The organism is Lactiplantibacillus sp. 30.2.29 (assembly GCF_018991255.1).
Classification (GTDB): Bacteria; Bacillota; Bacilli; order Lactobacillales; family Lactobacillaceae; genus Lactiplantibacillus; species Lactiplantibacillus pentosus.
In genome coordinates this window covers 1-83,140 of the sequence record NZ_JAGYGU010000016.1, presented here as the reverse complement: position 1 = coordinate 83,140, position 83,140 = coordinate 1, and the positions used below count along the sequence as shown (strand labels likewise).

Annotated in this window: 79 protein-coding genes, 2 pseudogenes, 1 riboswitch and 1 other annotated feature; of the genes and pseudogenes, 25 read left to right on the top strand and 56 right to left on the bottom strand. The window is 46.9% G+C overall.

Features of this window, described 5'->3' with window-relative positions:
- Positions 1-187: 187 nt before the first annotated feature.
- The 5 genes from KGF65_RS10410 to KGF65_RS10390 all read right to left on the bottom strand — a co-directional run bounded on the left by KGF65_RS10410 (position 188) and on the right by KGF65_RS10390 (position 6,043).
- A complete protein-coding gene (locus KGF65_RS10410; RefSeq protein WP_088770855.1) occupies positions 188-703 on the bottom strand; it encodes an ECF transporter S component in 516 nt (171 codons plus the stop codon).
- A 138-nt stretch (positions 704-841) separates the two neighbouring features.
- Entirely contained in the window at positions 842-2,098 is a 1,257-nt protein-coding gene (gene tyrS / locus KGF65_RS10405; RefSeq protein WP_216748430.1) for a tyrosine--tRNA ligase, read from the bottom strand.
- A 58-nt stretch (positions 2,099-2,156) separates the two neighbouring features.
- Positions 2,157-2,351, bottom strand: a binding site (T-box leader).
- A gap of 351 nt (positions 2,352-2,702) precedes the next feature.
- On the bottom strand, positions 2,703-3,371 hold the full coding sequence (locus tag KGF65_RS10400) for a hypothetical protein (RefSeq protein ID WP_216748429.1): 669 nt from the start codon (positions 3,369-3,371) through the stop codon (positions 2,703-2,705).
- A 97-nt stretch (positions 3,372-3,468) separates the two neighbouring features.
- A complete protein-coding gene (locus KGF65_RS10395; RefSeq protein ID WP_213472684.1) occupies positions 3,469-4,734 on the bottom strand; it encodes a GH25 family lysozyme in 1,266 nt (421 codons plus the stop codon).
- Between the two features lie 535 nt (positions 4,735-5,269).
- The gene (locus KGF65_RS10390) at positions 5,270-6,043 is read right to left on the bottom strand and encodes a C39 family peptidase (RefSeq protein ID WP_050340336.1); all 774 of its coding nucleotides are present in this window, start codon (positions 6,041-6,043) and stop codon (positions 5,270-5,272) included.
- Positions 6,044-6,509: 466 nt separating this feature from the next.
- On the opposite strand from KGF65_RS10390, the pseudogene KGF65_RS17430 reads away from it, so the two are divergent.
- Positions 6,510-7,012: pseudogene (locus KGF65_RS17430) on the top strand (YueI family protein).
- 1,069 nt (positions 7,013-8,081) lie between these two features.
- On the opposite strand, the gene KGF65_RS10380 reads toward KGF65_RS17430, so the two are convergent.
- The 3 genes from KGF65_RS10380 to KGF65_RS10370 form a co-directional block, all read right to left on the bottom strand.
- Positions 8,082-8,762 carry a DUF554 domain-containing protein gene (locus KGF65_RS10380; protein WP_101873005.1) on the bottom strand — a complete coding sequence of 227 codons (681 nt, stop codon included), beginning with the start codon at positions 8,760-8,762 and terminating at the stop codon, positions 8,082-8,084.
- Between the two features lie 294 nt (positions 8,763-9,056).
- Positions 9,057-10,355: a cation:dicarboxylase symporter family transporter gene (locus tag KGF65_RS10375; RefSeq protein WP_050340341.1), complete on the bottom strand. Its 1,299-nt coding sequence runs from the start codon at positions 10,353-10,355 to the stop codon at positions 9,057-9,059.
- 573 nt (positions 10,356-10,928) lie between these two features.
- Positions 10,929-11,432, bottom strand: coding sequence for a DUF1440 domain-containing protein (locus KGF65_RS10370; protein WP_050340333.1), 504 nt, complete (start codon positions 11,430-11,432; stop codon positions 10,929-10,931).
- Positions 11,433-11,603: 171 nt separating this feature from the next.
- On the opposite strand from KGF65_RS10370, the gene KGF65_RS10365 reads away from it, so the two are divergent.
- Both KGF65_RS10365 and KGF65_RS10360 read left to right on the top strand, forming a co-directional pair.
- Positions 11,604-12,671, top strand: coding sequence for an ABC transporter permease (locus tag KGF65_RS10365; RefSeq protein ID WP_101873004.1), 1,068 nt, complete (start codon positions 11,604-11,606; stop codon positions 12,669-12,671).
- 15 nt (positions 12,672-12,686) lie between these two features.
- Positions 12,687-13,364, top strand: coding sequence for an ABC transporter ATP-binding protein (locus tag KGF65_RS10360; protein WP_088770850.1), 678 nt, complete (start codon positions 12,687-12,689; stop codon positions 13,362-13,364).
- 983 nt (positions 13,365-14,347) lie between these two features.
- Here the strand turns inward: KGF65_RS10360 and KGF65_RS10355 are convergent.
- On the bottom strand, positions 14,348-14,899 hold the full coding sequence (locus KGF65_RS10355) for an ECF transporter S component (RefSeq protein ID WP_101873003.1): 552 nt from the start codon (positions 14,897-14,899) through the stop codon (positions 14,348-14,350).
- Entirely contained in the window at positions 14,887-15,876 is a 990-nt protein-coding gene (locus tag KGF65_RS10350; RefSeq protein WP_101873002.1) for a nucleoside hydrolase, read from the bottom strand. Before KGF65_RS10350 ends, KGF65_RS10355 begins: the two co-directional genes overlap by 13 nt.
- Positions 15,877-15,896: 20 nt before the next feature.
- Positions 15,897-15,941: riboswitch (PreQ1 riboswitch) on the bottom strand.
- Between the two features lie 255 nt (positions 15,942-16,196).
- Here KGF65_RS10350 and KGF65_RS10345 point away from each other — a divergent pair.
- Positions 16,197-16,736 carry a dihydrofolate reductase family protein gene (locus tag KGF65_RS10345; protein WP_216748428.1) on the top strand — a complete coding sequence of 180 codons (540 nt, stop codon included), beginning with the start codon at positions 16,197-16,199 and terminating at the stop codon, positions 16,734-16,736.
- 99 nt (positions 16,737-16,835) lie between these two features.
- Here KGF65_RS10345 and KGF65_RS10340 read toward each other — a convergent pair whose 3' ends face one another.
- Positions 16,836-18,002 (bottom strand): cation:proton antiporter, encoded by a 1,167-nt coding sequence (locus tag KGF65_RS10340; RefSeq protein WP_088770848.1) that lies wholly within the window; start codon positions 18,000-18,002, stop codon positions 16,836-16,838.
- 201 nt (positions 18,003-18,203) lie between these two features.
- Between KGF65_RS10340 and KGF65_RS10335 the strand changes: the two genes are divergently transcribed.
- On the top strand, positions 18,204-18,905 hold the full coding sequence (locus tag KGF65_RS10335) for a YitT family protein (protein ID WP_216748427.1): 702 nt from the start codon (positions 18,204-18,206) through the stop codon (positions 18,903-18,905).
- A 68-nt stretch (positions 18,906-18,973) separates the two neighbouring features.
- Positions 18,974-19,900 (top strand): AEC family transporter, encoded by a 927-nt coding sequence (locus KGF65_RS10330; protein ID WP_050340326.1) that lies wholly within the window; start codon positions 18,974-18,976, stop codon positions 19,898-19,900.
- Between the two features lie 166 nt (positions 19,901-20,066).
- On the opposite strand, the gene KGF65_RS10325 is transcribed toward KGF65_RS10330, so the two are convergent.
- Both KGF65_RS10325 and KGF65_RS10320 read right to left on the bottom strand, forming a co-directional pair.
- A complete protein-coding gene (locus tag KGF65_RS10325) occupies positions 20,067-21,467 on the bottom strand; it encodes an aspartate ammonia-lyase (protein WP_216748426.1) in 1,401 nt (466 codons plus the stop codon).
- Positions 21,468-23,022: 1,555 nt separating this feature from the next.
- Positions 23,023-24,210 carry an MFS transporter gene (locus tag KGF65_RS10320; RefSeq protein ID WP_101873000.1) on the bottom strand — a complete coding sequence of 396 codons (1,188 nt, stop codon included), beginning with the start codon at positions 24,208-24,210 and terminating at the stop codon, positions 23,023-23,025.
- 283 nt (positions 24,211-24,493) lie between these two features.
- On the opposite strand from KGF65_RS10320, the gene KGF65_RS10315 reads away from it, so the two are divergent.
- Together KGF65_RS10315 and KGF65_RS10310 are read left to right on the top strand one after the other, a co-directional pair.
- Positions 24,494-25,978: an MDR family MFS transporter gene (locus KGF65_RS10315; RefSeq protein WP_105924414.1), complete on the top strand. Its 1,485-nt coding sequence runs from the start codon at positions 24,494-24,496 to the stop codon at positions 25,976-25,978.
- Positions 25,975-26,475 (top strand): DUF4811 domain-containing protein, encoded by a 501-nt coding sequence (locus tag KGF65_RS10310; protein WP_216748425.1) that lies wholly within the window; start codon positions 25,975-25,977, stop codon positions 26,473-26,475. Before KGF65_RS10315 ends, KGF65_RS10310 begins: the two co-directional genes overlap by 4 nt.
- 891 nt (positions 26,476-27,366) lie before the next feature.
- On the opposite strand, the gene KGF65_RS10305 is transcribed toward KGF65_RS10310, so the two are convergent.
- Positions 27,367-27,930, bottom strand: coding sequence for a GNAT family N-acetyltransferase (locus KGF65_RS10305; RefSeq protein ID WP_216748424.1), 564 nt, complete (start codon positions 27,928-27,930; stop codon positions 27,367-27,369).
- A gap of 81 nt (positions 27,931-28,011) precedes the next feature.
- Positions 28,012-29,022 carry a YeiH family protein gene (locus KGF65_RS10300; protein WP_101872997.1) on the bottom strand — a complete coding sequence of 337 codons (1,011 nt, stop codon included), beginning with the start codon at positions 29,020-29,022 and terminating at the stop codon, positions 28,012-28,014.
- A 116-nt stretch (positions 29,023-29,138) separates the two neighbouring features.
- Between KGF65_RS10300 and KGF65_RS10295 the strand changes: the two genes are divergently transcribed.
- Positions 29,139-29,969 carry a LysR family transcriptional regulator gene (locus tag KGF65_RS10295; RefSeq protein WP_050340319.1) on the top strand — a complete coding sequence of 277 codons (831 nt, stop codon included), beginning with the start codon at positions 29,139-29,141 and terminating at the stop codon, positions 29,967-29,969.
- Positions 29,970-30,119: 150 nt separating this feature from the next.
- Here the strand turns inward: KGF65_RS10295 and KGF65_RS10290 are convergent, their stop codons facing one another.
- The 3 genes from KGF65_RS10290 to KGF65_RS10280 all read right to left on the bottom strand — a co-directional run bounded on the left by KGF65_RS10290 (position 30,120) and on the right by KGF65_RS10280 (position 34,097).
- Positions 30,120-30,641, bottom strand: a complete 522-nt coding sequence (locus KGF65_RS10290) for a hypothetical protein (protein ID WP_101872996.1) — start codon at positions 30,639-30,641, stop codon at positions 30,120-30,122.
- Between the two features lie 406 nt (positions 30,642-31,047).
- On the bottom strand, positions 31,048-32,556 hold the full coding sequence (gene asp1 / locus KGF65_RS10285) for an accessory Sec system glycosyltransferase Asp1 (RefSeq protein ID WP_216748423.1): 1,509 nt from the start codon (positions 32,554-32,556) through the stop codon (positions 31,048-31,050).
- Positions 32,553-34,097: a glycosyltransferase gene (locus tag KGF65_RS10280; RefSeq protein WP_101872994.1), complete on the bottom strand. Its 1,545-nt coding sequence runs from the start codon at positions 34,095-34,097 to the stop codon at positions 32,553-32,555. Before KGF65_RS10280 ends, asp1 begins: the two co-directional genes overlap by 4 nt.
- A gap of 306 nt (positions 34,098-34,403) precedes the next feature.
- Between KGF65_RS10280 and KGF65_RS10275 the strand changes: the two genes are divergently transcribed.
- The 7 genes from KGF65_RS10275 (at position 34,404) to KGF65_RS10245 (ending at position 41,855) form a co-directional block, all read left to right on the top strand.
- A complete protein-coding gene (locus KGF65_RS10275; RefSeq protein WP_216748422.1) occupies positions 34,404-35,411 on the top strand; it encodes a LysM domain-containing protein in 1,008 nt (335 codons plus the stop codon).
- Between the two features lie 362 nt (positions 35,412-35,773).
- Positions 35,774-36,880: a LysM domain-containing protein gene (locus KGF65_RS10270; RefSeq protein ID WP_216748421.1), complete on the top strand. Its 1,107-nt coding sequence runs from the start codon at positions 35,774-35,776 to the stop codon at positions 36,878-36,880.
- 248 nt (positions 36,881-37,128) lie between these two features.
- Complete coding sequence (locus KGF65_RS10265) at positions 37,129-37,635, top strand: methylated-DNA--[protein]-cysteine S-methyltransferase (RefSeq protein ID WP_105924418.1); 507 nt, start codon at positions 37,129-37,131, stop codon at positions 37,633-37,635.
- Between the two features lie 48 nt (positions 37,636-37,683).
- Positions 37,684-38,583, top strand: a complete 900-nt coding sequence (locus KGF65_RS10260) for an ABC transporter ATP-binding protein (RefSeq protein WP_101872990.1) — start codon at positions 37,684-37,686, stop codon at positions 38,581-38,583.
- Positions 38,576-39,793: an ABC transporter permease gene (locus KGF65_RS10255; RefSeq protein WP_101872989.1), complete on the top strand. Its 1,218-nt coding sequence runs from the start codon at positions 38,576-38,578 to the stop codon at positions 39,791-39,793. Before KGF65_RS10260 ends, KGF65_RS10255 begins: the two co-directional genes overlap by 8 nt.
- Positions 39,794-40,675: 882 nt before the next feature.
- Positions 40,676-41,188, top strand: coding sequence for a hypothetical protein (locus tag KGF65_RS10250; RefSeq protein WP_101872988.1), 513 nt, complete (start codon positions 40,676-40,678; stop codon positions 41,186-41,188).
- Positions 41,189-41,342: 154 nt separating this feature from the next.
- The gene (locus KGF65_RS10245; RefSeq protein WP_101872987.1) at positions 41,343-41,855 is read left to right on the top strand and encodes a hypothetical protein; all 513 of its coding nucleotides are present in this window, start codon (positions 41,343-41,345) and stop codon (positions 41,853-41,855) included.
- Between the two features lie 169 nt (positions 41,856-42,024).
- Here KGF65_RS10245 and KGF65_RS10240 read toward each other — a convergent pair whose 3' ends face one another.
- The 3 genes from KGF65_RS10240 to KGF65_RS10230 form a co-directional block, all read right to left on the bottom strand.
- Positions 42,025-42,768 carry an SDR family oxidoreductase gene (locus tag KGF65_RS10240; protein WP_101872986.1) on the bottom strand — a complete coding sequence of 248 codons (744 nt, stop codon included), beginning with the start codon at positions 42,766-42,768 and terminating at the stop codon, positions 42,025-42,027.
- A gap of 12 nt (positions 42,769-42,780) precedes the next feature.
- Complete coding sequence (locus KGF65_RS10235) at positions 42,781-43,101, bottom strand: carboxymuconolactone decarboxylase family protein (RefSeq protein ID WP_003639547.1); 321 nt, start codon at positions 43,099-43,101, stop codon at positions 42,781-42,783.
- Positions 43,102-43,165: 64 nt separating this feature from the next.
- Positions 43,166-43,567: a cupin domain-containing protein gene (locus tag KGF65_RS10230; protein ID WP_003639548.1), complete on the bottom strand. Its 402-nt coding sequence runs from the start codon at positions 43,565-43,567 to the stop codon at positions 43,166-43,168.
- Between the two features lie 181 nt (positions 43,568-43,748).
- Between KGF65_RS10230 and KGF65_RS10225 the strand changes: the two genes are divergently transcribed.
- A complete protein-coding gene (locus tag KGF65_RS10225) occupies positions 43,749-44,183 on the top strand; it encodes a MerR family transcriptional regulator (protein WP_050340305.1) in 435 nt (144 codons plus the stop codon).
- Between the two features lie 224 nt (positions 44,184-44,407).
- On the opposite strand, the gene KGF65_RS10220 is transcribed toward KGF65_RS10225, so the two are convergent.
- The 4 genes from KGF65_RS10220 to KGF65_RS10205 form a co-directional block, all read right to left on the bottom strand.
- Positions 44,408-44,596 (bottom strand): hypothetical protein, encoded by a 189-nt coding sequence (locus tag KGF65_RS10220; protein WP_088770829.1) that lies wholly within the window; start codon positions 44,594-44,596, stop codon positions 44,408-44,410.
- 202 nt (positions 44,597-44,798) lie between these two features.
- On the bottom strand, positions 44,799-46,061 hold the full coding sequence (locus tag KGF65_RS10215) for an ArgE/DapE family deacylase (RefSeq protein ID WP_101872985.1): 1,263 nt from the start codon (positions 46,059-46,061) through the stop codon (positions 44,799-44,801).
- Between the two features lie 81 nt (positions 46,062-46,142).
- On the bottom strand, positions 46,143-48,719 hold the full coding sequence (locus KGF65_RS10210) for an ABC transporter permease (protein ID WP_101872984.1): 2,577 nt from the start codon (positions 48,717-48,719) through the stop codon (positions 46,143-46,145).
- A gap of 9 nt (positions 48,720-48,728) precedes the next feature.
- Complete coding sequence (locus KGF65_RS10205) at positions 48,729-49,430, bottom strand: ABC transporter ATP-binding protein (protein WP_216748420.1); 702 nt, start codon at positions 49,428-49,430, stop codon at positions 48,729-48,731.
- A 365-nt stretch (positions 49,431-49,795) separates the two neighbouring features.
- Between KGF65_RS10205 and KGF65_RS10200 the strand changes: the two genes are divergently transcribed.
- A complete protein-coding gene (locus tag KGF65_RS10200) occupies positions 49,796-49,936 on the top strand; it encodes a hypothetical protein (RefSeq protein WP_162937037.1) in 141 nt (46 codons plus the stop codon).
- A gap of 272 nt (positions 49,937-50,208) precedes the next feature.
- Here the strand turns inward: KGF65_RS10200 and nth are convergent, their stop codons facing one another.
- Positions 50,209-50,859: an endonuclease III gene (gene nth, locus KGF65_RS10195; protein WP_050340301.1), complete on the bottom strand. Its 651-nt coding sequence runs from the start codon at positions 50,857-50,859 to the stop codon at positions 50,209-50,211.
- Between the two features lie 316 nt (positions 50,860-51,175).
- Between nth and KGF65_RS10190 the strand changes: the two genes are divergently transcribed.
- On the top strand, positions 51,176-51,469 hold the full coding sequence (locus tag KGF65_RS10190) for a type II toxin-antitoxin system Phd/YefM family antitoxin (RefSeq protein ID WP_101872983.1): 294 nt from the start codon (positions 51,176-51,178) through the stop codon (positions 51,467-51,469).
- Between the two features lie 92 nt (positions 51,470-51,561).
- Here KGF65_RS10190 and KGF65_RS10185 read toward each other — a convergent pair whose 3' ends face one another.
- On the bottom strand, positions 51,562-52,185 hold the full coding sequence (locus KGF65_RS10185) for a sugar O-acetyltransferase (protein ID WP_216748419.1): 624 nt from the start codon (positions 52,183-52,185) through the stop codon (positions 51,562-51,564).
- A 199-nt stretch (positions 52,186-52,384) separates the two neighbouring features.
- Between KGF65_RS10185 and lepB (KGF65_RS10180) the strand changes: the two genes are divergently transcribed.
- Both lepB (KGF65_RS10180) and lepB (KGF65_RS10175) read left to right on the top strand, forming a co-directional pair.
- Positions 52,385-53,002, top strand: a complete 618-nt coding sequence (lepB, locus tag KGF65_RS10180; RefSeq protein WP_003639557.1) for a signal peptidase I — start codon at positions 52,385-52,387, stop codon at positions 53,000-53,002.
- An 84-nt stretch (positions 53,003-53,086) separates the two neighbouring features.
- Positions 53,087-53,710, top strand: coding sequence for a signal peptidase I (gene lepB, locus KGF65_RS10175; protein ID WP_101872980.1), 624 nt, complete (start codon positions 53,087-53,089; stop codon positions 53,708-53,710).
- A gap of 228 nt (positions 53,711-53,938) precedes the next feature.
- On the opposite strand, the gene KGF65_RS10170 is transcribed toward lepB (KGF65_RS10175), so the two are convergent.
- The 9 genes from KGF65_RS10170 to KGF65_RS10130 all read right to left on the bottom strand — a co-directional run bounded on the left by KGF65_RS10170 (position 53,939) and on the right by KGF65_RS10130 (position 60,375).
- A complete protein-coding gene (locus KGF65_RS10170) occupies positions 53,939-54,409 on the bottom strand; it encodes a hypothetical protein (RefSeq protein WP_056952932.1) in 471 nt (156 codons plus the stop codon).
- A complete protein-coding gene (locus KGF65_RS10165; RefSeq protein WP_101872979.1) occupies positions 54,393-54,878 on the bottom strand; it encodes a GNAT family N-acetyltransferase in 486 nt (161 codons plus the stop codon). Before KGF65_RS10165 ends, KGF65_RS10170 begins: the two co-directional genes overlap by 17 nt.
- Entirely contained in the window at positions 54,875-55,129 is a 255-nt protein-coding gene (locus KGF65_RS10160) for a hypothetical protein (RefSeq protein ID WP_105924422.1), read from the bottom strand. The genes KGF65_RS10165 and KGF65_RS10160 overlap by 4 nt, the downstream gene beginning before the upstream one ends.
- A gap of 22 nt (positions 55,130-55,151) precedes the next feature.
- On the bottom strand, positions 55,152-55,460 hold the full coding sequence (locus tag KGF65_RS10155; protein WP_021337502.1) for a hypothetical protein: 309 nt from the start codon (positions 55,458-55,460) through the stop codon (positions 55,152-55,154).
- 94 nt (positions 55,461-55,554) lie between these two features.
- The gene (locus tag KGF65_RS10150; RefSeq protein WP_101872976.1) at positions 55,555-56,193 is read right to left on the bottom strand and encodes a histidine phosphatase family protein; all 639 of its coding nucleotides are present in this window, start codon (positions 56,191-56,193) and stop codon (positions 55,555-55,557) included.
- A 437-nt stretch (positions 56,194-56,630) separates the two neighbouring features.
- Positions 56,631-57,482 carry an aldo/keto reductase gene (locus KGF65_RS10145; RefSeq protein ID WP_101872975.1) on the bottom strand — a complete coding sequence of 284 codons (852 nt, stop codon included), beginning with the start codon at positions 57,480-57,482 and terminating at the stop codon, positions 56,631-56,633.
- 118 nt (positions 57,483-57,600) lie between these two features.
- On the bottom strand, positions 57,601-58,386 hold the full coding sequence (locus KGF65_RS10140; RefSeq protein WP_101872974.1) for a glucose-1-dehydrogenase: 786 nt from the start codon (positions 58,384-58,386) through the stop codon (positions 57,601-57,603).
- A 209-nt stretch (positions 58,387-58,595) separates the two neighbouring features.
- Entirely contained in the window at positions 58,596-59,450 is an 855-nt protein-coding gene (locus tag KGF65_RS10135; RefSeq protein WP_213472694.1) for a GRP family sugar transporter, read from the bottom strand.
- A gap of 61 nt (positions 59,451-59,511) precedes the next feature.
- Positions 59,512-60,375 (bottom strand): aldo/keto reductase, encoded by an 864-nt coding sequence (locus tag KGF65_RS10130; RefSeq protein WP_213472717.1) that lies wholly within the window; start codon positions 60,373-60,375, stop codon positions 59,512-59,514.
- A gap of 120 nt (positions 60,376-60,495) precedes the next feature.
- On the opposite strand from KGF65_RS10130, the gene KGF65_RS10125 reads away from it, so the two are divergent.
- The gene (locus KGF65_RS10125; RefSeq protein WP_216748418.1) at positions 60,496-61,374 is read left to right on the top strand and encodes a LysR family transcriptional regulator; all 879 of its coding nucleotides are present in this window, start codon (positions 60,496-60,498) and stop codon (positions 61,372-61,374) included.
- Between the two features lie 120 nt (positions 61,375-61,494).
- On the opposite strand, the gene KGF65_RS10120 is transcribed toward KGF65_RS10125, so the two are convergent.
- The 9 genes and pseudogenes from KGF65_RS10120 to KGF65_RS10080 all read right to left on the bottom strand — a co-directional run bounded on the left by KGF65_RS10120 (position 61,495) and on the right by KGF65_RS10080 (position 68,261).
- Positions 61,495-61,686 (bottom strand): hypothetical protein, encoded by a 192-nt coding sequence (locus KGF65_RS10120; RefSeq protein ID WP_101874288.1) that lies wholly within the window; start codon positions 61,684-61,686, stop codon positions 61,495-61,497.
- 194 nt (positions 61,687-61,880) lie between these two features.
- Positions 61,881-62,495, bottom strand: coding sequence for a flavodoxin (locus tag KGF65_RS10115; protein ID WP_216788197.1), 615 nt, complete (start codon positions 62,493-62,495; stop codon positions 61,881-61,883).
- Between the two features lie 126 nt (positions 62,496-62,621).
- Entirely contained in the window at positions 62,622-63,473 is an 852-nt protein-coding gene (locus KGF65_RS10110) for an aldo/keto reductase (RefSeq protein WP_101872969.1), read from the bottom strand.
- Between the two features lie 17 nt (positions 63,474-63,490).
- The gene (locus KGF65_RS10105) at positions 63,491-64,348 is read right to left on the bottom strand and encodes an aldo/keto reductase (protein WP_101872968.1); all 858 of its coding nucleotides are present in this window, start codon (positions 64,346-64,348) and stop codon (positions 63,491-63,493) included.
- 110 nt (positions 64,349-64,458) lie between these two features.
- Entirely contained in the window at positions 64,459-65,793 is a 1,335-nt protein-coding gene (locus KGF65_RS10100) for an MFS transporter (RefSeq protein ID WP_101874287.1), read from the bottom strand.
- 80 nt (positions 65,794-65,873) lie between these two features.
- Positions 65,874-66,512: pseudogene (locus KGF65_RS10095) on the bottom strand (NAD(P)H-binding protein).
- Between the two features lie 344 nt (positions 66,513-66,856).
- Positions 66,857-67,042 carry an antitoxin MazE gene (locus KGF65_RS10090; protein WP_101872966.1) on the bottom strand — a complete coding sequence of 62 codons (186 nt, stop codon included), beginning with the start codon at positions 67,040-67,042 and terminating at the stop codon, positions 66,857-66,859.
- A 134-nt stretch (positions 67,043-67,176) separates the two neighbouring features.
- Positions 67,177-67,620, bottom strand: a complete 444-nt coding sequence (locus KGF65_RS10085; RefSeq protein ID WP_003639569.1) for a universal stress protein — start codon at positions 67,618-67,620, stop codon at positions 67,177-67,179.
- A gap of 71 nt (positions 67,621-67,691) precedes the next feature.
- Positions 67,692-68,261 carry a sugar O-acetyltransferase gene (locus KGF65_RS10080; protein WP_101872965.1) on the bottom strand — a complete coding sequence of 190 codons (570 nt, stop codon included), beginning with the start codon at positions 68,259-68,261 and terminating at the stop codon, positions 67,692-67,694.
- 96 nt (positions 68,262-68,357) lie between these two features.
- Between KGF65_RS10080 and KGF65_RS10075 the strand changes: the two genes are divergently transcribed.
- The gene (locus tag KGF65_RS10075; protein WP_216748416.1) at positions 68,358-69,041 is read left to right on the top strand and encodes a YjjG family noncanonical pyrimidine nucleotidase; all 684 of its coding nucleotides are present in this window, start codon (positions 68,358-68,360) and stop codon (positions 69,039-69,041) included.
- Between the two features lie 207 nt (positions 69,042-69,248).
- Here the strand turns inward: KGF65_RS10075 and KGF65_RS10070 are convergent, their stop codons facing one another.
- The 3 genes from KGF65_RS10070 to KGF65_RS10060 are packed head-to-tail and all read right to left on the bottom strand — an operon-like array spanning position 69,249 to position 71,078.
- Entirely contained in the window at positions 69,249-69,995 is a 747-nt protein-coding gene (locus KGF65_RS10070; protein ID WP_213472696.1) for a hypothetical protein, read from the bottom strand.
- On the bottom strand, positions 69,992-70,882 hold the full coding sequence (locus KGF65_RS10065) for an ABC transporter ATP-binding protein (protein ID WP_158296970.1): 891 nt from the start codon (positions 70,880-70,882) through the stop codon (positions 69,992-69,994). The genes KGF65_RS10070 and KGF65_RS10065 overlap by 4 nt, the downstream gene beginning before the upstream one ends.
- Positions 70,866-71,078, bottom strand: a complete 213-nt coding sequence (locus tag KGF65_RS10060; protein WP_050340287.1) for a hypothetical protein — start codon at positions 71,076-71,078, stop codon at positions 70,866-70,868. Before KGF65_RS10060 ends, KGF65_RS10065 begins: the two co-directional genes overlap by 17 nt.
- A 386-nt stretch (positions 71,079-71,464) precedes the next feature.
- Between KGF65_RS10060 and KGF65_RS10055 the strand changes: the two genes are divergently transcribed.
- Positions 71,465-72,304: a helix-turn-helix domain-containing protein gene (locus KGF65_RS10055; protein ID WP_065674855.1), complete on the top strand. Its 840-nt coding sequence runs from the start codon at positions 71,465-71,467 to the stop codon at positions 72,302-72,304.
- A 266-nt stretch (positions 72,305-72,570) separates the two neighbouring features.
- Here KGF65_RS10055 and KGF65_RS10050 read toward each other — a convergent pair whose 3' ends face one another.
- The 7 genes from KGF65_RS10050 to KGF65_RS10025 form a co-directional block, all read right to left on the bottom strand.
- Positions 72,571-73,164, bottom strand: a complete 594-nt coding sequence (locus tag KGF65_RS10050) for an NADPH-dependent F420 reductase (protein ID WP_050340285.1) — start codon at positions 73,162-73,164, stop codon at positions 72,571-72,573.
- 139 nt (positions 73,165-73,303) lie between these two features.
- Positions 73,304-74,476, bottom strand: a complete 1,173-nt coding sequence (locus KGF65_RS10045) for a MalY/PatB family protein (RefSeq protein WP_101872961.1) — start codon at positions 74,474-74,476, stop codon at positions 73,304-73,306.
- Positions 74,466-75,332, bottom strand: coding sequence for a DUF3737 family protein (locus tag KGF65_RS10040; RefSeq protein ID WP_088770812.1), 867 nt, complete (start codon positions 75,330-75,332; stop codon positions 74,466-74,468). The genes KGF65_RS10045 and KGF65_RS10040 overlap by 11 nt, the downstream gene beginning before the upstream one ends.
- Positions 75,333-75,607: 275 nt before the next feature.
- On the bottom strand, positions 75,608-76,636 hold the full coding sequence (locus tag KGF65_RS10035) for an aldo/keto reductase (RefSeq protein WP_105924429.1): 1,029 nt from the start codon (positions 76,634-76,636) through the stop codon (positions 75,608-75,610).
- A 371-nt stretch (positions 76,637-77,007) separates the two neighbouring features.
- Positions 77,008-77,136: a hypothetical protein gene (locus KGF65_RS17285; RefSeq protein WP_021337072.1), complete on the bottom strand. Its 129-nt coding sequence runs from the start codon at positions 77,134-77,136 to the stop codon at positions 77,008-77,010.
- Between the two features lie 41 nt (positions 77,137-77,177).
- Positions 77,178-78,965 carry an ABC transporter ATP-binding protein gene (locus tag KGF65_RS10030; protein ID WP_056952938.1) on the bottom strand — a complete coding sequence of 596 codons (1,788 nt, stop codon included), beginning with the start codon at positions 78,963-78,965 and terminating at the stop codon, positions 77,178-77,180.
- On the bottom strand, positions 78,965-80,716 hold the full coding sequence (locus tag KGF65_RS10025) for an ABC transporter transmembrane domain-containing protein (protein WP_216748415.1): 1,752 nt from the start codon (positions 80,714-80,716) through the stop codon (positions 78,965-78,967). Before KGF65_RS10025 ends, KGF65_RS10030 begins: the two co-directional genes overlap by 1 nt.
- A gap of 419 nt (positions 80,717-81,135) precedes the next feature.
- Between KGF65_RS10025 and KGF65_RS10020 the strand changes: the two genes are divergently transcribed.
- Complete coding sequence (locus tag KGF65_RS10020; protein ID WP_101872959.1) at positions 81,136-82,530, top strand: MFS transporter; 1,395 nt, start codon at positions 81,136-81,138, stop codon at positions 82,528-82,530.
- 111 nt (positions 82,531-82,641) lie between these two features.
- Here the strand turns inward: KGF65_RS10020 and KGF65_RS10015 are convergent, their stop codons facing one another.
- Positions 82,642-82,968: a bacteriocin immunity protein gene (locus tag KGF65_RS10015; RefSeq protein ID WP_133305798.1), complete on the bottom strand. Its 327-nt coding sequence runs from the start codon at positions 82,966-82,968 to the stop codon at positions 82,642-82,644.
- Positions 82,969-83,140: the final 172 nt, after the last annotated feature.

Below are 83,140 nucleotides of genomic sequence, written 5' to 3'. Positions count from 1 at the left end.
TTTACTAATATACCAACTGGCATTGAAACTGTCAACAATAAATCGAATCTTTTTTCAAAAAGTTGAAAGTATTGCCTGACAAATGGCCTTATTTTCAATAATAGACCGCATCAAAAAAGTGTCGTCACCACCGATATGATGGGAACGACACTTCACGATTGCTCATTCAGACGAGCTATCCTTAAATCTACATTTTTAACCGTGCTTTGACGAATGGACTGATTCCAGCAACGATTGGGAATGCTAAGACTGCACCAGCAGCCCCCTGAATCAAATTAGTTGGGACGCCGACTAGGCCAGTTGCTAACGTATATAGTAGTGAATCGGTAATAAAGTAACCGAGTACCATCACCACTGCCCCAGTTGCCAAAGCAGCAATCTGGCGACCACGTGATTTGCCTGCACCTAAGTAACCAGCTAACCAGCCTTCTAAGCCATGCGCAATCAATGAGAAAAACATATATTGCGGATAACCTAATAAGAGGTCCAGTAATAGCCCACTGGCGCCACCAACAATGACGCCGCCACGACGCCCAAAGATCAATGCTGCAATAAAGATGCCCGCATCGCACAAATTAATATAGCCGTGCGTCATCGGAATCGGAATATGAAAGAAAATTGAAATAACGACGTTGAGGGCGATCAACATTCCTAGTGTTGCGACCGTCCGCGTATTGAATTTAGTCTCTACCAAATGACTCATCCTCCCAAATTATTATGCCTATACTTCGACTCCCCGCCAATCACAGATTAGAATTATAATTAGTGTACACCAATTGCAACTTACGATAATAAGAAAAAGACCAGGCCCAACTAGGTCTGGTCAGTCAACTAACTTAAATTACTTAACACGCGCCAAGAAATAACGCTTTTTCCCGCGACGAACAATCACAAACTTACCATTAAAGGCAGCCGATGGATCGATTTCGGCATCCACATCCGTCACTTTTTCACCGTTAATCCGAATCGCGCCATTCTTAACGTCTTCACGAGCTTGCCGGCGTGATGGTTCGAACTTGGTTGCGTCCACTAACCACAAAATGATGTTTTGCTTTTCAGCTGTCACATCCGCAGAAGGCACACCTTTAAAACCTTGTTCGATTTCGTCAGCGGTCAAGTTCTGAACGTCACCCGTAAATAAAGCTTTGGTGATGTTTTCAGCTTCAACGACCGCTTCCTTGCCATGGACGAATTCCGTGACTTCTTCTGCTAAGCGACGTTGGGCTTCCCGCTTTTCAGGTGCAGTCTTAACGGTCTCAGCTAAACGGTCGATTTCTTCATGGCTCAAGAATGTGAAGTACTTAAGATACTTGACCACATCTCGGTCGTCCTGATTGATCCAGAATTGGTAGAACTCGTATGGAGAGGTCCGTTCAGGGTTCAACCAGACAGCACCACCCGCGGTTTTACCAAACTTGGTCCCGTCAGCCTTCAATAGTAACGGAATCGTCAGTCCATAAGCCTTCGCGTCGTTACCTTCCAAGCGATGAATCAAATCAGTTCCGGCAGTAATATTGCCCCACTGGTCAGCACCCCCAATTTGTAATTGGACGTGTTCTGCACGGTATAGGTGCAAGAAGTCGATTGATTGCAAGATTTGGTACGTAAATTCCGTGTATGAAATCCCGACTTCCAGCCGACTCGCCACGACTTCCTTGTTCAGCATGGTGTTCACACTGAACAACTTCCCGTAATCACGTAAAAAGTCTAATAATGAAATCTTCGATAACCAATCATAGTTATTGACGATCGAAAAGTTTTCATCGGAACCGAACAGCTTATGCATCTGTGCGTTCAAGCCATCCTGATTATGCTTAACTTGGTCCATCGTCTGTAATTTACGTTCCGAATTTTTACCTGATGGGTCCCCGATAGCACCAGTCCCACCACCAACGACGACGTATGGGTGATGTCCAGCTAACTGGAATCGTTTTAAAATCATGAATGGAATCAAGTGCCCGATGTGCATACTATCACCAGTCGGGTCGATCCCACAGTATAACGAAACGGATTGGTTCTCAGTGAGTCCCTTCAAACCAGCTTCATCAGTCTGTTGGTTAATGGCGCCGCGCCATTTTAAATCATCAATAATATTCATGCTGTTCCTCCTTAGTCGTTGTCCCGGATAAAAAGAAAAAAACTCGTCCCTGTCTAAAAACAGGGACGAGTTTTCCGCGTTACCACCCAAGTTATCACCAAATGTGATCGCTCATTGATTCGTAACGGAAATCATCCGGCCAATGGCAGTTCACGTTATGTAATTCATCCTCGACCACAGCTCGGTTCACACCAACCACCGAGTCGCTTAACTGTTGGGTCGACGACTACTAATTAACGATCACTACTTTTTAATTATTACCTGTCATCATAAGCCCTCACTTGCCAAATGTCAATCACGTTTTGTCAGGTCCGTTCATTCAAGGCTTAACTGAACAGCACGGCTGTAATTAGATGCCAAACTAACAAAACATCACCACAATCCAGCAAGTCACTAACAGCTATCATCAGCATCACCACAACGGCATCGTCACAACTCAATTTGAACAGACATTATTACGTATCTTAATCGCTCGGCATTACCTCACGTGCTCGTCGGTCCACAAAAAAATTCTGTTCAGTTGCATGCAGCTCATTTCAGGCCAACAAAAAACATCAGCTCGTCATCGTTCCCATCCCATGACTGACTGATGTCCATAATTGATTTAGTTGGTTTTAGCTTGTGCGGCAATCTTGATGACCGTATTGGCCTGTTGTCCTTGAACCTTGGAAACTTGGGCCCCATTTTGCCATTCCACGGAATTAGCTTGCCCATTTTGAGCAGTATTGTAAACCGTGACCGAACCACTGGTGACGTTTTTCGCCGTTAAGTCTTGCTTTTGCAATTGTGTATTGACTTGATTGGCAAACTTAGTCGGGTTCGTTGCAACGTCTTGGGTGTTCGCAATGGTTGTGACGGACCAACTACCCGTGTTCCAGTGAACATAGACCTTGCCCATGGTGCCTTGAACCGTGGCTGAGGTGCCTGAGCTTAGCTTGACACTATCACCCTGCGTATCAGCGACGGCACTGACTTGCTTGCTAGCATCGCTCGAATTGTTATAGTCAGTTTGACGATAAGTGGCCGTGGTCGAACTCGTGCCGGCCTTGGTGTACTTCACACTATAATTGCCTTTCGTCCCACTGGCAGCGGTCGCCTTCACCGTTTGATCGGTGCCTTTGACCGTCGTTGGTGCGGCAGTTTGGCTAACTGACGTGACTGTATCTGATGCCGCATGCAACACATTCGTAACTGAAGGGGCTGCGAACAAACCGACGACTAATATCCCAGTCGCGCTTGCAATGCCCAATTGAATCTTACGTTTAAAGTTCATACAAAAATACCCTCCTGATTTATCCAACAATTTAAATCTTGACTACTGTTACACCTAATCTCAGTTCCACGGCCCAGTCAGCTACTTGAAGCAGCATTCAACGACGAGTGTTCCGCATCGGTTTATGTACAGCATGGTTCTGCTTGACAACTCGCTGTTGACGATTGGTCCGAGCGCTACTTGACCGCTTGGCACGGCTAACTCGCTTCAAGCTTACAGTGTGCCGCCGATTTTTAGACTTCGACCTTGAGCGACTTAAACGGGGCGCCCGTTTCGGCTTAGCAACGCGGCGAACCCGTTTGGACTTAGTCACGGTTTTACGTTTAGCGACCGGCATCGTCTTATGACGGACCGGCGCCACCGATTTCACCACCGGCTTGGCAGTGGCGCTTTTTACCAGTGGCTTCACTGAATGCTGGCTAGTTCGTGACTTGGTCGACCGCTGTTTTGATAACGATTTCAGACTGGTTCGTTTGGTCTGATGCAACCGCTTGACTGCACGTGTCGCTCGTACCACTGGCTTGACCCGCGGCTTGGCTGGCGTTGATTTAGTTGGCGATGACTGACTGCGCGTCGACGTAACTGCCAACTTAATCACGGGATGGCTTGGCCTTGTCGCCGGCCGTGGTTGATACACCGCAACCGCGGGCGTGGTGGCTCGTTTACTGGAAACGTGGTGAACAACTGCTTTAGTGGTTCCCAGCCACCATGAAACGGGGTGAACGCCCGTCATCACGCGACTGTTATCGACTGGTGCAGCTAATCCGGCCAGATGGTAACGGTCAGTATACTGCCACAACGCTGCCGGAACAATCGGTGGATTCCGCGTGATTGCGCCAATCCACTGCGCATCGAAACGCTGCCGCGCTTGATTGGCATACGTTAATGCAAAGGACGCGTACGAGTAAAAAATCAGTTTTTTCTTCGTCAACGACCGCATCTCGTGATACCAAGCGGCAACCGCCGCATTGGTCGATCCCGAACGGACCGTGTCGACCTCAAAATCCAACGCATAAAAACGGGCGGCTTTATTCGAACGCGCATAGAAGGCCTGGGCCTCACGCCGCGCACTCGCTGCATCCGTGAATTGCGAGAAATCATACTCACCAAATGGAATACCATAACGCACATACAGCGCCGTATTATTGACGGCGTCCCGATCCACGTAACCAATCCCATATTGGCGACGATTGATGACAAACAACACTTGCCCCTTCATCGCCTGAACCTGACTGGGCGTCAAACGGCCCTGCCACTCTGAGATATCAACGACGGCTTGCCCCTGCGCTTTTGCAGTGAGTCCCCCACTGAGACTAGTTGCAACAGCAACAACAACGACCCAACCTAACTTGCTAATTTTCATGATGCGGCCCCTCTCCCCATGTCTGAATCCGCAATAAAACAATGAAAGTCGTCAACGGCCCACTTCCCCAAGTTCGGTCATTAACCTGCTAGCAACAGTTTATTATAATCAATATTAACATTCTTATCCTACCCAATCATAGGCCAATTTTAACGGAAAAGGACGTCAATTCGGTTTCATTTAAGTTACAGCTTGTTAACAACCGACCGCCCCTATATGGTTAATAATATGAACAAGTCTGGAAACCCGGAGATGCTTGTTACAATCAGGTTACAGCCGACTATTTCAGTCACACGTCATTGAGAATCAGCGCCGATTTTGCCTGATTTGCGGTTACGTTTACCCGCTAATTGATCGTCGCTTTTATCCGCTGAGCTGGTGTTGATTTTGGTCCTTAACTTACCGCTACGTTTGCACGGTGACTGACCATTCAATTCCGTCCCTCTCACCCCATGTTTTCTACGGTAGCCAAAAAGGCCGCCCCAAGAATTAACGCTTCATTTCTTGAGACGACCTTAACTGGTCAATGATTATTTTAATGTGGCAAGGTTAACACGATGGCTTGCTTACCCATTTGATTATACGCCGCTTCGAAATTCTTCCAACTGACCGCTTGTTGCTTGTGGCCGTATGGATTGTTGATATAAATCACTTTCTTAGCGCGATTGAACCCGACGATCACAACGCTGTGCATATCATATGTAACCTTCACGGACCCTTGTGGCGTTTGCCAAGTCTGCATCGTGCTGACGGGCGCAAATGACGCCGTTGTAATCGTCCAAACTGGGCGACCCAATTCTAATTGCTTCAGAACCGTGCTAAAGCTGGACCCCGTTAAGTCCTTAACGTGACTGGTCTCGGTCTTCGCCAATTGATAGATTGGTTTGTGATAAACACCCAAACCTGGCTGATTACCGGTGATATCACCAACAAAGCCATAATTCGGATTCCCATGTTCCCCATCTGAATAAGTGAGTGGTACACTCGTAATCTTCGCCGCTAACTGATTCTTAGTCACGTTGATATGCGCGTAATTCATCAACATCGTCAGTGATGTGACCTCACAACCATTATATAAACGTGGTGTTGTCATCTGATTGACCAACGGCACATTCAATTTAACTTGATTGACCGTTTTCGGTTCCGATTGTGAACTAGATTCGGCTGCTTGGTTCGCTTGCCGATTCGTGAATGATGCATCGATCCAGTCGGAAACCTGTGTACTAGTGAATCCAATGACCCCCAAAAGCACCATGGCAATTATGAGTAGCGTCCAATTACGGCGCCGCTTACGTAAATGTCTTGGCATCTGTTACCATCCGTTTCTCTAATTAATTTAATAAGCTCAGCTTACAAACAAGCTATGTAAGTATCATACCATGAAGTATTTCAGAAAACAGCTTTAATAACCGAAAGTTTTTCACGTGGCTATCTTGCCAACGACACTTGCTTAGTTAAGATAATATGGTCGTCAGTCATCGAAACCGCGTGGTGGTTCTTGTTAATTGCTGTCAACGCGACCCGATTACCTAGATTCCCGGAAAATTAGAAAAGAACGCAACTACTACTGAAAATTTACATAAACCCGTACTACTTCCAGCGGTTTCAACTGGACTGTCTCTAAATTTTAGCCCTGGCGCGTTTTAGTCATGGTTCATAACAATCGTTGTGAAATTTTAATCAAAGTTTCTATTGATTAAAGCGCTTTCTTCATTACAATAGTAGTAAAAGCTAATTAATCATTTTGTTAATGACTGCGAAAGGATTTGACCGAAATGACACGCACTGATGACCAAATCGACAAACATTTACAATCCGCTCTGTTTGGGACCCCTGTCTTGCATCCTGATGAACAACACCGCAACCTCGGCACGTTTCATGAACGCATCGACCTCGGCATCACGTTCACACAGGCGCTGATGCGGGACTATTCTGCCGAACTGCAAACTGAGATGACGCCCACCCCGACTACCAGTTGTTACTACACGGTCTCCTCGATGAGGACATATTGAATCGGTATATCAAACTCGCCAATCAACAACAAATCCGATTCGCGATTCGCAACGATTTAATGTACCAGCATACCCCGACTAGCCTTGCCGTGGCCCTGGTCGCCAATGACGCCATCAATCCGGCGACAATCGATATTGACGAGCGATTTCCGTTGCCACCCTTGAGCACGACCACCCCGCTGTCCCATGACCTATTGCTGGACCATATCCATCAACACCTTGAACGCAACCGGCAACTGTTTAACGGCCGGCACCATTTAATTTGAGCGCGGTTGAAAAGTTTCAAAACACCATCCCAACTAAATAACGCACCCCTTGAGCGGTTCAATCAACAACCGCTCAAGGGGTGCGTTGTGCGCTGGCGACAAGTCACGTTACCCATACGCCAAATCATGAAAATACGTATTGTGCTAGTTATTTGTCATGATTCATGATTAAATCATGCTATTTCTAAGTTCAAGAGCTGCCAGCTGAAACCCGCTGGAAACAGTGCGGGTTACCGTAAAATTGCTATTGTGGATGCGTCCTACCCCGGCCTCTAGGCATTCTGGGCAATGGCCGGAACGTGGTGGACGCAGATTTAAGCCGACAAAACACGTCTTAAATACTGGTCTTCCACTAACCAAGCAAAAGACGCTTGCTAAGTGGAATCTCACCACTGGGCCTTGCCCAGAATACCTTCCAGCCGGGATGGTATTCGAAAGGCAGATGTGTGCGTACTCAACTTTCTATTGAGTTAGTCGTTGGTTCCTTGGTACACGGTCATTTTGATATTGAACCGTTAGACTGTTTTCTAACAAATAATTAATTTCTTTACCCTCAAGGCTTCTGAGATAACAAGATCTTGAGTTCTAAGCGAAGGTGATTTTACTGACTAATTTCAAGACTAGTTCAGTTGAAGTTAGTGGCATTGAAATTAGTTAATAATATTCAGGTCATCTTTTCAGTACTCGAATGCCATAGGTCACCATCGATACTTATTAAAAAAGTTTACCTAAAGGACCAGTTACCGAATATTCAGTGGTCAATTGTACCCAGATAGGTGGTCGTTCATCCGCCATTCGATCGGCTTCCCGACTGGCGGGGCCGGCTGACAATGCTCAATAGCCAAATTATTCTTAGTCGGAAGTGGGGTGCTTTCGGCTTAGAATAAGACTCGTATTTGAAATTGCACAGTGGTTTTCTGTGTGAGTTCAAATCGACGTTGGCTATGTTCCAGCAATTGTCAGCCGGCCCCAGAAGTCGGATTAGGGCGCGCATCGGCTGACGAACAGAACGCCAACTTGGCACGTATTAACCATCCTTAAGGCTAAAGAGAAACTAGCGCAACATGTTTTAGAATATCAATTGCATTACACTAATCACAAGCGGTGGAATCAACAACGATGGCAACAAGTTGAGTGTACTGAACTGCTTGATTTTCAGCAGGCCAAGACCGGATGCTAAGATCAGAATCCCACCAACAATCGTGATTTCATTGAGCATTACCGTACTCAGTGCGCCTTTTAACAGCAACGCTAGCACATAAATGCTGCCTTGCCAGCAAAATAACACCCCAGCCGCCAGTGCGATGCCAAAGCCAAAGGTCGACGCTAAAACGATCGACGTGATCCCATCCAGCATCCCATTGGTGAACAAAAAGGTGTAGTCGTGCTTCAAAGCGGCTTCAATCGGTCCCAGAATCGACAATGAGCCAATGCAATACAACAAGATGGCCGTGGCCAGTCCTTCAGCTAAATTGCCACCAGCCAGCCTGCCCACCAACCGGTCAAAACGGCCCTGAATATCTAGTGCTTGCCCAATCAGTCCACCAACTGCCAGGCTGACGATGAATAGCACCGGATACTTGCTTTGCGGCATCCGCTGAACAACCGCATTGATTCCAATCACACAAGCCGCTAATCCCAGCCCCTGAATCAAAATATCGTGATAGGCTGGTTTGATCCCTTTTTTAAAGAAATAGCCAACGATACATCCGGCCAAAATCATGCCAGTATTGAAAAACGTCCCAATCATGTCCTCACTCCTCCGTATCTCAATTATTATCCTCATTTATTTTTATAACTGCTTAAATCACTCTGACAACAAGTAACACTCAATAATTGACCAATATGCGACCAATTAGACGGTCAAACTATTGGCTTGCATGGTGCCGTTGAGCTGATTAGGCTGCAGATCACAATAATCATCGCACTTAAGGTAACCACCGCGTTTATGGAAATCCAGATATTAAATGGCACGACAACGCCCAGTTCACCAGGCAATTGTCGTGCCATTTGAAATTACTGAATTAATCGGTCGCAATCGCCCTTATTTGGCCGTTGTCCGCGCCCGACCAGCTCGAATTTCTGCCAAATAGTGCTCACTTTGCGCACTGTCAAACTCGTTCTCGGACTTTCCGATGATGACCGCAGCCAATGAATTACCAACCACGTTCACAACCGTCCGCCCCATATCAACAAGCCGGTCGATTCCGGCGATGAAGGCCAGGCCCTGTACGGGAACGCCAATCGTTGAAATCGTCGCCAGCAAAACCACGAACGAAGCGCCGGGCACCCCGGCGATCCCTTTGGACGTAATCATCAAAACGACCAGTAACGTAATTTGTTGACTCAGTGACAGGTGAATACCGTACGCTTGTGCCAAGAAAAGCGCCGCCAATGATTGGTAAATCGCCGAACCATCCAAGTTGAAGGTATAACCCGTTGGAATCACGAACGAGACGATGCCTTCACTAACGCCGTACTTACCCATTTTATCAATAATCCGTGGTAAGGCTGCTTCAGAACTCGCCGTTGAGAAACCGAGTACCATTTCATCGCGAATCACGCGTAATAAATGCCAGATGTTTAACCCGAACAATTTACCGACGATACCCATCACGACCACAATAAAGAGCGCCATCGTGATATAGGCCAGAATGATGAAATAACCCAGTGGTGCCAAGGCTTTTAATCCCATCTCTGCCACTGTGACACCAATCAACGCACAGACCCCGATTGGCGCCGTGTGCATGACCCAATTAGTGACCTTGAACATCGCTTCTGCCACGGCATTCATGAAGTCCAAAATGATTTTGCCCTGTTCGCCGATCGCCGCGGTTCCTAAACCGAAGAAGACCGCAAAGAAAATGACCGGAATCATGTCACCAGCTGAAAGTGACTTGAACACGTTTGTCGGGATAATGCCCATCACCGTGGACCAGATGCCGTTGTGTGAGACGGTCTTGGCCGTCTGCACATACTGACTGATGCTCGAGGCGTGCAACTGGTGAATATCAATGTAATCGCCGGGATGGAAGACGTTACCCATCAATAACCCTAACGCGATTGCAATCGTGGTCATGACTTCAAAGTAAATAATCGTCTTTCCACCGATTCGACCAAGTTTCTTCAAATCGCCCATATTCGCGATCCCCGTTATCAGACAGGCCACCACGATTGGTAGCACGATCATCTGGATCAGACTGATAAACATGGTCCCAATATTCTGCATCGCGGTGATGGCCGTCTTATTGCCATAAAAAACGACGCCCAAAATAATACCTAATACGAGTCCAATCAATATTTGCCAGCCCAAACTTAATCGAAACTGACGGTACCGCTTCATCTTTCCCTGCTTAGCCAAGCTATTCCGCCCCATTCTCATTTAGTGGATATTTAATTAATCTTTGACACACAATATTAATATTTTAGCACATCTAATCATAATATGAGAATTAAATTAAAAAATCCCGAAATTTTGTCGTGGACGCCTGTCAGCTTGGCAGTTAGTATCCGCATGATGCCTCATAATTCACCGGTCTGGCGGCTAAAGTGTCATTGGGGTTGAGGCAAAAGCCGAACATTAGTGATTACTCGAAATCCGAATCCAGCACACTCCGGTAGTCTGTCGGTTTCAGAAGTTGTCACCCACCTGTCCCCAGCAGGCATTATCGGTCGCATACTCAGCCGCAGTGCCCCTGACCGACAAGTATAAGCAGTCCGCCTAATCGTTTTTTATGACAGCCGGCCACTCCCTCAGACCAATCTTTTTGGACAATCGACCTCCCACAAATCAAAAAAATTAGCTTGAATCATCACCATCATCAGTGCCAATTCAAGCTAAAGCTTTCGTATTTTAAGTTAACGTTCAGTCACCACGCACAAAACGTTCAAACTAGCCTACATTTTGACAACGTCACTATTTTGAGCGCGTCATCCGGTCGTAGACTGCTTCACTGACCCAGTCAGCTGTCCACATCCATAACACGTGGCCGATACCTTCAGAGACGTGTTCCGCCATCGGTTGATCCTTGGCAGCCGGGACCGTTCCCAATGCTGGCAATAGGATATGATGGAAGGCCGTCCAGACGCCTAAGCCATAGAGGGCACTACTGCCGCCCTTGGCTTGTGGATGTTTGCGAGCCCAGATACTGTAGGCGACCGCAAAAGTCGTTGAAAAACCAAAGTGCATCACATAGCTGACACCCGGCAATTGCTGTCCCGAATAGGTATACGTCGCATGCGTTAAACTGGCAGGGACGCCGATTTGTTGCAATAATTGTTGTGGGGGATTGGTTTGGTCCCGTTCAGGCGTGCGTGGCGGTAACACATTCTCCCACCCTAACTTAACTAGACCAGAGATAATGCCACCAGTAACCCCTGCAATCACGGCGGCCCGGTGGTTAAACTGCTTCTTGACCATTAATAATTACCTGCCTCTCTATTCAATAAGTTAATCATACCAGCCTTTGGAACCATTTCGAAATGATTTATCTTCTGTTTTGAATAAAAAGTTTGCTTTTTAGGGAATCAGCGTGCTAAGATAAAACCATTCATTTATCACTTGATAAACGAAATTAAGGGAGGAATCGCAATGTATTTAGGATTAAAAGAAATGGGGCATGAAAAGCTGCGCTACGGCTTACTCAGTGGCGTTTTGTTACTGATTGCCCTCGTCGTCTTCATGCTGGCGGGACTGGCAAATGGCCTTTCCAACGGTAACCGTCAAGCGGTCGACCAGTGGCATGCTCAGACCGTGTACTTGAATAAAGACGCGAACCAGACCCTCTCTGCGTCCCAGCTTAAGTTGGCGGATCAAAAGCACCTGACCGGCGATGATATCGCGCCACTAGCCAGTTTGTCCGGAACACTTCGGACCACCAACAACCGACTCAAGACAACTGCCAGTGCCTTTGGAACGACCCGCGACAGTTTCCTGATGCCTAAGGTCCTGACCGGCCATAAAATCAATGGTAAAAACCAACTACTGATTTCTGCCGCACTCAAGGATAAGGGCTACCACCTCGGGCAAAAAGTCCGCATTGGGACGACCGACCATTACGTCACAATCGTCGGAACCTTTAAAGCCAGCACTTACAGTATTGCACCAACCGTTTATACCGATGTTGCGACGCTAAACCGGCTCAAAGGCAATCCCGTGATGAGTGGTGACCAACAACCCGTCAATGCGTTCGTCACCAAGAAGAGTCACTTCAAGAACTCAAAACACGGCGACATGCAACGATTGAGCATCGCGACCTTCATTGAAAAACTGCCTGGCTACAGTGCGGAACAACTGACACTTAACACGATGATCTACTTCTTGTTCGTGATTGCTTTGGCCGTCATCGGGATTTTCATGTTCGTTTTGACCTTGCAAAAACAAGCCTTGTTCGGTGTCTTAAAGGTCCAAGGTATCGGAACCAAGCACATTTTAGCCGCCTTACTCACGCAAAGCGTTGCGATGGCCATCATTGGTATCGGGATTGGCTTATTGATAACGGTTGGTCTCGCCCAAATCATGCCGGCTGGTTTACCGTTCGCCATTGATTGGCCACAATTCGGTATCTACAGCATCGCGCTACTCTTAGCGGCCGTGGTCGGCGCCCTGCTTTCATGGCGGACCGTTGCTAAAATCGACCCAGTCGTCGCCATTGGATAAGGAGGAATCGTTAACATGACACAACCAGTCTTAGCTTTAAAAAATATCAATAAACAATTCGGTCACGGTCATACGGCAGTCAACGCCCTAACTGACGCCAACTTCGAAGTCAGTGCTGGACAATTTGTGGCCATCATCGGGCCATCCGGTTCCGGTAAGTCGACCTTCTTGACGATTGCGGCCGGCCTCCAAACGCCAACCAGCGGGCAAGTCGTTTTAAACGGCCAGCCACTGACCAATCAGACCGAGAAACAACGACTCGCCTACCGGTTTAACGAAATTGGCTTTATTCTGCAAAGCTCCAACCTGATTCCGTTTCTCACCGTCCGTGAGCAGTTCAAATTAGTCGACAAAATGGCAAAACGGAAGTTCAACCAATCAGGTACGGATGAATTACTAGCTGAATTAGCCTTAACTGAGGTCCGCAATGCTTACCCGAGTGACCTCTCCGGTGGTGAACGTCAACGGGTCGCCATCGCCCGCGCACTCTACAACGACCCCAGCGTTATCCTCGCCGACGAACCCACTGCCAGCTTGGATACCCCGCGTTCAATCGACGTGGTCAAACGCCTCGCCACTGAAGCCCACCAACACAACAAGGCGATCGTCATGGTGACCCATGACCAACGTCTCATTGACGACTGCGATGTGGTGTATCAGATTGAAGACGGTAAAATGAGCCGGCGCGATTAGTTGCCGTGCGCTCTTGAAAACCCGTTGTTCACTATGAACACCACATCCGATACTAAACGACGTCTCAATCTGAGGCGTCGTTTTTTGAATACAACGAATTTCATCTGCCTGTTTTTTACTGCCGTCGCTGTCCCAGTTCAATACCGTAAACTTCAATGGCAACTAGTCTTGAATTCAGTTGATAAAATTACCTAATACTTAGAAGAGATTGCCGAAAAAAACGCCAAATTCTCAACTCACCGTGGAGACATCGCCCAAAACCACAAAATCAGACCTCAAAGTGGAGATAAACACCCATTTTGAAGTCTGATTTCACTTTGGAGCGGTGAACGACAAATCAGTAATTTAATCTTTCAGCAGCCACGTTTAGAACTCAAGGTTTTGCTACGTCAAGCGACCAGAGAAAATTCTAACAACTTCAGTTAAGTCGCTCGTCTGATGGCACAAGCAAGAAAGCTTAGCTATCATTAGAAACTAGTCTTATAGTTGACTATCAAAATGACCGCGGCTAAGAATCAACGACTAATTCAATAAAAAGTCGAGTGCGCACACATCTGCCTTTCGAATACCATCCCGGCTGGAAGGTGTTTCTGACAATGCTCAGCGATGAAATTTCACTTAGCAAGCGTCTTTTGCTTGGTTAGTGAAAGACCAGTATTTAAGACGTGGGTTGTCGGCTTAAATCTGTGTCCATCGCGTTCCAGCGTTGTCAGAAATGCCTGGAAGCCGGTGTAGGACGAACAAAACGACAGCTTTACGCTAACTCGCTTTGTTTCCAGCGGTTCTTAGCTGGTAGCACTTGAGCTCCAAAAATAGCACAATTTAATCATATTTAATCCTAATTGATAACAGTCACGCTTTCAATGATGTCGGCACGGATTCTTCACTCGTAATATTGCCGTGCAAAAAAGCCAGCTCAAGTGAGGTCACCCGAACTGGCTGAAGATCATTTTTAGCGATTAATATTTTTATATCAAACGGCTCTAATTAGCTTGTGGTAATTTGTAGCGTAAGGCGCGATACACCAGCGCGACCACGTATACCGTAATAAAACGGTCGAGGTAATCAGTACCCACCTGAATCAAGAACACTGCCAGTGGTTTTGCCATTCCAGTCCCTAATAACAGTTGGACTAGCATGCTGGAACCTGACGACGTGATGCCTTGAAATAGGATCACGGTAATTGCCGTCGACAACAGTGTGCCGGGTAACGAGATGACCGCCGCTAACCACCAGTTAGACCACCATGTTCCCGGTTTGACCCGCCGGTAGAGCAGACCAGCGACTAGCCCCGTCACCAATTGAACTGGCATGAAAAATAGTGAGTATAAATCAGTCGTGGCACCGACGATCACACCCGTCGCACCACCAGCCAGCATCCCACCGAGTGGCCCAAAGACCGCCGCAGCGAGGACCGTGCCAATCGAATCAAGGTAAATCGGTAATTTTAGCATCAGTGCAATGTTACTCCCGACGAAGTTCAAAGCGATGCACAGCGCTAGTAAGGTAATCGTCCGCGTCTTTATTTTTCGCATGGCGTCACCAATTGGTTCAGGACTTGGGTCAAATCAGGCTCGGTCGCCCCGAATACAGTCGTCAGGAATAACCGCCAGAATGCTGGGACATCAACATCCGTCATAATTTCACTATTAGCCGGCGTGTGCCAGAAGTCATGGTCATCGACAATCGACTGACCGCGGGCAACCCCCGTCGTCGCCACCGTCGTATAACTTTCGAAGCCCGCTAAAATGGCCGGGTCAATCATCGCAGCCACGGCTAACGGATCATTGATGACGCAGCCAATCACCCGTTCGTACTGCCAGTGGAAATCAAAATAGAACTTGGTGATTTTTTCGACAAAGGATCCTAGCTCAGGATTGATGTCTTTAATATACGTCAACAAACTCGGCGTTAAGACGATTTTTCGCGTGACATCTAAGCCGACCATTTGAATCGGGACCGGCATTAAATCAAAGACGACTTTGGCCGCATCCGGATCACACCAGAAATTATATTCTGCCACTGGTGAACAATTGCCATGACTGCGATAACTGCCGCCCATCAAGGTAAACTGTTCGACTTGTTCAAATAGTTGCGGGTCACGCTGTAGTACCGTGGCAATATTGGTCAGTGGTCCCAATGCCAGAATTGACGTGGTCGGTGCTTCGGTCAGTGTATCCACAATAAAGGAAACGGCATCCTGAATCGGCCGAACCGCTGTGACTTCCGGAATCTGGCTATTCCCGAGGCCATCATCACCGTGCGTGTCTTGTGCACTGGTGTACGGCACTTCCAGTGGACGGTTGGCGCCTAAGTAGACCGGAATATCCAATCGGTCTGCCAAATCTAAAATTTTGAGGGCGTTTTCTGCCCCGATGTGGGTGGGCACGTTCCCACAAACGATCGTAATCCCAATCACATTAAGTGCCGGTGATTTTAATGCCAGTAATAAAGCTAAACTGTCATCGATTCCGGGATCGCAATCAATAATAACGTTACGAGTTGCATTCATTCTCCTACCTCCGATTACTGAAGTTCTTGGTTTTTTATTCTGGGCAGTTTACGAACCAGACCAGCAGATTGCAAACAATCATGCTGAATTGTATGAAATGCTAGTCCAATTATAGCGGAGACGACCGTAATTGGAAACCACCAAAACAGTACTGTTCACGACATTCAAGTGGTTAGAACGTTTCGCCGGTGCTTGTGCCATTTTCCGCGCCACCCACTCGTCCATTAATTATGCAACTGAACTTTTACCGGAGTTCAGTAAGTGTAGCGCTGGAAAACATGGTACAATGTGACTACTAAAGATAAAGTAGGTGTCGAATCATGCGTAAAGTTCAGTTTTATGGGGCCATTTCAATTGACGGTTACCTTGCGACTAAAGATAATCGTCTCGACTGGTTATTCCAGACGCCCGGCGCTAACGATGCCCCTACCGAAGCGTTCATGCAGCAAGTTGATACGGCCATTATGGGTCGCCATACTTACGAGTACACGATAGAACAAACGACCGATCAGCTCATCAATCCTTACAATCCAGCGACTCGCAACATTGTGATGACGAGCCAGCCGCAACCAGGTGACGAGCGCACGCAATTCACCAACAGCCCGGTTGCAGACATTGTTCAAGACCTCCGACTAGCGCCCGGTCGTAACATCTGGATCGTTGGTGGCGCCGGCGTCTTAATGCCACTACTCGCCGCGGACCTGATTGACGACCTCTACATTCAAATCGCACCGATCATCCTCGGCACTGGCATTCCACTGTTCACTGCCGTGGCGCATCAGCAACGTTTTGAACTGGTCGCGACCAACCACTATGACCAACTCGCTGAAGTCCATTTTCAACGACTGCCAACTGAATAGCATGCAAAAGACCGATTTGGCAATCATCGCCAAACCGGTCTTTTCTTCAAATCCATTTGTATCAATTAACGGCTAATCGGATAACGACTGACCACAGACTCAAGCAGCTGCCTGCCGTTTAACTGCCCCACGCAGGAGCAACGGGGCAATCAAGGTTGTCAGAATAATTGCCGTGATAACTGCCGAATACCGGTCAGCTGACAACAACTTTCCTTGATACCCAATCTGCGCAATAATCAGCGCCATTTCACCCCGCGAGACCATCCCGGCCCCGATTTCATACCCACTCAACCAGTTGAAGCCGGCTAAACGTGCACCAATTCCGGCCCCGAGTAATTTCGTGATGATTGCCGCAATCGTAATCACGACAATGAACCAGAAATCGCTCAAGAAGCCTTTAAATGACATGTTCAAGCCGATGCTGACGAAGAAGACGGGGATGAAGACCGCATTCCCAATCGGCTGGATATGGTCATCAATGACCTCGTGATAATCGGTCTGACCAACTGCAATACCAGCGAAAAATGCCCCAATCACGGCACTCAGGCCAATCATATCGGCTAAATAAGAGAGGCCAAAACAAATCACCAGCGACATCAGCGTAATCGACGTCGGCACTAATAGTGCATTCCCGACCGCCATCAAGTGTGGCACGACCCATTTGACCACGAAGAACAAGGCAATGAAGAACGCCAGCTGAATCGCTAACGACAACCCCAGATTCGTCGAGGCGTGACTCCCTCCACCGCTGACTTCACTACCGAATAGGCTAATCATCAGACTTAAAATCAGCACGGCCAGTACGTCATCCACGACGGCCGCACCCAAAATCGTGGTGCCTTCCTTACCATCGAGTGCGCCAAGTTCTTTCAACACGGCCACAGAAATGGAAACCGACGTCGCCGCAAAGGTCACGCCCAAAAACAAACTTTCAGTGGCATTCAAATGAAACATCTGACTGCACCAATCAATGACGCCGACGGGCAAAATCACCCCCAGCACGGCGACTAACAGGCTGGGACGCCAATATTTTTTTAATAACTGTAAATTACTTTCCAACCCGGCCATGAACATCAAAATGATAACGCCCAGTTCGGCGAAGTCCTTGATGAAACTCGTGGCTGAGACCCAGCCGAGCACAGCGGGACCCAAGACGATACCACTCAATAACTGACCAATCACGGCCGGTAAGCCCATGCGGACACTCAAATGGCCAGCGACCGCGGTCACGATTAAAATTAATGCTAAACTACCAACGTAATCCATAGAACCTCCTAATTCCCAAAAAAGACACGTCAAGAAGCGACTACCCAACCCAAAAGTAGTCCGCATTCTTGAAGTGTCCTTCAACCGTAAAAACTATTCGTGGAACTAGTATAGCATATTTTCATGAGTCTGGCCGTGACAACTGCTCGTGAAAGCGGTTATAATGAGTTTACATTCTGTTAATCGAAAGGTCGCTTCGTCGTGTTGAATATTCCAGATTTTCGTCAACGTTTTGGTTTCTTAATTTTTTCCATCTTACTTAATTCTGCCGCTAATGCTCTGACGATTTCAACTAGTCTCGGGAGTGCGGTCTGGACTGGCTCCAGCGTTAACCTCTCCGACTGGACGCATATCTCACTCGGAACGACACTCCTCTTATACGGCGTGGTCGTCACCATCCTCAATCAACTGTTATTGGGGCATTTTGACCGGCGCCGCTTTATTTCTAATCTCCTATACATCGTGCCGTTTAGCTACCTCGTGCAGTTTATCGGCTATTTCTGGGATTGGCTGAGAATTCCGGCACTCCCACTGATTCCGCGCCTGATTCTCAACGTCTTAGGCTTGTTAGGGGTGGCCGCGGCCGTGTCCATTTATCAACGGTGTAATTTAATTCAACATCCCAACGATGACTTATCGTACATTTTACGGTTCCGGTTCCTCCACGGCTCAGCCATCATCGCGCAATGGACCAGTTATCTGCCACCTCTCGCGATCATCGTCATCTCATTTTTCGCCACTGGACACCTGCGTGCGATCGGGTTCGGTACCGCCTTTGCCCTAATCGCCCAAGGTGCCATCATGGGCTGGTCGGATCACCACGTCTTTCCACACCTCAAGCACCACGTCTTTCCACACCTCAAGCACCACGTCGACGTTGCTCAGGCCCATCACTCCGCTTAAACGCGTATTGACAAACGCCCGTACCAACCCCAATAATGGGACTATTCTAATTTATTGGGGTCATGCACATGAATCTTACGCAACTTACGAGTCAAATTGTTTTGATGTTCATTCTGATGTTGGTCGGACTACTGGTGAATAAGCTCGGCTTTATGCATGCCCAGACTTCGACTGACTTAACGAACATTCTATTGTACATCGTTTCACCCTGCCTGATTATTCAGGCGTTTGAGCAATCGTTCTCGGCGGACCGATTGCAGTTACTGGCACGCGTGATTGTCGGGATTATCATCATTTACATTATTATGATTATTGTGACTCAGCTATTATTCAAACCGGTGGCAGATCCAAATTTGCGGCGCATTATGCGCTACGGTTCCGTTTATTCGAACGCTGGCTTTATGGGCATTCCACTGACCAGCTCACTATTCGGCGCGACCGGTGTCTTCTTCGCGGTCGCATCGCTGGCAGCCTTTAACATTTTCAGTTGGACGCACGGCATTAGCCTGTTTACTGGCCGACAAGGGAACCGCCGTGAAAACTTCAAGCAAATCGTGTTGAATCCCAATATCATTGCCATCGTGGTCGGTTTAATTCTGTTCGTGACGTCATTTCGGTTACCGACCATCGCGAATAGTGCGATTAAATACGTCAGCTCAGTCAACACGCCGCTATCGATGATCGTCATCGGTAATAGCTTGGCGGATGTCAAACTAAATCGCGCCACACTTGATAAGCGCCTCTGGTGGGTGCTGTTGCTCCGTAATTTGCTGTTCCCCTACCTAGCGATCGTCGTCCTGCAGCTGATGGGAATCACTGGTGTGCCGCTGTATACGACCGTGTTGATGGCTGCCTGCCCAGTCGCCGGTATCGTCGTTTTATTTTCGCTGAAAGTCCATGGCAACCCCGGCCCGGCGGTCGCACTCATGAGTATTTCAACGATTTTAAGCGTCGTCACAATTCCAATCGTCTTTGCGCTTGTGAACTTACATTAGTGCTTGCAACAAGCTGGACCTAGCGGGTGCACTGGCATTCAAACCAGCGCCACTACCCAAATCAATCTAAAATAGACGTATCAGAATTATTGAAAATCCTGACACGTCTATTTTTTTACAATCGATTGCCTTGCGTTAATTCATGTCACCTGGTTAATCTTGAACGTTACTTTGCGGCCACGTTCAACGGTGGTGTCTGGGCCATCCGGGGCTGCATTAGTCCGGTTGGTGAGAATAATTGTTCAATGAGGGCTTCTGGTAATAATTCGCGCTGGCGTAGTAATACCGGGATGGCTTGATGGGCAGCCAATGCTTCCTTGATCAGGATCGTCGTCATTTCATAACCTAGATACGGTGCTAGGACCGTTGCGGTGATTGCGGAGTGTGCGACTTGGTCTGCGCACCGTTCCCGGTTGACCGTCAATTGCCGAACACAGTGATCGACCAGCGTTTCAATAGCGTGCTGTAAATGGGCTTCACTGGCCAACAAGGCGCGTAACATGATCGGTTCAAAAGCATTGAGCTCCAGTTGACCAGCCTCCGCCGCCATAGTGACCGTTGTATCGTTGCCCATCACTTCAAACGCGACTTGGTTGACCACTTCTGGAATAACTGGGTTGATTTTTCCAGGCATGATTGAGGAGCCAGCTTGTTGAGCAGGTAAATTCAGCTCACCAAATCCGGCTTGGGGACCACTCGCCAACAATCGTAAGTCGTTGCTGAATTTCGATAGGTCGACAGCTAGAGTCTTCATCGCGGCCGAAAAGGCGACAAACAAATCACAATTTTGCGTCGCGTCGATCAAATCATCCGCAGCGACCAAAGTTAACCCCGTATTCCGTTGTAGCTGTTGCAGAATCTGCTGCTGATAGGTCGCAGTGGCGTTGATGCCAGTCCCAATTGCCGTCCCACCTAAATTGACCAACTGTAACTGTTCCCCCGCCTGCCGAATCCGGCTCAAATCGCGTTTGAACAACTGGTAATAGGCATGAAAGGTCCGTCCATAGGTGGTAGGAACCGCATCTTCAAGCTGGGTTCGCCCAACTTTGATGGCGTCCTGATAACGTTGAGACTTGACTAACAGCGTCTGGACTAGTCGACTGAGGGCCGTCAATAAACCTGGCAGTTGGATCTGCAGTGCCATTTTACCAGCCGTTGGAAACGTGTCATTGGTCGATTGTGATTGGTTGACGTCATCGTTGGGATGCACGGTCACCGCTGGCACTAATTGGTGCGCCAGATTAGCAACGACTTCATTGACGTTCATGTTCGCCGAAGTGCCGGCACCACCTTGAATCGCTGGGACAATGAAGTTATCCGCGTAACGTCCGAGCAGCAACTGATTGCATGCCGCAATAATGGCTTGCGCCTTAGCACTCGTTAAGGTTCCAGCAGCCGCATTGACACTAGCAGCGGCCTTCTTGATTTGAACGAGGCTTTGAATAATCAGCGGATGCATCAATTCCGTAGAAATCGGAAAATTGTGAACCGCACGCAAGGTATGAATCCCATATAAGGCATCGTCTGGAACCGCTAACTCACCAATACAATCTGCTTCAATTCGCATAGCAAAACCCTCTTATTTAGATTTCATGTAACATCTTCTAACATGAATAACTAGAGTTTAGACCATTTTTATTGAAATACAATCCTTTTAATCGAGTTGTGTGTAAACTAAAGTTCAACCTCGATTCAGATTAAGATACATCGGATTCATCATCGTCAGACTTCACATTGATTAGTCGTCATCCGCAAGCAACGCCTATACCAATTATTAAGTTATTACACAAACGTTAATAATCTGCGAGTAATCTGTAACCGTTCGTTTATAAATACTTGTCCTCTAATGCGTTGTGCTAGTTATGATTTAGCTTTAAAAATGGTTAAATCATGACAATTTCTAAGTTCAAGTGCTGCCAGCTGAGACCCGCTGGAAACAAAGCGAGTTAGCGTAAAGCTGTCGTGTTGTTCGTCCTACACCGGCTTCCAGGTATTTCTGACAACGCTGGAACGCGATGGACACAGATTTAAGCCGACAACCCACGTCTTAAATACTGGTCTTTCACTAACCAAGCAAAAGACGCTTGCTAAGTGAAATTTCATCGCTGAGCATTGTCAGAAACACCTTCCAGCCTGGATGGTATTCGAAAGGCAGACGTGTGCGAACTCAACTTTTTCTTAGATTAGTCGTTGATTCATAGTCCAAAGTCATTTTGACATTCAACTGTCAGACTGGTTCTAATGATAGCTAAGCTTCCTAACCCATGTTTTAACTTTTCGAATCGCGGTTTCACTGAATTTGTCAGAACTTTCTCTAGTCGTTGGAGATAGCAAAGTCTCGAATTCCAAACGACGGCAATTTAATCAACTCATTTCAAGGCCACTGTCCGTTGAATCTTGCGAATAAAATTCAACTGATTTTTTCAGTGATTAAGTGTGATAAAGCATTATTGACTCCGATTAAAAGTTTGCTTGAAGGACCAGTCACTTAATATTCAGTGGTCAGTTGTACCCAGATAGGTGGTCGTTCATCCGCCATTCGAGCGGGTTCCCGACTGGAGGGGCTGGCTGCCAATGCTCAAGGGCGAAATTCTTCTTGTCCGGGTGAATTTCCCGGGCTAGAAGAAGACTCGTATTTGAAATTACGCAGTGTTTTTCTGCGTGAGTTCAAATCGATGTCCGCCCTGTTCCAGCGTTGTCAGCCAGCTCCGGAGGTCGGCCTAAGACGCGCATCGGCTGACGAACAGGACGCCAACTTGTCATGATTTAGCCATGAATCATGACAAATTAACTAGCACAATGCGTGTCCTCTAGTAATTTTTTAAGCCGAATATAGGTCAATCCAAAAGAAGCTGCTTCCACCAAATAAGAAGACTAATCTGACTCAAATCGAAGACGTCTGAAAATAGTCCACTATGCCGCCACAAACGCCACGCCACACACAATCTTTCATTGATTCCTTTAATGCCAGTTGAATCTTTAATTTCGTTCAATTGCTTTAGATAAATCTGATACCAAGTTTTTGAAACCTTTCGTGCGACTTGCACGTTTAGTCAATCAATCCTGACAACATTCACAACAATCATTGCGACTTATCTCTATGTCTAGTTCTCGTCGTGGCACTAATTCTGAGCCTGACGTGCCACCACGCGTGGATAATGGATGAAGTGCGCGTAAAAGCCCATCACCAGTACCACGACGGCTAATCCACAAACGCCGTTCCAACCAGCTAGGTTCCACAAGACGTTACCGCAAAACGAACCGAGCGCCCCGCCCATGAAGTAACCGAACATGAAGACGGAATTGAACCGGCTGCTAGCATGGACATCGATGCTCTGGATGCGCGCCTGATTGGCGACCTGTCCGAATTGGGTCCCCAAATCAAGAATCACGATGCCAACAATTAGTCCAGCGATGTGGGTTCCACTTAACCAGAAGACGACGTAGGCCAGTGTAGACAACACCAACCCCAGTCCAATAATCGTTCGTGGATGAAAACGGTCCGCCAGCCGACCAATCAATGGGGCTGCAAGAACCCCCGTTACACCTAATAAGGCCAGCAAACCGGCTTCACGACTGCCCCAGCCATATTGATGTTGCAAATAGAAGACCAAGGTCGCCCAGAAGATATTGGAAACACCAAACAGCACAAACCCGTTGACCGCAGACGCACGCAAAACTGGATAGCGACGCAACAACTTCGGGACCGTTTTAATCATTTCCCGATAAGTGGTGGCATGTGCAGTGACTGGATCATGGGGCAATTTTTGCCATAAAATCACCCACAGGCCCGCAATCAAAATGGCAGCAATCAGATAAACCATCTGCCATGGCAGGTAGCTGGCCAACACACCGCTCACCGTCCGTGACAGCAAGACCCCGACTAACAGTCCGCTCAAAACATTCCCCAATACTTGACCACGTTGCTGCCGAGGGGCTAAGAAGCCCGCGTATGGAATAATCACTTGTGGTGCGACTGAGGTGACCCCAATCAACACACTGGCGATGGCGTACACCCAGATATTGGGCGCAACAAATGCCAGCAATGCTGAAACAATGGCGAGTACGAGTAACCGCATAATGAGTGTGCGCCGATTCATGATATCACCCATCGGTACGATCAATAGCAGACCAAATGCATAGCCTAATTGCGTCAGCATCGCCACCGCTCCGACGACGGCATTAGCAAGGTTGAACTGCTGAGCAATGTCCGCTTCGATTGGTTGAATGTAATTGATGTTGGCGACCACGATTGCCGCGGAAATCGCCATTAATAAGACGGTACTTTTGTTTAAAGATTTTGAATTCACGTTAATTTCCTTCCTAATTTACAAGATTGACTGTATCTTCAAATTAGAAGGCTTGTTCGACCCGTATAATCAACCAGTGTTTTAATTGCCGGTCGACGGGCCGTTCCATTGAATTATTCATCGTTCATCATAAACTCCTTTATTGCAATAATCCTTATTTTACCACGCAAATCCGCCCTTTCGCACGTCTGCTTGGGACCAATCAATAGGCTTGACCCGCGCATCGCGCTATACTTATTGATTGTGCATTATTACAGAATCTATAAAAAGAAAGGACGGTACTATGCCAACTCAGAATTCAACGTTACCGCTCGATGCAAACGGCAAACCTTACCACCGGACTTGGTTAGTGTTGGCTTTGCTCGTCGGAACGTTTACGACTTTTATCACTCAAACGTTGTTGACCACGGCTTTTCCAACGTTAATGACTGATTTTCACATTTCCGCAACCGCTGTTCAGTGGTTGACCACCGGCTTCATGCTGATTATGGGTATTATGATTCCGGTCAGTGCTTGGTTACTCACCCGAATCAATTCCAAATATTTATACCTAACTGCCATGGTCATCTTTGGCCTGGGAACGACGCTGGCGTACTTCGCCGTTAACTTTCAGATGTTACTGATTGCCCGAATGATTCAGGCGATGGGGGTCGGAATTTCCGCACCCGTCTTTCAGACCATCATGTCATCGGTCTACCCGCCAGAAAAACGGGGCTCAGCGATGGGAACGGCCGGAATCGTTATTGGTCTAGCACCAGCCATCGGTCCGACCCTCTCCGGATGGATCATTGATAACTATTCTTGGCGGGCGCTCTTCCTATTCATCTTGCCAATCAATATTCTCGTGATTATCGTGTCACTATTCACCTTACGAAAGGTATTACCGACATCCAAACAACCGATTGATTGGTGGTCGGTATTAATCTCCACGATTGGTTTTGGTAGCATGCTGTACGGTTTCTCATCCGTCGGCAATTCCGGCTGGGGCGACCCAATCGTACTCACAACCTTAGTCATCGGCCTAATTTTCATCGGTCTCTTCGTCTGGCGGCAGCTTCATATGGATCAGCCATTATTGGAATTACGCGTCTTTAAGATTCCAGCGTTTACCTTATCCGCCATTTTGACCGCCCTCGCCTACATGGCCATGATGGGTGTCGAAATGATTTTACCGATGTACATTCAAACGGTACTGGGCCGTTCAGCCATGGACTCCGGACTGATTTTATTGCCTGGTGCCATTATGATGGGAATCATGAGCCCGATTACTGGTCGTATCTTCGACCATATCGGCGCTCGTCGACTTGCGATGACCGGGATGTTATTATTAACACTCGGAACCGCCTTCTTCCTGTCGATTAGCGCAACAACTCCTATCTTGTGGATCATTGTCGTTTACGCGATCCGGATGTTTGGCCTAACGATGGTAACAATGCCCGTTACGACCACTGGTATCAACGCATTACCATTCCGCTTGATTTCTCACGGGACTGCCGCTAACAATACGTTACGGCAAGTCGCTGCTTCAATGGGGACCGCCGTCCTCATCAGTGTCTACTCGAGTGTGGCCAAGTGGCAAATGCCAGCCCACCACCTCTTGACCCAAGCGCCGCTGAAATACAAGCAAGCTGGTATCACGGCAACTTTAACGGGTTATCACATGGCGTTCGTCGTTTCTCTGATTTTCTGTGCAATTGGCTTTGGTTTGACCTACTTCTTGAAGGCCAACCATTCGACCACACTCAGTCAGGAGGATGATGCCGCATGATTATCGTGTTATTGATTCTCGCCACTTTTGTCTTTGCCGGTGCGATGATTTTTGCCCGAGCGGGTCGCACGCGTGTCCTCACGACGCTCATTAGCGGTCTAATCATCGCTGGTGGACTCGGTGCCCTCATCCTGAACGATAATTATCACTGGGGCATGCATCAAGTGACACAGACGCAAATCCAAGATTTGGCTCCCTTGCAGTCGAAACGCACCGCATTACGCGTTCAACAACTAGGAACTGGTTCGGAGCGCGTCATCGCATACCGTGTCGCGAGTGCTACAAAAGCCAGCCGCACGGTCGCCGCAACCACGACCACAACTAAGCTCACGACTGGAGTGCCTGCTCAAGTTCAGATCAGAACGACCACTTGGCAGTTCAAAAGCCACTGGGCGCGCGTCCTCTTCAGCCTTGGCAATACCAAGACTAAGGTCGTCGCACGTCAGTATTTATTTACAATTCCCAAAACTTGGCAAGTGATTACGGTTAAAAGTTAATCATTAGGTTACTTAGCAAACAACTATTAGTTATAAAAAGGAACGCTCAACTGAAAAAATCAGTTGGGCGTTCCTTTTTTGAATGTGTTGTTAGAATGATGGATTCACTATCTGTGCGTCGTGCTAGTTGTTGTTAGCATTATAACTGATTGAACCTTGCTAATTGTTTAGCTTACTGTTCGTCTGCCGGTGATCTTCCTACTCCGACTTCCGGGCCCGGCTGACAATTGCTGGAACGTAAGCCGCTCGAATGGCGGATAAACGGCCACTTAATTTGGCGCAATTGGCTACTGAATGTTGGGAGACTGGCTCTTCAGGCAAACTTTTATGAATCGTTATCGATGGTGAGTTATAACATTTATATGTTAATGCGCTTGTCTAAGCATTATTTGCTAATTTCCAGTCGTTGAGCATTCAGAAATTTTTCAGCTCAGGCGACTAGAGTTTATGCGACCCATGTTCGGTAATGTTTCTGGCTTCTGAAAGCAAAACACGAGTACGCTAATTTAGCGATTATCAGAAACAAGTCTTACAGTTAAATATCAAAATAACTAGTTTCTAAGAATCAACGACCAATTCATCAAAAAGTTGAGTTTGCACATGTCTGCCTTTCGAATACTGTCCCGGCTGGAAGGTATTCTGGGCAAGGCCAAGTGATGAAATTTCACTTGGCAAGCGTCTTGTGCTTGGTTAGTGAAAGACCAGTATTTAAGACGTGGGTTGTCGGCTTAAATCTGTGTCCACCACGTTACGGCCATTGCCCAGAATGCCTGGAAGCCAGCCTAGGACGCAGCTATCAAATCAGGTTTACGCTAACTCGCCTTGTTTCCAGCGGGCCTCAGCTGGCTGCTTTTGAACTTAAGAATGGTAAGCCCCACTTTCAGTAACACCTTATTCCCGCAAGCCTTGATAATACATCGTTGCGCTTAATTCATACACGTTCTCGTCGTGGTCTCCATCTAATAAGTGTTGCCCGCGCGGTTCGGTTTTGAGAAATTTAAATCCTGACCGTCGTGCGACGGCATTGCTAGCTTGATTGTCGACGGCTGCACGAATTCGTAACCATTGGCGGTGATAGTGGTCAAAGCCCAAATGACAAATACCGCGGACTGCCGTTGCCATCACGCCTTGCCCCTGAAATTGCCGACCCAGCCAATAACCAACGTTGGCACTATCATCACTGTCTTCAAAATGGTCACAACTGATCATCCCGGCCACTTGTTGGTTAACGACAATGACTAGGTTGAGTGCCTGGCTCCGGGCCAATTGCGCTTCAGCCGTCATCAAAAACTGCTGCTCATCATCAAATGTCTGAAGCGTTGCGACCCACGGTAAATAATATTGATACTGGTCCCGATTGGCCTTTAATAATGCCAATAACATCGGTGCGTCCTGCTGTGGCAGTGGTGCCCGGAGTTCAATCGTTGGTGTGACGTGGTAACTTAACATCTGCATCCCTGCTTTCTCGACAAAAAAATCGCAATCATGATTAATTAAATTATTAACCATTATTGCGATTTAAGTGATAAAAATCAACTAATGTCGGAGCAAAGCCGTAATCAAAATCAACGCACTTACGACCTGCAGCGTCCCCACGCCCAGTCCGTATAACGCTAAGCGCTTCCCGGCTTTCAAGAAATTAACTAAGTTCAGCCGTAAGCCAATCGCTGCTAGTGCGATGATTTCAAACCAACTACTGATTGTATGCGCGGTCGTGCCAACGATTGCTGGCAATGAAACCAAGCTGTTCAGTGCACATAAAATCAGAAATCCTGCGACATACCATGGGAGCCAGTGACCATTCCCGTTGCCACTGACGACCGCATCTTCAGCCAATTCGTTTTCTAGTGTCCGTTGATGTAAGCGACCAAAAATCAGCACGACGACCACTAACATCATGATTCGCATAATTTTAAAAATCGTAGCAAATTGCACGGTCGTCTGATTTACCATGCTTGCTGCGGCTACCACTTGACCGACGGATTGCAAAGTCCCACCAATCAAAGCCCCTTTGAGGATCACACTGCCGCCAAATACGGCCATCCCCAGTACGGGCAGCGTTAGCATCAGCACGGTTCCCATCAAATTGACCAGCGTAATCACAGTCCCCTTGTCATCTTCATCGGCATCAATCACTGGTGCAATCGACGCAATCGCAGAAGAACCACAAACCGCGTTTCCACCAGCCATCAACATCCGCACCGATTGACTAAAGCCTAGTTTGTTGCCTAACCACAAGGCGCCAACGATTGTGATCGTCATCTGACACAGAATGAATACCACGCCTAGACCGCCGATTTTGCCAATCGTTTGGACCGTCATCGTCGCACCCAGTAGCATGACTGAATACTCCAACAATTTACTTTCCGCAAACTTCGTCCCCCGACCAAGTTGCGGTTGTTTCAAAACGGTGTTTCCACCCACAATTCCTAACAGAATTGCAATGGTTGCTGCCCCCAGCGCAGGGACTAACTGTGCCAGCCATTGACTAATAATGGCGATGGCAAGACTCGTCAGTAACCCTGGTAAAATCCCTTTGACCTTCATTCGCTTTCTCCCATCTCTATCCCGATGAGTTTAAGTATACGAAAGTTATTTACATTTGAGAAATAAATTATTATGATAGTTATTATTAAAAATCATAATAGTTTGGAGGGAGACGTATGTTCAAACAATTGGAGACCTTCTGTGCCGTTTATGAAACGCGAAATTTTTCCCACGCGGCCGAACAACTTTTCATTTCACAGCCCACCGTTTCAACTCAAATTAAACAATTAGAGGCGGATTTACAAACAACCCTGTTCACCCGTAATGGCCGTCAAGAAATCGTACCGACTGCTAGTGGCCAGCTACTTTATCAACAAGCGCAGAAGTTATTAACGACCTGGGCCGCGACTAAAACGGCTGTCCGTTCACCACGTCAACTGGTCAAGGTGCCTTGCCGCATTGGGGCGTCACATACGACTGGGAGTTTGATTTTGCCAGCACTCTTGGCCGAACTGAGCACTGCCAGTGACCGCTTCGATTTTCAAGTCACACTCGCTAATTCCGCGGAAATTCTGACTGCTATGTCGCAGCACAAACTCGACTTTGGTCTAGTGGAAAAGCCGCTGGTCACAGACCACTTGAACCGTTTGGCATTTGGTCATGACGAACTGGTCCACGCCGGCGATTTTAACAGTCCACTCTGGCTTTTGCGTGAACCGAATTCCGGCGTTCGCCACTATACCAACGCTTTTTTGAAAGCACGCAACATTCAGCCCGAGCAAGTCATGGTCATTCACAGTAATCAAATGATTGCCGATCTACTCGCCCGGGGCACGGGGCAAACGATTATTTCACGCCACGTACTCGCACCCACGATTCCAGTCGAAGCGCTCAGCAGTCACTACCAGCGCCAATTCTTCTTACTCACCAACCACCATCCAGCCGCCGCACTACGACCGGTACAAGCCACCATTACGCAGTATTTGACGACCTGGTCAAACGGGTGAGCTGCATTGGTGATTGCAAAAAATATATCGTTCACTCGCAAAAAGGCCGGCGTTCTAATACGCCGGCCTACTTTAATGGCTCATTGATTGATTGAATATGATCAAACCGAGATGAACAAGCCGCTCCAAATATACGACAAACTAAACATCTTAGAACTTTTTCAGAACGTATTTCAACGTCGTTTTGTGATGGGCGTGATGGAAGACTAATCCGATCGACCTGATGCCGCGTTGTTGCGGCACAAAGATTGACGACATTGGAGCGAGGTCAACCGTTCGATACTTGCCGTAGCCGCGATAATTAAATTGGACACGGCCAAGGTCGCGATGTGATGCAATCTCTTCCACCGGAATAGTGTACGCCTGTTCACTGCCCGTCAAGGCATTCCGGAGCACGGTACTTTTATGAGCACGAATCGTTACAAGCTGATTTTTTCCGCGCAAGTTCACGCCACCCACTGTGAAGCGGTTAAGGTTAAAAGTGACTGTCTTAGGAGAGCGGTTGTTGATTTTCACATCCGTTCCAATCAGATAATTCCAGTGCCGGTCTCGCCTGATATGGTTGTTATTCACTTGAAAGGTAAAATGAACCTGCCGTTGCACATTCTTGGATAAACGACTGAAATTACCATTATTTTGGGTTAACGACGTCGTTACTGGCCGATGGCGCACACTTCGATGACTCGCGCTTACCGAGAGTGGCCCCCCCGAGTGACAAACATAGGCTACTAGTTAATAAAAAGCCAACAATTTTCTCTTTTTTTCGCATCTGTGTCACTTTCCTTCCAATCACTAGGCTATGAAACTCGATACCCAGTCAAGTTTCATGCGTGAATAATAGCGCCTGTCCGCTCTGACCTCAAGTCCTATCTCAGATAAATTTTGAAGCTAGCTTCAATCATCCAACAATAGTTAAAGTCAGCACGTCACAAATACCACTGTAACAGCATTTAAGCCGTCTGCTATGCCTGTCGATCCATCTAAAATATCACCATTGTGAACTTACCAAACCATCGCCACGATGCCCATTTACCCACAAAAAAATAGCCTGACTAATGACAGCCAGACCATTTTAGTCTTACTGAACAACCGCCTGCCATTGTTGCCAGACTTGGTCGTCAGCATATTGTTCACCACTTTGATAGGCACCCTTGCTCAAACGTTGTTGCCGCTGTGGGCTTTCTAACGTCCGGGTCAGTGCTCGAACGAGTTGATTGATGGCGCCATCCTTGACCAGATAGCCGTTCTTACCATCTTTGAGAATATCCTTTGGCCCATAATTAATATCATAAGCAATGGCCGGTACCCCGTGACTCAGTGCTTCAATTAACGAGAGCGGCTGCGCATCACTTTCACCGGTATAAACGTAGGCGCCGGCTTGGTCGTATGCGCTGGTTAAGTCGGGTTGGTAGCCGGCAAAGGTAACCGCTGCACCTAAGTGAGCCTGTTCCACTTGCTGCTTTAACTGTTCCAGCATCCCCCCGTAGCCATAAATGACCAGGGTGGCATCCTTGATTTTCCGCTGAACCTGTTCAAAAGCGGTGATCAGTTGGTCGACACGCCGTTCAGCATCCAGCCGCCCCGTATAAATAATCTGATGCGCATGGCGGTCACTGACGGCGATTGGTGTGCGTTCATCTTGTTGTTTAGTCACTACCGCGGCCGAAATAGCCAAAATTGGCACACTCGGATGCCCACCAAGCCACTGGGTTAAGTCCTGCTTTTGTTGTTCAGTACTCGTGATCACGCCATCCCAGGCACTTAAGAACTCATGGAGCCCGTAAACGTAGGCGTTGTTCAGATTCGAATAGACCTGATCTCGTGGATCAACCGCGTGCGGCGTCGGCAGCCACAGATACTTTTTAGCCGCTGTTCGCATGTTGACGACTGGCCACTGGGCGGCTAACGGCCGGTCTGCAATAAAGACGTTATCTTCATCATACTGTTTGTTCAGTTCATCGAGGAAGAACCGGTACCATTCCTGTTCACCATTGAAATAGTAGTCGCGGCCCTGATAATCCATCAAATGACACAACGAGACGTAGTTGGCCCCATTACTATCATGGGCATAATATTGCTCAGCCATCCGCCGCCCATCCGGCCGATAAAAGATGTCCGTCACGGGTTCGCCCGCCGACGAGAAGAACTCATCACGTGCTTTGAAGCCCCGTTCATCATAATCAGTTCGCTGAACAAGATTGTCAAAACGGTCAAAGATTTCGATGAAGTAGACGTGACCCACGGTACTTGGCACAAAGTGGACCTTGGCAATCAAACGGTCCCCAGCGCGGACTTCACTCACGTTTGGGTCGGGTTTGATATCATACGCTGCCGGCCAGTTCAAATCAGTCATCTTAACGACTTGACTCGGATAACTGGTCGTTTCACGGAAGAAATCAAACATATTGGCCATTTGATCGTCACCAATATTGAAGCGGCGCATGTTCTGATGCAATAAACCATCAAATTGGCGAGTCACCAGTTTAGCCGGCGCCTGATGCGCTTGAAATAGCTGAAGCCGTTTGAATTCAGCGTGCTCGACGCCCGAGTTGAGTGCCATTAAATACTGATTGACAAAAAAATTCATCGCTGCGTTGCCCCCTCACCTTGATAAAAAGCCGTTGCCGCTTGCATTAACGGCTGCCATTGTTGCCACACCGCAGCCGTACTGAAGCGCTGTGCATCTTGATAGGCTTGCTGGCTATAAGCGGCCAGTTGCTTCGGATGCGTCAACAAATCAATCATCGCCGCGGCTAGCGCATCCTCATCATTGACCGGTACCAAGCGGCCATCTTGCCCGTCGCGAATAATATCACGCGGACCATACTTCACGTCATAGGCAATTTGCGGGACGCCATGAGCTTGGCCTTCCAGCAGTGCGAGCGCAAAACCTTCCGCACGCGACGTCAACATCGCCAGCTGAGCGTCGTTATAGACCGCGGTCAAATCAGTCGTGTAATCATTAAAGGACACGGCTGACTGCAGACCCAACTTCTCGACTAACGCGCGCAACTTTTTACCCGTATCACCATTTGCATAGCCCCAAAAATCAAGGGTCGCATTTGGCACCTGTTGGCGGACTTGTTTGAACGCCCGAATCACTTGATCCTGCTGTTTCTCTTCGGCGAGGCGAGCAACAAAAATAATCTTACCAGCCGTGCGCGTCTCCCAGGCAGGTTTAGGTGCAGCTAACGTGGCATCATCGACGATGCCCACCGGAATGGTATATACGGCCGGTCGATTGCCAAACCGGTCCTGAAAGTCCGCGGTCTGTTGCGCCGTTGAAGCGATAACGCCATTCCATTGGTCGAGGTTGTTCAGTGCATAGGCATAGTTAAAATTCAGCCCAGCGGTCTTAGGATGCGCTGGATCATTGACGTGATTACTGTGTAAGTGCATGACCTTAAAGGCTTTCGTCCGCATATGAAGTGCGGCATACGCTAACTCATAGGTGCGATCGACAACAAAGACGGCATTCTTAGACGTCCGGTTCAACTCATCCAGAAAGAACGTCGTCATCGCCGTCTCACCAGTAAACGACCAGTCTTGACCACCATAATTGATAAACCGGTAAAGTGAATTTTGCACTTGATTTTGCCGGTCCGCCATATGAAAGGTTTGATAAACCACTTCACCAGCGGGATTAAAGACTTGTTCACTCGCGACTTGCCCATCAGCAGCATAAAACTGCTCAAGCCCCTTGAAACCGCGAGTATCGTACCAATCAGTCTTGACTAACTTACCATTTTGGTCGTAATACTGAACATTGTTCAGCTGCTTTTGCGTATTGGCAAACGTGTTGACCTTCATTAATAATTGATTATCTTGATAAACTTCGTAATTTCTCCCCACTGCTTCAACCCGTAAATCGGTAGCCAAATGCAAGTCATCAATGGTCATTGCAGTCGTGGGTTGCTGGCTACTGTGTTGAATAAAATCAAATAAGTTGATTTGATTTTCAGCCGCAATTCCCGCTGACTTCAAGGTTTGATGTAATGACAATGAAAAGAATCTGGTCACCATCTTAGCAGGAACGTGATGCTGGTTAAAAAGCGCCAGCCGTTTCATTTCAGCATGTTCGATGCCCGACTTTTTCGGGTTAATGCTGGTATTCACAAAATAATACATCCTTCTCGCTCCCTTACACGACGTTCTGCTTAACGGTTTCGATTATAACAAATTTCATGGTATTAATAAGAATTTCGCTCATCGCTTTAAGCCATTTTTTAAGTTACCTTCTGAATTTTACCGCGAGTATGACGATAATGTGGCGAAAAGATGATGAAAGTGTTAACTTGTTACACTGTGTTACTTTATTACAAAATTGGCGCAAACCGTAATCTGTTGTTTATTGCTTTGCAATCTGGAGACAGTATACTAATCACCATTCAATGAAACGTCAGACAGCAATTTTATAGGAGTGACTTTATTATCATGAAAATGAAAAATGCGCTATTAACTTCATTAGCAGCGACTGGCCTCTTAGCCCTCGGTACGACCGTCGCTAACGCTGATACAGTCGTCGTCAAAGCTGGCGATACCGTCAGTGCGTTGGCCTTGACGCATCATACGACCATCAAGGCGATTCAAAAAGCGAACCATTTAAAAGACGTCAACTTAATCTACATTGGCGACAAACTAGAAATCAACGGCAAACATCAGACCGCAACTGCCCAATTACCAAGCAGTGCTACTAGTTCGGCGGCAACCAGTACCACGAGTACCGCTTCGAGTGCTAGTTCTGCCGCCCAATCCAGCACCGCACAGTCTTCATCAAGTACCAGCAGTGCTGCGGTAAGTGCTTCGACGACGGCAACCAGCACCGCTAGCGCTGCATCAAGCTCAGCCGCAACCAGCAGTGCTTCCAGCTCGGCATCTAGCGCAGCGTCAAGCAGTACGACTGCTTCAAGTAGCCAAGCTTCCAGCGCCAGTTCAAGTGCTACTTCCAGTTCAGCGACATCGAGTGCAGCATCGTCGAGTTCAACGTCAAGTGCTGCTAGTGAATCTAGTTCCACAGCAACTTCCGCTTCAATGACGAAGTTGAGTAACACCACCGCAACTAGTTCGTCAGCAACGAGCACGGCCAGCGCCGCATCAAGTAGCGCGACTTCTTCAAGCACGGCGGCATCCAGCGCAGCCACGAGTAGCAGTACAACTGCGACCAGCAGTTCCTCGACGACAACCTCATCTTCTTCATCGTCGACGAGCACTTCAAGTAGTGCTGAAGCAGCCGCGAAAGCTTGGATCGCGAATAAAGAATCTGGCAGTTCATACACGGCCTCAAATGGGAATTACTATGGTAAGTATCAACTTTCCAAGTCCCTACTAAACGGTGATTATTCAGCATCCAACCAAGAAAAGGTCGCTGACGAATATGTCGCTTCCCGTTATGGTTCATGGGTTGCTGCCAAGGCTTTCTGGGAAGCCAACGGTTATTACTAAACAAAATCTTGCACAACTGAACATACAATCAGCGCGACACCTCTTTGGGGTGGCGCGTTTTTTGCATGTTCAGCTGTGCGTATTCAATTTGGACCGACACCGGGCTTAGTTTTTAAAAAATGATGAACCACACTTGAGTCCCTCGTTTCAACAATTCTAGCGCCCGACGATTGCAAATCAGCGGCAATGTAAGCGTTAATCTGTTACACTATATACTAATCACGTTTTCGGTTTACTTTGTCATGGGAATCGTTCAAGTCTGAAAATTAATTATTAAAGGGGTAAATCGCCCTTAACGAACCGCTTACATGATGGTACACTTTAAAAGAAGTCTATTCTAAGTTTGGGAGTGAACAAAGTCTATGAAAATCAAACACCTCTTATTATCCTCATTAGCAACAACTGGGGCGATCGCGCTAGGCGCCACTGCTGCCAAAGCGGATACGGTGACTGTCAAAGCCGGTGATACGGTCAGTGAGATTGCTGATACCCACAAAACCACGGTTGCAGCCGTCCAAAAGTTGAACCACTTGAAGAACGTCAACTTAATTTACGTTGGCGACAAACTCAAAGTGAACAAGCACCAATCCGTCAAAGTCGTTCGTCCAACGACCACGACTGCGACTGCGACTGCGACTCAGGCAACCACAACGAACACCACCAGTAACGCAACTTCTGCCTCTGCCGCAAGCTCGACGACCACTGCCAGTCAAGCTAGTGTCAGTTCAGTAAGCAATGCAGCCAGCCAAAGCAGTACCAGCCAAGTTAGCGCTAGTTCGGTTACCAGTGCAACTAGCCAAAGCAGTACCAGCCAAGCTAGTGCTAGTTCTGTTACCAGTGCAACTAGTCAAAGCAGTGCCAGCCAATCTAGTGCTAGTTCCGTAAGCAGTGCAGCTAGCCAAAGCAGTACCAGTCAAGCCAGTGCTAGTTCGGTTACCAGCGCAACTAGCCAAAGCAGTACCAGTCAAGCTAGTGCTAGTTCTGTAAGCAATGCAACTAGCCAAAGCAGTACCAGCCAAGCTAGCGCTAGTTCCGTAAGCAATGCAACTAGCCAAAGTTCAACGACGACGACGCATGCCGTTGCAACCAGTGCGGCTACTAGCCAATCAGCTACGTCTAGTGCAGCCAGTTCAAGCACAGCTAGTTCTAGTGCGGCTAGTTCCAGCAGCAGTGCCGCAACGACGGCCAGCTCAAGTAGTACCGCTACAACCAGCAGTACATCGACCAGTACTTCAACCAGTAGCACCGCGGAAGCCGCAGCGAAAGCTTGGATTGCTGCTCGCGAATCTGGCGGCTCATACACCGCAACGAACGGTATTTACTATGGTAAGTATCAATTAGGCAAATCAATGCTGAACGGTGATTACTCCGCTGCTAATCAGGAAGCCACTGCGGATGCTTACGTTGCCGCCCGTTATGGATCATGGGTCGCTGCCAAAGCGTTCTGGCAAGCTAACGGTTGGTACTAATCCTTATTTGAATTTGAATATTGCCATCATTAACGATGCGCCAACCGATTCTGAACCGCCACTATCGTCATTCATCTGAATGTCAGTAGTGGCGGTTTTGCTTAGTGAAGCTGGCTTGTTGATCATGTTTTAAACGTACTGGCAAACTTGCTCTATTATCCAGGATTCAGCTAAAATTCAATTGCCCTCACCCTTTACCAAATTCTGTTATACTAGCGCTATCAACTATGAAAACGAGGTTTATGCTCATGCAATTAATTCTGACAAACACCACTATTGACCAGCATACCTATTGGCTAGGTTCGACTGACCAGGGGCTCGCATTTGTCGGTAGTCGTGACGGTTCGCGTGACGAATGGCAGTCGTTTTTTCCAACCGCCGAAGCCGTCTATCGTCCTGATGCCAATCAGTCAGCTGCCCAGGAATTGGCCGCTTATCTCAGCGGTAACCGGCAACGATTTGATGTTCCGCTCGATCAAAGTACCGGAACAGCCCTGCAGCAAGCTGTCTGGCAAGCACTGACTACGATTCCATACGGTCAAACGACGACTTATACGCAGCTGGCTGGCATGATTGACCGCCCCACTGCCATCCGGGCCGTCGCATCGGCGGTGGGCCGCAACCCACTATTAATTGTCGTTCCTTGCCATCGCGTTTGTCGCAAGGATGGCCAGCTGGGCGGCTATCGTGGCGGCTTGCCAATGAAACGCGCGCTGCTGGAACTTGAGACACAGGTTAGTGCTTGCAACAACTAGTTAACTATGACATGATTGAATCAATCTAATGATTTAGGGGGGCAACACATGTTATCCATCACACATATCCATAAACGCTTTGGCGATGTTCAAGCGTTAAACGACGTGACGTTCGATGTCCATGACGGGGAAATCGTGGGTCTGATTGGTCAAAACGGGGCTGGAAAATCCACCACTTTTCATAGTATTTTGAATTTTCTATCTTTCGAGGGGCAGATCACTTGGAATGGTCAGCCACTGACGGCCGCCGATTATGATCAAATCGGGTACTTACCTGAGGAACGTAGCCTGATGTCCAAACTAACCATCACGCAACAAATCGTCTACCTGGCACGACTGAAAAATCAGCCCGCCAAGGTAATCAAGCCTAAGATTGCCTCATGGATGGCACGGTTTGCGGTCAAGGGCCAGCCAACGGATAAAATCGATAAGTTGTCAAAGGGAAACCAGCAGAAGGTCCAATTGATTTGTACCTTGATCCACGAGCCTAAGCTCATTATTTTGGATGAACCATTCAGTGGTCTGGACCCCGTAAACGCCGATTTACTCAAACAGGCGATTCTGGATGCGAAGCAACGGGGCGCGGCCATCATCTTTTCGAGCCATGACATGAGCAACGTGGAAGCGATTTGTGACTCCTTAGTCATGTTACGGAATGGGGAAACTGTGCTGAAAGGGACAATTGACGATGTCCGCGCACAATTCGGACGGACCCGCCTCTTCCTGACGACTGACTGGTCGACGGACCAACTGGCTGCTCTCCCAGGGGTCACCGGCGTTTCTAAACAAGGTGCACGGCGCTACCGACTCGAACTCGCATCCGCCGATGTTGGCCCGAGCCTCTTCGACCAAGTCACCGGTGGCCATTATATTGAGGAATTCAGTCAGCAACCACCGACACTAGATGAAATTTTCCGCACGGAAGCTGGAGGTGGCCAACATGAATAAGACGTGGATCGTCACCTTCGAAACCTACTTACGCCAAATCAAATCTTGGAGCTTTATTTCACTGGTCTTTATGCCATTTGTCTTCTTTGGCTTCGTCTTCGCCTTTTCTTATTTTGCAGCTCCAAGTGCCAGCAAAAGCGACATTGCCGTCATTAGCACCGATAAGACACTGCGCACAAGCTTCATCAAACAGAGCCAGATTGCGACGACTAAAAAATATCAGACGTTAGCGAGTGCTAAGGCGGCTACCAAGCGCAACGACATTGCCGGCTACCTCGTACTCTCAACGGATAAGCAGCAATTACGAGCCAAGTTTACTGGACCGAATGCAGTCAGCAGTGGCGATAAAGCCAAAATTCAGCAATTTTTAGCCACGATTCAGGGGCAGCGTAACCTGCAACAAGCCAAGCTGACGTCGAGCCAAGTCAAAGCGCTGGCGGTACAACCCAAGTTCACACAGAAATTGCAACGCCACGCCGCATCCGATAAAACAGCAAAAACGGTTTCCTTCTACATTGTGGTCTTCTTCGTCTACTTGATTTTGACCACCTACTCCGCCATTACGGCCCAAGAAATTGCCGCGGATAAGGGCACCAAAATTATGGAAGTCATCTTCTCAAGTACCACGCCACGTAAATACTTTAATGGTAAGATCTACGGTGTTTTGCTGGTGATCGTCACCCAGTTGCTCGTCTATCTAATTGGGGGCTTTGCCGTCATTCAGTTTGCCCAACGCAGCGCGCTGACCGCGGATTTCTGGGAACAGAATACCGACTTGATCAATCAGGTCATCCATAACCTGGTGTCAATCAACCTCCTATTTGCCTTACTGGCGGTCCTCTTATATACGATTGCTTCCGCCTTCTGTGGTGCCTTGGTGACGCGGGTCGCGGATGCCAGTAAAGCTGCACAGCCGGTTATCTATCTCAGTATGTTGGCCTTCTTCATGGCACTCGCTTTTCAGAATACGCCGGATAATCTCTTCGTTAAGATTTTCTCGTATATTCCGTTCTTCTCGTCATACTTCATGCCGTTGCGGCTAATCAATGGGATGGCAACCATGCCTGCCGCAGTGATTTCACTCTTGATTCTGATTGCCACGATTGTCGGTAGTATGCTGTATATCGGCCGGATTTATGGCGGCTTAATGCTACAGACCGACGAACTCGGCTTCTGGGGCAATTTAAAACGTGGATTGAGTTTGAAGTAGTTGTCAGTAGTCCTTCACTGATAACCCGGTAATTTTAATATGAACCTGTTAATACACGTTTCAGCATGGCAAATCGTCGAGCTGCAACGTGTTTTTTTGTAACCAGATTTGTCGACTGTCAAAGCTGTTATTATCCAATTTCCGCTACTCACACCGCGTTGCTTGTCTCCCATTGGTGCGAAGTAAGAAGCAAAGATTCGAATCAAGACACTGAGTAAGAAAAGTGTTGGGAATAAATAATTCATAGAAAAGACAAACAATCGTCAATTTTTGTTATGGGAATAAGTTCATAATGTATAGTTGCAGGTATGACTATTTTATATTGATGACTTCCAACTCACGCCAATTGCAGCTTATGACCTTGGCGTGTTTATCTGGGATACTGATAATTTTGCCAAAAATGGTTGTAGCCGCATTATCAGCTGGATTATGAGAGAAGGTTAATTGTGCTGATCAACGTTTCAGTTGAAACATTAAATCATACTGATTTCAACTACACTTTTTCTCATAATCATATGGGCAGGTTTTTTCGCACCATTAAATCGACATTTTATCCTAACACTATACTCATGCGCATTGGCTTCAGATTTGTACATTTTTCCAGGTATCGTGACACCTTATTATGAATATTTGTATTGGTCACAACCTGGAAAATTAGATTTTGAAGTATTGCCCCACAAGATTTTCAACAAACTACTGATTCTGAGGCTAATCCGCGCTGTTTGTCTAGTCCTACTTTCCTTGTTGCCAGCTGTATTTCATTTTGACTTTTTGATGATTTTACTTCACATTCTCAATACCATTGTGGGCTGAATACTTTTAGGTTATTTGTTTACACCAATTTCTGCCATGTTATTATTACTGCGAAAAGGAGGTTGAAACGTGTCCTCGCAAGTGATTTCCATCATAACTACTCTCGCCATCGTCACGGCTTTTTTCGATTTGGTCATCATGCTCGTTATTCTAATTTTACTGCAAAGCATTAAACCAACTTGTAGTATTTTTAATATCAAGCGCAAACTTATCACAATCATGAAGTATTTACGTGAGCCACTTAAGCATGACCATACCGCACGAAAACATTTCATATTAGGCTTAGTCACAAGTTATGCAACCATTGTCTGCATGTTCTTGCAGCTTTCTACCGTCGCTGACAATTACCCAGTTTCGCTCGCTGTATTAATATGTGTGTTCTGCCTTCTAACGTGGCGGTTCAGTCGAGCAATTGACCTCATTCGCAACTACTGGGAACAACCAGCGCATTCTCATCCAGAATTCGAATTAGCCTCAGAAAAGATTTTTTGGTTACGCGGACTCATCTTCAAAAGCGCGCTGGTTATTGGGATGATACTGAGTATTCTGATTGCGGTTGGAACCATTTATTTTGGCATTTAGCAACCTATGCTGCATCGTCAACCGCCCGTGAATCGTATCTTCAATTGTCGTGTTTACGCCAATGATTAGTCAATTATTACTAATGCTTTCTCGGCTTGCTAACTACTGTTGGCTTTTTCTGGCATAGATACTACTAACACAAGGAGCACATTAAATGCAGCAAAACACTACGAGTATCATCATTGCGATAATTTATTGGGGCGCACTAACTTATGTCGTTCTTTTTGCTTTAACTGGCCCCCTGGTTATGACTCGATTCCGAATGAAAAAACCTTTTTCATTCACGAAAAGGCGCCGCTTAATGAAGTTATACTCACGTGTGCCCCTACAAGGACATCCAAAACAACAACTAGAAAATAAGATACTCAAATTCACTGGTCTTCTAATGATTTTGATGATTAGAGGACAATTGATCATAGCGGCTTATGGTCATGTGTATTTGGGTACAGCAAGCATGTGTCTACTGTGTCTGATCAACTGGCGAATGCCCAAGCTGCGGCTGTTTAGGCGCAATTATTGGAAAAATAATCCCAGTTCTGAATTTGTGCTCGTTTCAGACAAGCGTTTTAAATTCGCTCAGTTTTGGATAAAAAGTTTCCTAGTCGTATTGATTGTCATGTCGATTAGCTACCTCATTTTTATAGTTAATTTGGGCACGAATTCTTAACTTTCCCCATATTGACATTTGACCTTATCCAGCCCAAAAACGACCCAGTGATCGCTACGCAAAATAACTTGTGTAGCGGTCACTTGATCGTTTTTTTGTCGGACTAAATGGTAGTTTATCCCCAACAATTCATAATGATAAAATTTTAATTATCAGCCAACGCTGCAAATTACGCCTGCTTGGTTGGGTAGATCGTAAACTCATTGACATTGACATTTTCTGGCTGATCAATGGCAAAGTTAACGACATTTGCGACTGCTTCCGGACTAATGCCAACTTGTTGATAGAAAGCGGTCATGTTCTGCTTAGCCGTCTTATCCGTAATCGTGTGCAAGAGTTCCGTATTGATTGCGGCTGGATACAAGCTGACCGTTCGAATATTAGTCCCTTCCTGGGCACTTTCCATCCGGATGACTTCCATCAAATTACGAACCGCAAACTTCGTGGCACCGTATACGCCGGCCCCCGTGAAGGATTTAATTCCGGCAACCGAAGACGTCGTAATGATTTGACCAGACTTCTGAGCGGTAAAAATCGGCATGACCGCTGCCACGCCATTCAAAACGCCTTTGATATTAATATCGATCATCTGGTCCCATTCATCCGTGTGTAGCGCGCTGATAGGCGACGTCGGCATGATACCGGCATTGTTGAAAATGACATCCAGGCCACCGAATTTGGTTTGGGCCAAGTCAACTAGTGCTTGGACTTCAGCGGCCTTCGTCACGTCGGTCACTTGGTAGGCCGCTTGACCCCCGGCAGCTTTGATTTCATCAACCAAGGCTGCCAACCGGTCTTCGCGCCGAGCCCCTAGCACGACTTTGGCACCATGACTGGCTAACTGTTTGGCAGTCGCCGCCCCAATTCCGGACGACGCTCCCGTAATAACGACAACTTTATCTTTAACTGTCATTCAATCTTACTCCTATTCACCATAAACTTCTTTAATCAGCGCCATTGCAGACCAGGCTTTAGGCCAGCCAGCATAGAAGGCCAAGTGAGTCACGATTTCAACGGCTTCGTCCTTTGAGATGCCGTGATCCTTGCCCATCTTGAAATGCGCCTTTAATTGTGGAAAATCACCACTGGTCATGAGGCACGCAATCGTAATCATGCTCCGATCATGTAAACTAAGGGCACTTTCCCGTGACCAGACTTCACCAAATAAGACATCATCATTTAATGCGGCAAATTGTGGGGCTAATTGACCCAAGTTATCGCGACCTGCAGTTTGTTTTTCTGCCATATTGACTTCCTCCTCGTTTTAACTATTGATTGATATAGCCGTTAACGTTGTCTCAAAGACACCGCTAGTCTGCTAGTTTGGCATATGCAGCATCATCGACGGGTTCGAGCCATTCACTCGTCCCTTTTGTAATCGCGATGTGTGCGAACCAACTATCCTTAGTGGCACCATGCCAATGTTTGACACCGGGATGGATCGTAACGACATCACCTGGGTGCAGCAATTGTGCCGGCTTGCCATCTTCTTGGTACCAGCCTTCGCCGCTCGTCACTAATAGAATTTGGTAACCATTGTGGTGGATATGCCAGTTATTACGGCATCCGGGTTCGAAAGTCACGTTTGAGACGTTGACGTCGACCTGGTCATCTCCTGCCAACGCATTGAGATAACTTTGCCCAATAAAATATTGTTGGTAGGCGACGTTCTTTTCGCCTAAACCGAATAAACCACTGTTGTTTGTTGTCATATTAGAACACTCCTTGTCTTAACTTGCTTAATACCTCATCGATGAACATAGCTTACAACTTAAAGTGCACTTTAAGTCAACCACAAAGTTTAAGCTTGCTAAAATAAGTTTTCGTGGTATGGTTAGTGCTAAAGTTACTTTAAATAATAACGATATCAAATCAATCAAAGGAGTCGATTCTATGGCCACCACTACCCCTGAACGCTATGCCATCGGTGATTTTGCCAAGGCAGTTGGACTCACCGCACCCACCTTACGCTATTACGAAAAAGCTGGGCTAATTGAACCTCATCGGCTGGAAAACGGCCGGCGCTATTACGAAGCTGCGGATATCAACTGGGTCAAATTCTTGTTACACCTGAAAGGCACCGGAATGAGCATTAGTGAATTGCAACAGTACGTTGCCTGGCGGGCGGCCGGTGACGAGACGATTCCACAACGTCTCGCGTTACTCAAACACGTTAAGGAAGATTTCTTAGTTCAGTTCAACGAAGTGCAGCACCATCTCCAAATTCTGAATGACAAAATCAATTGGTATGAGGAAAAAGAGGCCGGCATTACGCAGGATCATGAAGATTTCAGTAGTTACTTACAACGCTTTGGGCATCATGAATAACTGCTAGCCCAATGATCACTGAACGCAAATAGCCCCGCCGTCGTTATCGAAAATTCGAAACGATGGCGGGGCTATTTGTAATGTCTGATTTTCAATTAAATACAGTTGGGCTGGACCTGATCGTGATGCCAACACTCACCTGGCCAAGTCCACAAACACTCAGCAGTCCATCTATCACTACAAGTCGGATTGGTGAATACTGTGCCATTACTTTGATGAATGCCTTAGCGATGCCGGTCTTGCCGCAACAACCCCAGATACCACTTTGAAATCTTCGGTTGCAATAGCAGTCCAATCACGATGGCGAGGCCACATCCAACGTAGCCAGCAGTCGTCGTTCGGGTATATAGTAGGCCAATACCAATAATGATTAAAAACGTGGCCAGAAATTCTCGAAAACTTTTAACAAACATTGTCACCACACCTTTCTAAATCTGTGAGTCAGGCGCTAAATCAGTTGTATGACGTCCGGCTCTTGTTGATACATCCTGCGTCCGTAACGGTCACCCCCCAGCTATCTTAGCCCCCACTATCAATCGTATGTATAACGAAAGGGGCCACCAATTTGGCGCCCCCCTTCGTAATCATGTTGCATCGTTTACCGCCAACGAATACCTATGCGAGTAAACGGGTAATCATTTGTTGATAAATTTCAATAAACCGGCCGTACATATCCAAATCAACGTATTCGTCGACTTGGTGTGCGGTAATGTTACCTGGGCCAAAGACGATCACTTGCATATCCGGACTCTTAACAATGTACGATGATGCATCCGTCCCACCGGGTGCCCCAAAGTATGGAAGCCGTTGTTGCAAGACTTGTTCCCCGACCTGCTTGGCTAACTGAACGAGCTGGCTGTCTTCCGGCGTATGAACGGGATAAAAGGAACTGGCGATGTCCATCGTCAAGTTCGCACCAGCAGCGTTGCATTCCGCAATGATGGCTTCCAAATCCTTGATCAGCTTGTCGTTACGTAATTCTGGAATCGTCCGAATTTTGACCGACATTTCAGCGCTAGCGGGTACCGTGTTGACTTGTTCCCCACCACTGATCAACGTCACAACAGGAACTGTCGGACCCAAGACGGGATTGACCACATTCTTGAAGCTGTCAAAGTATGCTGTCTGTTTCTGATAATAAGTCATCAACATGTCGATTGCATTTTGACCAATCGTTGGCATTGAACTGTGCGCTGCGACCCCGTGTGCCTTGATGGTATAGGTCAATGATCCCTTGTGGGCAAGTTCAATAAAATGTTGTTCGGTCGTTGGATTAGCATCAGCCATCCGTTGCGCAGTCGTCCCGTCGACACCTAACATCGCTTGGATCGACTTGGTCAACAACAATTGTTTGTCAGCGCCACTCGGTTCTGCACAAATCAAGGTTTGTAAGTCATCGGCATAGCCCAGTTCAGTCAGTTGTTCAGCGCCTAAGTGGTCGACTTCTTCACCGACCGTGGCTAACAAGCGCACCGTCCCGTGAAGCGGTACTTGTTGGTCATGCAGGCTAATCATGGCAAAGACTTCTGCCATCAGACCGGCCTTCATGTCCGTCACCCCACGGCCATACAACCGGTTATCCTTAATGGTTGCGGCCAAGGGATCGGTATGCCACTTGTCAGCGTCACCTAACGCCACCGTATCTTCGTGGCCATCCAAACCAATCACTGGCCCGTTGCCATCCCCGATTTCGGCAACCAAGTTGACCCGTCCCGGTGCGTACGTGATGGTCTTGGCTTCGATGCCATGTTGCTTGAGTAACGCCACCAAATAATCGGCAACTAATTGCTCATGGTCATTCACCGTATTCATTTTAACAATATCGCTTAATGCCTTTACAGCCGCTTCTAACTGCGCTGTTTCCGCCATGCCGTTCATCCCCTAATCATAGATAAATTAAACTGTTCCAATCAATTTAATTATACCACTTCCATTCAGGACGACCGTCATCAGGAACACCTAATCAACCGATTTTAGCGCATCCAGCATATTGACCCGTTTGAGCTTCCAATGCATCATGGCCATGACGAGTAAACTGAAGGCCAGCGTCAACAGTGCCGAATAGATGTAGCTGAGCGGATGAATCGTCGGCGAGAACATCAGCGCGTTAGTTTCGGCCGTCTGCAGGATATAAGCATGTAACCAATTGCCCAAGAAGCAACCGACTAACATTCCCAGTACCGTTAGAATCAGGTTTTCGCGGAAAATATACATCGTGACTTCACCGTCATAGAATCCGAGCACTTTGATCGTCGACAATTCCCGAATACGTTCAGAAACGTTGATATTCGTCAAATTATACAAGACGACTAGCGCTAAGGCCCCAGCAGAAACGACGAAAATCAAGACGACTAAGTTCATGCTATCGAGCATCTTAAAGTTCGTGGCTTTCTCAGTGCTCATCAACGTCACATTTTGAATGCCCGTTTGCTTCAACAAGCGGTCAGCGTAGGCGTTCTGTTGCTTGGTCGACGCGTTCTTGAACTGCACGTAATTCGTGTTATACACTGGTGCCTGCTTGAAGACCTGCCGATAATACGTCGGACTCATGTAGATAAAATGATTGACATAATTTTCAGCGATTGCACTGACGCGAATCTTTTTCGCCGGTTGCCCCGCGACTTTGATCGTCAACTGGTCGCCAGCTTGAACGCCATACAACTTGGCCAGTTTTTCATCAATCACCGCACCGTGAGTCCCCAGCTGAATTGCTTGGTGACTCTGACGATGCCGTAAAACGACGAACTTGGACAAGTGCTGTTGCGCCGCTGGAATGCCGAGGGTCGCCGTCTGTTCGGCGACGCCCGCTTGTTTGACCGTCACCTGCTTGGCCTGCAACTTCATGCTGGCACGATACGTGGATCCTTTGCTAATGGCGCGTCGTTGCTGCGCGGTTTCTTGCCCACTGCGCGTCACGATCGCATCATAGTGCCACAACTGATTGAATTGCTTGACACTAATATCGCCAATCGAGTCTTTTAACCCAAACCCGGTAATCATCATCGCCATACAGCCGGCAATACCGAGAACGGTCATCAGTAGCCGCTGTTTGTAACGGAATAGGTTCCGAATCGTAATTTTATGGTTAAAACTCAGCCGGCGCCATAACCACCGCCAGCGTTCTAGTAGCAGCGTTTTACCCGCTTTGGGTGCTCGTGGTTGCAACAAGCTTGCCGGTAGTGCCCGCAAATCGACTCGCAAGACGACTAGGGCCGTTCCGAGCGTGCATAGCAACGCAATCAAGAGTGCAATCACAATATCCAGCCAGATATACTGAACGTGGATAGCTGGCAAGTTATACATACTGCCATACGCTTGGGCGATAAACCGTGGGAAGAAGTTGACCCCAAAGGCAACACCTAGCGCGGTCCCAATCAGTGCGGCTAAGCCCCCGTAGACCATGAACTCGCTCCCAACGGCAGTGTTTGAGTAACCGAGTGCCTTCAACGTTCCCATCTGCAAACGAAGTTCTTCGACCATCCGCGTCATCGTCGTCAAACAAATCAGCGCTGCGATGGCAATAAAGAAGAGTGGGAAAACGGTCGATAAGGCCACGACACGCTGCGTATTTTCATGATATTCCGTATAGCCGGGATTATCAGAGCGATCCGTGTACAGATAGGTCGGTGCTTTGATGGCCGCGACCTTGGCTTGCGCCTGCTTCAGCTGAGTCTGGAGCTTGACCAGTTGCGCGGTTCCAGCCGGCACCTGACTTTCTAACTGCTTCGTCGCTTGTTGTAACGGCTTAATTTTAGCAGTTGCTTGCGCTTGCAGTTGTTGTTGCCGCTTTTTGGCTTGCGGCTTGAGCCAGCGTTTAAGCGCCGCCGTATTCTTCCGATTCAAGCGCCGATATTTCGCCGTATACGGCGTCACACCGCGTAAGTTTTTAAACTGGACATCAATTCTCGTAATCACACTAGACTTCAATACTTGTGGCCGAACATAGACTAAGTAGTCCAACGTCCCCTTCCCCACATTTGTCACGCCCCGGTCGGTATTCTCGACATAGGTCGGTGAGTTCACAAAGCCGACCACCTTGAACGTCCGGCGGGTGAATTGTTGGTTCCGTTTCGTGGTCGAACTGATCCGATACGTCGACCCGATCTTCAACTTAGGCTGTAATCGTTTGGCCTGTGCGTCCAAGACGATTTCGTTGGCATGCCGCGGTAAACGGCCACTGACAACCCGCAACTGATTCAAACGTTGGGTCTTCGGTAACGCCATGACACGGATGACCTGACTGTTGGTCAACTGATTCACATCGACATATTTGGCCGCTTGATAAGTCAGCTGCGCGCGATGTTTGGCCAACACTTGCGTATCTGATTTCGTCAGCCCCAGCGTCGACTGCACACTATTCGTCGCGAGCTTTTGTTGCTTATAGTAGTCATTAGCGGCTTGCGACATATCGGGACCCGTCGCTCGAATCCCGGTATAAAAGGCCACTCCAAGGAAGATAATGAGTAGAATCGATGCAAACCGGGCCTTAGAGGACCAGATTTCACGCATGATCGTTTTAAAGTAAGCTGCTGTCATCACCCTCACCTACCATTCAATCTCGGCAAGCGGTGTCGGGTGCGCGTTATGCTCAATTGATTGGACGTGCGCATCATTAATTCGAATCACTTGGTCACCCATCTTAGCAATGGCGCTGTTATGCGTGACGATAATAACGGTCGTTTCCGTCTCCTTGGCCGCATTTTGGATGACTTGCAAGACTTGCTTCCCGGTCTTATAATCCAAGGCCCCCGTGGGTTCATCACAGAGTAGTAACTTTGGATTTTTTGCGACAGCCCGCGCAATCGCGACCCGCTGCTGTTCCCCACCTGATAATTGTGCGGGGAAGTTGTCCGCTCGCTTCATCAGGCCAACCAGTGCCAACGTTTCATCCACATCGCGCGCATTCTTCGTAATTTGTGACGCCAATTCCACATTTTCGCGAGCCGTCAGATTAGGCACCAAGTTGTAGAATTGAAAGACGAACCCAACTGACTGCCGGCGATAAGTCGTCAACTGACGAGCATTCATCTTTGCAATATCCACACCATCAATCAAGACCTCGCCTTCCGACGGACTATCCATCCCACCTAAAATATTCAGCAGGGTCGATTTACCAGCCCCACTTGGGCCCAGAATAACGACCACTGAACCCTGTTCCACTTTAAACGAAATGTCAGTATTCGCGTGGGTCACCTGTGTGCCGGTCAAAAACATCCGGCTCATCTGTCGTACATCAATATATGCCATTAAAATTCCTCCATCTATATGTAATTGCTTGCCACTGTCCTATTGGTTGACCCGCAGTGCTAGTTAGGTCAAGGTTATTTTACGTTGCTGGACGTACCGATTAGATTGCATTCGTTGCTAGCCTTCGCATTTTTCCTAGATTGGTCACGTGCTTCTGAGGACGCTTTCAATTCAGGTCTCGACTGCCGCCCGTTTTACTTAACCAAATCAACGTAACCTTTACGCTTTATGATACCGTACTTTTGCGATTTCCGCGCAAGTTTTCAACCGTAACTTGCATCACCCCGCGGTTACCCGTACAATAACAACAACGATTCCAATCACCGACACAAGCCCATACCGGGCCACGACAAAGGAGGCATTTCATGATTGCAGAAGCCGTTGCGACGGTCCTAATGTTGATCATCTTCATGGCAGGCTTTACCTATTTTCTCAATAGCCTATTTTTCCGGCGCATCGAAAAACATGATGCCGACCGCAAACGTGAACAGCGCAAACACCGTTGACTCAGCGTTTACTGGGATAGTGTTAAAGGCAGCAACCGCCAGAAACAAGACGAATTAGTGTCAGCCTGCAGTTGTAGGTCCGTTCTACACCGGCTCCCACTACCACGGACAACACCTGTCCCTCTCCCAAAACAGATATTGATCAAAAATAAGCCAACCAAGTCTGACAAGCAAGGGTTAATGCTCATCTGACTTGGTTGGCTTATGTCATTTTCACTAAACTGCCGCAACGCTTGCTATGCAGCTCAGCGAACTTGGCAGCTATCCGGTGATTAAACGATGGCCTCATTTTCCTCATTCAACTGGTCACAGTCGATAATCAACTGACAAACCTCTTTGTCCGGCGTCAACTTCATCGAATATTTACGGCCAAACTCAATCATGGTGTGGTGCGCTTGATGTAATTCTTCCGGTGCCATGACGCTGACGATTTTTTGCTCAACCTGCAATGGCGTGGCGGCTTGGTCCACAAAGTGTAGGCGCTTGGAGATTGCTGAAACGTGCGTGTCGACGGCAAAGGTTGGCTGTTCAAAGACGTCGCTCAGGACCACGTTGGCGGTTTTACGACCAGCCCCCGGGAGCGCCATGATCCCTTTCCGGTCAGTTGGCACGACGTCATTCAAGTCTTCATGCACGATCCGGGCCGTTTTAATAATATTGCGGGCCTTATTGTGGAACAACCCGACCGATTTAATGATGGCCTCAACATCAGCGAGGTCCGCCATCATCAAGTCTTTTGGCTCCGGATACTTCTCGAATAGCACCGGCGTCACCTTATTCACGGAAACATCGGTCGCCTGCGCGCTCAAAATCACTGAAATCAAATACTGAAATGGCGTCCTTGAATCCAGCGACCGGCCCACTGGTCCAATTTCGTCTTCCATCTGATGAATCGCCCACACAATTTGGTCATCTTTTAGCATTGGTCTTGCCGCCTCTTTCTGATTGATTGATTAAGTTATATTTTACGGCTGTTGCGGGGTTCTGTCTATTGGTTTAGCGGGAGTGAGGTAACCGGGTGTTATCATTTCAAACATTCGGACATTAGGGCTAGAATTCAACGTAACTACTAGAATTGGGGCCGAGACGCGCAACCAGTTTAGGTTCACCGGGACATAATTCAGATTAGCCAAATCTCGATGTCTACTCAAAGACATCAAACCAGCGACGTCGTACCGATTTACATTCAATATTCGACAACAGCGATACTAACCAATGATTAATAAGGAGGCGTGCACCATGCCAATTACCACGACACAAACTGACTTTCGCAGCCATTTGAAAGCCTATCTTGACCAAGTGACCGATAAAAATCACACTGTGTTAGTTACCCGCTCAAATCAGCGTACAGTGGCCGTTATCTCTCAGGAGCAACTCACCACGCTGCTCACCGCGGTCAGTGCTAATAAAGATTCACTGGCATATGCCGTTGCCCGTGATAAATTGATTGACATGCAGCTTTTAGCCAACGATCCGGTCATCGATGATCCACAAGCTTATTGGCAGCGTTTAACCCCCACCAATAAACAATAATGGTCATCATTTTTCGACCACTTCAAACATTAAAAACGGGCTAATCCAGTCGTCTTTCGACCTGAATTGGCCCGTTTAATTTTACCTATCGACTAGTTTTCATCGTCACGGTCCGCAAAGTAAGCCGCGCGCTGTTCGGCCCAATAGTTGTGGTCAACGGCGGTAATTTCGCGTAAAACGTGGCACGGATTGCCGACTGCCACCACGTTATCTGGAATATCATGCGTGACCACTGAACCGGAACCAATCACGACGTTACTTCCAATCGTGACGCCCGGATTGATGACCACGTTACCGCCAATCCAAACGTCATCACCGATTGTAATCGGCCAGCCGTATTCCAATTCTTCCGCACGAATCGCCGCATCGATTGGATGACCGGCCGTATACAGCCCAACGCGTGGCCCCATAAAGATGTTGTCCCCAATCGTGATGCGATTAACATCAACGAAAATCGCGTCATAATTGGCGTAAAAATGCTGACCAATCGTCGTATTCGTGCCGTAATCGGTATGAAATGGCGGTTCAATGTAGCCGCCAGCCCCGATTTTGTGGAACATGGCCGTCAATAATCGTTGCCGTTCTTCCGGCTGTTCTTCCGTGGTTTGGTTGAATTCCCTCACCAGTCGTTTGGCCCGATGATTCTCACGGCTCAATTCAGCATCGTTAGCAACATAGAGTTCGCCCGCCAACATCCGTTCTTTTTGTGATTTCACTTGTCCCGCTCCCTTATCGCTTCAGTATGATTATCCACAGCCTATCATAGCACGAGTCATCACCCCTGATTGGTCAATTTTGAAAGCAGCAACGCCCATTTTAAGCAGTTGAGATAACTTTTAAAGTTTTTTTATACTGCTAAATTTTCAATATCGTTTATAATAAGGGGTATACACACCATTAAGGGAGTTTTAATCATTGAAAACATTTAAAAATATCATGAGTTGGGTGGTGCCGATTGCCATCGGGCTGATCATCGCCCTACTGATTCGTCAGTTCTGGTTCACGATGGTCAAAGTCGATGGGACTTCGATGCAGCCTAACTTGCAAAATAACGAACGCGTTGTTGCCTTCAAGACGAGTAAGATTAAGGCTGGTTCCGTCGTGGTCTTTGATGCTTATGGACTCGACCCGAACCAGACTGATAAGAAAGCCGTCTACGTCAAGCGGGTGATTGGGATGCCCGGCGACACAGTGCGCTATACCAGTTCTGGTAAGTTATACGTCAACAACAAACTCGTTAAGCAGACCTATTTAAAGAACAATTATCAACAGACGACCGGTTCGTTCATGTCGAATAGTCACAGTCAATTCACTGGCTGGACGCTCAACAGTCTGAGCCATGACCAAGGGTGGGCTAAATCGATCACCAACAACAAAGTTCCCAAGGGTTACTACTTTGTCATGGGTGACCACCGCAGCGTCTCCAACGATAGCCGTTACTGGGGGCTCGTGCCTAAGAGCAAGATGATTGGGGTCGTCAAAGCCTGGCCTTGGCAAAACCGCAAGCAATACATCAATAATTATCAACCTTAGTTTTAAGGATATGACAAACAAGTCGCCAATTGCGGCTTGTTTTTTGTTATATTAGAAGTATCTTAGAATGTTAGGAAGTTATTTATGATAACCAAAGTAACCCGCTACTTAAGCTGGTTGATTCCAATCATCATCGGGCTGGTCATCGCATTACTGATTCGCCAATTCTGGTTCACAACGGTCAAGGTCGACGGCGATTCAATGCAGCCTAACCTGCAGAATAATGAACACGTGGTCGCTGTCAAGACGAGCAAGGTCAAGCGTGGCAGTGTCATCGTCTTTCATGCATACGGCGTTGACGCCACCGAAAAGGACCGGAATGCCGTGTATGTGAAACGAGTCGTCGCAGTTGGCGGTGACACCGTCCGTTATACACATGCTGGTAAGCTTTACGTGAATAACAAGCTGGTCAAACAATCCTATCAGCCGAGCCGGTATCAATTAACGACCGGCTCATACATGGCAAATTCTCACAGCCAATTCACCGGCTGGACATTAAACAGCCTGAGTCACGATCAACCCGCTTGGCAGGTTAAGGTCACTAATAATCGCGTGCCTAAGGGTTCTTATTTCGTGCTAGGTGATCATCGTAGCGTCTCTAATGACGGTCGTAGTTGGGGCTTCGTGCCGCAATCAAAAGTGATTGGGGTCGTCAAAGCCTGGCCTTGGCAAAACCGCAAGCAATACATCAATAATTATCAACCTTAGTTTCAAGGATATGACAAACAAGTCGCCAATTGCGGCTTGTTTTTTGTTCTCGATTATTTCCATACACACATCATTCATGTATCGCCACAAAATTATCATGGCACTAAAAAAGCCGTAAGCGTTATACACATACTTACGACCACCATTAGTTTTATTTTGTCCACAGGGGATAACTTCCGAATTGTTTTCCGACTTATCCCCCACTTGTTCATAACCGGAACAGTCTGCCTAAGATTGATTCTTAACACGCCGGTCGTGCAACCAAAAATACCCACAAATAAAAGGGCTCAATGGCACTAAAATCAGCGCCATCACGATATTTTTGAAGAAGTTGATGAATCCATCCATAAAGTCACTCTTCGCCTCAACTTGCGGCGTCAGTGCAGTCGGTACTGGTTTCGGCTTAGTGCGCTTGGCGGCAACTGACCATGGCCGGCCAGAATCTTGAATGATCTGGTCATCGTCCGGGCGCGTCGATTCAGGTTCCTTGGGCGTTTTGCGCCAGACTTGAAACACACGCGGCCAGCGATATTTCACGATTGGAAATAGGACCAACGCACAGATAATGCTATAAATCACCAACGGATTGAATTCCAACACGATGTGATTGACCTCTTGGCGCGCGGTGAAAAACATCAACATAAAGACGGCAATTGCACCGTAAAACCAACTAATTAACAAATTACTCGCTTTCCACATGGGTTGTCACCTCCTCAATCATTGATTGGCGCAAACGCACCATACTTTTGCACTGGATACCATTCTCATAGATTGGTGCTGGATAGTTATCCACAAAGTAGTCGACCCAAACATCGACTAGTTCAAAGCCGGCACGTTGATAAATCGCCAGCTGCCGTAATGACGAATTACCGGTGCCAATTTGTAACTCACGACAAGTCGGATCCTGTCGACAAACGGCAATCGCCGCGTTTAACAGCGCCTTGGCGATTCCTTGATGTTGATAAGTGGGCGCGACCGCTATCGATTTGATTTCACGAATTCCTGGCCGCTCGTCTGTTAACAGAATGACGCCAACAATCTGACCATCCTGTTGATAGCCATAACAAGTCGCTGTCGATAAGTACGTCCTAATCTGGTCCCACGACGGGTCCGCCGCCAATAATAACGCCCGTGGAACCTGCGAAGCAGCAATCGGCCGAATACTCATGAGCGGCGGCGTTGTTGATGCCGCTGATAGCCATTACCCCAGCAGACATACGGAATAATGACCGCAATGATTGCCAGTGCATACTCGCGCACCGTCAAGTTCATCGCGTTGACCAGCACCAAATAAGCCAGCAAAATAGTCCACAAAACTGGCGCAATCCCGCCGACCCAGAAATGGCGACTGGCTGTAAAGACATATTCTTCTAAGATAAATACGACAATCGCCACGACCCCTAAAATCAATAGTTGCATCGTGCCACTTCCTCACTTGTGATTAAGCTTGTTTGTTAAGTTGCTGCAACATATCCACAAAACGTCCCGTGTTTAAGTTATCCACATCCTCATCAGAATAGAAGATGATCATTTGTGAACGTTGTTCTGGGGATAAGTTGGCTTGCGACCCAAAATAGACTAGGTAGACGTCCGCACGATGGTCCGTCAAGCTCTGACCATAATCCGTGTCGAGCGTTACCGTGAAGTCCTTCCCTAATTGTTCTGACAATGCATCCATGAACGCCTGAACGTTCGCCGCTTTGGCTGTTTCCTGTCCTGCAACCACACTTGTAATAATATTAACTTGCATCCGAAAAACTCCTAGTTAATTATTTAAAACTCAATTTTCACCCTAGCGCATTTTCCCGTAAATCGCAAGTCACGCGTTATCCACAGTGGACAACTTAGTGGCTGGCTTGCAATGTAAACTTATCCCCTGTATAAGTCACCACGGCAACTGCACTCGGGGCAATTTCTTCACGGGTCGCCATACTGCCCGTTGCGAGGTAGCGAATCATCCGCATCGTTGCGGGATCCACGACCAGTAGCGCTGTTCCCTGGTCACGCGTCGCTGCCACGACTTCTTGTAAGCCCCCTTGGTAGCGGGTCCAAAATTCAGTCCCGCTTTCTGCCAACCCATCTGCATCATGATCGTGCAGCAGTGTCTGCAATTCACTCGGCGTTTGGTCGGCCGCAAAGTCTGGCACACTCGGATAGCCCAGTTTGGTCGCAAAACCAGACCACACGGCTGCCCGTTCTGTGCCTTCAAATCCACCATAAAATGGCGCACGTAATGTAGACAATGTCTGTAACTTAACCGCTTGCGGCTGCGCATTTAAAATCAGTTGCGCCGTTTGAACAGCCCGACTGGTATCACTCGCAAAGGCCGCCTCAAATGGTGTATCGGCGAGCTGCTGTCCAACGGCCGCACTCGCCTGGACGCCAGCGACAGTTAGCGGTGTGCCACTCCAACCCTGGAACCGGTCAAGTTGATTAAAGTACGTTGCCCCCGCAACGACTAAGTATAAGGTGATAGATTTCATGGTGAATTCTCCGTTAGTTTTTTAGATTATTCAACTATTTTAGCATAAAAGCGGGGGCGGACAAACGGGTCTTTGTGACTAGTTTGGTGTGAATTTGAGTAGAAAGTCGTGCTGGCTGGCGCATAGCTGCTATACACAACACATAAAGGACACGACGGAGGTGGTCGTGTCCTCATGTGCAGCTATTAAAACTGGTATTCACTAGTCCGGTTGGTCTTCTTATCATCCACTAACAAATCTCGCTAGTATCAGCGTGTTAAAAAAACGAGTTATTCAGCATTTCTCCTGAATAACTCGTTTTTTATAAGGCTATTTTAGTTACACCGCGACATTGCTGTGCACTTAACACACGCAAGTCAACTCACCAATCAGCGCCTCCGTTACTGGCTTGGTATGTTGTATCGATTTGTTTTAACTCTCAATCCGTTGATTAAGCCCTATACTTCCAAACGGCGGCCAGCCATCCATTTAATCATTTTAGGGTCCGCATGTGAGAAGAATTGGCTCTCACCGTCATTCAGGGTCGCAATCTGCGCTTTGTCGTCGTCTGACAATTCAAAATCAAAGATGTCTAAATTTTGACGCATTCGTTCCGGCTTGACTGACTTAGCTAAGACAACAATATCTTGTTCAACCAGCCACCGTAAAATAACCTGTGCGACGGATTTGCCGTACTTATCCCCAATCTTGGTTAATACTGGATTACTGAAAATATCATTCTTACCTTCTGCGAATGGGGCCCAAGCTTCTAAGGAAATACCTTCATCCCGTAAAGCCTGGATGTTTTCAGTTTGTTGTTGGAATGGATTGATTTCGATTTGATTAACTTGTGGTGTGACATCATTAAATTCAGCTAGGTTCACCGCCTGTTCAACACTAAAGTTGGACACGCCAATCGCACGAACTTTACCTTGCTTTTGCAATTCTTCTAATGCACGCCAAGCCCCAAAAGTGTCATTATATGGTTGATGCAACAACAATAGATCCACGTAGTCTAACCCTAACCGATCAAGTGAACGTTGAAACGAGCTCATGACACCTTTATAACTCGTGTTTTCAACCCAAATCTTAGTCGTCACAAATAGTTCCTTGCGGTCGACACCTGAAGTGGCAATACCACGACCCACGGCTCCTTCATTTTCATAACTTTGTGCCGTATCAATATGCCGATAACCAGCTTGAATCGCATTGCGCACTGCATCTTCAGCTTCTTCAGGATCAGTAATTTGGAATGTTCCAAATCCTAGTACCGGCACTTCAACAGCATTGTTTAGTTTAATTGTTTTCATTGATAAATTCTCCTTAAGTTAAGATAACTTAGTAACTAGTCCCGTTGTCTAAATACGATTAGTAAACTGTGTTTCAATTGAATAGTTCAAGATTATTGGCGATTGGACCCACTATTGATTACCCTTGACCATCCTTAAATGCAGGATAAAGTGTCATACCACCATCAATAAATAAAGTAATCCCCGTAACGTAGCTTGATTCATTGGAAGCCAACCAAGCGGCACCGGCCGCAACCTCTTCTGGCGTCCCAATTCGGTTCATCGGTACCATATTAACGGTCTGGTCATACTGCTCTGGATCGGCGAACTTTTCGGCATTAATTGGTGTATTGATTGCACCTGGGCCGATGGCATTTACTCGAATATTGTCCTGTGCATATTCCATTGCAATGGTTTGCGTAAAGAGCTTAACACTCCCTTTAGCTGCTGCATAACTGGCGAAAGTTGGCCAAGGAATCCGTTCGTGCACAGATGACATATTGATAATATTGCCTGGTTTATGATGCGCTTTAAAGTACGCAAGCGCCGTTCGTGAACCGAGGAACACACCCGTTTGATCAATGGCCGTAACCTTGTTCCAATCATCCAATGAGACTTCATGAGTTGGTGACTTAATCTCCATACCAGCATTGTTGACCCAAACATCCAAGTCACCAAAATTATCAATAGCCGCGGCCAGTAATGCATCCACACCAGCTTCACTCGCAATATTAGCTTGGACGATTACAGCTTCTCCACCGGCTGTTTTCACAGCATCAGCTGCTTTTTGTGCACCGGCTGGGTCACTGTTATAATTGATGACTACTTTCATTTTTTCTTCACCAAATCTTTTAGCGATAGCCGAACCAATCCCTTTAGAACCACCCGTAATAACTGCCACTTTACCGTTTAAATCTTCATACATATTTACTTCACTCCTTAACAATCACTGCTTGTTTTCGAAGCACTACTGAGGAGCGCTCCCGATTGAATGTCTATATACTAATGCCAAAAAGTCACTTTGAAAATTACTTGATAAACATGCTAGCATTCGTTTAACGTATAGCACGCGATATCCACCTTCTGCCTGGTTCATCCCACGCTCACCTGAGCCTGTTATATTGCAGCAAGTATTTAAATTAAAGTCGTAACCACCGCACCAATCACAATCAAGACTAATCCACTCAAAGTTAATGCGAGCTCACGTCTGGATTTACGTTCGTGTAAAAACGCCATACCACCTAATGTTGACAACACGACGGACAACTGCGAAACAACAAAGGCCGTATTGACCCCATTCTGGCTAACTGAAACAATGTACGTCAGTGAAGCTACTGAGAAAACTAGTCCACCAATAATGTTCAACCAACTGGCCCGTTCTGCCACAATTCGACCTTGACTACTTACTAACATATAAACGACAACAGCCACAATCATTCCCACTGATTCTGGTAAAAAGATTGCAATGCCAGATGCAGATAACGCCTTCGGAATCGCATTAAAAACAATAAATCCGATGGTCGTCACAATCAGCATCACAATTGTCCGGCGCTGATTACCGCCAGCCGCTTCTTGGCGATCTTGAATTGAAGTCATGATGACCCCAACTACCAGTAATAAAACGCCTAAGCCACCAACAAGCTTGGCAAATGTTGTTCCCCATTCACCAAATAAGAAGACCCCGACTAGCGATGTCCCAACTAACTGCAACCCAGTCGAGATTGGCATCGTCTTAGAAACTCCCACATTGGCGTAACCCGTATATTGTCCCAACTGACCAATAATCCAAAAGGCACCTGCAATCATTGCCATAATAATTGAGGTCACGTTGATGGCTGGGTGAACGATTAATTGTACGACGATACTAGCAATTAATGTCCCAACGGCCGTACCAAAAATTTGATTAATCGGTCGCCCGCCTAATTGACTCACAATGAGCGGTAACACCCCCCACGCAATCGCGGGCAATAACATCCAAACAATATTCATTAGCAATTCCTCCATTAATTTCACTTTATCAATTTATTTTGTTAACTATTCGTCCTTAACCTTACGAGCGACTTTTCTGAATACTAGTCCCAAAAATTTGGTCAATTGTTAGCGGATCACGATGATCAAAGAATTGGCTTCGATGCTGATCAAGACTGGCAATTCGCTGCATATCCGTATCAGTTAGTTTAAAATCACAAACATTTAAATTCTCAATCATCCGCTCTTCATGAATTGTCTTCGGAATCACCACAATGTCACGTTGTAAGAGCCAACGTAAAATAACTTGGCTAGCGGTCTTCCCGTATTGCTGACCGATGGCAACTAGTACCGGATTGTCAAAAATATCGTGCTTGCCTTCCGCAAAGGGTGCCCACGCTTCAACTTGGATTCCTTCAGCACGTGCAAAGTCAACTGCTGCTTGTTGTTGATACCAGGGATTGACCTCAATCTGATTGATTGCTGGCTTGATTGTCGTCGTCAATTCTAGATTTTTAAGTTGGTCCGCATGAAAGTTCGATACACCAATCGCCCGAATCGTTCCGGCTTGATAAGCTTCCTCTAACGCTCGCCAAGCACCGACAACGTCACCATAAGGTTGGTGTAATAAATACAAGTCCAAATAATCTAGTCCCAAACGCTGAAGTGAATTTTGGATTCCAGCTTTAGCACGTTCGTATGATGCATCCGCCACCCACAATTTAGAAGTAACAAAGATTTTTTCACGTTGAATTCCACTATTTTTAATTGCACGTCCTACTGCACTTTCATTCTGATAAGCGGTTGCAGTATCAATCGAAAGATAACCTGCATGCAACGCCTGTGTCACTACTTGCTCACATTGTTGTGCATCCACAATTTGAAAAACCCCGAAACCAACTTTTGGCATTTCAATACCATTATTGAGTTGGACTGTTTCTGTCATGCCCATCTTATTTCACACCTCTTTGATTGAATACAACAATCATAAGGCGAGATTGAATGTTTGAAAATTACCAGATAAACATGCTACTATACGAATAACGTATGCTTGGGAGTGATTCATATGATCGAAACTTATTTGTTAGCCGAACTGAGTGTCTTCGCACAAACTGGGACGCTAACCAAAACCGCCACACAGTTACATGTGACCCAGCCTTCCGTCACTCGTGGAATGCAAAAGCTGGAAGATGAGTTTGGCGTTCAGTTATTTGATCGTCAGTCTAATAGTATTCAACTTACGCCAACAGGTGTTCTTGCAGCGAAAGAAGCAGCCAAACTATTGAAATTGAATGCGGCGATGATTAAAAAGGTGCAGAACTATGATCAAAGTCAGCACATAACTGCCATCGCAGCAACTGTTCCCGGGCCATTGATCCTGCTTAACCAACTACAGGCTCAGCTTAATAGTCGCATCCAAATTGAGTCGGATATCATCTCAAATCAGCAAATTACTGATGCACTCGATAATAACCGCTACGCTGTAATTTTTTCTGATCAGGAGATTTTCACGGATGAGGTTGAATCTCAATACATTGGTGAAGAACAGCTGCAAGTCAACTTGGATCAATTTGCTTACTTAGCAAATCAACCAACCATCACTTTTGATGAACTAAAAGGCATGAGCTTCATTGTGATGCGAGCCATTGGCCCATGGAGTACCATTATTCAAGACAAGGTCTCAGACGCAAAGTTCATGTATCAAGATGATCGTGATGCCTTTGCTGAAATCACTAAATACTCACGTTTTCCATTCTTCACGACTAACCTATCGCAAAGTGACCCATTCTTTAATGACCAGGTTCAAAAGGATAAGGATCGTGTCTCCGTACCAATCAGTGACGAAAGCGCGCGCATGGTCGTATACGCCAACTATTTAATTTTGCGAAAAAAACAGATGGCCCCCTTGCTTAGCGAAATACAACAGCATTGGCCCTCTAACTGAAATGAATAACAACCACAAAAGCCTAGCATGTCGCCATGCTAGGCTTTAAATCGATTATTTAACTGACTTACTGACTGCCTGATAGGTTGGTTATGCCAGGGACACCCGATACGATACCCATTAGTTAGAATCAGCACATTCTGCAACTTCATTTTCACTATTCTGGATACGATCACGACTGACCGCAACGACTGTTTGATGATTGGTCCATGAGGCAGTCGTGGGCTCTGTCTTAAGCACTAACCAGATACCAATTAGTATTAAGACGCCAATGCTAATTAATCCTAACCCTACTTTTTTTATTTTAGTCATCCCCTTAGACTGCCAAAATCCATTCAATATCCGCTCCCAGTCTCACTGATGTTCAATGACCGAGGACGCATCTAACATTGCAGATTTACGCCAACTCGCATGATTTCCAGTAGTCCTAAGCTGGTAGCACTTGAACTTGGAAAATAGCATGATTTAATCATGATTCATGACAAATTAACTAGCGCGATGCATGTTTACTTGGTGAAGTTATGTTGCTTTAAATACTTAGTAATCGTGCTAGTTTCATTAGCTCGAAACCCCGTTTGGAGCACAATCTGCTTATTTGCTGTCATCTTTTTCAAATACGGGCGACTAACGGCAATTGAACTACTCATACTTGTTGTGAACGGCACAACTGTTTTTCCTTTTAAGTCATACTTCTCAAAGAAAGTGTTAATAAACATTGGTGGTCGATGGTACCAGGTCGGGAAACCTAAGAAGATCGTCGAATATTTGGAAAAATCAATGTTATTTAGAATCTTTGGATGCTGATTACGATCAATCTGCCGTTTAGCAACCACCGTTAATTTTGAATAGTCGCTTGGATAATCAGGACTCATTTGTAGTTTGATAATGTCAGCACCCGTCTTCTTTTGAATTGTTTTTGCAGCTGATTCGGTAGTTCCCGAATTAAAATAATAAACGACTAACATCTTATGCTGTTTGCTCGATTCCGTCGTCGACTTGCTAGATGCCGTATTGGCACGGCTTGCTGAGTGCTGCTGTCGACCGTTTTGAGCAGACCACAAGTAAACGCCTGCAACTAAAGCCACTATTGCAATCACGATACCAACTAACCATTTTTTCAAGCTAATCAACCCTTTCTCAGTTCTGAACAAGTATCATGTTAAACCCTGGTGTGAACACCAAGGCGAGTGTAAAGTTTCAGTAATCACGATTACTTTTGATTTACTCATTAATAAAATACTCCGTGTCTATTTTTCAGTACTAAAATCTAGTGCCATCGTCGCGTACTTTTCTTCATTTTCCGCTGATGGCGTGTAATACCGGATATTCTTCTTTACACCTGCAATTTTCGCCATTTCTTCATCAGTTAGCGTAAAGTCAAAGATGTCATGATTATCACGAATATGGTCCGGATTAGTAGATCCAGGAATCACAATGAATCCCATCTGTGTGTGCCAGCGTAAAATAACTTGCGCACTCGTTTTATGATACTTCCGACCCAGCTCAGCAAAAATGGGTTCTTGAATCAGACTCTTGTCGCCATGCCCTAATGGGAACCAAGCCATCAATCTTGTCCCATACGGTTTCAAAATTGTTCTAACTTCATCTTCAGTAAAGTATGGATGTGCTTCGGCTTGAATCACATGCGGTTTAATTTCAACATTATCCAATAACTGTTGTAATTTTTCGCCTTGAAAATTTGAGATACCAATTGCTTTGACCTTGCCATCTTTATAAGCTTTTTCGAGTTGATGGTATCCAGTGAGAAAGTCACCAGCTGGTTGGTGTAAAAACATCAAATCAACATAGTCAGTTCCTAAGCGTTGCAACGTATCATCAACCGCATTATCATCTGCATAGACCGTTGGCCAAAGCTTCGTGCTCAAGAAAACGTCTGAACGAGGAACACCAGAACGTTTAATGCCTCGTCCAACACCAGTTTCGTTCATATAAGCATTAGCCGTGTCCACCAAGCGATAACCAGCTTTCAACGCATCAACGACCGCCTGTTCAGCGTCATCAACTGACATTTGAAAAGTACCAATACCCATTTCTGGAATCTTTACACCATTACTTAGTTTAAAAGTTGCTTCTGACATATTTATCTACTCCTTTATTATTTTAATTGTGCCAAGCTTGATCCGAAAATCTGTTCAATAACTTTTGGATCACGATGATTGAAGAACTGGCTTTCACCTTTGTCCAAGCTATTCAGTGCATTCATTTCATCACTTGTTAACTCAAAATCAAAAACATTAATATTTTCCACCATTCGATTCTTATGAACTGATTTAGGAATAACGACGATTCCTCGTTGAAGTAGCCATCTAAGAATCACTTGGCCATTAGACTTGCCATATTTGTTAGCAATTTCAGCAATAACTTTATTAGTGAAAATTTCGTGCTTACCTTCCGCAAACGGTGCCCAAGCCTCTACTTGAATATCATCGCTTTGTGCGAAGTCAACTTCTGATTTTTGTTGGTACCATGGATTAACTTCGATTTGATTGATCACAGGTTTGATCTCGTTGGATAATTCCAAGTTCTTCAATTGATCACCATAGAAGTTTGAGACCCCGATGGCACGAATCTTACCTGCTTTATAAGCCTCTTCCAAAGCACGCCAAGCACCGGCAACATCACCATATGGTTGGTGCAATAAGTACAAGTCCAAATAATCCAAGCCCAGATTATTTAAGGATTGCTCAATGCCCTTCTGTGCACGTTCATAGTTAGCATCTGAAACCCAAAGTTTAGAGGTAATGAAGAGGTCCTTACGATCAACCCCGCTCCGTTTAATCGCCCGTCCAACTGCTGCTTCGTTTTGATAGGCAGCCGCAGTGTCAATCAAGCGGTAACCAGAATCAATTGCATCAACAACCGCTTGTTCACATTGGTCTAAATCTGTCACTTGAAACACACCAAACCCTAATTTGGGCATCTCAACACCATTATTTAATTTAACTGTTTCCATTATGTGATCTCCTCTTTATTTAATTGATGAATTCATTGTAAGATCGATTCACCCCACTGAAAATTACTATCTAAGCATGCCAACATACGTCAGACGTATGGTAATGCTTTTTATTGCTTTTTCGTCTGAATTCCAAGGGATGCAATGAAGCTCAACATAAAAATCACAGCAATAATCAACAATTGATAGTGATAGCTTGTCGCTGGATTATTGAAGCCGCTAGTCATGGCGACAACAATTGACATTCCAACCGATTGTCCAAATTGATGAACTGTATTGACGACACCCGAAGCGGCGCCCGCAATATCAGCATCCGTATTGGCAACTCCCGCGATAGTCAGTGGGCTTAATCCAAGCCCTTGTCCAACACCAAAGAAAATCATTGGAATACCAACTGCTAGCCAGTATCCATGACTAAGGCCAAGCACGGCTGAAAGTAGGACACCAATAATTCCTGATATGATAGAAACTAGAATCAAACGATCATTGCCAATCTTCATTGAAACTCTAGAAACCTGGGTCGCACTGAAGAATTGTGGTAATGTCGCTGGTAAAAAGGCTAGTCCAGCCATCAGTGGTGTAAATCCATACACTCGCTGCAAAGCTTGTGGTGTCACAAAGAAGTAGGCAAATGCCGCACCGATGAAGAAGAAACGTGCGATGTAAGCACTGCTACGTTCTCTATCCATAAATAATTTCAATGGCATAATTGGATTCTTGATGCGTTTCTCCGCATAAACAAACAGAATCAAAGCAACAATCGCAACGATCAAGGCCAAAATTTGATGACTGGTGCCATCAATGCTGTATACCAAAGCGGATAAACCGATAACTGATAACAGCGTCCCCACAAAGTCTAGATGTCGTGAACCTTCAGTCTTACTGTCATGTACAAAGAATATCGTCAAGACAAACATCAGAATTCCCACAGGTACATTCAAGAAAAAACCGTACCGCCACGAGAACACGCTGGTGATGATGCCACCCAAAATCAGACCAAAGCTAGCACCCAAGCCAGCAGTTGCACCGTATGCCGCAATTGCTCGCGTGCGCATTGTGCCTTGATAGCTATCCAATAACAGTGCCAAAGTAGTTGGTGCTAAGATGGCTGAGCCGATACCTTGAAATGCCCTCATTGAGATAATCATGGCGGCATTGGTTGATAGCCCCACCATCAATGAACCAAATGAGAATAAAACCAAACCAATCAAGAACACCCGCTTACGACCAAAAACATCCCCAATGCGGCCACCAAATAACTGAAAACCGCCAAATGTTAACGTATAAGCACTACTTACCCACGCTAATGTCTGAGCATTTAAATGTAGCTCTTGCGCAATTTTTACCGTACTAGTAAAAATAACGGAATTATCTAATAAAATCATGAAATAACTTAATAAAATAATTGGCAATACAATGCCAAATTTTTCTTTGTTCTTACTCATTACAGACTCCTAACTTAAAAGTGCTAATTTGGTAAAAGATAAACCTGCAAATGCCTTCTGAGCATTCACAGGTTTGTCTCTTACATAAAGCTTGGCTTGGTGAATTGAGTATTCGGCTCACCCAATCCTAAGTTGGCCCGATGATAATCAGCTCTACCGGTCAACAAATCAACAACAAATTGAGCCACCGCTTGACGTGTAACTTGAGCTTCCGTTAAAGGTTCACCTTTCTCAGAAACATGGATTTTAGTATTATTTTCTTGGTTGTACAGCCAAGTAATACGTAAAATAACGTAATCTAAATCACTGTTTTCGACTAAGTCAGCTGACTTCTTGAGATCAGTTTGCCATGTCAGTCCAGTATTTTGCCGATACTATGTTTTGAATGGCCCACTAACTTCTTGATACAAGTCAGGAACATTAGCTGCAATAAACCGCTTTACACCAGCCTTATCCAATGCATCAATGACTCCCGTGATAATGTCCGGCTGGGCAACAAAACTCAGATATGCCGCATCCACGCCTTCAGCAGCTTGTTGCACCTTATCGAATTCCAAAAAGTCGCCGTCAACAAATGTCACTCGTGGTGACTCAAATTCCGCTAACCGTTGCGAGACGTTATGACCGAATAACACTAAGTCATCATCTGTTTGTGCCAATAAATCGCTAGTTACCATTTGACCAATTTGGCCTGCTGCACCTAAAATCAAGACTTTCATAAATAGATCCTCCGTTATTAAATATTCCTCTAACCAGTCTACTGAGCTTATGTCACCCGCCTAACTGATTGAATGACACTATAATAAACCGATTCTTATTCACTGAAAAATACCGAATAAGCATGCTACCATACATTTTACGTATGGCAATCCGCCTGATTAACTATGTATACGTCGCCTGTCATACTACAGCCAATACATCTTAAAGCTGCATGAAAGGGCGACGTTCAGCAGTAATCTCAATATAAAAGGGCACGACGGATGCGGTCGTGCCCTGATGTGTAGCTATTAAATGATTAATCCTTCACGCGTCAATTCTCAAACCGGTCCCACTCCCGATCTTCCTAGGAAATACTATCGCGAAAACCAACCCAGTCAGCCGGGTTAGCGAACAGCTCCTGATGAACTGGTGTCAAAACTAGCGTATTATCCATCTGATGGCGCTCGTACCGGTCACCCACTGTTAGTCCCAACGCTGCCGGCAACACAACGCCCACATCATGACTCATCTGACGAATCTTTACTTCCATCACGCGACCACCCTTTCTGGTCAGGTACCACCACGTTACCGCTGCGGCAAGACCTGAAGACACTAACGACAACAGGATAAAACAAAAGGGCCAGTCTTCACCAGCCCTATTGAACAATGCTAAATTAATCTGACCTACCGAATAACTAGTACCGAAATCGGTGCGTGCTTTGCCATGTAGGCCGCTTGCGACCCGAAATACTTGCGGACACCGTGCTTGGCAACCGAACCAATCACTAACAAGTCCGGCTTCAAGGCTGGGATCACCGTTTTCACGATGGTCTCGCCTGGGTCACCTTCATCGACGACCGCGTTGACATCGGTCACACCGAAATCGCGCGCTAACTTCTGATACTGCATGACGTGTTCTTCTAGATCCTTACGCTGGCCGTGAACAAAATCCTTGCTCATGGCTTCGTAAACGTTCATATTATCCTGTTCCAAAATTGAAACGATGGTCAACTTGGCCCCGTCACTTTTGGCCCGGTTAATGGCGTACCGGAACGCTAACTGGGCATCATCTGAATCATCTACACCAACTAAGATGTGCTTGAATTCCTTAGGACTCATCTCTGACATCTGACTCCACTCCCCATTCTCTGATAATCTGACTACACCCTTATTTTCATCAATTTAATTGTAATTGTCAATTATGACTGCGGGGTATTTTCTTTCAGGACGCGCGCCGGATTACCCACGACGATGACGTTGTCTGGAAATGAGTGCGTCACGACCGCGCCAGCGCCGACGATCACGTTATTGCCTAGCGTGACGCCTGGTAAAATCACCGCGCTACCGCCAATCCAAACATCGTTGCCAATCGTAATCGGCGCCGTCCGTTCAGCTTCCGTCCGCCGCACAGTCGGATCTAGTGGATGGGCTGGCGTGTACAAGCCTACTTTGGGGCCAAACTTGCAATCATTGCCAATCGTGATCAGGCCTTCATCACATAATGTGACCCCATGATTGGCGTAAAAATGGTTTCCAATGCGAATGTTGACACCGTAGCTAAATTCAAACGTTGGTTCGACAAAGAAACGGTCACCGGCTGAGCGTAACAGACTTTTGACTTTGGTATTACGTTCATCATTATCGGCAATCTGGTTATATTGCATTAGCTTGGTTCGAACGTTTCGCCGCAGCTGCTGGAGGAGCGGTGATTCCAAGTACAGTTCGCCATTAATCATTTGTTGGTACGCTGAATCATTATCGATTTCCATGTTTAACTTCCTTTAAATTATGATAACTTAAGCATACCACACTGCCAAAATTTGCTGTATGATGGTTTCAATAAACCTATTGAAAGTAGTGGTTCCATGCAGTATGCAATTTTTGATCTCGACAATACCATTCTTGATTTTGACCGCGCCGAAACGGCCAGTTTGACTGCCGTCTTTCAGAATCACGGTGTGCCTAATATTCCACAAGCCGAAGACGATTATCAAGCCTACAACGAAACCATCTGGCGTCAAATCGAACAAGGCGGACCGCGAGATACCTTACTAGACCAGCGTTTTGAAGTCTTCTTAGCGACCCTTGGCATTACCGTCGATGGTCCGAGCGTCCAACAAGAATATGACCAATTGCTGGCCCATAGTTACCAAGTGATTCCGGGCGCACGTGACCTGTTGCACACGCTGAAGGATGCCGGCATGACCTTGCTAGTGGGCACCAATGGCATCAAGCATACTCAGCTCAGTCGTTTGGCAGGGGCCCACATGACCCCTTATTTTGACCACATCTTCATCTCTGAGAGTGTCGGCTATGCCAAACCAAGCCCTCACTTTTTCCAGGCGATTCACGCACAGTATCCTGAAATGACGACCACCAATACGGTCATGGTCGGTGATAGCCTGCGCTCTGATATTGCAGGTGCGGCCAACGTTCAACTGCCGAGCGTGTGGTATAACCCACAGCACTTGCCCAATGAGTCAGCCATTAAACCAACTTATACTGTGGATAACTTTACACAGCTACAAAAACTGTTATTAACCGCTTAACCACCGTTAACGATTGTCAGTGCGACTATTGACCGGCCATCGTCATTTTGGTTCATGAACCTAGTCATCACTGACGGTGAATCTCAAACATGCCTTCAGAAATCCATATTGCCGGTTTCTGAGGGCTTTTTTGTGCTGAGATTCAGTTGGTCACTGTCCCCGATATGCAGGCGTTAGCTGATTTTAGAAATACAGGTACTACTAAACCTAAATCAATTTTTGCCTTAGAGGCTTGAACTTAATACTTGCAACTGCCAGCAGCATAATGACGATCAGTACAATCCCCATTCTGACCACAAAGTAAGTATCAATCGCATGGTTAACCAGGTTTCGCGGCATTAACAACAAGGTCGGCGACCAAGACTTGAAGCCATTGGTACCATTCAATATTCCGGCAACTAAGACCAACACTTCAATCGTAATTGCTGACAAAAATGGCGATGACCACCAAATACCAATCACTGCACCGACAATAACCAACGCCACGATAACGACCATATTTAAAGCTAGAAGGGCCAAGGCATTCCAAACGTCGAGTTTGCCATCAAATAATACGTACGTCATATAAAACGCACATGCCCCACCGATTGCCATTGATACGGCAGTAACAGCGACCCCCATCATCACTCTCGGCATAAAAATCTGTCCAGCCGACTGTGCACGAGTCGTGTAAAATAACGCCAGCGATTTGTTCTTCCCGAGATAACATTTTGACGCCACCAAAAATACCAAGATGAATAACACCAATTGTTCAACATTTTTAAAATAGGCTAATAGAACCACTGGCCAAGTTGGGGCCGACATAATGATTTTGGCGGAATCACCACCAAACTGTTTGAGAATTTCATCAGCAAAATACGCAGATAACGGTGCGATTATTCCAGACACCGCACAAATAATGAACGCAACAACGAAACTTTTACTGCGATACCATCTTAAGACCTCCAACTTCATTCTTTCCCCTCCCGTTGCAACACCGCATCTTCAAACGACCTTTCCAACGTCATTTCGTGCCTGCCTAGGTATCTGATCTGAGTGGCCATTGGTATCATCAGTTGTAAAATTTTAGATAGTTGGTCGTCTGGAAAAACGACCTGCTGATTTTGACCATCCCACTGAACCTCAGCCCCCTTATGACTGAGATAATTGAGTGTTGCCTCACCAGCTTCAATGTCTCGAAGCGCTAATGTTGCCATGTGATCATTCACCGTTATGAAATCTGCTGCTGGCCCTTCATAAATCAACTGTCCCTTGTTCAACACAATTAGCGACGTTGCGATTTTTTGAATGTCGCTCAAGATATGACTTGAGATGATAACTGTTAGTCTGCGAGAAACTTCTGTGATGATTTTTAAAATGTCGGCTCGTCCAAACGGATCCAGTGCACTGGTTGGCTCATCCAACAATAACAACTGTGGTTCTAACACCAATGCAGCCGCAATTCCCAATCGTTGCTTCATACCACGCGAGAAATTCCCGGCTATTCGGTAACGATGTTCAAACAGTCCCACCTGTTCTAAAGTCTGCGTAATTTTAGCGGCATTGACGTCTTTTCCAGCCAATCGCAAAGATTGTTGCATAATTTCAAACGCACTCAGATATGGATCGAATTCGGGCGTATCTGGACAATAGGCAATGTGTGCCGTTTCAGCAACGACAGTCCCTTCAAAAAGGCCAATCTGCCCAATAAATGTATTGAGAAGTGTCGTTTTTCCAGCCCCATTCGGTCCAATTAAGCCAATCACACCAGTAGATTGTTCAATTGAAACGTTGATATGATCGAGCGCCAGAAAATCTTTGAATTTGACAGTTAAATCTGTGGTTTCAACGATTTTTTTCACGCTTTTCACCTTCTAGTTGACGTCCTAACACATAATAAAGTAACCCGCCGAGCGGTACTGAAAGGCAAATGACAAGGCCCCACACTAGCTTAGGCACATATTTGGTTGTCTTGATAACATGCGTTAAATCGTACAAAAAGTAACCGATATAAATCAGGTAAATTAGAATTAATGGAACTAGGATTTCGTAAATCATCAGGTTCCTCCTCAGTTTTCAAAATTAATCTGGTGACCTAAATTTTCATAATTCTGAATGCGCCGATTTTTCGGCCTTTCAGCAGTGCTACCTAATTTGTCTTTATGGGAATTGTTATACCCGAATGCGCACCATAACGACATTTGTTGAACAACGTACTTTGCACGTGCGACTTGGCACTGCCGCTATCTTCACAATCAGCGACGTTATTCGCAATCAACTCATCGTCTAAAATCGTTGCACATCGTACAAATCAGTCGTCAACCATTCTTCACCAGCGATATACTGATAGCATACAATAATTTTCAGAAAACTGACCATGAGGTTGTGTATGTTTAACATCTGACACAGATATGTGACATCGTCAGTATTTAGGAAGCCCCCGAATGGAACTTGGTGAGACTTTAGAATTCATTAGACGGAATAAAAACATTTCATTGAAAACGCTCTGTGGGACAACGCTCAGTCGGCAAAACTATTATCGAATTGTTCACGGACAGGTCAACACTTCCATTAATACGTTCAAATTCATTCTGGATCAACTCCACGTGAATTTCGACGAGTTCTATTTCATCAAGAACAACTTTCGCCAAGACAAAATTTTTGCTGATATGAACAAAGTCAAAATTTTTTTTGACAAGGGTGATCTAAAATCGCTGGATAAAATGATTGCCAAATACCTAGAACTCAAACAGATTAACCAATCCTATCTTCATATGTACTGTCTGATTAATGTTTTAAAGCATAAATTAAGCAATCATGCCAGCGGTCCTTGTGAGGCACTACTTCGTGATTACCTCACCAATGTTGAAACATGGACGCACTACGAAACCGTCCTTTTTAACAATTGTATGTTCATTTTTTCAACCGAATTCATCGATGTCACACTCTCAAAGTCCTTGCACAATCTAAGTATGTATTCCACACTGAGAAAATATGGCAACGAGTCATTTCGAATGCTGACCAACGTTTTGATTCTCTTCATAGAGCGTGAAGAGTTTGAACGGGCCACTTTTATTTTGAATAAGTTACACCAAAATAGGCTGACTGACGATTTACTGTTTGAAAAAGCCTGCTTAGAGTTTTTTGAAAACGCCATGCTGTTGGTGACCGGGGAAACGACAAGTGATGCGGAATGTCAACGGATCATCAATCTTTTTCGCGAGTTAGGTAGTGATGGCTTAGCGGTTATTTTTGAACGATACTTGCAGAAAGTCCGTCAATAAAATGTTAACGAACGGCTCCTTCATCCAGATATATGCCGGTTGTTCTAGTGAAGGAACCGTTTGTTTTTTCGAGACGTGGTCTAATTTCTACGGTATAAAATCATGATAGCCATCAATTTCACTCAACATCCCACTGGATATAACCGCGCCTCAGCACCCGTCACCAAAAAATCAGACGCCAAAAACGGCACGATTCCCACAAACTGGAATCATGCCGTTTTAACAATCCAACTGGGCGTTAGCTGATTCTCATCAACATCCAAGCCCTATTCATCAATCTGAACAAAATGCGTATTACCGAGGCCGCCACCGACTTGCATCACACTACCGCCATGGCGGAGTTTACCGAGATTGACCGGTCGAAAGTTCAATGGCCGCACGAGCGCCGCGAATTCCTTCTTGGCAGCCACGTCATCACCCGCGTAGAACAAGACTCGCTTGCCAGGACCATCGACATGGCCGTCCATAAATTCTGGTGGCAGCGTGTTAAACGCCTTGATCACACGGGCATTATTAGCAGCCCGCGCTACCACTTCGCTCCCGGTAAACGGTGCCGTCTTGATTTTCTTGAAATCAGCCGTAAACTGGTTGGTTGCATCGATAACGATGCGCTGATCATAGTCAGCAACCTGTCCTAATACCGTTGGTGCTTGCTCAAATGGTACGGCGAGTATTACTACCGGTTGTTGCAACGCGGCTGCCACTTCTACGAAAGCAACGTTAGCCGGAAATTCTGCGCGCCGTGGGGCCAAACTAGCAGCACCACTGTGTCGGCTTAATTTGACTTGGTGATCACCCCGCGCGAACGTTTTAGCTAACACGCTGCCCACGGTTCCGGCACCGACAATTCCAATTTCCATGGATTTCACCACCCGTTCCTTCAATTTTGATTTGACGCAACACAATGACGTCGTTGATTCTGCCACATGCAGTCAAATCAGCTTATCTCAATGATAGCGAAATCCTGATAGAAATGCACCCGATACGCGCCGATTAGATTTAGGCCTGCGCCTGCTGATACGCGGTTATGCCGGCTTTTAGCCGCTGGATACCATCCGTCAACGTACTTGTCGGGCAAGCCACGTTTAACCGTAAGAAACGGTCGCCATCCCCGCGGTAGACGCCCCCAGCGGACAAAAATAGTCCCGTTTGCTGGCGAATAAACGTCGCTAAGGCCGTACTATCCGTCGTGACCTGACTGACATCCAACCATAATAGGTAGGTGGCCTGCGCTTCAATTAACCGGACTTGCGGTAATTCAGTCGTCAGGAACGTCTGGACTTGGCGCTGATTAGCCGCTAGTTTCGTTCGCAACGCATGCAGCCAGTCGTGGCCCTCGGTGTAGGCCGCAATGCTAGCGGGAATTGCAAACGAATTCGGCTCTGCCAGCTCATCGTTATTAATGCCGCGACTCACTAACGTCCGCACGTGGTCGTCCGGAATAATCAAGGTCGCCGCGTGCAATGCCGCCACGTTGAACGTCTTACTTGGTGACACGCAGCTGATACTGTTATGCGCAACTGGCTCAGTCAGCGATGCAAATGGCGTGTAATCATTGCCGTTGAGCGTTAAGTCACAGTGAATCTCATCCGCGACGACCAGCACATGATACTTCAGGCAAAGTTCCCCAATCCGTTGCAGGGTCTCCCGTGACCACACGATACCGATCGGATTTTGCGGATTACAGATAATCATCATTGTCGTCAGTGGATCAGCTAGCTTCGCCGTCAAATCAGCCCAATCAATCGCATACTGGTCATCCTGGCTAACGAGGTCACTGCTCAAGGTGTGCCGACCGTTATTTTCAATCGAATGATAAAAAATATTATAAACGGGAGCCTGCACCAACACGTTATCCCCGACCGCCGTCATTTTACGAACGATCGATGAAATTGCCGGCACAACACCGGTACAGAACATCAACCAGTCGACTTGGGGCCGGAAATGGTGTTCAGTGGCCCACCAGTCAGCCACGGCCTGATAATAGGCCGTGGGGACTTCTTCGTAACCGAAGACGCCGAATTGCGCACGTTTAGTCAACGCCGCTTGAATCGCCGGCGCGGTCTGAAAATCCATGTCCGCCACCCACATTGGGAGTTCATTATCGGCGACGTCCCACTTGACCGAATTAGTGTGGCGCCGATCAAGTATAGTCTCAAAATCAAACGGCATGCGGTGCACGGCTTTCTTGTTCAACGCTAATCAGCGTCTGATGCGGGTCGATTTCGGCATCGTCCATGATGATTTGACCGATGGCTTGCGCATGAATACGGCCACTAATTGGATTCTTCACGCTATCAATGCTGGAAACGATGTCCGCATCGATATCCCGACAATATTCAAACGCTAAGTCGGTATTGAGCAACGTACAGTTCTCCAGCTTGACGTTGTCCATGTAGCATAGGCCCTGGTCGCTTTCAATCGTACAGTTGACGAAGCGAACGTTCTTAGAATTCCAGCCCAGATATTCACCAATAATTTGTGAATCGTAGACCGTCACATTTTCGCAGTTCCAGAGCGCATCCTTGGTCATCAACGTGGCGTTGTGGATTTCAACATTCTTAGCGCCGTCAAACGCATAGTTACCGACCAAATTGAAGCCGTCGACTCGAATATTCTGACTATTCATACCGAAGTAATCCCCGGCTGCTTGCACATCCGTCAAGGTGATATCCTGACAGTTCCACAAGGTTTCTTCCGCATCAGAGAAATGAACGTGCGCTAACTTGATTTGGCTGGCCCGCCGAAAAAGCTTAGGCGCCTGTAGCGTACTGTTCGTAATCGTGATATCTTTGGTATACCAGATGCCAGAACGAGACATCGTTTCAAATAATCCGCGGTCGACCGTCACGTGCTCGCTATACCACAATGGATATTTCCACTTAAAAATGGGTTGATTCAGCTGAATATTGTGACTTTCCTTTAACGGCGATTCACCGTCCGCGAACGTCGTATTGTTAATTTCGAGGTCGCGAGCTTTGAATAACGCCCGTTCACCCGTCAAATAGTCTTGATTAATTGTTTTCACTTAAACTAGCGCTCCTTTGTTATCAATCAGTGTCACTTGTCTAACTTATTAACCAGCCTCAGAGGTCAAGTAGTCAGGTCAGCTCGTTCTATTACCACACGTCATTGGGTAACGCAATGACAACGGTACTTGCAGCACCTATTAATCAGTCTAAGACTTCAAGTTAACTTTAAGTCAAGCAACTTGTGCCATCGTCACGTGCATTTTGGCAAAACAGTACCACCGAAACGTCGTCCCAGACGACCGCTCAAAGTCTCCATCAGCAACGCCCAGCACTACTGACCCGAATACTGATTCCAATTATGTTCGCGCGAGCGATTATCCGCCATCACGCCTTCCAAATCGTGAGGTTGATACGGTTCTTCTAAGTAACGCACTTCAGCTGGCGTCAACTGGAGGTCCGCTGCTTCTGCCACCGCGTCTAAATGGTGCGGTTTGGTTGCACCAATGATGGGGGCCGTGACGCGTTGTTGGAGCCAGGCCAAATTAATCGCGGCCATCGAGACGTGATGCCGCTGTGCCAGTTCTTCAACGCGTGCAATCACAGGTTTATCAATATCAACGGTCGCGCCATACTTCGTCTCAGAGAACGCATCTTGACGCCGCCGCGTCGTTTCAGTGCCAAACGGGTGCGCTAAGCGGCCACTCGCCAGCGGGCTATACGGCGTGGTTGCCAGCTGATTTTCGTGAGCGTAGGTAAATAGTTCACGCTCATCTTCGCGATAAATTAAATTATAGTGGCTCTGAATGGAAACAAATTGCGGGTAGTCATACTGCGCCGCGAACGCATTGATCTGTGCAATCTGCCAGGCATACGCATTTGAGATGCCCAGATAGCGGACCTTACCGGACTTGACGGCTTCGTTTAATCCAGCCATGATGTCGGCCATCGGTGTGAGCCAGTCCCAAATATGATAGACATACAAGTCAACGTAATCCGTCTGCAAGTTGGCCAAACTCTGGTCTAGCGAACGCAAGATGTGTTCACGGCCGCTAACATGGTCATTGATTTCTTGCGTCGTTCGATTAGTGAACTTGGTTGCGAGAATCACTTGATCACGGGAAAATTGTTGCAGCCCCCGCCCCAAGACACGTTCACTCGCACCTGCTTGATAAACCGGCGCGGTGTCAAAAAAGTTGATCCCTAAGTCAACCGCCCGTTGTAAGACTTGGTCGGCTTGTTGCTGACCGACTGCCCACGAGCGCTGGTTAATATCATCGCCACTTCCCGTACCAAAGCCCATGCAACCGAGTGCAATCGACGAAACTTGTAAATCTGACGTGCCCAATTGTCGATATTCCATCTGCGATAACTCCCTTCAACGTCTGCTGATAAGTCTATTTAACCGCGGTTATCGGCCGACGTAAAATGCTTTGTTCAAATAGTCAAGTATTACTAATCTGCATAGTCCACGTGAATCTAGTCATTTTAATAATTAATCCGAAGCCAAACGATTAGCGCGGGCAGTCGCAATTCAGAACGCAATCATCAACAAAGGCCCCACTTAGAAGTTTTTACTTCTGAGTGGGGCCTTCGTTTATGATGATTCACAGGACTTGCTGGTCAGGCTAGCATCTATTCGAAGGAACGGGATGATGTCGTCTAGCTTCAGAGGAAATTCCGTCCCTTACGTCAAATCCAGCCAATCCATATCTGGTCATTGCTATCAACGACCTACTTCAACTTGACCTTGACCTTCAACTGTTTTGGGCGTTGGTGGTGAGTCATCAACAGCCGCAACCCGACCTTCCACAAGGTACTCATGACCGTCATGATCACTAACCACGATACTTTTCGACGCATGCGCCATCACCTCGACTTATTTTGTCTCGAGCATACCACAATTAACTCGCGTGCGCAGAATTTTGCAGCTGAATCATATCGTAATAGTAGCCATGTTGTTGTAACAATTCATCATTGGTCCCGCGCTCCACGATTTGACCCTGGTTCAAGACTAAAATCAAGTCTGCGTTTTGGATCGTCGATAACCGGTGGGCAATCGCAATCGTCGTCCGATTTTCTTGAATCCGGTTCAAGCCAGTCTGAATCATTTCTTCCGTTTCGGTATCCACGTTGGCCGTGGCTTCGTCTAAAATCAGAATTTTAGGATCAGTCACGATCGTGCGGGCAAATGAAATCAGTTGTCGTTGACCAGAGGAATAACTCGCGCCCCGCTCAATCACGCGTGACTGGTAATTCTCCGGCAGGTCATTGATGAAATCATCCGCTTTCACGAAGCGTGCGGCAGCTTGAACTTGTTCGTCCGAAATCTGGTCATTGAACATGCGAATATTAGAATTGATATCGCCATAGAACATGAACGGCTCTTGCAACACTAGGCCCATCTTCTGTCGTAATTCTTCAGCCGGATACTCACGAATATCTCGGTCGTCGATCAATACTTCGCCGGATTGGAATTCGTAGAACCGCATCAACACATTGATCGTTGACGTTTTTCCACTCCCAGTCTGACCGACCAGCGCCACCGTTTGACCCGGCTCCGCGACAAACGACACGTCTTTTAATACCGGGTGTTGTCCATCATAGGCGAAGGTCACGTGTCGAAATTCAATCTTGCCACGCGTGATCTTGGCGGTGGGGTCAGCGTGTTGTGCTGGGGCAATCGTTGGATCATCCATGACTCGTAAGACCCGCGACCCGGCAACGACCCCGTCTTGAAAGTCCGACAGGTTATCCATCATCGACGTCATTGGGTTATAAAAGTTATTCAGGTACGTAATAAAGGCGTAGACCACCCCGGCAGCCACGTAACCGTTCAGGCCCCGTACCCCAAAGATACCAAGCACCATAACGGTTCCTAAGGCGTAAAACAAGTCAATGAGCGGACTCAACAACAGTGAATTGGTTCGAATCATTGCCTGCCGGGTTTTAAAATAAGCATCATTAGTCTGGTCAAATTCGCCGTTGATTCGGTGTTCTTGGCGGAATTGCTGAATCACGCTAATACCCGTAATCGCTTCACTCAGCTTCGTATTCAGCTCACTGAGCCGCTCCCGCATCCGCCGATAGACCCGCGAACTGTAGCGTTGGTAATACCAAATCGTCACAGCCAAAAATGGCATGAAGACGAGTAGCCACAGCGCAATCTGCGCATCCGTCAGATACATCGCGACAAATGATGAAATCACAGCGAAAAAGGCCGTAAATAGCGTGTTAAATAACGCCCAAAAGTTAGAAAATGACATCGTATCATTGGTCAGCCGCGATAGAATCGAGCCGCCCGGGACTTGGTCAAAGTAGCGCATTCCCATTCGGTGTAATTTGCTAAACATTTGGCGCCGGACGTTTTCTAGCATGTACTCCGCGCCCATGGTACTGCTGAAGTTCTGCACGAATTGCATCAGGGCACGAACGACCATACCGAAGAAATACAGGCCGGCAAAGTACCACATGATTGGTACCGTCGCATTGCCAGTCTTGAGGTAGTGGTCGATAAACGTCTGCAAGACCCGCGGCAAATAAATATTAACGACACTGATTAGTCCGGAAAAGACGATGGCTGCAATGAAAAACCATTTGAATGGCTTGGCATATGGCAACAGCCGCCGAATAACCGTGAGTTGTTCCTTAACGGGCATCGAACGTGCCCATACTGATTGACGTTGCGCCATTATTGCACCGCCCCTTCCACTTTAGTCTCCAATTGTTGTCGCTCAAACATCTGTTGGTACCAACCCTGCTGAGCCATCAATTGGGTATGAGTCCCGCGTTCGACCACGCGACCCGCATCTAAGACAATAATCTCATCGGCATTCATCACCGAACTCAACCGATGAGCGGCGATGATGGTCGTCTTATCCGCACGTTTGGCTTTTAAATTCGCCAAAATCTCCGCTTCAGTCTCAGCATCGACCGCCGATAACGCATCGTCCAAAATCAGTAATTCGGGGTTGATCAGTAACGCCCGCGCAATTGCCAATCGTTGCCGCTGTCCACCTGAAAGCGAGATGCCTTCTTCACCAACTTGGGTGTCATAACCAGCCGGCATGTTCGCAATCTGACCATTCAAATCACTCTTAGCAGCGACCGCTTCGACCACGTCCTGACTGACACTCGGGTCCGCGAACCGGATATTCTCCCGAATCGTATTCGAGAACAAAAAGCTGTCTTGCGGCACGTACCCGATGGCTGGCAAGTAACTATCTAGCGCGTATTGCTTAATATCATGCCCGCCATAGGTAATCTGACCATCATACTGGTCAAACTCCCGCAAAATCAATTTCATGATAGTTGATTTGCCAGCGCCGACCCGTCCGACGATTCCGAGGGTTTGGCCCGCCTTCAACTTAAAGTTGACGTCACGCAAACTAGTCCCGGCGTCATTCGGATAGTTGAACTGGGTGATTTGATACTGAATATCACCGTGGGGCCGCTGTTCAATGCCGCGTTTGGCATCCACAATCGCACTCTGTTGATTCAATAATTCCATGACCCGATCATATGAGGCGTTCCCCCGTTCCATCGTATTGAAGAGCATTCCGACCGCAAACATCGGCCAGACCATCATCCCTAGATAGGTGACGAACGAGACGAGATTTCCAATCGTAATAATGCCATGAGTCACGTACATGCCGCCGAGAATAATCGTCGCACCATACGATAGCGCGATAATCATCGTAATCGCAGGATCGAACAAGGAGTCGAGCACGTTGACGTGGCGATTGATTTTAATCGTCTCGTCAATTTGTTGATTAAAATCGGCCACGTCGGCTTGTTCCTGTCCTAACGCCTTGATGACTTTAATCCCACTGATACTTTCCTGAGCCTTATTGTTCAAACGAGAAAAGGCCGCTTGGGAGGCACGAAACGCCACGTGAATTTTTTTACCTAAATAACGTGACACGACCGCTAATAATGGGAAGGGAACGACCGCAATCAGTGTCAAACGCCAGTCGATCAGCGTCATCATCGCAATCAACGTCGTCCCACCCGTAATGATGGAGTCCGCAAATTGGAGAATCCCGCCACCAGCGACCCGTTCGACCGCCGTTAAGTCATTAGTCGCATGCGCCATGAGATCCCCGGTGCGATACTTCTGATAAAAGGTCGCGTCCATCTTCATAAAATGCCAAAAGAGGCGTTCCCGCAGCGTTCGTTCCAGGCCCGCCGCACCACCCCAGATGGCATTACGCCAAAGATAGCGCGCTAAGTATTGACCAATGGCGGCCGCCCCAATGATGCTCAGATAAATCATTAAGGACCGCGCTGTTAAGTGGCGTTGGTTGATGCCATCCACCACATCCCCGATAATTCGCGGTGGAATAATGCCAATAATTGCTGTTAAGACTAGCCCGAGCACGCCCGCTGAATACAACTTCCATTCGCGCCGGAAATACCAGCCTAGTTTGATAAATATGCTCACACCGCACCTCCTAAATTTTAATTAAAATTTAATGAAACAACATTTTATAATACCATACTTAACCAAATCGCTTTAATGATAAGTTCCAATATCAAGGCAAAGTGATTGCGCCGCTGTGAAAATAAGCTTAAACTAGTAACGTTAACGGGACGGTCCAGGCGATCGTCCTTTTATATGGTCAAATTCCACCGTCGCGCAGCACATTGACGGCACTCGCAGGCGGTGGATCATTGGGCGCCATTCGGTGATGGTCAGCGGCAGTTATGCGGACATTTCGACCGAATATCGCGCCCATCGGCCATCACCGGCATGACTGGTCAAGTCACGTGAGTACTTACTTAACAGGCTTGACTGCACGTCCGATTGGGCTTGGTGAGCTGTCCAAAATACGCCAATTATCGATTAAGGAGTGTTTAATTGTGTCTGAACCAAGTACCGTTACTTTAAAAACAAAGCTCGCCATCCTATCCGTTGGCCTGCTCTCATTTGTCGGTATCCTCGTGGAAACTTCCATGAACGTGACGTTTCCCACGTTGATCAAAACGATGGGCGTCTCGCTCGATACCGTTCAGTGGTTGACGACCGGCTACTTATTATTGACCACCATCGTCATGAGTACCACCGCATATGTGTTGAAACGCTTCAACCCGAAGCCCCTCTTCTTATTTGCCGCCCTCGTTTGTCTTCTCGGCGGGATTCTCTGCTGGATTGCCCCCAGCTTTCCGGTGTTATTGACCGGTCGGCTCTTACAAGCAATTGCGACGGGGATCTCGATTCCACTGATGTTTCAGCTGATTTTTACTAACGTCCCGCGGAGCAAGCTCGGGACTTACACGGGGATGGCGAGTGTCATCGTGTCGCTAGCCCCGGCGTTAGGACCGACTTACGGTGGTGTCCTGACGAGCATCTGGTCGTGGCGCGCCATTTTCGTGGGCATCGTCCCGATTTTAGCGTTACTGGCCATTCTTGGCGCCATCAATATTTCCGGTCAGGCGCTCGGTGTTGGGGACAAGAAGTTCGATTTTCTCGGTGCCTTCCTCTTAGCCGTGGCGTTCACCAGTCTGTTATTTACATTTAATAACGCCGGAACGCACGGTTGGTTGTCACTGAACTTTGGTGGCTGGTGCCTCTGGAGCATCGTGATGATTGCCATCATGGTCACTTACGCACTCAAGGGGCGTCGTAAGCTGATCGATTATTCGATTTTAAAACTGCCTGTATTACGTCTCCGCCTGTTCAACTACTTCGGCCTGCAATTTATCAACATCGGCTTATCATTTGTCCTACCACTATTCGCCCAAACGGTGCTTGGCGCCTCGGCGATGATGGCTGGCTTGATGATGTTGCCCGGTGCCATCGTGGGGGCCATCACCGGTCCAATTGCGGGTAAGATTTATGACAAGCAAGGTCCGACGATGCTGTTGACCTTCAGTGCAATCATGGCCAGTGTCGCTCTCATCCTATTCTGGTTGACCACCGACCACTTCACCGTCGTCTTGATTGCCTCAATTTATGCGCTGCTCCGAATCGGCTTTAACACCGGCTTTGGGACCGCAATTTCAGATGGAAGTACCCGCGTGCCGTTACCGCAAAAGTCAGACCAGAACTCTATGTTCAGTATGATGCAACAGTATGCTGGCTCAATCGGGACCAGTATTATGTCCGCCGTAATTTCCGGCTATGAAATTCATCATACGACGGTCACTGGTACGGTGATGGGTAGCAAGTTGGATTTCATCCTGTTATTCATCTTGGCTATCGCCATTTTAGCCAGCGTCTTGCGCGTCAAGCGGTTGGAAGCAGCCCAACATTAACACGAACCGGTCAGATAAAATTACTAATAATACGACACAAAAGCCCAGGTTATTCGCTGACCTGGGCTTTACGTTGTATGAATTTTGATTGGTTGAGTCTTATCGGAAAGGCTATAGAAACGGCCCAAATGTAAAATGAGTGGCAATCAAACCATGTCCAATATTCAAGTTGCGCAGCTCTTTTTGACTGAGTGATTTTAGCTTGTCGTGGATAAAACCATGCAGCATTCGGTTTTTCGGCGGCAATCCCATCGGAACGATACAATCCTTTTGACAAGTCAAATAGATATCAGTAGCAGCCTTGATGACGCTTTTGCCATTGCTTAAATCCGTTGCTGCCTTGAGCAAACACTTTTTATATCCACTAGGCTGATTCTCTAGATTTTCGGCATAAGCCTGATCAATCAACTGGAAAAAATATTCTGCCTCTTCATCCATAAGCCCCACCACGTTTCTGTTCAGTTCAATCCGATTCTGATTCCCCATCGTTACGACTAGGCCAACCTCTGGCAATTCGGCCTCTTCGTAACTTGGATTTGTTATCCGTCATCTCGAAGTAATTGATATTGAAATCGTACCGCGCAATTTTCAAATAGCAATTACTTTGGGG

Excerpts from the sequence above, each read along its gene's own strand:
- KGF65_RS10410 (WP_088770855.1), bottom strand. The coding sequence starts at position 703 with ATGAGTCATTTGGTAGAGACTAAATTCAATACGCGGACGGTCGCAACA.
- tyrS (WP_216748430.1), bottom strand. The coding sequence starts at position 2,098 with ATGAATATTATTGATGATTTAAAATGGCGCGGCGCCATTAACCAACAG.
- KGF65_RS10400 (WP_216748429.1), bottom strand. The coding sequence starts at position 3,371 with ATGAACTTTAAACGTAAGATTCAATTGGGCATTGCAAGCGCGACTGGG.
- KGF65_RS10395 (WP_213472684.1), bottom strand. The coding sequence starts at position 4,734 with ATGAAAATTAGCAAGTTAGGTTGGGTCGTTGTTGTTGCTGTTGCAACT.
- KGF65_RS10390 (WP_050340336.1), bottom strand. The coding sequence starts at position 6,043 with ATGCCAAGACATTTACGTAAGCGGCGCCGTAATTGGACGCTACTCATA.
- KGF65_RS10380 (WP_101873005.1), bottom strand. The coding sequence starts at position 8,762 with ATGATTGGGACGTTTTTCAATACTGGCATGATTTTGGCCGGATGTATC.
- KGF65_RS10375 (WP_050340341.1), bottom strand. The coding sequence starts at position 10,355 with ATGAAGCGGTACCGTCAGTTTCGATTAAGTTTGGGCTGGCAAATATTG.
- KGF65_RS10370 (WP_050340333.1), bottom strand. The coding sequence starts at position 11,432 with ATGGTCAAGAAGCAGTTTAACCACCGGGCCGCCGTGATTGCAGGGGTT.
- KGF65_RS10365 (WP_101873004.1), top strand. The coding sequence starts at position 11,604 with ATGTATTTAGGATTAAAAGAAATGGGGCATGAAAAGCTGCGCTACGGC.
- KGF65_RS10360 (WP_088770850.1), top strand. The coding sequence starts at position 12,687 with ATGACACAACCAGTCTTAGCTTTAAAAAATATCAATAAACAATTCGGT.
- KGF65_RS10355 (WP_101873003.1), bottom strand. The coding sequence starts at position 14,899 with ATGCGAAAAATAAAGACGCGGACGATTACCTTACTAGCGCTGTGCATC.
- KGF65_RS10350 (WP_101873002.1), bottom strand. The coding sequence starts at position 15,876 with ATGAATGCAACTCGTAACGTTATTATTGATTGCGATCCCGGAATCGAT.
- KGF65_RS10345 (WP_216748428.1), top strand. The coding sequence starts at position 16,197 with ATGCGTAAAGTTCAGTTTTATGGGGCCATTTCAATTGACGGTTACCTT.
- KGF65_RS10340 (WP_088770848.1), bottom strand. The coding sequence starts at position 18,002 with ATGGATTACGTTGGTAGTTTAGCATTAATTTTAATCGTGACCGCGGTC.
- KGF65_RS10330 (WP_050340326.1), top strand. The coding sequence starts at position 18,974 with ATGAATCTTACGCAACTTACGAGTCAAATTGTTTTGATGTTCATTCTG.
- KGF65_RS10325 (WP_216748426.1), bottom strand. The coding sequence starts at position 21,467 with ATGCGAATTGAAGCAGATTGTATTGGTGAGTTAGCGGTTCCAGACGAT.
- KGF65_RS10315 (WP_105924414.1), top strand. The coding sequence starts at position 24,494 with ATGCCAACTCAGAATTCAACGTTACCGCTCGATGCAAACGGCAAACCT.
- KGF65_RS10310 (WP_216748425.1), top strand. The coding sequence starts at position 25,975 with ATGATTATCGTGTTATTGATTCTCGCCACTTTTGTCTTTGCCGGTGCG.
- KGF65_RS10305 (WP_216748424.1), bottom strand. The coding sequence starts at position 27,930 with ATGCAGATGTTAAGTTACCACGTCACACCAACGATTGAACTCCGGGCA.
- KGF65_RS10300 (WP_101872997.1), bottom strand. The coding sequence starts at position 29,022 with ATGAAGGTCAAAGGGATTTTACCAGGGTTACTGACGAGTCTTGCCATC.
- KGF65_RS10295 (WP_050340319.1), top strand. The coding sequence starts at position 29,139 with ATGTTCAAACAATTGGAGACCTTCTGTGCCGTTTATGAAACGCGAAAT.
- asp1 (WP_216748423.1), bottom strand. The coding sequence starts at position 32,556 with ATGAATTTTTTTGTCAATCAGTATTTAATGGCACTCAACTCGGGCGTC.
- KGF65_RS10280 (WP_101872994.1), bottom strand. The coding sequence starts at position 34,097 with ATGTATTATTTTGTGAATACCAGCATTAACCCGAAAAAGTCGGGCATC.
- KGF65_RS10275 (WP_216748422.1), top strand. The coding sequence starts at position 34,404 with ATGAAAATGAAAAATGCGCTATTAACTTCATTAGCAGCGACTGGCCTC.
- KGF65_RS10270 (WP_216748421.1), top strand. The coding sequence starts at position 35,774 with ATGAAAATCAAACACCTCTTATTATCCTCATTAGCAACAACTGGGGCG.
- KGF65_RS10265 (WP_105924418.1), top strand. The coding sequence starts at position 37,129 with ATGCAATTAATTCTGACAAACACCACTATTGACCAGCATACCTATTGG.
- KGF65_RS10260 (WP_101872990.1), top strand. The coding sequence starts at position 37,684 with ATGTTATCCATCACACATATCCATAAACGCTTTGGCGATGTTCAAGCG.
- KGF65_RS10255 (WP_101872989.1), top strand. The coding sequence starts at position 38,576 with ATGAATAAGACGTGGATCGTCACCTTCGAAACCTACTTACGCCAAATC.
- KGF65_RS10245 (WP_101872987.1), top strand. The coding sequence starts at position 41,343 with ATGCAGCAAAACACTACGAGTATCATCATTGCGATAATTTATTGGGGC.
- KGF65_RS10240 (WP_101872986.1), bottom strand. The coding sequence starts at position 42,768 with ATGACAGTTAAAGATAAAGTTGTCGTTATTACGGGAGCGTCGTCCGGA.
- KGF65_RS10235 (WP_003639547.1), bottom strand. The coding sequence starts at position 43,101 with ATGGCAGAAAAACAAACTGCAGGTCGCGATAACTTGGGTCAATTAGCC.
- KGF65_RS10230 (WP_003639548.1), bottom strand. The coding sequence starts at position 43,567 with ATGACAACAAACAACAGTGGTTTATTCGGTTTAGGCGAAAAGAACGTC.
- KGF65_RS10225 (WP_050340305.1), top strand. The coding sequence starts at position 43,749 with ATGGCCACCACTACCCCTGAACGCTATGCCATCGGTGATTTTGCCAAG.
- KGF65_RS10220 (WP_088770829.1), bottom strand. The coding sequence starts at position 44,596 with ATGTTTGTTAAAAGTTTTCGAGAATTTCTGGCCACGTTTTTAATCATT.
- KGF65_RS10215 (WP_101872985.1), bottom strand. The coding sequence starts at position 46,061 with ATGAACGGCATGGCGGAAACAGCGCAGTTAGAAGCGGCTGTAAAGGCA.
- KGF65_RS10210 (WP_101872984.1), bottom strand. The coding sequence starts at position 48,719 with ATGACAGCAGCTTACTTTAAAACGATCATGCGTGAAATCTGGTCCTCT.
- KGF65_RS10205 (WP_216748420.1), bottom strand. The coding sequence starts at position 49,430 with ATGGCATATATTGATGTACGACAGATGAGCCGGATGTTTTTGACCGGC.
- KGF65_RS10200 (WP_162937037.1), top strand. The coding sequence starts at position 49,796 with ATGATTGCAGAAGCCGTTGCGACGGTCCTAATGTTGATCATCTTCATG.
- nth (WP_050340301.1), bottom strand. The coding sequence starts at position 50,859 with ATGCTAAAAGATGACCAAATTGTGTGGGCGATTCATCAGATGGAAGAC.
- KGF65_RS10190 (WP_101872983.1), top strand. The coding sequence starts at position 51,176 with ATGCCAATTACCACGACACAAACTGACTTTCGCAGCCATTTGAAAGCC.
- lepB (WP_101872980.1), top strand. The coding sequence starts at position 53,087 with ATGATAACCAAAGTAACCCGCTACTTAAGCTGGTTGATTCCAATCATC.
- KGF65_RS10170 (WP_056952932.1), bottom strand. The coding sequence starts at position 54,409 with ATGTGGAAAGCGAGTAATTTGTTAATTAGTTGGTTTTACGGTGCAATT.
- KGF65_RS10165 (WP_101872979.1), bottom strand. The coding sequence starts at position 54,878 with ATGAGTATTCGGCCGATTGCTGCTTCGCAGGTTCCACGGGCGTTATTA.
- KGF65_RS10160 (WP_105924422.1), bottom strand. The coding sequence starts at position 55,129 with ATGCAACTATTGATTTTAGGGGTCGTGGCGATTGTCGTATTTATCTTA.
- KGF65_RS10155 (WP_021337502.1), bottom strand. The coding sequence starts at position 55,460 with ATGCAAGTTAATATTATTACAAGTGTGGTTGCAGGACAGGAAACAGCC.
- KGF65_RS10150 (WP_101872976.1), bottom strand. The coding sequence starts at position 56,193 with ATGAAATCTATCACCTTATACTTAGTCGTTGCGGGGGCAACGTACTTT.
- KGF65_RS10145 (WP_101872975.1), bottom strand. The coding sequence starts at position 57,482 with ATGAAAACAATTAAACTAAACAATGCTGTTGAAGTGCCGGTACTAGGA.
- KGF65_RS10140 (WP_101872974.1), bottom strand. The coding sequence starts at position 58,386 with ATGTATGAAGATTTAAACGGTAAAGTGGCAGTTATTACGGGTGGTTCT.
- KGF65_RS10135 (WP_213472694.1), bottom strand. The coding sequence starts at position 59,450 with ATGAATATTGTTTGGATGTTATTGCCCGCGATTGCGTGGGGGGTGTTA.
- KGF65_RS10130 (WP_213472717.1), bottom strand. The coding sequence starts at position 60,375 with ATGACAGAAACAGTCCAACTCAATAATGGTATTGAAATGCCAAAAGTT.
- KGF65_RS10125 (WP_216748418.1), top strand. The coding sequence starts at position 60,496 with ATGATCGAAACTTATTTGTTAGCCGAACTGAGTGTCTTCGCACAAACT.
- KGF65_RS10120 (WP_101874288.1), bottom strand. The coding sequence starts at position 61,686 with ATGACTAAAATAAAAAAAGTAGGGTTAGGATTAATTAGCATTGGCGTC.
- KGF65_RS10110 (WP_101872969.1), bottom strand. The coding sequence starts at position 63,473 with ATGTCAGAAGCAACTTTTAAACTAAGTAATGGTGTAAAGATTCCAGAA.
- KGF65_RS10105 (WP_101872968.1), bottom strand. The coding sequence starts at position 64,348 with ATGGAAACAGTTAAATTAAATAATGGTGTTGAGATGCCCAAATTAGGG.
- KGF65_RS10100 (WP_101874287.1), bottom strand. The coding sequence starts at position 65,793 with ATGAGTAAGAACAAAGAAAAATTTGGCATTGTATTGCCAATTATTTTA.
- KGF65_RS10090 (WP_101872966.1), bottom strand. The coding sequence starts at position 67,042 with ATGGAAGTAAAGATTCGTCAGATGAGTCATGATGTGGGCGTTGTGTTG.
- KGF65_RS10085 (WP_003639569.1), bottom strand. The coding sequence starts at position 67,620 with ATGTCAGAGATGAGTCCTAAGGAATTCAAGCACATCTTAGTTGGTGTA.
- KGF65_RS10080 (WP_101872965.1), bottom strand. The coding sequence starts at position 68,261 with ATGGAAATCGATAATGATTCAGCGTACCAACAAATGATTAATGGCGAA.
- KGF65_RS10075 (WP_216748416.1), top strand. The coding sequence starts at position 68,358 with ATGCAGTATGCAATTTTTGATCTCGACAATACCATTCTTGATTTTGAC.
- KGF65_RS10070 (WP_213472696.1), bottom strand. The coding sequence starts at position 69,995 with ATGAAGTTGGAGGTCTTAAGATGGTATCGCAGTAAAAGTTTCGTTGTT.
- KGF65_RS10060 (WP_050340287.1), bottom strand. The coding sequence starts at position 71,078 with ATGATTTACGAAATCCTAGTTCCATTAATTCTAATTTACCTGATTTAT.
- KGF65_RS10055 (WP_065674855.1), top strand. The coding sequence starts at position 71,465 with ATGGAACTTGGTGAGACTTTAGAATTCATTAGACGGAATAAAAACATT.
- KGF65_RS10050 (WP_050340285.1), bottom strand. The coding sequence starts at position 73,164 with ATGGAAATTGGAATTGTCGGTGCCGGAACCGTGGGCAGCGTGTTAGCT.
- KGF65_RS10045 (WP_101872961.1), bottom strand. The coding sequence starts at position 74,476 with ATGCCGTTTGATTTTGAGACTATACTTGATCGGCGCCACACTAATTCG.
- KGF65_RS10035 (WP_105924429.1), bottom strand. The coding sequence starts at position 76,636 with ATGGAATATCGACAATTGGGCACGTCAGATTTACAAGTTTCGTCGATT.
- KGF65_RS17285 (WP_021337072.1), bottom strand. The coding sequence starts at position 77,136 with ATGCGTCGAAAAGTATCGTGGTTAGTGATCATGACGGTCATGAGTACC.
- KGF65_RS10030 (WP_056952938.1), bottom strand. The coding sequence starts at position 78,965 with ATGGCGCAACGTCAATCAGTATGGGCACGTTCGATGCCCGTTAAGGAA.
- KGF65_RS10015 (WP_133305798.1), bottom strand. The coding sequence starts at position 82,968 with ATGGATGAAGAGGCAGAATATTTTTTCCAGTTGATTGATCAGGCTTAT.